This window comes from Pedobacter gandavensis, assembly GCF_014172405.1.
In the GTDB taxonomy this organism is placed as follows: domain Bacteria; phylum Bacteroidota; class Bacteroidia; order Sphingobacteriales; family Sphingobacteriaceae; genus Pedobacter; species Pedobacter gandavensis.
In genome coordinates, this window is record NZ_WNXC01000011.1 from 57,672 (window position 1) to 173,014 (window position 115,343).

The window sequence follows — 115,343 nt, forward strand, 5'->3', positions numbered from 1 at the left end:
AGTACTTTACTTGATCCAACCGTAGTGGAAGAGATCATTGAAAAGTCTAAGAAATAGAAAGGTTTTACAACCATAAATTATGCAAAAAGGCAGCTTTAGTAATTTACTAAAGCTGCCTTTTTTTATGGTATCTGCGCGCTCAAGAGCGCGCGATGCTTATTGGGTAGAGGAAATGCCAAAAGACAAATCCTTGATCTCATTCACCTTGAAATGTTTCTTATACCAATCATTCAATTCTTCCGTCTTGAATTTTCTCTTACTATTCACCCCTTTGATCAGTTTCTTTCCAGAGGTAGTACCATCCACACCATTTCTGGCCTGAAAGAGAATATAATCTACCAGGATCTTATCCTGTGGTTTAGGTCCTTTGAAAGAAAGCATCGCACCGTCTTTACCAACAATACAAGGCACAACCGTAGAACCTTCCAATGCGGTCAGGAATCCGCTAGAAGCCGCATCCTTAACCAAAAACAGGGAATTGCTAACTGGATGTTTTTTAACGAATTCAAGCCATCCTTTTTCATCCGTTCCGATATATAGATCCGCGAAAACGACGTCCGGATATGGAGCAAAACGAGCTTTCAGGTCATCGTAATTTTTATCATGAGGAGGACCAGCATTCAGGTTTGCCCAGGTATATAAGTAAACCGTTTTTCCGGCATATAAATCCGAATAGGGATGCAGTTTTCCTTTGTTATCCATCACCTGAAAAGACGATACATTCATATCGGTATGGTCATCGTATTTTTTGACGATACTTTTGCTCAGGCCTTTGATGACCATCGTACAGGAAGACTGGGAAATGCAAGTGGTAAATAATAATAAGTAGAGCAGTTTTTTCATTTGATTTAGGTTAGGTTCAGGTCTTGATTGTGGTTCCTTTTTGGTGAGCCCTTTTCAGGGAAGCTTCCTTAATAAAGATGATTAAAAGGGGTAAAAGGTTACAGAAGATCAAACAAATAATTTTATTGGCTGTTCTTTAAGTATCTATTTATTGTTAATCATAAAAAAAAGGAGCACATGGATAAGTTAGAATTAAAGGGAAAATGGAATGAGATTAAGGGAAAAGTAAAACAAGCTTATGCCGATTTAACCGACGACGATTTGAAATATGAAGAGGGTAAAGAAGATGAAATGTATGGTAAATTACAACAGAAGACAGGAAAGACCCGTGATGAACTGGTAACCTGGATCAAGTCATTGTAGCGTTTAATTCATTTGTTTATTGCTAAGTATAAAAATGCAATAGGTATAAATTAAAAAAGGCGGATCAAAATTTTGATCCGCCTTTTTTAAGTCAAATAAAGTGATTTAATAACCGAAAATCTGCTCTAGCGTCAATTTGTTGAACGTTCCAAATTTCTCCATATCTTCCAATTTTACTTTTTTATCAGAAGCAACAATACAGTAGTTGTATGGCTTGTGAGCCACGCGTGTATCATGGAAATCTTTGATGTCGGTAAAAGTTAAAGGTTTCAGTTCATTGTATTCATCAATTCTACCATCATGGTCGATACCTAGTTTTTTATTCGCAAAATAGGCAGCAATGATACCATCTTTTGTGATTCTACTCGTTTCGATTGCATTCATGGCATTGTACTTTGAAGCTTCAAATGATTTCTCTGATTTAGGAAGATCATTCAGTAAGTCATTCATTCCTTTAACGGCATCATTCATTTTATCAGCCTGGCTACCTACATAAGCAACCATGGTATACTGTTTGTCAGCACGGTCTGGAGCAGCGAAAACAGCGAAAGTCGAATAAGCTAATGCTTTAGATTCTCTGATGGTCTGGAAAACAATGGAGCCCATGCCACCACCGAAATAGCTATTGAAAAGTGTTACTTTTCCCGCAAGATCAGCCTCGTATTTGCCTGCATTTCTTGCCCAACGAACCTCAGATTGCACCATATCATAGTCTGCGAAATAAACCTGACTTTTTTCATTATTCGTGTAAACGAATTTTTTCGCTCCCGGAATCGCAGTAAATTCAGCTGGCAACTTATGTAACTTATTGATGTTTGCACTGAAAGTATTCAGATTTTCAGGGCCAAAATAAGTGATTACATGTTTGTAATTCCTTAGGTTATGTATAATCGATAATAAATCAGCAGAGGTCATGTTATTTACCTCTTGATTTGTTAAAGTATAGTTGGTTGGGTTATTCGCTCCGAACTGTGCATAACTCATCAAACCACTCAAAATTGCTGCTTTATTTAACTTATTGTTCTCTCTTGATTTAAGAATTCTGCTTTTCAATTCTGTTAAAGCTTGCTCATTGGCTTTACAGTTGCTCAAGATGTGTTCCACTAAACTTACTGCTTTATCAAAATTCTCTTGCAAGCCACTGATGTTAATCGTAGCCACTTCATTGCTCACATTAAAAGTATAATTACAAGCGATGTTATAAAATTCCTTACTGATTTCTTCAGCGCTATATTTATCTGTAGCTAAGAAAGTAAGGTATTGAGCTGCGTAAGGCATCAATTGATTGTTATAAGCCCCCATATCAAAGCGATAAGACATGCGGAAAATACTGTTTTCCTTATTCTCTACAGTGATCACCTCAGCAATACCAGCTTTACCAAAATTAAGGTCTTTCTGGAAATCTAAAAACTTAGGTGCAATTGGCTTAGATGGTGTTGCCAATAAGTTTTTAGCGAATGGCGAAGTTTCTGTTGCATTGGTTTCTACTGGAGTAATGGTTGGTTTTTCCACTTTAGCAATGCTCTTGTCTTCCCCTTTATGTTTGTACGTTACCACGTAATTGTCTTTGAAAAACTGGTTGGCGAAGTCAATCACTTGTTTTTTAGTGATTTTTGCCATAGCATCCTGGCCATTTAACGACTTGTCCCATTTTGTAGCACGGTTCAAGATAAATTCATTGGTTACTGCTTCTACACGGAAACCATTGTCATCAAATGATTGTAATAAGCTCAGTTTCTGATTCGCAACTGTCGCTTTAATCAGGCTTTCATCAAAATCTCCTTTTTTAAGGATATTCAACTGATCCAATAACAATTGTTGCGCCTGCTCTAAAGTTTGTCCTTGTTTAGGCTGTGCCACAAGGAAGAAAATACCGTAATCTTTCATCTGCTGATAAGCGGCAGAAGCACGAAGTACTTTTTGTTGTTTATTGAGGTTGATGTCTAATAAACCAGCTTTACCATTTGAAAGGATGCTGGAAATTAAGTCTAGCAATAAACTTTGTTGCGTATTCTCTGCAAAGCCTCTATAAGATAACCTCACACTTTCCGCACTAGGACCATAAATGTCTAATTTCTGGATTTTTGTCAATGGTTTTTCTGGTGCTGGCTGATACAATGCTACCGGCTTCGCTTGCATAAAAGAGAAAGACTGATCTACTTTTTTGATCATTTCATCCGGATTGAAATCTCCGGCCATGGCGATAGCCATATTGTTTGGTACATAGTATTTGTTGTAATACTTTCTGATTTCCACCAAAGAAGGATTCTTTAAGTGTTCTACGGTACCAATGGTGGTCTGCTGACCATAATTATGTGTTGGGAACAATAACGCTGCAGTTTTCTCATTTATCTTCCAGGAATCGTCATCTAATCCTCTGTTTTTCTCCTCATAAACTGCTTCCAGTTCTGTATGAAAAATACGGAAGATTGGATTACGGAAACGTTCTGCCTGCAAAGCCAGAAATTTATCTGTTGCATTTGAAGGGAAATCCTCATTGTAAACCGTTTCCTCATACCAGGTATGTGCATTGGTAGATTGCCCACCAATAGATTTCATCATCTTATCATACTCATTGGCGATAGAATAATGAGAAGCCTCACCTGAAGTTTTGTCAATCTGTGCATAGATTTCTTTACGTTTTACCGGATCAGTAGTCTTATTATATTGCTCATAAAGGGCATCAATTTTATCCAATAATGGTTTCTCTCTAGCGAAGTCCAGGGTTCCGAATTTATCAGTTCCTTTAAATAGTAAATGCTCCAGGTAATGGGCCAATCCGGTTGCAGTACGCGGATCAGTATTACTTCCAGCTCTTACGCTCATGCGGAACTCAATAGTTGGTTCTTTTGTGTTTGGCGATAAAATTACAGTTAAACCATTTTTTAAGGTGTAAAAACGTGATTTTGTTGGATCGTTGGTCACATACTTATAAGTATATCCACCCGAGCTTGCCGTTTTCCATTGAAAACCGGACTGAGCCATTAGACTCGTCCCTGCAATTAAAAAACAGGCGAGTAGCATTAGTTTGTTCTTCATGTTTAGTAAGTTATATTCAAATATAGTCGGAAAGTCGATTATTTCTTAACATTCTATCTAAATCTCGTATTTTTGTAGTATGAAGAAGCAAAATTCAAAACCCAATATATTAGTAGTCAATGATGATGGAATCACTGCGCCAGGTATTAAAAACCTGATTGAAGTGATGAGAGAACTGGGTAATGTGGTGGTAGTTGCACCAGATGGTCCACAATCGGGTATGGGACACGCCATTACCATCGGAAAACCATTGCGTTTTGATCGTGTAGATCTTTATGAAGGCGTAGAAATGTACAAATGTTCAGGAACTCCTGTGGATTGCGTAAAACTGGCGGTAAATAAGATCTTTAAAGGTCAGAAACCTGATTTATGTGTGTCAGGAATTAACCATGGTTTGAACAATTCTATCAATGTGATCTATTCAGGAACCATGTCTGCTGCGGTAGAAGGGGCGATTGAAGGAATTCCTTCAATTGGATTTTCACTGGACGACTTCTCAGAAGCTGCTGATTTCAGCCATTGTAAGAAATTTATCAAGGTGATCTCTGAAGAAGTATTGAAAAACGGACTGCCACAGGCAACTTTACTCAATGTCAACTTTCCTAAAGGAGCAGACCTAAAAGGTATAAAGATCTGTCGCCAGGCAAATGCCAAATGGGCGGAAGATTTCGATGAGCGTAAAGATCCTTACCAACGTCCTTATTACTGGTTAACTGGTGTTTTCCAAAATAACGATAAAGGAGAAGATACAGATGTATGGGCATTAGCACACGGTTTCGTATCTGTTGTTCCCGTGCAATTCGATTTAACGGCGCACCATGCGATCCCGGTATTGAACAGCTGGACATTTGATGTTTAGACGAGTTAAAGATTCGGTATTTATAGGACTGGGGGTCGGTATACTGGCTCCTGGTATCCTTGGAAGTATTTCCTGGTACCTGATGCATCGTTTTGCCTTTTTGGCCAAGGCAGATTTATTACTCATCGCCTCCATTGCCGTAAACGCTTTATTACTCCAATACTTCTTTAAAATAAACAAGGAAAATACCGGTAGAGGGATTATTAGTGCTACATTTCTATGGGCTTTTCTCTTCTTTTTCTATAAAATCAACCAATAATGAGATACTATTTAGTAGCTGGAGAAGCCTCCGGAGATTTACACGGCGCTAACTTAATGAAGGCGTTAAAGGAGGAAGATGCAGCTGCAGAATTTCGCTATTATGGGGGTGATAAAATGAAAGCAGAAGGAGGGGAGTTGAAAAAACACTACTCGGAAATGGCTTTTATGGGTTTTACCGAGGTTTTGATGAACTTAAGAACGATTTTCAGGAACATGAAAGCTTGTAAAGCAGATGTGCTGGCTTATCAACCTGATGTATTGATCCTGATTGATTTTCCAGGTTTTAACCTGAAGATCGCAGAATTTGCCAAAGCAAATGGGATTAAAGTCGCTTATTACATCTCACCTAAGGTTTGGGCCTGGAACCAGAAGCGGGTATTAAAGATTAAAAAGATAGTAGATAAGCTATTTTGTATCTTGCCTTTTGAGGTCGATTTCTACAAAGGCTGGGGTATGGAGGTTGATTATGTAGGAAATCCTTTATTGGATGAAATCGCACAATTTAAACCAGACCCGGAGTTTAAAACTAAATACAATCTTCATAAAGACATCATTGCCCTATTGCCGGGGAGCAGGAAACAGGAAATCGAACGATTACTTCCAGATATGTTAAGTGTCACCTCCGCTTTTCCTGATCAACAGTTTGTAGTAGCTGCTGCGCCTAGCTTTGAGGCTGCTTACTACCAACAATTTATAAATACTGCAAATGTAACCTTGGTTTTCGGACAGACCTACCAGTTGCTTCATGTGGCCAAAGCGGCAATTGTAGCTTCGGGAACGGCAACCCTGGAAACGGCCTTGTTTCATGTGCCACAGGTTGTGGTATACCGGGGAGGAAAAATCTCTGTTGCCATTGCCCGTATGCTGGTAAAAATCCGCTTTATCTCTCTGGTAAACTTGATTATGGACCGAAAAGTTGTGACTGAACTCATTCAGGAAGACTGTAACACTTCACAAATCACTGCCGTTGTAAAAGAGCTGCTTCATGGGGAAGTTCGAGCCGCCATGTTAGCCGATTATGCAGAATTATCTGGAAAAATGGGAACCGCAGGTGCTTCAGAACGAACCGCAAAGTTGATTGTTTCGTACCTAAAAGGCCGTTAAAAGCCATCAAAAGACTGATTTTCATTTAGTTTCACATATTATTTGATATATAGTAAATATTCTTTATCATTGATTTAGTAAAACGTATTAGTACAATACTGTTGCTTTTAGATAAAACGATCATTAACCAAAATATAACCAAATATGAATGATTCTACTTTTATTACATACACCGCTGACTATATTTTAAAACGTATTAGCTCAACTTTTTAGCGGGTACCTTATCATTATTTTGATTTAAGCTGTCCTTTTTTGAAAGGAAACCTGATTTGGCATCGGGCAGGGATTGCTATGCTATTTTTTTTAGAAAATAATAAAACGAATTACTAAACCCAAAATAAACCATTTACCTCACCTTAATTGATCTGTATGAATAAATAAACTAACTAAACCAAAAAGCTAAATCGTTAAAACGACATGTGTCCCTTTTAAAAACACTCCTTTACCGGAGTTTGCATACAGGGAATGCAAAACAACCAATAAACCAACCTAAATATAAATTGTAATGAACATTAAAAACTTAGTTTTTGCAGGGCTTCCTTTGCTCTGTTTAACGGGGATGCAAGCGCATGCTACACCAGCAGAGCTGATGATAAAAGCAGCGAAATCCCATTCTACTTTTTTGTTTCCTAATAACTTAAGTCAAAAAATACTAATCACTGGAACAGTATTAGATGAAAACTCTAAACCTGTACCTGGCGTAGGTGTTAAGTCTCTGAAAACTAATAAAGGTACAGTCACCGATGCTGCCGGTAAATTCAGTATTGAAGTAGAAAATGCGACAGAGCAGTTGTCGTTCAGCTATATCGGATATGAAACGCAAACACGTGAAGCTGGATCAGGTAATAGCCCACTGACGATCAAATTGAAGCCATCATCAGCCACGGATTTGGATGATGTTGTCGTTATCGGTTATGGTACCAGGAAAAAATCCGACTTAACAGGTGCGGTAGGTTCTGTAAAAGAAGCGCAATTGAAAGAACGCCCGGCAGCATCGCTTAATCAAGCGCTTGCAGGTCGTATTCCTGGAGTACAAGTGAACTCTAACTCTGGACGTCCCGGCGGACAAACGAATATTCGTATCCGTGGTTTTAGTTCCATCAAAACCACCAATAACCCATTGTATGTAGTAGATGGTGTGATGCTTCCAGTAAGTTCACAAACGCAAAATAGTAATGCAATTGATTATTTGAATCCTGGTGATATTGCTTCCGTAGAGGTATTGAAAGATGCATCTTCTGTCGCGATTTATGGTGCCAGAGGTGCCAATGGGGTAGTTTTAATCACCACTAAAAAAGGTTCTAATACAGGTAATAGAATTACTTACGATGTAGATTTTAGTGTGCCTACTATTGGCCCAAAACGCGTAAAAATGCTAAATGCTCAGGAGTTTATTGATGTAGAAAATTTAGCCTACGAAAATGCTAAAATTTATGATCCTGTAGGATGGGCAGCGAATAACTATGTAGATCCAAGGATAAAAAGGAAAAGCCTGCCGTTGCTTTTTGATGGTAACGGAAATCCTTTATATGATACAGACTGGTTTAAAGAAGCCACACAAAATAAGCTTTCACAAAATCATCAGCTTGGATTTACCGGTGGTAATGCGGAGAACAGCTACGGCTTATTCCTGAACTATAGAGATGACAATGGATTGTTGAAAAACTCTTACCTCAAACGTTATTCCGGAAGGTTTGTAATGGATAGTCAAATGAAAAAATGGCTGAAGATAGGAGGTAGTCTAAACTATACCAATCAAACAGAAAATCTGGTGGACATTGGTACTGGTGGACTGAATTCTGTAAGGATGATTACAGAAAGTTTCCCTTTCCTGCCTGTTAAATATCCAAATGGTAGTTGGGCAGACAATGCAAACTACCCTGGTGCAGAAGGAGGCTCGAATCCGGTGCACATCATGACAGATCGTAAATACCTATTGCAGACACAGAATGTGCTTGGTAACGCTTATGCAAACGTAAATCTTGCTGAAGGACTGGAGTTCCGTTCTGTATTAGGAGCAAATGTGGTAACCCGCGGCCGTTCTGAATTTAACGGACGTAGCCTTTATGGTATTTCTTACGATCAGAAAGGTACTGTTGCCTTAGATAATAACAGAGAAACCTATTGGTCATTTGAGAATTATCTGACTTATAACAAACGATTCTCTAAAGATCATGCGATCAATGCAATGGCAGGTTTGTCTTGGCAGGAAACAAATATCTTCGGTTTTGGTGCCAGTGGTGAAAACTTCTCTACCGATTACTTAGAATACAATAACTTAGGTGCGGCAAGTAAGCCAATTCCAGGAACATCAAGAGCAGAGCGTTTTGCATTTAACTCTTATTTCGGACGTTTAAATTATAGCTACAAAGATAAATACTTGTTTACGGCTACTGGTCGTGCAGATGCCTCGTCTAAATTTGGTGAAAACAATAAGTTCTCCTTCTTCCCATCTGCTGCTGTAGCATGGAAAGTGTCTGAAGAAGATTTTATCAAAGACAGTAAAGTAATCTCTAATTTGAAATTTCGTGCCAGTTATGGGGTAACCGGTAACTCTGAAATCCCTAGTTATTTATCATTAGGAGTCTTGGGAACAGGTTATGCTGCCATCATTAACGATACCAGAGTAGGTGGTGTAGGTACAAATCGCCTTGCCAATCCAGACTTGAAATGGGAAAAGACAGGTCAGTCTGACGTTGGTGTAGAATTAGGCTTATTCGATAACAGAATTAACCTGGAAGCGGATCTTTACTACCGTAAAACTACAGACATGTTACTAGATGCTCCGGTACCATTAAGTAGTGGCTATAGCTCAATTACAAAAAATGTGGGTAGTATGGAAAACAAGGGACTGGAATTTGCCATCAATACGGTAAACATCAGCACTCAGGATTTCAGCTGGAATACCAGTTTTAATATTTCTATGAATAGAAATAAAGTCCTTTCATTGGCGACTCCAGCAGATATTTTTGGTGTTGGAAATCCTGGATTTACCAATGAAACCGGAATCATTCGTGTGGGTCAACCAGTAGGTTCTTTCTGGGGATTAACCAGATTGGGTACCTGGAGTGAAAGCGAACGTACGGAAGCTGCAAAATATAATTATAGAGCTGGTAAACCAATACTTCCTGGTGATATTAAATACCTGGATGTGAATGGTGATTACCAAATTAATGACTTAGATCGTGGTATCATCGGTAATGGTAGCCCAAAAGCATGGGGTGCTTTCTCCAATACTTTTAAGTATAAAAACTTTGATTTAACGGTAGAACTTCAATATTCTGCAGGTAATGATGTATTGAATATGACTAAACACTCTGCTGAAGACCGTGTAGGAATTGCGAATAGTTATGCCAGCGTATTAAATGCATGGACTCCTCAAAATCAAAATACGCCTATCGCAGCCATTCGTGATACCAGAGCAGGTTATGTAACCAATGTGGATAGCCACTGGGTAGAAGATGGTTCATTTATCCGCGGTAGAAATCTATTATTGGGCTATACTTTCGCAGAAAGTGTGACCAAGAAACTGAAAATAAACAAAATGAGAGTTTATGGTAGTGTGCAAAACTTCTTCCTGGCTACTAAATTCTCCGGAAATGATCCTGAAGTAACGACTTACTCCAATGCTTTTGCACAGGGACAAACGTTCTTCGATTATCCTAAGCCAACTACTTTTATGATTGGCTTAAATGTGAGTTTATAGTTCTAACAATTGTCAATACTAATTAAAATAACATGAAATTAAATATAAAATCCTCAAGCAAAATACTCCTGATCGCAATGGTGGTGCTTGGAACGGGATGTAAGAAATTCCTGGAAGAAAAAGACCCTTCAAACTTACAACCGGATACCTATTATACCATTCCAGAGCATGCCGAAGCCTCTATTGCTGCGGGATATGCACAAACTCGTTTCATCGGAAATGGCGCAGGTATCTTTGCGGCAAACTTCTCTATGTTGGAATTGGTTACGGGTACTGCAAAAACAGAAACCGGACAAAATTCTGACTTGAATAACCTTGCCGGCTTATCTTTCACTGGAGAGAATCTATTGGTGAGAAACTGGTGGGCAGGTTTATACAATGTGATTGCACAGACAAATTTAACCATACAAAAGGTCCCTGGAATCAATCCAATGGATGAAACCAGAAAAGCACAAGTGCTTGGTGAAGCCAGATTTTTACGTGCCTGGGCTTACTTTTATCTGGTGAGATTGTATGGTGATGTACCTTTGATTTTAGTGCCTCAAACGACTGGTTCTCCTGATTTCTATCCTACAAGAACAGGAACAGAAGCGGTTTATAAGCAAATTGTGGAGGACTTAACCGTTGCCGAAACAGCAGGATTACCTTGGCAACAAGCAAGTGGTACCGCAAGTAAAGGTGCCGCGAAGGCGCTATTGGCCAAAGTTTATTTAACGATGGCAGGATTTCCTTTAAATAAAGGTGTTCCTTACTATAAACTGGCTGCAGATAAATCATTAGAAGTGATCAAAGACGGTGGTTTCGGCTTGTTCGATACTTATGCAGAGCTTCATAGCCTGACTACAGAAAATAGAAAAGAACACATGTTTGAAATTCAATACCTGGCTTCTGTAGCAACTAACCCAATGCAACAATTGTTATTGCCTAATTTCAAGGATGTTTCTGCTTATAGCGATGAGGTGGGAAGTACTGTGCCAACAGCTAATTTTTACAACTCTTATGAAGCTGGTGATTTGAGAGCAAAAGATAGAGTAGGATTCTTCTATACTTCTTACTATACTGGTGGTGATGGTGCATTGAAGCAACTAAATGCTCCATATATATTTAAACACTTTGACGTAGTCGCAAATGGAACCTTAGGGGTGAAAGGGACTGCTCAAAGTAGCTTAAACTGGCCACAAATTCGATATGCAGAAGTTCTATTGACTTATGCGGAAGCACAAAACCGTGCCGATGGAGCGCCAAATCAAGCGGCTTATGATGCGATCAATGCCATCAGAGGACGTGCCCTGTTAACGCCTGCTTCTGGTTTAGGTCAGACGCAATTTGAAGAAGCGGTGTGGCGCGAGCGCTGGCATGAGCTATGCTACGAAGGAATTACCTGGTTTGACATGGTGCGCTTAAGAAAAGTGTACAATGAAACGACCAATGGTTTTGACAATTTCGTAGGACACGCTTTCGCAGCAACACCTAATGTGGTCTTGGCTGAAAAACATTTGTTGTTCCCATTGCCAACAGTGGACTTCAAAAACAATCCTAACCTGAGACCTCAGAATCCAGGTTATTAATTAAATAATCTCCTAACAAAAACAGGGTGCCCTTTATTCAAGGGCACCCTGTTTTATGATATACTAAAAGTGTTTTAGTTCTCGGTCCTGTTTTTCTTTTCAACAGACTGCAGCATATGGTCCAGTGTACTACGGTCTAACACGGTTCCTTTTGCCACCACAGCGTAGATTTTTTGTGTAGCAGTAATGTCGTTTAAAGGGTTTTCATTCAATAAAAGAATATCTGCTTTTTTACCTTTATTAAGACTTCCGTAAGCTGTTTTATGGAAGAATGCAGGTGAATTGATTATAGAAGCTTGTAGTGCCTGTAATGGCGTTAATCCATATTTTACCATCAGTTCCAGTTCTTTGTGGAGGCCGATGCCTGGATAGGTATAAGAATTTAAGTACCCCGCATCTGTTCCAGCCATTATTTTTACCCCGGCTTTTTGTAAAAGAGGTAGGGTTTTTACTGTTTTTTCAAACAATTGATGTCTGAATTCAATCGCTTCAGCATTGTCTTGTTCTACTCTTTTTACCCGACCAACATAGGTTTGTTGTAAGCCTTTACCAATGTATTTTAGGTAATCATCATTTTTATGGTTGTCTTGTTCAAAATAGGCAAGGATATAACTCAAGGATAGGGTAGGCGTCAAATACATTCCATGTTTTGCCATATTCTTATAAGTGGCTAAAGCTGCGGTTTCATCAAAAGTATCCATCACTTTTTGGTTGAAAGCTTTTCCTTTCAATTTTCCTTCGGCTACTTCTTGTGAAATCTCTTTTTCCTGACTAGAACCGGCTTTTAAAGCATAACCAAGATGTTCAACTGAGCTTAAGCCAGCTGCAGCAATCTGTTCCATCGTAATGGAACTAGGTATGTGTGCGGATACCTGATACCCTGCTTTACGTGCCAGAACAATACTTTCTAAAAATAGCGCCGGACTCAAGGTATTGTCTGTGATCTTCACGAAATCTACTTTTATCTTTTTCAAAGAATCTAGCGCCGCCAGAATTTCTTTAGTGTTTCCAACTTCTATATCGCCAATCCAGCTAGAATTATAACCTTCTAATTTCGGGCCTGAGGTCAGGATGGTTGGTCCTTGAAGTTTTCCTTTGGCAATCTCTTCTCTCCATTCCAATACACTCGGACTAATGTCTGCGGCCGCATCGCGAATGGTCGTGATGCCATGAGCAAGGTATAAAGCCAGTAGGTTCTTATTTTCTTCAATCAATTCTTTGCCACCACCAAAGTGCATGTGGTTATCCCAAAGGCCAGGCATTACAAATTTACCTGTGGCATCCAAAGTTTGTTTAGCGGCATATTTCGAAAGTTGGCTTTCCGGGAATACCGCGGTAATCATTCCATCTTTTATGGCGATTCCCTGGTTAGGGATAAGTTTTCCTGTTTTGATATCGATGATCGTTGCGGATTTAATTAGTAAATCTGCGGTTATTTTTTGTGCAAAGGTGACCTGGGCTAAAAGTAAACCCATTAAGATCAGTTGTAGTTTTTTCATAAAGCTTATTTTTTAGCAGTTGCTGTTTCCAGAATACTCACGATTTCTTTGAAATTCTTCTTTTTGGCATGTTCTAGCGAATTGACACCATCTTTGTCCTTAATGGAGATGTCACATCCGGCATCTACCAGTAATTGTACTATTTTCACTTGTTTTGGACCTCCATCGCCTAAAATAACAGCTTCCAATAAAGCAGTTCAGCCCAATCTGTTGATGTGGTTAATGGGATAAGTTTTATCTTTCAGCAACTCTTCCACTACGGCTACATGTCCTTTTTCGCAAGCTGGAATTAAAGCTGTTCCATTGTATCTATTGAAAACCTGGTAATCTGCACCTGCTTTTAGGCATAGCTTTACAATCTCTAAATATCCTGAAGCCCCTGCATATAAAAACGGACTGTTCAACATGCCGTCTTGCGTATTTACGTTGGCACCGGCGGCAATCAATAGTTTGGCCATTGGTACTTGATTAAGGTAGGTTGCAGCCATTAATGGTGTTTCTCCTTTTTGGTTTTTTAGTTCCAGATTGGGACTTTTAGCAAGCCAGTGCTCCAATTCTGAAAGGTTCTGTTTGGCAATGATCTGAAAGATCTCATTTGTAGTATCGGTCATAGTTTTTTCCTGGGAACAGGCAGTTAAGGTGTTTAAGCTGAAAAACAGCAAACACAGCAATAAAATCATGCGGTATTTCATACGCAAATTTATCTATCCAAAAAGAAATGGAATAGGACAGGTTAGCACATCATGGGTACTAATTATTCATTTTTCGGAATTCCTGCGGAGAAGTATCTGTATATTTCTTAAAAAAACGGGAAAAGTAGGAAGAATCATTAAAGCCTAGCGTATAGGCAATCTCCTTAATGTCTAACTGTGTTAAAGTAAGCAGTCTTTTTGCTTCCAATAAAATCCGGTCTCTGATCAAATCACCGGCTGTAATTCCGGCTTTCTTCCGACAAACCTGGTTCAGATAATTTGCGGTTACACTCATTTGGGTGGCATAAAATCCAACTTCACTATGTTCCGTATAATGCTTTTCTAGTAAAGCGAGGAAATTGTTAATGATGCGGTGATCCGGGGCATATTCATGTACATCAAAGTTGTCAGAATACCATCTTTTCAGCAGTAATAATATGACTTGTAAGCGGGTTTGAATCAGGTCGATGTAAAGGTCGTCGGCTAAGGCTTCCTCTTTTTCTATTTGTTTCAATTCTTGTAGTAAAGCTTGATATTGTTCCGTTTTTAAGGGCAGAAAGGGCGTCGCAGATAAATTGAAATATGGAAACCTCAGATTGCCAGACAACAGGAATTTCATAGAAAACATCAGCTGATATCCTGAGGTGTTTTCCGCAAGATCCCATTGATGCGCTTGTCCAGGGGCAAGAAAAAATACCATCTGATCTTTTACCTCATGTTCTTTAAAATCGATGGTATGCGTACCACCTCCATTTTCAATCAATAGGATCATATAAAAATCATGCTTATGGGCATGAGGAATAACGGTCATATTGATGGGCTGGTGATGAACGAGCTTAAAATCCTCCTTCGTATAAGGAAGGTTGAAAATTTGTTCAATGCCTACAGTTGGTAATAGCATTATATGGGCCGATGAATGGGATCAGGGAATTTAAAGATATAAATAAATGTAATATGCTTTATTATTTTGTAAAACAATCTTGTGGAGTATCTTGGTTTTGGTGTAACTGGCAATTTTTGCCATTTATAAATTGGAAACAATTATTGGCGCATAGGCAGCAGTGTTGTAGGTCATCTTGTGGATATGATAAGCAAGCTCTTTATGAACCATTGTCATGCTGCGTTCCGGAGACATTATAAATCCAACTGATTCGTAACATCTTATTGCCGGTATATTCTTTTCCCAAACGTATAAGTCAACCAGAGTACCAGGGTAATGTTGTTTGATTTCTTCCAGTAGCTCATTTATAAAAAGCTTCCCCAATCCGACACCTCTTTTTGAGGGATTCCCTACAAGTATTCTTCCTAATCTGTGGCTACCATTTTCTTGAGGGATAATCTCTCCAAAGGCGTATGGCGTACCATCTTCCATACAACCTATATAAAATTGGCGATCTTGATGTATAGTCTGATAAGCTATAATTTGTTGCGCTGTAAGCGGGTAGGAGAAATCGGTTCCAGCAAACTGTAGCAGGAGTGCTTCATCAGTTACCCAGGATTCAAGAATAGGAAAGTCGGTATGGCTATAGGCTTTTAACATAATATGGGCTGGGATATCGATAAAGGAGCATTTATAATAAATAAGAGCTATTTACAAGTGTAGTTAAATTCATGATTATCTTTAATATCTCAATGCGTTCCAAATAAATAATCATTGGAAAATGAACGAAATCTGGATCCTAAATTAATATTGTAATCAAGAAGGAGGGGAGGAAATACAGTAATTATAAGTTGTTGATGAGGTATTATACTGACTGGAGATCCATTGAACAGATTTGTTGTGTAGTATGGGCTTGTGCTGAGCTGTGATTTGGGTTGGTTTCGGTTTTTGATGAACAACTGAAGTTTTTTGTTTTTGAGGCTCAGGGGCTTGCTGGATTTTTGGTTCCGGAAGATTTAATGAACCAGCATGAACACTATCTGATATCTCTGTTCCATCTTCATTAATAAAGGAAATATAGGCCTCCATTCGGCTTTCAGCAAGGTTTGGGTCGATTGCTACCAGCTCTGTACCTAGATGTCTTCTTGATCCGCTCATCACAGCAGTAGAAACATTTGTATCAGGAAAATGTATCAACAGCATGGCGCGATCGTTTCTGTGTGCCCAAAGTAGGTCTGCAGGAACTTCCCATTTGAATTCTATACCCTCTGGATGTTGAGAAATCTGTGTTTTACCTGCTTTTAAGAGACTTCCCATGCTAATCAGGGCTTTAGTGTAGTCCATGCTTATATTCGGGTATTCTCCCTGAACAGCGTGTTTTTTATTATAGGAAACAGCTGCATTGTAGAAATTTTGATCCGTTCCCGCAGTAATTAACCTAAACCCTGTACGGATAAAGTTTAAATTTGACTTCAGAAAGGAGTTTACGACAGTCATCGTTTCACAATTGGCTTTTCTTCCGATGGTTAGCGGTTTGGTACTGTGACCAATTGTTCTGATAATCGACTTTCCGTTTAACGTATAACCCACTAAGTTGCCAAGACGGCCACTAAAGCCCCCAAATAGTCCATTTTTTAATTTTCCCATGTTGTGCTTTTGGTTGATTTACAGTAGTTTATACTGGTAAGTTACGGAATCAATTCGAGATAAGTTTATAGTGTTGATTAATATAATTAAAGGTTAATATGACTTCATTAAAGTCTTGATTGGTCTTTATGACCATAGAAGGACCTATCAACCATCTATTAAAGACGGAAGAATGATGTAGAGATTTTATCCTCAGCTGAGGATCATGTGAGGAGGAGATTACTTACAACCTTCGTTTATGGTTAGATAGCGATTGAGTGCAGATAAGTACCATCTCTTTTTTTTCTTCTTTTATCTAAGACAACTGCTATAGTTACCATAACTTTTGTTGATTATGGCTAGATATGGTGCTCGATTTGTGCACATATTGTGCACAGAAAACCTGTGCTAAATCAAAAAACCTTCCAGTTTTCACTGAAAGGTTTTTTGATTGGAGTGGGGGGAGAAGGATTCGAACCTTCGAAGTCTTGCGACAATAGAGTTACAGTCTGTCCCATTTGGCCACTCTGGTATCTCCTATTTTGTCTTTCTATCAGACTCATTTTACCCGTAAAAACTTTCAAATGAAAGTAGATAAGTTTCCTCCTCATATTTTATCATGTAATCTGAGTATGAATGTCCAGTATCAATAAGCTCGTAAACTTCAAAGTCTTTTGTTCCAAATAGAGACCAGATGGAATACAATACCCTATTTTTTATCATATCAAGCCAGTGAACATTGATATTAATTTTTGCATTCTTAAAAGATTCTCCTAATCTCTCCAATATTCCCTTTAATGTATCAAAGCCAGAGGTCTTTATAGACATTAACTTCTTTGTGAAGTATTCTGGAGTGTTATTTGACCATCTAAAGCAGGTAAGCTCATCATTGAACTTCCTGAATGTATATTTGTTTTCTATGTATTCATTAACAAGGTTATCGTAACATTCTGCCATTTCGAGATAATTTTCGATCAACTGGATTTTATAATCTTTATCAAATGCCTTTCTAAAATGTAAGGGAACACTGGGTAAATTGAATTTCGAAAGACCTTTAGCAAATTGGGTAATAAACCAAATTTCATCCCATTCATCAGAGAGATCGGTATCATGTAGATTAAAGAAGTTCTCCCAAAACCATTCCTCCGGCAGTAACCGACCGTCTTTCTCAATCCAGAACGCTGGTTTACTTTCATCCGTTATTTCAATCTGGTTCTTTCCAAGTATGTCAACGTAATTTGATTCATCTAAAACATAATAAATATAGGTGTCGATACCTAGTATTAAATATTCAGTTGGATTAGACACTGCAGTACCATTCATTAATTGCGCTTGCTTTCCTTTCATAATTTATAAAAACGTGTATTAACTGTAATTCAACATTGAATCTACTTTATAATCAGATAACTTTTATAAATGAGTTTATATTATTTCGGATTGAATAATGGTATTTTGAGAAGACATCGTGTCTCAATGTGCGCAGAAAATCTGCTTTTAAAGCAAAAAAACCTTCCAGTTTTCACTGAAAGGTTTTTTGCTATTGGAGTGGGGGGAGAAGGATTCGAACCTTCGAAGTCTTGCGACAACAGAGTTACAGTCTGTCCCATTTGGCCACTCTGGTATCCCCCCATTTTGTCTTTCTATCAAATAAACGAGAACGTTTATCTTCAGGAACCGACTCAGTATTACTAAAACTTTCAGATCCCTGAACGTTTTTAAGAGTGGAGAATAGCGGAGTCGAACCGCTGACCTCTTGCCTGCCAGAAACGAGTCTTTCGTCCCTGATGGCATGTTAACCCCTTGTTTTACCTATCTCCATGTTATGTGCACAAATCTCGCACAGTATCTAACCTTGTTTATAATATTTGTTAATTAATGCAAGTTAGTAATTCCATTTGGTCTATATGATCCCTTCATCAGCAAAGCTATAGAAACTGTTTTTACTTATAATCAAGTGATCCATTATTTTTAAGTCAAGTAGGTTTGCTCCTGAATACAACTTCTTTGTTAGGTTTATGTCCTCACTACTCGGATCAACTTCAGAACTTGGATGGTTATGCGCCAAGATAATCCCTGAACTTCCAGTTTTTAATGCTGTAGCAAAGATTACCTTCGGATCTGCAATTGTCCCACTGACACCACCACTTGAAATATTTACCACCCCTAACACTCGATTCCTCCTGTTCAATAAGATGATTTTAAACTCTTCTAAGAACTCTATTCTACCCAAGTCCCAATGTTGTGTCAGTACTTCATAAGCTTGCTCAGAACTACTAATTTGAGGTATTTCGGAAGGCTTGTACTTTGGCTTATATGAGATTTCAATCTCCGCCACGTTGAATAATGTGTTTTTATATACCATGATTTTTTAATTATGGTATTTAAACCAAGCTTTCCAAGAGACTAAGTAAAGAGGCACACGGAATAAATAGGTGATGCGCAAAGGCCACCTGAGCGTTTATGCCGGAACTTCTTTAAACGTGTCTATTGGACAAGCTTAACTTTGTGTAAATAATTAATAAATCTATTGGTATTTAAAGCCCCCACGTATTAATTAATTCCTTGACCGACTCTTCTTTTATTTTACCATTTAACATTTGTCCATTCGCTGATATGTATATGACATGATTGTCATTATCATCTTTTGTAATATAAAGTCCGAAGTCAAGGCTAATTCGCTTTGATATTATTGGGAATAGCATAGCAGGTGTTTCACTCTTTTGCTTTTCCTTGTAATGGATATTAAAATATTGTATCCATGATAATATCCCTATAAATTCATCTTCGGTAAATTCATATGAAGTTCCATCTTCAACTACTAAATCGTCGGGGAGTCTGTCTTGAATTTCTTTTAAATATTTAGTTTTATTCATTTAATTTGATCAATTTTTTGATAGCTTCTTTAATCCTGTTGAGTTGATAAGCTTGCCTTCGTAAAGTCTAAAATGGCAATTCATCTTCTTCCCCAGGGGCCTGAATGTTTACTGCATCAGCACTATCTCCATCATAACACTTATTCAATTCTTGGCAAACAGTCGAAACAAAACTAGCTTTATCCTCTTCTTCCCTTAAAGAGCCATAAATGGAGTATAATTCCAAAATAAGCTTGTAGTTGATGTCGGAATTATATTTATCGTAATGCTTTAAAGGCAATCCTTCAAACAAATTTTCAGCATTAATTGAGTTAGACCATTTATAGCTTTGCATTATACTCTTAAGACCATCAAGCCATGTCCTAACTTCAATATTATCTAATTTTCTGCTGAAGGCTATTCTTTTGTCATAATGAGAATTGCCCCAATTATCATCAGATTCAAAATTACAAATATTCCATAATGAACCGTGAACTTGATCTTTTAATTCATCTAATTCTTGGATATCATTACTTCGTTTCAGATTAGAGATATCAAATGTCAGACTAGCACCATTTTCAGAAGTCTTAGATTGAAGCAGCTTATGTAAATTCTTATCAATGTTTATTATTTTTTCCTCTAATGAATTAATGATACTTTCTTTATTGCCTTTTCGGGTTAATGCTTCATATATTAACCCTGCCCACTGTTTTTTAAGGTTTTCTTTGATGTCGTTGAATGATTCAAACGAACTTACAGCAGTACCTTCAGCCAAATTATATATTACATCTAGAAAATAGAAGACAAATTTATAAGATTCCCTAGGAAAATGATATTTGGTGTCAAACTGCTCCTTTTGAGCCAACCTAACATCTCTAACCTCGTCATCGGCAACGTCATGTTCTTTAAAATATTTAATAATCTCCTTCTCAAGGGCCCGCTTGTAATTCTTATAATCATAGTCTACAAACTTATTGACAAATATATGCTTACAGACATCTTGTTCTAGCGCTCTTCTAAATTCAGCCAATGTGACGCTATCAGGAGTCTTATTATTCTGAGTGTCTCTGTGATATAAACTTCCATAATTATCTCCAATAACTAATATAAATAGCTGACATTTAGGTATTTCTTCCAAGCAGGAGTCTTGAACGTGCTTGTCATAATTATAAAAAATATCATCAAATTCGCTTAAGGCAGGTTCATAACCAAATTCTCTAATAAAATTTCTTAATTGAGATCTAATTTCCTGTAAATCATAACAGGTAGAGCTTACAAATATTCGTGGTGTTGCCATAGGTTTTTTGTTAAAATTCTAGAATTTGGGACAATTATTTTACTGCTTATATATACCGTTAATATTCTGTCTCAATTATAGTGTTAGTTTTGCTAAAGTCCTCTGATAATGAGTTTACCAAATGTAATCTCATAAAATTAGGAACAACAACCTTTTAAATGACTATAGAAGCAATTTCTTCTTTTATTAACTCTAACTGTTCATTACTCATTCTGTTTAAATGTCGTGAGAAATAGACTTTGGTACCTTTTAAACTTGTTTGTTCTATTTCAGGTGCAACCCTATCATTATTCAATCTCAATCCTGTAATTTGACACAATTGTCCAAATTTGAATGATTCATTCAACATTTCCATTTCATATCCCATCCAGGTACAATTGCTTTCTTTCCCCCAGAATCCCCAAGAACCTTTGTTCATTACCAGAATAACTTTAGGGGCAATCCATTCAATTATATGTTGTGTTAAATTAAGCTGTTCAGCCAAAAAGCCAAGCCCCAGATCCTTCTCTAAATAGAACTTGGAAAGAATCGACTGCTCAGTATTCTTGAAATGGAACAAATCTAGATAAGATGTATGACCATTATGAATTGGGGCGATCTTCCTTAAAGTCGTAAAGTATGAATGTTTAGCATCACTCAATTTATAACTTATTGGAGCTTCCACACTTCCCTCCCTAAAAGAAGGGTTAATCCCAGTAATTAATATATCTGATTTTTCTGGTAGGGTATAAACAAACTTCCTATCTAAGACTTTGTTTAGATCCCCACTTTCAAATTTATTGCTGAACTTATCCCAGATGGTCGTTAGCTTACTTTCTATATGTTCCTTTGTCATGATTATATGATTACGTTAATAAAACAATATTAAGGTAATTAAACCCCTTGCCGAAACGTTTTGTACCATATGGGCAAATTAAGTTCACCTTCTGTTTCTAACGGTCACATAATCTTGATAATTTAGAGAAAGTTGAAAAGAGAGTTCCCAAAGGAAGTTGCATAAAAAAAGGTATGCCTTTCGACACACCCTAATTAACGCTCTCCCCTAAATGTAGTTAAATTAAACCAATGTCATTTGTAAATGTGCCGCTTTCAACTTCTATGCAAATGAAGCCAGGCTGATTAAGCCTAGCTGAATATTGTTCGGATCGAATCTATTGAAACCTGTTGAGGGACAAGCTTAAATTTATGGAGTGATTAATCAAAATTAGTTTTTTAGATGTTTTTCCTCTTTCTCACTCCCATCTGTCTATGAACTTGTTTTTCTCGGAGCTGTAATCGCCAGAAGAGTATCCCCTACATAGTACCAACATAAAAATGATCGTTATGATAATAGTTGAAGTTGCCATCAAATCAATCTTTTTATTTATTGCAAAACAATAATTCGCTCGTATAAACTGTCCGTATAAACCTCCCCAAACTAGTATGACAGCTATAGCCATAACCTCATTTAATTTTGACACCGAATAAAATCTGTCTCCCGAATAAAAGATAGTTTTATAAATGGGCCCTGAAATGAAGTCTTCTAAAAAATCAATATGTGCCTCCCAGTTCCTTTGCCAACTTTTACTGCCGAGAATTACTAAATACCAAGCAACAGAAAATAACATTCCTAATGAAATGAGGTAAAGATCAAGATGAATGTCTAAAGCTCTATTAGAATGTTCATTTGTCAATAAAGTAATATACCCACCGAATATTAAAACAATAAATCCCCAAAAATATGCAGCTCGTGTCCAAAATTTATCTATCTCAAAATTTCGATTCTCCCAAGCCTTAGTGTAAGCTTTTTCAAGTATTTTCTTGTTTTTAATTTTGTATTCATTAGTAATGGGATTCTTTTCAATCCCAAATTTTTGATAATATTCATGAGTTTTTAAAGGTGTATATTTAGTCTTTTTGAGAATGAGCCAGTTCAAATATTTTCGCATAGGATTTATTCTATTTGTGTTGTTTTCATATTTTGCTAATGACGCAGACTAGATGACACGACTGATCATTAAGGATTAATTATGAATTTAAAAAATTGATTTAGGATACTTTCTGCGACAATATTTCTATGTATATAACTGATATCCAATTAACTATATGCTCATTTACACATTCGTAAAACATGTCAATTTCTGCTAGGTCGACTGAACTAAAATTGTCGTTATAGTCTCCAGAAAGTAAGTGGAAATATCTATTTCTTAGATCAAAGATTAGACTTGTCAGACCTCTTCTTGATATTACGATTTCAGAGCTAGGAGTAGCACTTTTTAGATCTATATTTTTGCTTTTATCGCACAACTTTTTTATTGCTTGAAAATATTGAGAATCTAGCTGTGGGACTCCGCTGTTTATTCTAATTGATAGGTGGATATCTAAAAGCGCTATGTTATGTTTAAATAAATGCTCATTAACAAAATTCTTAAAGAAACTTAATTCTCCTTCTACTTTTGTGAAAAAATCCTTAAGGCTATTGTAGGTTTTCTCATAACTAGTAGCTCTTGAGGTATAATATAATGGAAAACAATATGAAATAAGTTCAACAGATCTATATAAGTGTAAAAATGCGGTAGCATGAGCACCCTTCTTTTTTTGATAAAAGTAATTTGTTAATTCTAACAGTAAATTCTTAAAATAAACTTTGTTACCGTATTTTATTGCAGAAGAATAGTAATCTTCTAGATCCTTTAGTGAAATCGAAGAATTCTTTAAAGTTTCATTTATTAGTTTGGCAGATGTTTTAGTGTTATGACTATAATCAAAATTTAAATAATTAACTCGTTGTTCAAATGTAACTTTTGTTACCAAATTTTGGACTTTTACGGTACCAGAGAGTAATCTTAATAATAAAACTTCTTCAGATGATTTTGCATTAATTCTTAGAAAAGTTGAAAGTGCATCGATAGATCTTTTAGAGAGACCTTCGGAATATTTGAATTGTTCAAATTTTGCCACTACTTAATCTACTTGAGATAAAACATCTACTAATTCTAATCTCTGATAGTTTCTTAAAGTACCCCAATTTTTAACATAATAATTTATCAAGGTTCTTCTCATTCTTCCGACTTTGATCTTTGAATAATTGAAAGACTTAAAAGCTTCTTCAAATAATTCTATTGCGGCTTTAAAGGATTCAGAGTCCTCGTTGTTTAACAGCGGATAATTTATTTTTATTCCGACACAAAATCCAATCAAATTATTAACATTCTTAAACCATTTAAAATTAGATGGATCTTCCGAAAACCGATTGATTAGGTTAATTATATCAACAAATTCAATTTCGTCATCAGTGACGTTCGAATCTAAAATTTTATCGGCAATTAGTTCGTCCAGCTTTTCTTCAATAATTTTTTGGTTTTCAATGTTTGTTGAATTAGCCAAAAATGCTAGGTAGCCTTTAACAAAGTCAGCCTTATTAAAGGCTATTTTAACTCTTTTTTGTTTGTATTTTTTTTCATTAAGTACTGGTATATCCGAACTTTCTATCTCGAATTCAAACATATTGGTTGTTAGAATTTCAATCTGGTGTCTCGCAGACATGGGTTTTTGGCCATTGTTTAATGTTATCATTCTATATAATAAGTTGTCCATAGATGAACAGATTACTATATTTAAGAATAAAATTGCATCGATATTGAGTTCTGGAGAATTGTTAAAAGTTCTACTTAAAGTATTTAACCTTTGAATCCCATCCAGTATAAAACCTTCATCTATATTCTTTAGAAGAAAAACTCTCATTTCCTCTAAATCTTGAATTTCAATTCCCTTAGGATCGATGAAAGCAAGGGTTAGAGCGGGCATGATGCAACCTTTAACGAGGTCTTTTTCGAGTCTGTTGTAGAATTTACTATCCTGTATATTTCTTTGGATTTCTAGCCTGGAAATTAGGGGAACCAATTGTTCAATAGCAAATTTGTAATTTGTAGATGCTGTTATGTATCTACTTTTTATCACATTGTCAAAATCGATTGAATATATGTTTAAACTCATAATATATTGTATAGGTAATAAATATAGACCTTTCTTTTGTTTCAAGACTTAAACTTCCATATTTTGTACTTAAAATATGTTTATTTGTCAAGTTTTTTAGCCTAGATTGTAAGATTTCTCTAAATCAGGCTATTTAAAAGTGAAATCTATCTGTCTTTTTCACGGGGACATCACAGAGGTAATCCGAAGGGTAGTTGGTTTTCTAGATTAGAATTAATTTATGATACTAATATATCTTTTAATTTATCTAGATTCTCAATATTAATTTCCAAATCTTGGATTTTAATATCACCATTAATGTAAAGCCCTAATGACAGAAATAAGTGACCTAAGTAGTAAATGTAATTTGAAGCCTTTAACGAATCCAAGTTTTTATATTCACTATTTAGTCTTTGAACAACATTTCCATGTATACTACTATTTCTAATGGAATAAAGTACAGTCCTAAATGCGAAATTAATTAATTCTTCGTCATTAATATTCAATGTAAATGACTGATTATTCGCTGAATTTGAAACAATTACAGTCTTATTGATAAGTAGTTCCTGGAGTTTTTCAGACAAGCTATGCGGAATACTTTTAGACTTAGCAGAGTCGGAAATTCCCAGGTCTACTCTTCCATTAATAATAGTAGGATTACATACTGCTACATAAGCATTACCATAGGTATCAATTATAGATTGATGAATCTGCGGATATTGCCTTTGAAATCCCTTATAGCTGTTACTGATAAGGAAGGCTGGAATTCCACTTTTTTGACTAGCATAACCTTTCAGAATATGATTAGTGATGAATTTAAGTGTTTTGTTAGGGATTAATTTTATATACTCATGAACAAGAGTTATTATCGTGAAATTTGACCCAATTAATTCATCTTTCATGCTAAAAATGTTATCAACTAGGTTTAAAATTGCAAGATTCTCTTCTAAACGTTTATGGTTATTAGTCGCTATTTTTTTTCTTATAAAAGCAGAATTGTAAGTATTATTTATTGCTGACCACAGATGAGTAAATGCCATATCTGGTCTTTCAGGGAGACAATAATATGAGTCGATTAAACTTGATAAAACAATAGTTGGAATAGAATTATGGGAAATCCATAAACTGTCCTCCCAGTTACTACTATAAATTGGCTTGATAGAGTGGTCGATTCTTCTTATGTCGGAATAAAGCGATTTTATGTGTTCTTCTCTTGTATAATTCTTTAATAGGTCAATTGATGCTTGCATGTACGATTGTTAATTTCCACGAATATAACTTTTTTGTGTAAAAGCCCATTCCTTAATGCTCACCTGCTGCGCGAACTGAGAAATTGTGTCAAAGGAGAAGTACGCAGTACGTCTTTGACTATGTCTTGACACGAGCAACTGATGGGATATTTGTATCAAATATCGTGACAGTTGTAAAGCAAATTTCGATTGCGTAAGGTGAGCTGCACTAGGAATGCGATTAGCTTTATCTAGGATGCAGCGAAGCAAATCCTAGATAAAGATAGAGAGAGTATTCACGGAGAAACCGATGCTCAATATAAAAACCATGACAAAGCGAAGCTATGGCGTGTGTTTTTTGAGAGCAGAGCTTTTCGGAGTACCTTATTTCCTAGCACTAGCTTTGATAACACCACAGGCTTTCTGATAGAACGAATTGTCTGCAAGGTCTTTTGTAGATGCGCGCTGAACCTATAATCCCCCCAGAAACAAAGACCAATCCTTACCTTACCCTCTTGTAAGCCGCTAAGAGAGTGAGGTAAGGAATTGGGATGAATGAATAATTCTTAAACAAATAAGACCTTCTTTTTAATCTTCAAAAGGGTCTACATCAATATGCAACAAAACCAGAATTACCCGAATCACCCAAAAGGCTACGAATGCGGCAAGTAGGAAATAGAACAGATGCAGGAAAGTTTCATTTGGCATCAATTGCCAAGCAATAATCAATGAGACTACAGCAATAATAATGTTAGCTACCCATTTCATATTAGAATCGTTTAGCGGTGAAGGTATTCTTTAAAGATTCACCACCACTAATTGTTGAATATGAGAATTTGAGTGAACTAATAACTCCGAAGGTCTTATAAAACACTACAGAATAAGTTTCTGGACGAGAGCCAGTAAATGAATACGAGTAATTGTTATCTGAAACCTTCTTTAAGGCTATAGGATTATTCTTTTCTTTGGGAGTGATGGTTACTGTATTATCGTTGAATACCACTTTAAGATCCTTATTAAGCGCGCTTTTGTTTAGATCTTGGTAGCGGCGTTCTTGATTGGTCTCTATCTTGGTAATTTTAAAAGTCTGTGAAAATCCTTGAATACTAGCAAAGACGAACAGTGTTAGGAGGAAGCTCTTCATGTTTTATAATTTAATGTGCATTAATATCTCATAGTGTTCTACTGGTAATCCATCTTCATAAAACTTCTTAAGATTAGCTGGATAAGTTGTGATAATGGTAGTCAATGACTCAGATTCATATACCACTGAATTTGCACCACCTTCTGTAAGACGGTTGACCACCTTAGCTGTTTTATTTAACCAAGTTTTATATTCATTGAATTGGCTACTGTAAGGAAATGCGAACTTTAGCCTTATAGGGTACTTTGGGTCTGTATCCTTATAGATTCTTAGATATCCCACGGTACTAGATTCGTATTGATATTTCCATGTCAAAGCTAATTTGGATCCATTCTTGGCTGCTTTCAGATCAGACCAATTACTAGATAACTTTTTAAGCTTACTGTCCATTTCTTCAATTCGATCGTAGGAAGCATCGGCATATAGCCCGATTAAGTCAGTGTAAGGTATTCTTTGAGCAAAGGAAACCTTACAGATAAGCAATAGAACTACTAGAGCGGTAATTTTAGATTTCATCTTTGATATTTATTAGCTTATAAAATTAAGTAAATTCTTAGTATTACTAAGTAGAGACTGCGATTTAAATCTATTGTTTTGGCTGTGGTCAAAACTGTCGCTAAATCGGAGATCGAAATGTTTGTAATCAATAAGGCGAGAGCCTTACGGGAGGCTGCAAATATGACCCAATCTGAATTAGCTTTCAGGTTAGGTGTATCGAATGGTTTTATTGGTCAGGTAGAAAGTAATAGATCTCCAACTAAGTATAGTATGAACCATATAGACTTGATGGCGAAGCTGTTTAACTGTTCTCCTAAGGATTTCTTCCCTGAGAATCCTGTAAATAAAGGCTCTAGTGAGCCCTTATTCTAAGATGGCACTTTCTCTTCTGCCGTTACTATAATGTAATCCTTCGGATCTGATAGCAGTCTATTGAGGAAGAAGATCTGTATATCAGTGGCAGAATGATCTATCCTGACTGAGTTTTCAATGTTTATATCAGTTGCGGTGATATTGGTGTTATTAAATACGATGCGAAGCATTCTGTTGAAGATCTTATGACCAAACCTTGTTAAGGCTTCCTCGTCATAAGAAACGTAAATCATGTAGTAATTAAAACGATTACGAGTTAGGGTAATGTCCCAGAAATAGCTGATAAACTCGTTAATGAGGTTGGTTTCCTTACCGGAATTTGTGTGGTCAATTGTTACGTGCATTCTATATCGTAAAGTATCAAATGCGGTTAGAAGCTCTTTACAGCCTTTAATAATGTTCTTGTAAGCCTGTTCTACGGCTTCATTTCTTAGTTCGAGGTTCTGTGCTAACAGAATTTCCTCAGTTGGTGCGATTACTGTCATTTCTTTGGTGGTTTTAAGTGGTTTAACTGCGTTTTTCTTGGTCATAGTGATTCGTAGCCTCTTATTTAGAGGGTGCTTTTAATGTTGGTTAACGGATTATTTATAGTGGTTTACTTGTGAGCTATTTAAAATTCAAGGCTGTTACAGTTGAATTAATCGTAAAATGATATTCCTAAATGAAATCTTGGTCTCTTGGCCTAAAGGATGAATGGTAGGGAAAGCGACTTTTATCGGGACAACGTACGGGGATGTTGTGTTTAGACGATCAGAGGAGAGCGCACATATATAATATATAAAAATAAAATTTTGATCTGTCGTTAAACAAATAATGCCAAGCTAATAAGCCTGGCATTATGATTATAACTCCATTTTAAAATGAAGCAGTTTTTCCTGTGGTACACACTAACAATAAAGTATATAATCATTCCTGTTTCATCTGTTAAAAAAGGACGGAAACTTGGGTTATTGTTAGGCTGCACGGTAGGAAAAAAGGGTCAAATTTCGTATCTTTGTATAACATAAAAAGAGAAGTTCTCTCTACTAAGATCATTCAATAATCCTTCCTGGATTCACTCAGATACGCCATGTTATAATGATTATGAAATAAAAATAATGTCCAATAAACCAAGAGCGTTCATTGTAAAACCGCTATTCACCAATTTCCACAACACCAAATTAAAATATCTAGATGTCCTAACCTTTGTAGCAATAAGGTCATTCAATAATAAAAGTAACAATGATTGTTACCCATCTCAACAAACTATTGCTTCTTTATCCGGTCTAAGCGAACGTTTCGTCACAAAGTCCATTGCAAGACTTGAGGAAGAAAAGCATTTGTATGTTTATAGATCTGGGCGATATACCGCACCTAATAAATCGGAATCAAATAGGTACACATTTCCACATTGTGATCAATTTGACCAAGTACCCTATGAATTATTTAAAACAAAAGATCTAACCGTATATGAAAGAGCTATGTTGCTTTTAATTAAGCAATTCAATGTTTCACCTGTTGATGTTTATGGTACCATCAATGATTTCTCAGATATTTTAGGGCTTACATATAGTACGATTTCAACCCAGTACAAATCGTTATGCTTAAAAGGTTACCTTGATGGCTCTAGACTTAAAAAGAAGCGAACCCAGTTGTTAAAGATCGATTGGGCATTTCCCGAGTATTTAAAAATCAATAAGATTCAGAAGCCTATCATCCATCTAACCATCACCTAAATATGGGGGGGGATTTATGTAAATCCCTTATTATTATTAAATAATAAAGGAAAATCTCCCCCTGCTATCTACACTTTCTCAAGGATTCTAAGGTCATTTGACAGCCTATGTTTAGGTTCATATAATATGTAGTAAGTTTGATATTTCCTCTTGGGATCGGGCTTCTTTGGCTCTATAAACGTACCTTTAAAGTATCTTAATATATCCACTGCTTTGGCTTTATGATTCGTTTCATAATCCCTTTCGTAAGCATATTTATCGTAGATTTCTTGTAAGGAACGTTTAAGATCATCAGAATAGATTCTGGTATTTAAAACGAACTTTATTAAAATTTCATCCACCATATTGGCGTAAGCCACTGTTCTTTTACCAATGGTTAACTCAAAGTATAGTTTCCTCATTTTAGATAAGTTAAACCTGATGTCTGTTAAATGGTCAAATCCACATAAATAGTACAGTTCAACTGTTAAGGCATCCATTTCCTTTAAATCTTCAATGGTCTTATGATAATCGGCATCTAAGGGTTTATTGTTTTTAATATAATCAGTCTCCAGATTGTGTAAAGCCATTCCAACAGACATTCTTCTCTCTTTACCGCTGCTCCGTTTTATTTTTATATGATCTTCATCGCTAATTGGATGTTTAACATCTCTGTGAATTACTTTGAAAAAGTTAGATTGCCTGTATGATTCTTTAAGTGCTTCAATTGATGTGTATTTGTTTTCAACTAGCTTTTTATGTCGGTAAGCATCCTGAATATAACTGTTTAATGTATAGTTCTCAAAAACGATATTTAATAAGTTCTTATCTGTTATGGCTCCGATAACATCTTGAACAACATTGTTCTTAAAATCAAGATCTACCTCCTTTAAGCGATCAATAATCGTTATATCTAATTCCATATCGGCAATAATTTGGATTGGACTGCGCGGTTCACGATTAATGAATAACTTAGTTATATGCGTAATAGATGAAATCCCTGCCCTTAATCGGCCCCAAATCTGAATAGCTTCTGTCTCAGGATCGATAATAGAATGCTTAACCCACGGAATATTAGTTAGCATAATTACGTGTGGTTTTGTGCCATCGGTGTACAACATATCAACGGCTGAAAAAAAGCGACTGGTAAAGAAGTTGTATTTAGCATATTGCTGATCTTCAACAGAGTACTGGATATTGCTGATCTTTTGATGTTTAAAGAACTTATCGTCTAAGTCTTTTGCACAAAACACCTTGTAGTCTGTTTGAACTTCCTTGATTTGCGTTGCATATAAAATGGATTCTTTGCAGTTGGAGTATATAAAGACGGGCTTACCATCATCATAAAGCCTTAATTGGTTTCTTAATGAGGTCTTCAGGTTGTTCGTCGTTATTAGTTTTAGATCTTCTTGATAATCAAAATCTGGTTTGAATATGAGAAGTTTAAATCCATGTTCCTCGAAACGTGTATCACTAGGTATTAATGGTGTTGCCGAAATCAAAGCCTTCTCATCAAATAGAAAGAACTCATCCAGTGGAACCAACAGCTTAGGTCTGAATATTGCTTGTTGAACAATCTTCTCGCATTCATCATAAAGTAAGAAGTAATTTTTACGATAATTCCTGTCAACGATCCTTAAGACACTAATCATTCGCTCGAAGGCTTCTGGGGTTGTCATTAGCTTTTTGTCACTTACACAATCATGTATTAAATAATCATGTATATCCTTGTTGCTCGTCGCTTCATTTATGATGCAAAGCTTGCTTTTAAACTCCTCCTTCTTCACCTCCATAACCGAAATAAAAGGTTCAATAATTATAGAATTTCTTGTGGTTTTTATCTCTAAGGTTGTTGCACCTAAATTTGGTCTAACTTTATCAATAATATAGCCTGAGGGTATTCGTCCATTGAATCCTTCATTAATTAGGATCTTATCAAACTTCAGTTTCTTGTCTACTTCTTTTATATATATGGTTTCTGTTTTCATGATGTTATTTTAGTGCCCGATTCCGGGCATTATGTTATTATTAAAAAGTAGGTTTACTATTTAGTATGGCATTTATTTTATCGTTGTCCGTTACCTTAACATAGGAATCACCTTCTTCCATATCGCAGACGGTTAAATCTCGTTGCGATGATTTAGGTCTAGGAAGTGACCAACAAACCTTTATATAAGTGAATAGTCTATTGTTCCATTCCTCCTCATAAACTTCTACCTTTTGCACTTTAATAATTCTACCAAGAAGAAGTTGTGGAGATTCTTCCTTTGGGCCTCGAGAATGGTAATAGAATAAAGGATTAAGTTTAACGCTCACAGTACAATGAGTAGTTTCCTGCGTAGCCCCTAAAGGTTTCCAATCAGCCCTCACAAGCATTACAACGCTTTCAGCATAGATCGTTAGGTTATGTATTTCTGTTATTTTATAATAACCATCACAAAAGGGATGTTTAACGCCTCGTTCTTTTAATTCATTTAGTTTTGTTAGGTAATTTGATAGCTGTTCTTCAGTTGTTAAGTTCATAACTCAATTCGTATTATATAATAAATCAAGTTTGGCCAAACTTATCAAGGGTACTTCCCTTTGACATTTCAAAAGTGCGAACAAAAGAAAGCCCCATCGGATGACCGATGAGGCTATAAAAATGAAAGTTGGTAACCCTATAATTACGGGTTACTCTTAATGTGCTTCTTGTATCGGTGAATCACCTTCTTTAAGTATGCTGTCTTTTCCGTGGTTGGGTAGGTTGGAACTTTGAACTCAGTAGTGACCCCGTAATCTTGGCTGTCTTCCTCTTCCACCAAAAGGAATACTCCCCATAGGTAAATGAAGTCAAATATAAAGAGGTATTGCTTGCGTGACAATTGACCTTCCATGTGTAAATTCATGTAATCAACAATATCGATCACTATTTCCGGTATAAAATAATGGGTGGCGTACTTGATGATGTAATCGTTTTCCTTTACAAGATCATTTACAACTGCTAGGGGCGGTATATCATCGTATGGGGTTAACAGTTCTTTTAAAGAATGAGGGTATTTCTGCTTAAATAGCTGATAAACACCTTTAACAACAAAATCTGTGTTATGCAGTCTTACTGGTGGTTTACTTTTAAATTCTGGGGATATTACTTCAATGTACCGGTTATTTAGTTGTTTATTTACAGCTTCATCAGTTTTACACATCTTTTTAATCTCCTCTGTTTGCTGAAGATAGCCTTGCAGGAAGTGTAATGGTTCATCGCATTCTAATGCATCAGTTTTCTGTTCAGTTATAATTTCAAGCAACTGGTAATGCTGACCTATTATATAAAGGAAGTAATCAAGGTGTTCATGATCTACATTATAAGAAGTCAGCAGGTTTTTAAGTGATGTAAGCAGTGCTTCTTGATGCTCCTCTGGTATGATTACAGTGGCATATTTATCAAGGAAGGTAGGTGCTACACTTTTCAGCTTCTTGTACTTCTCTACTTTGGTGAGATCGATGTTAATTGGTAGTAATTCGGACATTTAAGATTAAACCGGAATGATTGGCACTCCGGTTTAAAGATATCTAACAGTTTACTGATTTTGCAACTTTTTCATTAGTATCATCGATTACTTCCTGATCGAATGTATCTAAATATACTGCCGTCGTCTTGTTACCATATTCATGACCCAAGCATTCAGCGATGATTTCAATACTAAAGCCTAATTTCTTGCAAATGGTAGCCCATGAGTGCCTTGAAGTGTAGGTGGTGATGGTTTCATTGGTTTCTATCAATTCAGCCATCCGCTTTAAGTATTTATTAGCTAATCGTGTTCTGTCTTTTATAAGCCTCAATCTTATTTCCTCTGAATCAACCTTACGGTTAATAATAGGGAGCAGATAGTTCTGAGAACGTTTAGAGCTGTACAAGTCAATTATCTTCTGAGCTTGTGGAAGGACTCTAATATCATAAACCTTCCCAGTCTTTTGTCGTTTATAGTGTATCCTGCCATTCTTAATGTTATTAGTCTGTAGTAAGGCTAGATCAACAAATGATATTCCCATTAGGTAGAATGACATCATAAACCAGTTACGAGCATGCCATATTGTTGAACCTTCAGGAAGATCCAATTCGATTATAGCCGTTATTAATGTCTTATCAATTGCTCGCTTCTTCGTTCGTTCAGCTTTCAGTTTAATATCATGGAAAGGATAGAGATTTCTATCAACAACTTTGAGTTTGATGGCCTTATTATAGAAGGCTCGTAACGTTCTAATATAAAAGAATGCTGTGTTGTGTTTTACATCTCTTCTCAGCAGGAACTTGTTGTAATTATCAAGGAATTCGAAGTCAATCTGTTCAAAGGTCAATGATTCATCTGGATGAAATCTCTTTAAAGCGTTGATCGCTGATTCATATACCCATGCGTTCCCGATTTTATTATCCGTTCTTAATTCACTGATTAGGTCACTTACAAATGAGAATACGGTTGGAATGGGCTTCTTCTCTATTAATTGGATGGGTTTAGGACTTAAGTATTCAACGATCTTTGCATTATCGGCTAGTAGTAATTCTGATTGTAAGTCAGCAAAGCTCTTTAGAAGTAGCCTATTCAGTGTATTGGCATTTGGATGGTTGCTTTTTATTGCTTTCTTCTGGATATCCCATTGGTTCTCTTTTAAATAGATCTTTGATGATCTGGTGAAAGATTTGTTCAAGTGATAGATTCTAAAGTTAAGAGGGTAGGTTTCTTCCTTTGTGATTCTTCTTTTATCTAAGAAGACTTTAATAGTTACCATAACGTGTTTGGTTATGGTTAGATACCAATCATGTGCACGATTATGTGCACGGTAATGTGCACGATTTGATCTGCTCAAAACCAAAAAAACCTTCCAGTTTTCACTGAAAGGTTTTAATCTTATTGGAGTGGGGGGAGAAGGATTCGAACCTTCGAAGTCTTGCGACAACAGAGTTACAGTCTGTCCCATTTGGCCACTCTGGTATCCCCCCATTTTGTCTTTCTATCAAATAAACGAAATCGCTTATCAAAAGAACCGACTAAGTATTACTAAAACTTCAAATCCTTGAAGTCTTTTTAGAGTGGAGAATAGCGGAGTCGAACCGCTGACCTCTTGCCTGCCAGGCAAGCGCTCTAGCCAGCTGAGCTAATCCCCCTCGTGGCTTGTGGGTGGCAAAAATAGCAATTAGTTCGTGTAAAGCAAATAAAAACATACAATGGGCTAAAAAACAGTGGATTATTTTTTTATGCTACGGTAAAGCTTAAGGAATGTGTGTTAAAACCATTTATTAAACTTCAAGTTATTAACGTGGATTCCATGGTTAACCTGTGAAATTCCTGTGAAAAACCTGTGAAAACACATGGAATCTAACCATAACAATCACGTTGTGGTAACAATTAAACTGAACCTATACAAAAAAAAGGTCAAAAAAGATGGCGGTATAACAATGATGATCAATATTATATAAATCAAACCGCCGATTATGGCTTCCCGTAACGAAAGAAATTGAGATATAGATATGTTTGGAAGTCCCCTTATTGTTTTAAATAATCGTGCGATTAGTGGGCACTCGATACAAGAACCAAAACACGTAAACAGATGAAAAAAGCTTTATTAATACTCTCAGCGGTAAGTCTATTGACAATCGCATCATGTTCTAAAAGTAATAATGAACCAGAACAGTTCAAAAATGAAATCACTATTAATGGTGCGGTCTACCCAACAGTTGCCATTGGAACTAGAACATGGACAACCGTAAATTACAATGGTAATGGTGGTGTGAATTATAATGACGGTGCTAATGACCCTACCTTCGGTAAACTTTATTCTTTCCAAGAGGTCAAAGCAATCACAGGTTTGCCTATTGGATGGAGAGTTCCAACGGAAGCAGATGTAAAAGTACTAATGGCTACAGTTGGAACTAAACTTGATGGTGCTGATCTTTATACAGATGCTACTGCATCTCAGAAATTTATGTCAAAGGCTGGATGGTCTAATGCTTTACTGACTGGTAATAACTCAACCGGATTAAATCTTGTATCAACAGGAGATTGCTTTGTAAGCAGTGCAACCATTAAGAATTATAGTGGTAAGGGAATTATGGCTTCCTTCTGGACTTCAACTACTATTAAATCTCCAGTTGGTATCAATAATGGCGTAATCACTTATTCTTATGACCCATTGTTATTTGAAGTTTCAACTAATAGTTATGATGACCATGATGAACCAGCTGGGTTACGTGGAGCTATTTACGATACTACAGCCTCTTTTGACGGTATCACAGCTTTCCCTGCGGAGAAACGTTCGATTAGGTTTGTTCGAGACAACTAATACCGCAGTCATCCTGCAGATTGCCTCAGTTTATATGTTACCTTCAATTGGCGTGCAGGGAGCATGTACCATGGATTTATAACCTTATATGATGTTCTTTTTAATTTCACCCTGATGATTAGCAAGTCCTGTTTCGATGGAACATATAAGTTGTTTTTGTACAAACTTCTATCATTAGTGAATTAATATATTTAATAAATAAATTATTAATCTATACTGTAATATTGATGGTAATTCATGGCTGCAATAGCCAGCCTAAAGAAACACCTCAAGATCGTCTACAAAAACAGCTTTGGGAGCAAGAACAAGCTAGGAAAACAGAGCAACGAAATGAAGAAGCGCAGCTAAGGGCTCAATCCCAGAAAATTCTAAGTGAATTACCTGCTTATCAAGAGATGAAGAAAAGGGAAGAGGAGGAAAAGGCTAGAGTTGAAGCTGAGAGGATGCAAAGTTCGTCTTCAAGCTATAGTGAACTGGAGGATAGAGTGGCAGAACTGGAAGAAGAAAACGAGAAACTAAAGTCAAAAGAATAGTAATTAAATTAAAACCTCCCCCCTTTACATGTTGTCTATTAACAACGCTCTAATCAATCTAATGTCGAAAAAACCTGCAAACCCAAATACCGCATACGGCCGTAAAAGACTTCGTGAAGAACATCAGCAGTGGCGTAACAATACAACTCCAGAAGAGAGAGCAAATTACGATGCAACTAGCACAATAATTTGGATTGTTGTCGTATCGCTATGTTTATTAATAGCATTCTTGGTTGGAGGAACTGATGGCGTATTAAAATGGTTAACACACTAAAGTTTTGCTCTAATGAGGCAGCTGTAGAGGATTCCTGGCAGGAAGTACTCGAACCATCTTATTATCGGTGGAGTGGTTCTTTTAATAGTCGGATTCGAGTCTTCTAGGGCTTAAGACCTTTCTTTTTAATTATTAGCTCAGACCGCAGAAGTTCCGTTAGGAAATATGAGTTTAGAATAAAGATTGTTGAAGGAAGCTATCATGCTGTAGACTCATGTGAGCAGAGTTATGAAATTGCAACTTATAGGGCTATGGCAGATTTAATTGATTTTCAATTGTAGATTTTCTTGTGTTGCATCAGCTGATAATTTTTCTGTTGCATCATGTTTCGCAATCAACATGGTTTACATTATAAATGAATACTCCTGTCACCAGCGGTAAGCAGTAAGAACCTATCAGGAAGATATTGCCTTTGCTCCAGAAATTTGTGAGGTCAGGTAGGGATATTAGAATAAAAATAGTGATGCAACATAGTAGGCATACTAATAAAAACGTCACTTTCAACAACCAAATTGGTGTTTCTTTCTTTACTAAGCGCCTATAACATAACCAAAGAAATAGGAAGCAAGGAATAGAAAAACAACCTCCAATGATTACAGACACGAAATAGAATTGAAGAAAGTCTGTGGAGAAGATGAAATCAATAATACTAGAAAGTGTATGCTTAAATCTAAAGACCAGGAGTATCGGGCCAAGGAGTACACTGGTTAACCATATCTTAAAAGGATATTTCATTCTGTGGAGCGCATGTTAGGTAGGTAATTTACAAATAATATTTTTTGCAGACAGGTTGTTTTGTCTTTAATGAGGAAGTGAATCCATCTCCATTTTACGGTTTCCAGTAAGAAAAGGATTTGAGGTATGGATATTTTTGAGCATGAAATTTAAAACACTTCTACTGATGATGCCGATGTTCATCACGACGCTCTTCATGAGCGCTTGTAAAAAAAATGACGCTGATGCCAGTCCTGATAAAGGCCCGATCAAGGTCAGGTATGAAATCACCTCTACACTTCCATTTAGCATTGATCCGGATGATATCCTCTTAAGCTCAATTGCCTACACCAATCCTACGTATAATGTGGAAGTAGTTTCTGACTTATCGGGTAAGCATTGGAGTAAAGAGTTTCTCATTCAGGATGTCAAAAAAGATTATCCGATTGCTGTTTACGGAACAGTTGTGTTAAAAGGAACATCAGGGTACGTGAATACTAAGATTTACATAAATGGGGTTTTAAAGTCTGAAACCAACCAAGGCGTACAAAAAATAACAGAAGAAATATCGACTGCATTGGTAAATGCGACACATACTTTTTAAATGATCATCGCGATTTTATTATTCTTGTGCATCTCCACTAAGGCCCATCGGATTTTAAGTCTCGATGTTAAACATGGGTTTAATAAGTTTGACCTTGGATCAAGGATAAGCAGCATCAAAAACAGAACCTCCATAAATAGGATCCATAATGAGCATCCAAAATTGGAAAGTTATGTAGTAAATTACCCCGCCAACTATAAACTATTTGGATATACTCCCCGCAAAATTGTATTAGATTTCTACAATGGATTATTGACTCAGATATCGGTCAGCATGCCGAGAAATGAATCTTTAAAAGAAAGCCAATTGATCAATGCCAGAATTCTCAACGGATTAGGAAAGCTTTATGGAGATTGGGAAGAGCTCATGCCTTCAGAGGATAAGATGATTACAAAAAGTATCATTAGAAAGAGAACGGCATTGTTTTTTAAAAGCTATCCGGAATCTGCAACAAAAGGAGATACGTTTACTTATGTCAGTATTCCGCTTTCTAAACTCCTTGAAATCAAATCCTGATATGCCTACTCCAATTTATCCAATCGTCATTATTGTTGCGGTTATCATCTATTATATCTTCAACAAAAAAGAACCAATGCCCTTGCAGGAAGAAAAACTTGAGCCAAGAAGAATTTTATGCCCCTATATGGAGGAAACAAAAGAGCAGTTTATATTAAGGTGTTACAATTTTGCAAGGGATTTCTTTGCAGAAAAAGAGATTTGCTACCATCATTCCAGTGATTTAAGTTCTTTTGTGTCTTCCTTCGAGGATAAGGATAACGCGATGTATAATGTTTCCGTTGAAATTTTCTTCTCTAATGGTGATAAAGTAATCATGTTTCATACTAAAATCATTGATGTTGCAATTCCTGATGATAAATTATGGGAAGTTGGAGAGTTGATCAACAGGTTAAATGAGAAGCTGTTAGTGAATACTTTAAACCTGAGTTATGAACACAGATCGATTGACAGTACCGTATTCTATATGGTAGGTGACCATCCATTGATTGAAGATTACTTTGAGTTTTATTATAAAACTATTGTTCGATCCAGAAATATGAAGACCGCATTTATCCGGATCATACAAGACCATGAAAATCCAGCACTCGTTGCCTTAGAATGGTGATTTTTTCTCCTAAAATACCTGCTTTTTATAAGATTGACTATGATAATGCCCGAAAATAATTAGCTTAGAATCAGCTAACCAAATAGAGCATAAAAGAATGATGATATCAGATATATACAGGGAAAAATCTCCGCTGTCGGAGAAAGACTGTTTTGTAGTTTTCGATCGCACCAAATCATCATTTACTTTCCCGGTACACGTACACCCGGAGTATGAATTGAATTTTGTAGAAGGTGCAGCTGGTGCCCAGCGTATTGTTGGTGACTCGATTGAAACCATAGGGGATAAAGACCTCGTATTTATCGCCAATCCGGAATTAAAACACGCCTGGAAAGACGGAGATTGTTCAGCCACAGATATTCATGAAATCACCCTTCAGTTTCACCCTTCTTTAATCGAACAATGTTTAGATAAAAAACAGTTTCAAAGTATTCAGGAATTATTTTCCCGCGCGGCCAAAGGGGTCATTTTTGGTGCAAATACAATTGAACGAATTCTCCCTCTTTTGAGAATCATTACCATGGAAAAAGATGGTTTCTATTCGGTGATGAAGTTATTTATCCTATTGTATGAATTATCAAAAGGAGAGGATGTGCGAGAGCTTTCCAGTGCTTCATCACCAGAGATGACCACGAATGAAATTATGCTCAATAAATTACATCGGTATATTTCAGGTAACATCTCCAAGATGATTTGCGTATCTGATGCCGCTGCGGCGCTCAATATGAGCAGATCCACCTTTGCACGTTTCATAAAAAGTAATACAGAAAAGAATTTTACCGATTACTTGTTCGACTTTAGAATAAATATGGCCATGCAAAAGTTAAAGAAATCTATGCCAATCGCAGAAGTCGTTGCCCATTGTGGATTTAATAGTATCTCCTATTTCTATCGGGTATTTAAAAAGGCGAAAGGTATCACTCCTGCGGAGTTCCGCGATAGCCACAAACAACAACAGCAACTGATCATTTAAGCCGGGCACATTTTTATTCTTCCTGTTTTGTAACTGCCATAGCCTTTGGTATTTAAAACGCCTTGATTTGCAAGATTCAAGGCGTTTTTTGTGCAATAGTCTGGAGTAAGCGCAGAAAAAAGAGCCCATTGTTCAAGTCTATTGAGCGTATTGTACAATTGCGAGTCGGGTGTTTCTGTTGTAATTGGCTTATATATAGATGTTTGTGTGTTTTTTGTGTGCTGAAGGAAATTATGCTAAAGCCAGTCTATTATCGAAAGGACAAGAACGATTTGGCTTTAATTCACTCTTTTTAGCCCTATTTTCTCTAATTCCCGCCTAAATAAAGAACGAAAAGTCCAATTCAAATGAGCAGATTATGCAATTTCTCAATTTCGTTTTCGGCTAACTTTATCCTATAAACCAAATCAATATAAACTGTATGAGATAGCGAAGCTTATCACACGCTTGCCGAAAGGTAATGGAGTGATGTCCCGGCTTTGTTCCTTAATAAACCAAATAAAAACCAAATATGAAAAGAATTGTACTAATGCTATTCCTTGCAACCTTAAGCCTGTGTTCATGGGCCCAGCAAGTGATGACTGTGAAAGGCACAGTCAAAGACAAGGGCAATAACCCCTTGTCTGGTGTTTCCGTTGTGATCAAGGGCTCGCCCGGTGGCACAATGACCAATACCGATGGGAATTTCAGCATCGAGGTCGCCAAAGGTAAGGTGCTTCAGTTTTCTTATGTAGGGATGCAGAAATCCGAAGTTACTGTTGGAAATTCAACAACGATTCAAGTGGTCTTGGCTGATGATGACCAATTAAATGAGGTTGTGGTCATCGGTTATGGTACCGCCAAAAGAAAAGACCTGACCAGTGCCATCGCTTCAATCACCGGAAAAGAAATGCAGGTTGATGTGGCAAAAAGTACCAGTGGTGCTTTGCAAGGCCGTGTTGCCGGTGTCACTGTTAGCACTACAAGTGGTCAACCAGGTACTGGTCTGAGTATTAATATTCGTGGTTTGAGCTCATTGGGCTCTAACACTCCTTTATATGTAATTGATGGGGTTTATGGGGATATCAATATGGTAGATCCTTCGGATGTGGCTTCTCTGGAAATCCTAAAGGATGCTGCTGCGGCTGCCATTTACGGTTCTCGTGCCGCTAATGGAGTAGTTTTAATCACCACAAAAGGGGGTAAGAAAAATACAGCAGCTACAATCAGTGTTAGTGCCTATACTGGTGTTCAAAAGATTGCCAAAACACTAGGTGTATTGGATGCGCAACAATGGAAAGGTATCATGAAACAGAGTGGTTATTTACCAGCTGATGCGATAGATTTTGAAGGTCCAGGTACCAATTGGCAGGAAGAAGCTTACCGTACTGCACCAATTACCAAGACAAATGTAGGCGTTGTTGGCGGTTCAGAAACAAGTACATATAATGTGTCTGCCGGTTACATCAATCAGAAAGGTATTTTAATCCGTTCAGGATATGAAGCCTATAACGTGCGTACAAAGAACACTTTCTCTTTCTTTAAAAATCATCTCCGCATGGGTAATACTTTCTTATTAACCACATCCGAGAAACAAGAGAATCATTTAACCATCACTGACCTACTACGTCAAAACCCGATGGTTTCTGTTTATGATGCGAATCAATTGGGTGGTTACGGAGCTATCCGCCCATGGATGAAAAATATGGACAACCCAGTTGGATACTCCAATCTATACGATAAAAGGCACTATAGAACGGACATCTTGCTGAATGCTTATGCGGAATTAGACTTGGGTATTGAAGGTCTGAAATACAAACTTAACTACGGTTTCAACAGAAATAATGGACGTAATTATGATTTCAATGCACCTTTTAATTTCGGTTCTGGTGCCAATCAATCCAGATTGGATGAATCAGCTGCTTTTAACAACCAATGGTTAATTGAACATACCTTAAATTTTGACCGTGCCTTTGGGAAACATACCATATCGGCATTGGCAGGTTATTCTTCTCAGGAAAATACAAGCCGCGGTTTCGGTGCTGGTCGTATGGACATTCCTTTCGGAACAACTACTGTCGGCGCAGGTTCTACTACGCAACAGTCTACTTCAGGATCAGTAGGAGAAAATGCGTTGGTTTCTCTTTTCTCCCGGGTGATGTATAACTATGATTCAAGATACCTGTTCATGGCTTCAGTTCGTAGAGACGGTTCTTCACGCTTTAAATCCGGATATCGTTATGGGGTGTTTCCTTCCGTTTCCCTGGGATGGAATATCATGAATGAGAACTTTTTCGGTGATTTAAAGAACACCATTAATGAATTAAAAGTCCGTTGGAGTTATGGAAAACTGGGTAACCAGGAGATTGGCAACTATAGTACTCAGAATATTGTGAGTAGCGGTATCAATTATGTTCAAGGCGGACAATGGTGGATGGGTAGCATTACCGGAAACAGCTGGGTTTCGCCAAGAGATTTAACTTGGGAAGAGTCCAAAACGAGCAACTTCGGTTTAGATGGTAGCTTCTTCAATGGAAAATTATCATTTACCGCAGAATACTATGTTCGCGAAACAGACAATATATTGTTAAACATTGCGATGCCAGGTTCTACTGGGGTCGATGGCTCAAGAACGATGAATGCTGGGGTCATTTCCAATAAAGGTTTTGAGTTTTTGCTAAACCATAGAAATAAGGTTGGGGAGGTTACTTACAATGTGGGCCTAAATCTATCAAGTGTAAAGAATAAGGTTAAAAAGATTACTGTAGGTAATACACAAGAGTTTGGAGGTTACAACCCACAAGGAGAAGGTACGGTTACCTGGGCAAAAGTAGGAGATCCAATTGGTGCATTCTATGTGATCAAAACTAATGGATTATTCCAGTCTGATGCAGAAGCTCAAGCTTATAAAACTCCAGGCGGACAAGTGATTCAGCCAAAGGCGAAAGCGGGTGATGTTCGTTTTATTGACTTTAATGGTGACGGAAAAATTTCAGATGATGACCGCCAGTATTCAGGTAGTCCATTCCCTGATTTGAGCTACGGAATCCGTGGTAATGTGGCCTATAAAGGTTTTGACTTAGGTATTTTCTTTGATGGCTTACACGGAAATAAAATCTATAATTATACCCGTGCCCGTATGGAATCTATGAATGAGTTTACCAATTTCGGTTCGACTGTATTGAATGCCTGGACTCCAGAAAACACCAATACAAATATGCCTCGCTTTACCCAACAAGATGAGAACGAGAATAGACGTCGTGTGAGTGACCGTTGGTTAGAAAATGGTTCATTCTTCCGCCTAAAAACAGTAGAACTCGGTTATACTTTCAATAATAAATTAGTCAACAAAATCAATGTTAGAGATTTAAGAGTGTTTACCTCGGTAGACAATGTATTCGTTGCCACGAAATACAAAGGTTATTCGCCAGATCTTGGTCAGAATGATGATCAGAATGGTGGTGGCGGTGGCGTCATGTCGAGAGGAACTGACCACGGTCGTTTCCCTTCTTCAAGAACCTTCATCTTAGGCCTTCAATTAAGTTTCTAACCATTAAAAAAAAACGAAGTATGAAAACGAATATATGGAAGCAACTGTCTCTGGTTGCAATAATGACGATAACTTTAGGAGGATGTAAAAAGTCCTTTCTGGACCGGGTGAATCCAAATCAGGCTGTAGAAGAAACTTTCTGGGTTTCGGAAGCGAGTGCGCAATCTGCAATGGCCACTGTTTATTCTCCTATCCGCGGACAAATGTATGGCTACTACGGTGGGTACACAGGCTGGCATACGATGAATCGTGCCGATGATGTTTGGTTTATTTTAGGGGAAGAGATTTTAAACTGGGAGCCTGCTACTTATGCGAATACACCCAATACTGCAGAAAGTGATTTTGGCAGGTTGTATAAGACAATTAATCGTGCCAATGTGTTCTTGAGTAATGTGAAAAAGGTACCGATGAGCCAGGCGAAAAAGGATGAACTTTCTGCTGAAGCCAGTTTCTTAAGGGGATTCTCTTATTTTCTTTTGGCAACTAATTTCGGTGATGTTCCATTGCGTTTGATTTCTCCTACTGAAGATCCAAATGAAACGATGAAAGCCTCTGCTCCAGAGGATTTGATTTGGAAACAAATAGAAGCAGATTTCAAAGTGGCCAAAGAATTTTTGCCAATTACTCGCCCTGCATCTGAATCTGGAAGGGTAACTAAAGGTGCCGCAATTGCTTATTTAGGTAAATCATACAATTATAGAAAGATGTATACAGAGGCAGAAGCAGAACTGAGCATCATTATGAAAGCGCCTTATAGCTATGATCTGACCACTAAATTTGAAGATAATTTTACCGAAAACACAGAGTTAAACAAAGAGTCTGTTTTTGAGCTCGTTTATGATGGGAGTTTTGGAAGTGGCTCATGGGGTTCGGAAAGTGCAACAAGTACTCAGGGATTTGTAATTCCCAATTTTGCAGGCGCACAAGGTACTGGAGGTTGGTTCAAATGGATGCCAACGGCATCTATTGTAGCGGATTTCATCCAAGAGCAAAGACCAGCAGGTTCTGATACCAAATTTGATAAAAGAATGTACACCAGTTTCTTCTGGAAACACTCGGATTTTGAAACTACTATACCAGATGGCGCTTGGTTTGGCAACATGACTTTTGATCAGATTTGGGAGGCTTCGGCTACTAAACGATTAAGAGGTGAACCGGATTACCCAATCATTAACGGGAAAAAAGGTCGCTTCCTAATCAAGAAGTTTACCAATTTTTATAAGAATGAGGCCGATGCAAATAGTATGTACAATCAGAAAAATCAAAATAATAACCTGCGTGTGATGCGCTTTTCAGAAGTACTCTTATTGCATGCAGAAGCCGCAATCAAGACAGGTAAAACTGGGGACGCCGCCAATGATTTAAAGCGTATCCGTGACCGTGCCGGTTTGGCGAATAAAACCTGGACTGGACCGGATGATTTATGGAAAGAAGTCATTCATCAGAATGAATTGGAATTCTTCTTTGAAGGTCACCGTTTCTTCGACCTGAAACGTTTCTACAGTTTTTCGGAAATGAAACAAATATTGGTAGATAATAAAAAGCAAGGTGCAGTGAACTTCCAGGCGAAACATTTCTACTTGCCAATTCCACAGAATGAATTGAATACCAATACCGCTATTCAGCAACATCCACTATGGAGGTAATGATTTCGAAATGCCGGGATTAGCAATTTTGAATAAAATGTAATTCACCATAAGAGGTGGGGAGATTTAGATTTTCCCACCTTCTTAATTTAAAAATTATGATTGGGAAAAGAGTTTTTTTTGGTTTGAAAACAGGCTTGCTAGGTTTCGCATTTCTGTTTTTTATAGCTTGTAAGAAAGATAAGCTGGAACTACCTGCTGCAGGTATTGAGTTCCAAAATTCACTGGAAAACATGGTGAATCACGGTGTTTTACTACAGAGCTACGTCAAAGAGAATGAAAACTATGTTTTTCATTTTGAGACAGGTGATATCTCCGTTCCACAGGCCTTACTCTTAAATATTCAAGAGCAACCTGATCTCTGGAAAACAGTGGTCAATTTTAAAGATAAAACCAGTTTTTCCTTGCTTTCAAAAGGGAATTCGCTGGATTTTATCGTTAAAGACAAGGAATTAAATCCATCCGGGTACAACCCTTTATCTGCCACAGTAGAAGTGTTATTGCCAGGTAGAGGAAGGGTGGAGGTGATTGTGGAAGGTAAACCTGGTACAACAGGTACAATTAAACATTTATTAACGGCCTCAAATCCCAGACAAGTCATTCCCGTACTGGGACTGTATGCCGATTACAATAATCAGGTAGATCTTGTTTTTACAGATATGGAGGGTAAGGAGCGTGGACGTACCCATATTCAAATAAAAACAGCCGCCCTTGACGTTAAAGCTTTTCCAACTTTCCAAACTATTGTAGCGCAAAAAGATAAAATGGAGCCTGGATTTAACCTGGTCAGCTACCCCGGAGAAAGTGAACTAGATGTTTCTTGCCCTTATATGCTCGATGCTGAAGGGGAAGTGCGTTGGATATTGTTGTTAAAAGCTTCGCCAAAGTTGCAAAGATTTGCGGCTTCAATTGGGTTAAAACGGATGAAAAATGGAAATTTCCTTAGCGGAGATGGACAGGGAAGCCGTATTGTAGAAATAGATATGTTTGGTAATCTGGTTAAGGAATGGGATTTGTTGAAATTGGGCTATACCTTTCATCATGAGGTAACTGAAGCGGCTAATGGCAATTACCTGATTACAGTTTCTAAATCTGCAGCACGTTTGCGGAATGGAAAACCACGAATTAACGACCATATTATAGAATTAAATCCATTATCTGGTGTAGTTGAGAAAGAATGGGATTTAGCCAATATGTTAGATAGCTCCCGTTACGATCATGGAGCTGATCAGGCAGGGATAAATTATTCGCAAACCGCAGGGAATTGGGCTCATAATAATTCCATCGCAGCAATGGGAAATGATTTTCTCGCTACAGTTCGTTTTCAAGGAATCATGTCTTTTACAAGGGGCGGAGCCGTGAAATGGGTCATCTCTCCGCATAAAGGCTGGAGCAGCGGCTATCAGCAATTATTATTGTCACCTGTAGATGGGCAAGGCAAATTAATTACAGACGAAAAGGTGATTTCCGGGGAGACTGCTCATCCTGATTTTGACTGGTCATGGGGCATGCATACTCCTGTGTTGATGCCCAACGGTAATATCCTTGTTTTTGATAATGGATATAACCGTCATTTTAAGGATCAAACGCTGGGTAGTTCCGGTGGTTATAGTAGGATTGTAGAGTACAAGGTGGATGAAGCAAAGAAAACAGTTCAGCAGGTTTGGGCTTACGGAGAAAGCAGGGGCGCGAATGGTTTTTCTGCAGCGCTTTCTGGTGTGCAGTATTTATCGCAAACAGGTCATGTGATGTTCTGCCCTGGTATGGGAGTTAAAACCAACAAAGGTTTAGGAGGGCGGATTGTAGAGCTCGATCCTAAAACAAAGGAGGTGATTTATGACCTGGAAATTACCGCGCCAAGTGTTTCCGCTTTTCACCGCGTGACAAGGATGTCCATTTATCCAGATAATATGTAATTGTTTTATGGTATAAAAAAACGGTCTTTAAATAAGTTGTTATTCGTAACAGACATGGTCTCATTTATAATTGAGACCATGTCTTTCTATTTTTGGAAAAGATAGACATCCTGTTAAGGAAGCCAGTGGTATTTAAATCCCGGTACCTTACCCATATGGTAGTCGAAATTGATGGTACGACCTGCAAAATCCATCGCATTGCCTATAACTAGCGGGATATTTAAGCTACAGTCATAAATTTTAAGACGTTCATCAGCAAAAGTGGTGATTTCAGTAAGGAGTTGGAGCGAATGTTCTTTAAGAATGTTCTTTGGGATCTGTATAGATACTTGTTCATGAACTTTACAATCTGCTCTGCCAATGGAGTAAACATCTCCCAGATGGATTCTTTCTGGTATCAGATCCCATTGTGTTAATCGCGCGCTTTCCTGTTGTTTATTTAACAACTGAGCGGAAACGGTAATGTTCTCCGGAATGAAAAGGGCCTTCTCTTGCATTTGAGGAATCAGGTTCAACATGATTGCTACCTGAGGTTCTTTTTTTAATGCATTTAACATGGTTTCAGATATGACCAGATGTATGGCTTGGTCTGTTGGGAATTTATATTGTGTCGCATCAGCACAAATCCATTCTGCTACATACATTTCAATATCCAACGCTTTATATAATTTCTTTGATGCAGCTAATGAGCGTTCGTTAATGTCCAATAGATGAAACTGGACTTCTTCAGGGCTAAATAGTGTGGTAAATGGGGTCACTAAAGTAGCATAAGGTCCACAACCGGCATAAAGGATATGTAATTGCTGATTGGGGAAAGACTGCTGAAGTTTTAAAATGGCCTTATAAATACCACGAATAAAGACCGCAGTTCTTTGAATTTCTAACAGACAATGTGCCGCTCCCGTAGGTGAAATGGCTTTTCCGGAAGGTAAAAGTATGTCCGTGTCGTTCATGTCTCCCGCTGAAATTGAGGTATGAGAAGCATATAATCGATGTAATTCATGAAGATTATCGTAGATATCTTTAAAGTTTTTGGGTTTGAATAATAAGGTTTGAGTGGACTTTTTTAAGATCATGTGGCGCTATATTTGATTTGAAATTACACAAAAAGAGCTTACGTTATTAATTATCTATATCTTTCCTATTATGAGACGAACATTCAGCTGTTGCTTATTTATCGTGGTGATCCTCGGTTGCCGGAATAATCAGCAAAGGGAGGCTAGCCAAAATGAAGGAGTGCCTTTCATCAACCATTATGTGACCAATAATTTTCCACATGATACGACCTTATTTACGGAGGGTTTTTTATTTCATGCCGGACGGTTAACGGAGAGCACGGGTGCTCCGCTTGAACTTCAAAATACACGTTCTTTAATTGGGGTCCAAAATTTGGAAACAGGGAAGTTGGAAATCAAAATAGAGCTGGATAAGGCAAAATATTTCGGAGAAGGAATTGCCATTTTGAATGGGAAATTATACCAGCTGACCTATAAGAACCAGTTGGGATTTATTTATGACGCCACAACATTTAAAAAGATCTCGGAGTTTAAATATGCAAATTTGGAAGGTTGGGGTATGACTACCGATGACAAAAGCTTGATCATGAGTGATGGGACTGATAATTTAACTTACATCAGTCCAAATACGATGTCGCCATTAAAGACCATTTCTGTAACAGAGGATGGGCAGCCAGTTATGCATCTTAATGAGCTGGAATTTATTAAAGGCTATATCTATGCAAATGTTTATGGTACCAATTTTATCCTAAAAATTGATCCTACCAATGGTGATGTGGTTGGTAAATTAGACTTGAGAAAGGTTTTTACCTCCGAGAAAAACATGAATCCTGGTGCTTTGGAAATGAATGGGATCGCTTATGACCCAATTGCCGATAAGGTGTACATCACCGGTAAATTATGGGCACATATCTATGAAATTGATTTCAATAAATAACTCAGCCCATATGAAAATTTATACGCTGTTCTTCTTTATGGTCTTGACAAGGGTGTCTAATCTGTATGCTCAGGAGGAAAGAAAAGACTTTAAACCATTCTATGACCAATATCAGGTAAAAGGGACTTTCGTTTTATACGACCAGAAAAATGACCGATACCTTTATTATAATAAGGAAGCGTCAAATAAAAGCTATTTGCCAGCCTCCACATTTAAAATCTGTAACTCTTTAATTGCCCTGGAGACTGCCGTCTTGAAGGATGAATATGAGATTTTGAAATGGGACAAAGAACAGCGTAGGGTTCCGGAATGGAATGCAGATACGGATATGAAGCAGGCATTTAAAAATTCTACGGTTTGGTTTTATCAGGATGTAGCGAAAAAGATTGGGGAAGAAAGAATGAAATACTGGCTCCATAAATTAAAGTATGGCAATGAGGATGCTTCTGGTGGGATCAATGGTTTTTGGCTTTGGGGAGGATTGAGGATAACACCGATGCAGCAGATTGATTTTTTAAGAAGGTTAGCGGGGAATGCACTACCACTTTCCCAACGTACCATGGATATCGTGAAGGGAATTATGATATCGAAAGATAGAGATGGTTTTGTAACTCGAGGAAAGACGGGTGCTGGGAAGCAAGATGGTGCTTACCTGGGCTGGTATGTGGGCTATGTAACCACGAAGGATAATGTTTTTTATTTTGCGAATTTTATTCAAACAGAAAGTAGAACCGATGATTTCGAATCTTCGAGAATCGAGATTACCAATCGGATTTTGGAAAAACTAGGTGTTTTCAATAAATAATAAACAAGGATCTTTTGTGTAAGAAAATGATTTTGATTTAAAACGAGAATTTGGATTAAAATTAAACCCTAATAGCGTATTTATCGTGATGCCCTTCCTTTGGAAGGGCATTTTCATTTAAAAGTAAAAATTTTGTAAAATAAATATCAGTAAGTCCTTGTGTATTAATTACACTATGATTATATTGGATTAATGGTATTTTTATAAACGTGCCAAAATACCGGAAGAGAATGCCAAAATCACATATTATAACCCTAAAATTTAAACCCTAAAGCCTATGTAATGTAACCCTAACTAACCACACTTATTAACTATCCTAACCAAATATTTTATGCTTAAAAACACACCAAATCTCAAAAAGAGGTCTCTCTTTTTGCTGGCTTGCTTGTTCCTAACTTTTGGAGCTGCCGCGCAAGTCAAAGTCACCGGTAAGGTTACCAGCAGTGACGACAAATTACCAATTATCGGTGCTACAGTAAAAGTCAAGAACACCAACCAAGGGACACTGACAGATCCCAATGGTGCATTTGCCATCAATGTCAAACCCACAGATATCCTGACCGTCTCTTTCTTAGGATATATTACCAAACAAATTACTGTAGGTAATCAAACGAACATCAATATTGTATTAAGTCCTGATGCCAGCGATCTGAACGAGGTCGTAGTAACAGGTTATACCAGTCAGCGTAAAAAAGACCTGACCGGTGCAGTTTCCGTAGTAAACATTGCACAATTAAAAGAACAACCTGCAGCAAGTGCAGTGGAAGCTTTACAAGGTAAAGCCCCAGGTGTTCAGATTGTAAATGACGGTGCACCAGGGTCAACCCCTCAAATCCGTATCCGTGGTATAACTACGATCGGTAATAATGACCCTTTGTATGTGATTGACGGAGTGCCTTATGAAGGAAAACTCAGTTGGTTAAATCAGAATGACATAGAATCGATGCAGGTATTAAAGGATGCATCTTCTGCTTCAATTTATGGTTCAAGAGCAAATAATGGGGTAGTGATCATTACCACTAAAAAAGGAGTAATGGGTCCGCCACGTATCACATTTGATACTTATTATGGTTCTCAAGTGCCTAGAAAGGGAACGTTCCCAAAAATGTTGACTCCGATTCAGTATGCTAATTATATGTTTGACGCCTACAGAAATGCTGGGTTACCACCAGCAGCTGGTGCAAACTATGGCACTGGTGCAACGCCAACACTGCCGGAATATTTGGTAGCGGGAGGTGTTTATGGACAGCTGATTACTGCTGCAGATGCTGATCCTTCTAAATATAATTATAGCAGAGATCCGGCAACCTTCTATCAAATCACGAAAGCCAATCAGGAAGGTACCAATTGGTTTGATGAGATCACTAAAACTGCACCCATACAAAACTATCAGTTAAGTGCAGCAGGTGGTGGTGAAAATGCCATTTATAGTTTCGCCGCAGGATACCTTAACCAACAGGGAACCATCAAATACACAGGCTTTAAACGTTATAATGTTCGTGCAAATACCAGCTTTACTGCACTGGATAAAAAACTCCGCTTTGGAGAGAACTTGCAGTATTCCTATTCTGAAGGTTTTGGTGTTGGTGTAAACCCGAATGTTTCAGGCGAGTATCAGGATGAAGGAAGTCCGATTGGCTGGGCTTACCGGATGAATAACATTGTTCCTGTTTACGACATCAAGGGGAATTTCGCAGGAACCAAAGGTAGTCAGCTGGGCAACTCAGAAAACCCATTAGCTACCTTATTCCGTGGCAAGGATAACGTGAATAAAAGCAATTTCTTCTTCGGGAATCTTTTCGCTGAATTGGACCTGGCTCCAGGCCTGACCGCTAAAACAAGTTTTGGCGTTCGCTATGAGAATTATAACGGCTTAACCATGAGGTATCCCAATTTGGAATTCTCAGAAGGTAATAATTCAAATAATCTGGGCGAGTATCAAGGCTATACCAGTGAATGGACCTGGACAAATACCTTGGTTTATAACAAGATATTTGCTGAAAAACATCGTTTAAACCTCTTATTGGGTACAGAAGCCATCAACAATAGAAACCGACAGTTAAATGCCGGACGTAATGATTTCTTCCTTCTAGGGGATATGGATTATTATTACCTGAATGTGGGTACTTCTAACATTAGCAACGCGAGTGTAGGAACTGTAGGTAGTTTGTTCTCCCTTTTTGGACGTGCAGATTACGCTTATAACGACCGTTACCTGGCCAGTGTTACCTTACGTAGAGATGGTTCTTCTAACTTCGGGCCTCAACATAAATACGGTTATTTCCCAGCAGGAAGTGTTGCCTGGAGACTTTCTGAAGAAGGATTTATGAAAGGTAAAGTGAAATGGATTGAGGATTTAAAATTAAGAGTGGGTTACGGAGAAACCGGAAATCAACGAATTACAAATAATCAATACCTGAATAGATTCCAGTCTTCATTAATTAGTTCTGCTTATGGTCTGGATGGCGGTAATAAAGTGATCACAGGAGTATGGCAAAATGCTTATGCAAATCCAGCTATTAAATGGGAGTCTTTAAGCTCTTTAAACGTTGGTTTAGACTTCAGTTTGTTTAAATCTGTAATTGATGGATCTGTGGATTGGTACAACAAGAAAACCAGCGATATGCTTTTTCCAGTACCATTGCCTGCCACCGCTGTAGGTATGGGGGCTTCTCCATTTGTAAATGCAGGAGATATGAGCAACAAAGGTGTCGAGTTTAACTTGGCGTATCATTACGGAAAAATCGACAACAAGCCTTTTAAATTTGATGTAGGTGTGAATTTCTCGAAAAACACCAATAAAATTGTGAAACTGGCTCCTGGTATTAACGAGCAATTATATGGTAATTTCAGAAGTATAACCACCAGTATCCTTAAAGCAGGTCAACCATTTGGTTCTTTTTATGGCTATGACATGGTTGGTATTTACCAAAGTACTGCAGATGTTACCGGAAGTCCTTCTTACACAGGTGCCAGAGTTGGTGGTTTAAAATACAGAGATGTGAATGGAGACGGAAAGATTACTCCTGATGACCGAACCATTATTGGAAATCCAAACCCGGATTTTCTTTATTCTTTGAGCTTCAATGCCTCGTATAAAAATTTCGACATCTCTATGTTCTTTAATGGAGTGCAAGGAATTGACCTATATGAAGCTACCAGGTATTTTACGGACTTCTCTACCTTTACCGGTGCCAAAAGCGTTAGAATGTTAGACGCCTGGAGTCCTACCAATACCGGAAGCAAAATTCCATCACCAAATATCAATGCCAGTGATTTTGAATATGCTTCCTCGAGCTATTACGTGCAGAATGGTAGTTATTTACGTATGAAAAATCTTCAAATTGGCTACTCGCTACCTGTTGAAAAAGTATTCGGACCAAAATGGGGCGTAAGCAAATTTAGAATTTATGCAAGTGCAACGAATCTGTTTACCATTACCAAGTACAAAGGACTTGACCCGGAAGTAAGTCAGGAAACAGAAACTTATTCTGCACTAGGTGTGGATAGGGGGATTTATCCAAGTCCACGTCAGTTCCTGTTGGGTTTAAGTGTAGGCTTTTAATGATTAAATGAGAAACGTATGAAAAAGATTAATTACATCATATTCGCAATATGTATGATTACTGCAGCAAGTTGTAGTAAGTCATTTTTAGATAAGAATCCCCAGGGGGAGTTGATTGTCCCTCAATTGACGACACAAGATGGCGTGGAAGCAACATTGACTGGCGCATATGGGCTTTTAAATGGAAATACGAACGGTACCTGGGGTAATTATGGCGCCGCACCGAGTCAGTGGTTATTGGGGGAAGTTACCTCCGATAATGCACACAAAGGAAGTGAAAACGGAGATCAACCCAATATGAATTTATTGGAAAGACATGCACCAACCAGTACCAATGATAACTTGGAAAACCTTTGGAACCGTTGTTTTGAAGGGATTCTTCGTTGTAACAATACCTTAAAGATACTGGCATTGGTACAGGGAACAGACAAAAAATTCCCTGATGCCAGAGCTAAGGAAATTACTGCTGAGGCCAGGTTGTTACGCGCACATTATAACTTTTTCTTAGTGAGGGCTTTTAAGAATGTCCCATTGATTACTGAGGCAACCACAGAGCCAGCAGTAGACAATATGAAGGATATTTATCCGGCTATTGTTGAGGACTTGAAGTTTGCAGTAGCCAATCTTACTCCCGCCTTCCCTAAAGGACAAATAGGTCGTGTCAATCAAATCGCTGCAAAGGCTTATTTAGGAAAGGTATATTTGTATCAAAAGAAATATCTTGATGCCTTGCCTTTGTTTAATGACGTAATGGCTTCCAGACCGGGTATTGAAACGATTCCTTACACGGATAATTTTGACGTGACCAAGGAAAATGGTCCTGAAGCTGTATTTGCGGTGCAAAATTCTGTAGGTACCGATGGATCTGGTGGAGATAATGGTAATGTGGGCGATATGCTTAACTTCCCTTACAATAGTAGTCTACCCATCACTTGCTGCGGTTTCTTCCAGCCTTCTATAGATTTGGCGAATTCCTTTAAAGTGACTGCAGCTGGTCTACCATATCTGGATGGCTCTTATACAACTAATCCGTATGTATCTGATCGTGGAGTTGCCGATAAGGCTGGCTATAAGTTGGATGTTACTATTCCTTTAGACCCACGTATAGACTATACCATGGGTAGAAGAGGAGTACCATTTTCGGACTGGGGTACGATGGCAGGTGATGCCTGGATCAGGGATGCCTCTAATGGTGGACCTTTCCTGGCTTTAAAAAATGTGGTTAAAGCTTCAGAAATATCTGGTTTTACTGCTCCAGGGAACACAAATATTACGGCCTTAAATATTAATATTATTCGTCTTGCAGATGTCTATCTGATGGCTGCAGAATGTGAAGTGGAAGCCGGAAGTCTGCCAAATGCACTTGCTTTAGTCAATAGGATTAGAGATAGGGCTTCTAAATTGCCTAAAAAACAAGTAGGTGGTGTAGATGTTGCAGCATATCGTGTAAGTCCTTATCTTACTTTTCCAGACCAGGCATATGGACGTAACGCAGTGCGTTTCGAACGTCGTATGGAGCTTTCTCTGGAAGGTCATCGTTTTTATGATCTGGTACGATGGGGAATCTTGAAACAAAGAATGAGTGATTATTTCACCTTCGAAGGAGGGTATTTCAATTATCTAAAAGGTATTGTGCTGGCAGATAAAGATGAATACTTCCCAATTCCTCAGACTCAAATTGACCGTAGTAAAGGAATATTGAAACAAAATCTAGGGTATTAACCAATTGATTTTTTGCTGAAATCGGGTGTCCATGAAGAATGGATACCCGATTTTTTTTTGAATTAGAAATCCAGAAAAGGGAATCAAATAATGCTAACTTTGGTTTAGGACCACATTAAACAAAACACAATCCTTAAAATTAGATGAAGAAAGTTATTTTATTATTTTTTGCCCTGTTGATCTCGGTTGCCGGGTTTTCACAAGGCATATTGACACTGTTTGCCCGCTCAGATGAATTTATGAAGGCGATGGAACAGGAAAAGTTTACTGAAGCACACGGCTTTTTCGATGTGAGTGTGCAGACGAAGATCTCTCCGGAAAACTTGCAAACAATATGGGGGACATTGACCACAAATTATGGGAAATATATCGGAATGGACGTCGTGCAAAGTAAATCCGAAGGGGAGTATTTCACCGTTTCAGTAAATGCAGAATTTGAAAAAGATACACAGGGATTTTTACTGGTTTTCAATAAAAGTGATAAGTTAGTCGGTCTGTTCCCAAGACAATTGAATAAAGTTGCTGCCTATGTAAGGCCAGCTTATGTGGATACCGCCGCTTATAAAGAAAAGGAAATCTATGTGAAAACGCCCGGACATAGTTTGGTGGGTTTATTAACCACACCTGCTAAAGGCAGTAATTTCCCAATCGTAGTGTTGTTACACGGCTCTGGTCCAAGCGATATGGATGAAACTGTTGGCCCTAATAAGCCACTTAAAGACCTGGCAGGAGGTTTAGCGAGTAAAGGAATTGCCAGCATCCGTTATGTGAAAAGAACATTGGCCTATGCAGGCGACTTTAATAAAGTGTTTACCGTTAAAGAAGAGGTTATGGACGATGCATTGGCTGCAATTGCATTAGCGAAAACCATTCCCGGTGTGGACAAGAGTAAGATCTTTGTATTCGGACATAGCATGGGTGGTATGTTGGCGCCAAAATTGGCTTTGCAGGCTCCAGAAATAAAAGGTATTGTGCTTGCCGCTGCACCAGCGAGGAAGTTAACAGACATCATCGAAGAACAGAATAGATATTCCGTTGAACAGGCTAAGGATACTACTGGTAACTTGCAGAAGCAATTGGAAGAAGTATTGAAACAAACCGCAAAAACCAGGATTACTACATTTGGAAATGTGAAACCTGATTCCTCATTATTGGGTTTGCCTGCCGCTTACTGGGTGGATTTAAATCAGTATGATCAAGTAGCAACGGCGAAAAAATTGAGCAAGCAAAAGATTTTTGTAGTTCAAGGCGCTTTTGATTTCCAGGTCTCTACACAAGATTTCGACCTATGGAAAGCTGCATTGGGCAAGAAAAGTAATGTTACCTTGAAATTGTACCCGGATTTAAACCATCTGTTTATTCCCCAAAAAGAAAAAGGAAATATGAGCCAGTATGGGATACCAGGCAGTGTTTCAGAATTGTTAGTGAATGATCTAGTAAATTGGATAAAAGCAAAATAAAGAAGGAGCGGAAGTAATTCTGATGAGTTTGAGGATGTAAAATAAGCGGTGTTTCTATACCTCCAATTTACATCCTCAAATCTTCTAACCCTGCCAAACTATGGGGTGGTTTTAGGACTCATTTTTTTTCCTCCTTTTTTCATGTGTTCCTTTTTTTCCATTTTCCAAGCTTCATACTTTTGCTTTTGAGGCTCAGTTAATTCGGCACTAATCTTAGCATCAGCTTCACTATGAATTTTCATCATTTCAGCTTTTTTCGCTTCTTTATCGCCCATTCCTTCTTTGTGTTCCTGAGCCATTGCCATCGACTCCTCTAAATAAATATCCTCTATCCTTTTTGCCTGATCTTTGTTCAGACTTAGTTTTTTGGATAACCGCTCCGCACTCATTTTTGCCCTTGCTTCAGGACTTTCCATTTTCTTATGTCCAGCATTCTGTGCCTGTGCAAACGTTATTATACTAAATAACAATCCGCAAACAATTAATAACTTTTTCATGTGATTTTAATTAGTTTTTGAAATCCATAGCATGTTATTTAACTACTTGCCAACCATAACATTCCGGCGGATGTTTTGTTTACTCCGCTCTTTTTTCCATAATATGCTGATGCCAGGCCTTCATGACTTCACGGCCAGCTATTTCTGCCTTTGCAGCATATTGGTGGCCAGCTTCCAGGTGGTTGAAGACCACTTCTGCCATTTGATTCATAAAGGGCTCGTGTTGCGGCATCTCTATTTCGATTTCCTTCCCTTGCAGGCCAATGTAATAGAGAAAGAATAACGTGGCCCAGCGTTCATCGCCGTCTGGCTGACTGTAATAAAAAGGGAAAGAAACCTGGTCAACGAATTTTTGAATCAGGGCTTGTGGCTCTACTTTAAAGAGGTCGCACAGTACAATAAAGTCTTCCGTAGCGTTAATGGTTACATTCATTTTCATAAAGCTTTAGTGGTTATTTGATTTTCTTGGGCACTGAGCAGCAACTGATAGTAATTGAAATAGAGCTCCTGATATTTTTGTACTCGTTTTTCATAACCTCTGATGATAAACACCCAGAGGTGCAACTCCTGGATCTGATCTATAAATTGCACCTGTAAATTTCTATGCGCATGAATAGCAGGTATTCCTTTACCTATATTTAAGGACTTGTAAAAAAAGCCCATCGCCTGGTTTTCGACGACCCTATTAAGTCCCAGATTAGCATGTGTGCTGGGTAATGATACTTGTGACATAAAGTGCTCCAGGTATTCTTCCGGACTACAGTGGTGGATTTCACAAAGTAGACAAAAGTCCATGCTGAGCTGTAATGTGATCTCCTCTTCCAGAAGTAAGCTGGTGTTTTGTGTTTTCGACCGCTCCATACTCCTGTAGATTTTTCTCACAATAGGCACACACATTTTTCTTTTCTTAGCTTGAGATTCTGGCGATTTAGAGGCAATCTTAATCACCTCCTGGATGTACTTTAAAATCGGTTCCCGATGTTTTAAAAGCGCAGGACTGTGCGCTCTGCGTATAGAAATGGAATAATTTAAGAGGGTATTTGTTGCAGATCGGTAGAGGTCATCAGATTTCTGGCTCATCGAATCATAAAATGAAACATGGTCTATGAAAAGCTGTAAGACTTCTCGAATAGACAAATTATAAGTTGCACAGGCAATTTTAAACTCCAATGGAATAGGAAGTAAGGAGGGGAGATTCGTCTTCATGGCTTGAGTTGTTTTAGGTCATCTTTATTTTAATCCCGTATTTCAGTCAAATACTTTTTCATACATGGAACCATGATCTTTAGACTTGATCCTTTTTAGCTTTGGAAAATCTTTCTTCTTTGTTAAGGTTAGTAAGGCTGCTTGAAGGTGCCTTGGTGCCAGGGTTTCTGATAAGGTATTGCGACATTCCTGATAGATTTGAAGGGGAGATTGGGGCTTGTAAAACATTTGACCCTCAAAAAGTACATTGAGTTTGGCAGTAACTTCTGCCGCGATTTGCTGCTCTGAAATTTTTGAATGGTTCTCCATCTTATTGTTTTCTACCAGGTGGAAAATGGGTATCTCCCTGCCATCTTTTTCAAACCGAATCATTTTAATTTCTGTTTTTATGGGATCGCTGGTTTTTAAAAGCTGATAGCTGCCCATGGTTTTTAGGTCCTCGAAATTTGAAATTAAACCAGTCAAGGATTTTTCCTCTACTGCCTGGCGAAAACAATGCATGTCTTCAAACGTAAAACCAATGCTGATTAATTCTTCCTTTTGTTTGATGTAATCAGTATGGTGTCCCATCAGAAAGGATACTTCTGAAGTACTATAGCCCTTAGCAATCCTTTTGATCATAAAGCTGTATAATAAGCCCACATTTACGGAGGAAAGTGTGGCTTTTGCGCTGATTACTGCCTGGTAGTTGTGCTTATTTTTCATACATAAGATTTATAAATCATACTTTATGTATTGATTATCTATACAAACTTATATATAATATGACTAATTAACTAATTCGTGTATGGATTATCTTTCTCATTTATATATTTATCTATACTTATTTTAAGAAAAACCATATTTATCATGACGAAATTGGGATATTATTTAGCAAAAAGATCCGTGAATAAATCGCAGATAGCTAAAAGAACAGGTTTAACAAGAGCAAGGATGAACGAGCTTACTTTAACGGAGACATCAAAACTAAGGGCAGAGGAACTTTACCTGATTGCATTGGCGATTAATGTTAATCCTTGTGATATGCTGGGTGATATTTGTGAAGGTTTAATGTTGGTCTCGGAAGGTTAATGGAATCTTTAATCAGTTTTTTGGATTTATGCTATGAATATAGCGTGTTTATAATATGTGGCAAAATTGTTGCTAGTAATTAGTCGAAGTTCAATTTAAAAATAATTTAATATGATCAAAAGAATACATGTGCTTGAAGATGATGAAGATATCAGGTATATCATTGGCGTTTTACTTAAAGATGAAGGATATGAATTGCAATTATCGTCTACTTTTTCAGAGCTAAAGGGAAAACTGAAAGATTCAGTACCTGATTTATTCATTTTGGATGTCATGTTGCCTGATGGAGATGGAGCAGAAATTTGTAAAGATTTGAAAACGGATATGTTTACCAAGCATATTCCGATTATTGTCATGTCAGCAAATGATAAAAATAAAGATTTAAGTATCGCTGCGGGAGCTGATGATTATGTGAGCAAACCTTTTGATATTGACTATATCGTGAAAAGAATTAAAAAGCTTTTGGTAAATTAAACTGCCTTAAGCATAAAAAAAAACGGCCTTCAATAGTTTAACTATTGGAGGCCGTTTTTTTATATAGCCAAGCTATAAAATAGAAACAGGGATAAACCTTGGAGAGGTATCCCTGTTAATTGATGGTTGGCCCACCACAGACCAACCTAAACCAAACAAACTACGACTATAACGGATTTAATTCTGTGAAAGTTTCAGCTATTTGAAATTAAACATTTCTATGACAAACTCTTTTCGTTATCCTATTAAGCGCGGTCATGTAACACCCTGAAGCTTTGTGAAAAATAAGCGGCCGATATTCTTTTTTTTTATTCGACTTTAATTCCTTGTCTATTGAAATACAGTAGGTTGTGTTAATCCTATGCGCTGGCACTTATTTTACCTTGATATATATTATATTTGGCGTAAATACGAGAATAAAATGTCAGATCAGAAAAAAGAAATATTTGATGGCGTAGCGCAACGCTTAAAAATTGAAGGATTTAATGTGGTTAATCGTGATGAAAGCCGTCCTTGGGGAGGTTTTTTCGTAATTGATGAAGACCAGGCACAACAATTTGCCAATGTTTATTTCGATGGATTAAATGTTGATGAACTGAAGATCTCAGGTAAACTGAGCCCTAAAATATTAATCGTTGCTCCTAACACACGTTTGTCGTGGCAGTATCACCACCGTCGTGCAGAAATCTGGAGAGTAGTGAATGGAACTGTTGGTGTGTGTACCAGCGATACCGATGAACAAGGTCCGGTGCAACAATTGACACCTGGTCAAACGATCAAGTTAAAACAAGGTGAAAGACACCGTTTAATTGGCTTGGACGATTGGGGTATTGTTTCTGAAATCTGGCAACATACGGATCCAACAAACCCATCTGACGAAAGCGATATTGTAAGAGTACAAGACGATTTTGGTAGATAAAACCGAATAGACACGATTTAATCCCGTATTGGTAAAACTTATACGGGATTTTTTTTGCTATTTTGCAGCCCAAACATCCGGACCTACCATAGGCCCGTAAGTACGTACACATACAAATATGATTATTTTAGTTTTTTTTCTTTTACATTGGTTCCTCTCCCTATTTTCGCAAACTTTCTTTTTACATCGTTATGCCTCGCATAAAATGTTTAAAATGAATGCCTTTTGGGAGAAGTTTTTTTATGCCATTACTTTCCTGTCGCAAGGCTCATCTTTCTTAAATCCCAGAGCATATGCAATCCTACATAGGATGCACCACGCTTTTAGTGATACAGAGAAGGATCCGCACTCTCCACATTTTGTTAAAGATGTATGGGGAATGATGATCAAAACCAAAAACATCTACCTGAATTACTCGAAGTATAATATTGAACCCGAAGAACAGTTTAGAGATAAGTATCCTTCCTGGCCTGTTATTGATAAAATTGGGGATTCCTGGATCACCAGGCTCGTGTTTATCAGTTTCTATATTTGGTTCTATGTTACATTTGCAACCGCTTGGTGGATGTTCCTGTTATTGCCAATCCATTTCTTAATGGGGCCAATTCATGGGGCTATTGTGAACTGGTGTGGACATAAGTATGGTTATTCCAACCATGATAATGACGATCACAGCAAGAACTCTTTGCCTTTAGATTTTCTAATGTTGGGAGAGTTGTTTCAAAATAATCACCACAAAAAACCGAATAACCCAAACTTCGCTTCGCGCTGGTTTGAATTTGATCCCACTTATCCACTCATGAAGGTGATGCACTGGCTGCACATCATTCGAATTAGAAAGGTCTAAAACACCATATTATGGCAACACCCTATCTCATCTTAATTTGTTTAGTAGCGTGTTGCCTGGTCATGGCACTGGTTTGGTACTGGGCCATTAAAATTAACAATGCCGGGGTAGTTGATGTCTTCTGGGCACTCAACTTTCCCCTAATTGCCATCCTCTTGTTTTTTCTCGCCGATGGATTTGAAGGTAGAAAACAGCTGATCTGCAGCATGGTTTTGATTGCCGGACTTCGCCTGGGGGCTCACCTATGGCAAAGGGTGATCGGCCACCTGGATGTAGAAGAAGGCCGTTATCAACAGCTTCGTAAAGAATGGGCGCCCCATGAAAATAGAAAGTTCTTCTGGTTTTTCCAGTTTCAAGCTTTCTCCAATGTCCTCCTTGCCATTCCTTTTTTTCTGATTGCCAGTAATCAGGATCCCAAAATACATGCTTTTGAATATCTCGGTATTGTCCTTTGGGGAATTGCCGTACTCGGTGAAGCCGCTGCTGACTGGCAACTGAGTCAGTTTAAAAATGAGCTATGTAATAAAGGAAAGGTTTGTCAGGTCGGACTGTGGAACTATTCCCGTCATCCCAATTACTTTTTCCAATTGCTCCTTTGGATAGCCTATTTTCTTTTTGCCATATCGGCCCCATGGGGATGGATCGCGATCAGTAGTCCGCTCATCATCGCTTACCTGCTCTTTAAGGTGACTGGCATTCCTGCTACAGAAGAACAGGCACTCCGCTCTAAAGGAGCCTTGTATCGCGAGTATCAGCAAAGTACGAGTGCATTCATTCCATGGTTTAAAAAGCAGGTTTCTGCTGAAAAATAAAAACCAATATCTCTTAAATAACGTATAGTAAAACTAGTAAGCGATGGGAATTGTTATTCAATTGTCGCGCGGTTTTTCCAATATTTATAATTAGAAGATACATGTGGTACGATAGCTTAATTGCGCAAAATAGATTACCAGATTTTATATTACGCATAGGAATTCGCAAACTGATCAAACAACGGCTGGAGGACGAAACGGTAGTAGATGTAGAGGCCCGTCAACATCGGCTAAACAAGCTGATTGCAAAACTGAAAACTGAGCCTATTGCCATCCATACCGAGGATGCAAACCACCAACATTATGAAGTGCCCACGGCTTTCTATCAATACTGTTTAGGTAAACATTTAAAATATTCCAGTGGATATTGGAGCCCAGGTGTAAGCTCAATTGATACTGCGGAACAGGATATGTTGGAACTAACCTGTAAGCGTGCAGAATTGAAAGATCGGCAGTATATTTTAGAGTTGGGCTGTGGATGGGGTTCTCTGACCTTGTTTATGGCAAAAAAATATCCGGAAAGTCACATTACGGCGCTCTCCAATTCTGCAACTCAAAAGGCTTTCATCGACCAGGCTGCAAAAGAAAGAAACCTAAATAACATCACGGTCATTACAGAAGACATCAATGTTTTTAATACGGAAACCCAGTTTGATCGGGTAGTGTCTGTAGAGATGTTTGAACACATGCGCAACTATCAACTGCTCATGAGCAAAATTTCCTCCTTTCTGAAAGCTGATGGCCGCCTGTTTGTCCACATCTTTAGCCATGAAAGGCTGGCCTATAAATTTGAGGTGAAAGATGAGACAGACTGGATGAGTAAGTACTTTTTTACCGGTGGAATTATGCCTTCCAATCATTTACTGCTTTACTTTAATGAACTGTTGGTGGTGGAAAAACAGTGGTTGGTTAACGGTACAAACTATGCTAAAACTGCGGAAGCATGGCTTAAAAATATGGACGCGCACAAAAGGGAAATTATGCCCATTTTCGAAGAAACCTACGGGGTTGATCAGGCACTGAAGTGGTGGGTATATTGGCGTTTATTTTACCTGTCATGCGCGGAGTTATTCGGTTATAAAGCCGGCAATGAATGGATGGTCAGTCATTACTTGTTTAAGAAAAAAAGCTGATGGAGAAAGTGGCTATTGTAGGAACCGGGATTGCTGGAATGGGCTGCGGTCATCTTCTTCAAGGTAAATACGACCTCAGTTTTTATGAAGAACAGGATTATATCGGTGGACATACCAATACTGTTACACTGGAAGAACCGGAGGGCCCAATATATATAGATACAGGGTTTATGGTGTTCAACCGGCAGACTTATCCCCAGCTTTGTAAATTATTTGATGAGATTAAAGCTCCGGTAAAAAAGACTGATATGTCTTTTAGCGTGCAATATCTGCCCGATAATTTAGAGTATAGTGGTTCCAGTATGAACCATATTTTTGCACAACGGAGGAATTTATTTAATCCTGCTTTTCTAAAAATGCTGATGCAAATCAACCGATTTAATAAAGAAAGTGTCAAGATTCTGGATCAACCGAAATATGAAAATTATTCCATTGGCAGGTATGTCAAAGATTTCGGTTATGGTCAGGATATGCTCTGGAAATACCTGATTCCCATGAGCTCCGCCGTCTGGTCTACACCCATGACACAAATTCTGGATTTTCCAGCAGTATCCTTGATCAGGTTTTTTAAAAACCATGGTTTTCTGGGACTGGATACGCAACATCAGTGGTATACGCTTCACAATGGAAGTCAGTCTTACCGGGAATTGTTGATCAAGCCGTTTAAAGATAAGATCCAGCTGCGTAAAAAAGTATTGGAAGTGTCTAGAATGGCGGATGGTAAAGTTAGTGTGTCAACTGCTGATGGGGGCCTGGAGATATTTGATCGGGTCATTCTGGCTTGCCATGCCGATCAGGCCTATCGTATGGTCAAGGATAAGTTTCCGGATGAAGTGCGTTTGCTTTCAAAGTTTAAATATCAACCTAATAAAGCAGTACTGCATACCGATTGTAATTTAATGCCTAAAAAGAAGCTGGCATGGAGCAGTTGGAATTATCGGGTGGAAAAGCAAGGAGAAATTTTGATGCCCAGCACAATCTATTGGATGAACCGCTTGCAAGACGTATCTAAGCGGCAGGATTATTTTGTTTCTATCAATCCTTCGGATTCGATTGATGAAAAGAAGATCATCAGGGAGATTGATTATGAACACCCCTTATTTGATGTTGCTGCGATGCAAGCGCAAGCTGAATTACCGCTACTGAATCGGAACGGTCCTATTTATTATTGTGGTAGCTATTTTAAATATGGGTTTCACGAAGATGCTTATGCAAGTGCAGTTGCACTTTGTGAAGGCTGGTGAAACACTTTACCCAAAATTGAGGTAATACTGTCTAAGAACTGATGAAAAATTGCTGAGCATGAATTCTTCTTTATATATCTGTAAGGTGATGCACTACCGTTTGGCTCCGAAAAAGCACAGCTTTGGGTATCGTGTGTATTTATTTTACCTGGATATTGAAGAGCTGCCACAATTGGTTCGTAAACTGAGTTGGTTGAGTGTCAATCGTTTCAATCTGTTTAATTTTAGGGATAAAGACCATTTACAGCTCCCCAAGGAGCAACCAGATACCAGTAAAAACCTGCAGGAGCAGCTCCGGGAATACCTCCATCAAAATGGGTTGGAACTGGGAAAGGGACGTGTCATGCTACTCAGCAATCTTGCAGTTCTTGGTTATAACTTTAACCCGGTTTCCTTCTATTTCTGCTTTGATGCGCAAGGATCTCCGCTTTGTGCCGTTGCAGAAATCAGCAACACCTTCCGGGAAATGAAACTCTTTCTGATTAAAAAAGAAGAAATGGAATCGGGCAGATTTCGGCAACGCATAGAAAAGTACTTCTATGTATCGCCTTTCATCGACTTGGATACCCTGTTTGACTTCAACCTGGGGATCCCAAATGAAAAGCTAGACATTCGTATTGATGATTATGACCAGCAGGGAAATCGATTCTTTTTAAGCACACTAATCGGGGAGCGGAAGCCCCTGACCAATGGTAACCTGTTGCGTTATTTCTTCTCTATTCCGTTGATTCCAATCCAGGTAATGGGCTTGATTCATTGGCAAGCTTTCTTATTGTGGAGGAAGAAGTTTTCATTCCATAGAAAATCCGCAAACCAGAACCTTCAAAAAGACGTATATAAACCTTTGAAAAACAGTTGAAATTATGATGTCCTCGCTTGCTATCACTACAAAAAATAAAACCGGATTTTACGAGAAGATGGTCTTAAATGCCTTGTCGAAAATGACTAAAGGGAGTCTGAGTATTGGTCTGCCAAATGGAGAAATGATACAGATTGGAGACGGAAAAAGTGGGATAAAAGCCAGTATTCAAATTAAAGCACCCGAATTTTTTAAGTGTCTGGTATGGTATGGCGACATCGGTTTTGGAGAGGCTTATGTCAATGGTTTGTGGGAAACAGACAACATTACGAACGTCATCAAATGGGTATTGCTCAATGTTGAAAATGCGCCTGTCGTTTCTGGAAGCCAACATAAAAGCTGGGCCTTAAATGTTTTTAAATGGTTAAACAGGGTTTACCATAACAGCAGATCAAACAGTATTTCCGGTTCTCAACAGAATATTTCCGAGCATTATGACCTCAATAACGATTTCTTCTCCTTGTTTTTAGATCCATCTATGACCTATTCCAGTGGCTATTTTTATAAGGAAGTCTTATCATTGGCCGAAGCTCAGGAAGCGAAGTATGACAGACTTTGTCGTCAATTGTGCTTAAGACCCACAGATCATGTATTGGAAATTGGAAGTGGTTGGGGCGGCAATGCGATCTATATGGCGAAAAATTACGGTTGTAAAGTAACTTCGATTACCATTTCCACTGCACAACAACAATGGGCAATGGAGCAGGTCAAGGCAGCGGGGTTATCAGCGCTCGTTAGTGTGGAAATCATGGATTACAGAGACCTGAAAGGGAGTTATGATAAAATTGTTTCCATTGAAATGTTGGAAGCCGTAGGACATAATTATTACCAGGAATATTTTAGTAAATGTAATGCGCTGCTGAAACCTGATGGAATTCTTGCTTTTCAGGTCATTACCAGTCCGGATTCCAGGTATGACAGCTTGCGTAAAGGTGTAGATTGGATTCAGAAGCACATCTTCCCGGGCTCATTATTACCTTCCGTAGCAAAAATAAATGAGGCAATCCACAAGACGAGTGACCTGACTATGGTAGATCTAAAGGACATGGGATTAGATTATGCGCGGACGCTGCATTTGTGGATGGAGCAGTTTAATCGACACCTTCATGAAGTAAAAATGTTGGGCTTTGATGATCGGTTTATCCGGAAGTGGCAATATTACTTTAATTACTGCGAGGCTGCTTTTGCGATGAGAAATATCAATGTGATGCAGATGGTATATACGAGACCGAATAATACAACCCGATAAGTTGTTTTATTTAAGCGGTTAAATTCAAAATCTACATCATGATTTTAAGAAGAAATCTTTCGCCTTGAAGCGGATAGAATTCCAGGTCTAAAAATCATGATATAGATTCCTCAGGATAATTATCCTACTGGGGTAAGGTATTGTGTAAAAGAATAACCTTGCTCCCCTGCATCGGTTTTGATCATCCACCATTGGTCATTTTCTTTTCCAACAAGTGTGACAATTTCATGTCTGGCAGCTTTTCCAACGATATCATCATTGGTACTTGGTCCTTTACGGATATTTAGGTTAGAGCTATTGGTGGTTACCTTAAGTTTAGCACCTTCGGGAACACCTGCTACACTACTAATGTTCATTACGAGATCTCCTGAAGCATAATTTGGATCAAGACGTTCGTAAGTATCCCAAAGTTGTTGTTTTACGGTGCCATTTGTAGCGCCATCAATATACAATACACCATCTTGTTCACGAACATTTAAATCGCTTACACTTGCGGCAGTGGCAGCATCAATTAGTTCTTTATATTTTTCTTGTAAAGCCATTTTATGTCCTCCTGAATTATTTAATCACCAATTGATTGTCTACTTTTTTAGGTTTCAAGGCATTCACTGCCATCATTAACTTTTGTAGATCGGCTTTGTTAAGTTCTCCTTTTAAGGTAACTACACCATCATTTACTGTTGCTGCAACCGTAGGGAAATCTTTTGTTGCATCTTTTACAGCAAGCGCCAATGGGGTATCTGCACTGACTTCAACTTTAGCGACTTCTACAGTTAGGTTATTCACTACAGATTTCACTCCTGGTACAGCAGCGGCAGCTTTTCCTAAGGCATCTTTGCTGGCTTCATCTGTTACCTGGCCGGTAATCGTAACGACTCCTTTATCAACAGTTACGCCGGAAGCAGATAAATTAGGACTGGATTTTATTGCAGTTTCTACTGCAGTTTGTAGGTCAGCATCTTTCGGCGTGCTTTTACATCCGGCAAGTGTTGCCACCATAAAGGCGGTAACCATAACCAGAGCCATCATTTTGCTCATTAGTTTTTTCATTTTCAGATTGGTTTTGTTTAAACTATTGTTGCTCACCCAATTCCATTGATCAGGCATATACAATATAGCTAAATTACTTAACGTCTAATGTTAAAAAATGTTTAGCAAAATTGTTTTTTTTAAGCAGAATTAATCCAACTGCTTGTTAGGAAATTCAAGAAAAATAAACCTTAGGAAGGAAGGACTACTCGGTAAGAAGGAACGTCCGCTTGGTAGGATGGAACGTCCGCTTGGTAGGAAGTAACGTCTGCTTGGTAAGAATAATCTCCCTGCTGTTCAGCTCCCCTCAGTTATTTTGTAGTATGCACAAAAAAAGCAAGCATACTAAGAGAAGACCTAGAAAATTTTACCCTTTTTCAGGGTAAAAGATTTCAGTATTCGAATAGTTGTGCTTGCTTTTTATGAGGAACCAAAGTAACCCTCTTAATTTTTTACTTTGAGCTCCATCTGCGGCTACCGCTACTTGGTGTTCTTTTCGCTCCGCTCAAGTTAGGTTCGCGTTGTCCGCCACCTTGACCTTTACCAGAAGCCGATGATGATCTACCACCACCACCTCTGCTATTGCCACCGCGAGAACCGCCACCACCACGTGAACCACCGCCACCTTTAGGTTTTTCAGCAGCTGCGCTCATCAGGCTTTGCCAGCTCATCGCATACGGATGATCTTCCGTTACCGGAATACTCAATGCGATTAGTTTTTCAATATCTTTCAAGAACTCTCTTTCTTCTGCATCGCAGAAAGAAAGCGCTGTTCCACTTAATCCAGCACGACCAGTACGGCCAATTCTGTGAACATAAGTTTCTGGAATGTTTGGCAATTCATAATTGATCACGTGTGCCAATTCATCCACATCAATACCACGAGCTGCGATATCAGTAGCGACAAGGATCCTTGTTGCTTTTGCTTTGAAGTTAGTCAATGCCCTTTGTCTGGCATTTTGTGATTTATTACCGTGAATGGCTTCCGCTTTAATTCCTACTTTGATCAGGTCTTTAACGATACGGTCTGCACCATGTTTAGTTCTGGTGAAAACCAAAGCCGTTTCAATAGATTTATCTTGTAAGATGTGGATTAATAAGTTTTTCTTATCATTCTTGCTTACAAAAAACATTTCTTGTTTAATCTTTTCAGCGGTAGAAGATACCGGAGTTACTTCTACTTTTAAAGGATTTGTCAGGATGGTATCGGCAAGTTTTTGGATTTCCTTAGGCATGGTAGCTGAGAAAAACAAAGTCTGTCTTTTTACAGGCAGCTTGGCGATTACTTTTTTAACATCATGAATGAAACCCATGTCCAACATTCTGTCGGCCTCATCAAGTACAAAGATTTCAATTTCCTTCAGGTTGATAAAACCTTGGTTCATTAAATCTAATAGTCTACCTGGAGTGGCGATAAGAATATCTACACCACGGTGTAGCGCATCAGTTTGTGCTTTTTGGCCAACACCACCGAAGATTACCAAATGACGAAGCGGAAGATTTTTACCATACGCTTTAAAGCTCTCCTCAATTTGGATGGCTAATTCGCGTGTTGGTGTTAAAACCAATGCTTTAATGTTCTTATGAACTTTAGTGTTTTCGTGAGGCTTGCTTAGCAATTGAAGCATAGGAATTGCGAAAGCGGCAGTTTTACCTGTACCTGTTTGCGCGCAGCCTAATAAATCTCTGCCTTGAAGTATAGTTGGGATGGATTGTTCTTGTATAGGGGTAGGTTGTGTATAACCTTCTGTTTGGAGCGCTTTTAAAATTGGCTCAATCAGGTTTAATTCTTCGAATAACAATGTGTTTGTCTTTTAATGTGTAATAATGAAACGAAAGAATATCGTTCCATGCAAAGATACGTATAACTTTTGGCTTTTAAGTAATTCACTTATTTATAGCTAAGTATCTGTTAGTTAATGGGTTTGTTTTCCTTGAAACGGCTAAAAAATAACAGGGCCATGACGCACAACACAAAGCCTACCACTCCATTTAAACGCAAGCCATAATCATGTCCGGGATCTTTTCCATAGACGGTAAGCATGGCAAAAATGGCAATTCCTAAAGTCTGTCCGAGTTTCACAAACAGGTATTTTACGGCGAAAAACATCCCTTCATGGTTCTCTCCGGTTTCTTCGGTATCTTTTTGGGCAATATCGGCCAGGATGGCATTGGGAAGAATACCTAAGGCGGCCAGGGGAAAGGAGGCACAGCAAACCAGGATAGACATCTGCATGGTTGGAGAAAAAGGAAGTTGTCCCAGAAAAAAAATGGTGACAAATATGAGGCTGAGCACCCCAAAGGCGACCAGTACCAAGGGTTTTTTTCCAAATCTTTTAGCCCCATAATTGATAAAGGGATAAAACGCCAAGGAGAGCACAACCATGACACCCATAAATTTTCCACCATCAGAATCGGGTAAGCCCAATAAAACCGTCACAAAGAATAGTAATCCGCTGGAAATGATACTTAAGGCAATGTAATAGCTAAAATCTGAGATGAGGTAATACTTGAAATTGGCATTTCTAAATGTGTTTTTTATCGCCGGAAGCAGTGCAATGTGTGTCGGTTTGCCAGTGGTAAACTCCTTCTCGTTGATGAAAATGATAGGTAAGGTCATCACGAGTCCAGAGAAAATACTGAGTCCCCAGATGGTATACTGTAAGGCTTCTGCACGTCCTGTTGCGGGGAAAATCTCTTGAATCAGATCTGCATAATTATTGCATAAAGCAGCAAGAATCATCCCCAATACAAAGCCTACCTGCTGATAGGTCGAAAGTCTGACTTTTTGATCGGCACTATGCGTCAGCTCTGCGAGTAAAGCATTGTAAGGAATGATATAAGTGGTGACGGAGATGAAAAAACCAGCCAGCACTATCGTTAACCACCAGGCATTGCTAATACTTTCCCCTTTCACCAATGGGTAGAAAACCAGGGAACAAAAAAATACTGCAGGGACGATTGCATATCTCATGATCGGAATTCGCCTGCCTTTGGGATTGCTACTGGCATCACTTAAAGAAGCAATAAAAGGATCGTATATGGCGTCAAACAGTCTGCCGGAGGCAGCGATGAGAGATAAAATATTGAAAGCACCGAACACCAACAGTTGTGGTACCAGCGGATATAAGCCAGAATTGTTTGGTGGCAGATAAAAATAGGGCAGCATCACAATGATCAGATTGGTCATGATGCTCCAGCCCATCATTCCGGCAGCATAAGCGATTTCTTTTTTTAAGGGCAGCTTTTTTATCGGCATGGTCTATAATTCGGGTTCTCGGTTTGAATAGGTTTCTTCGCTTTCTGTAATTTTGAGCGCTGCTTCGGTACAGATCTCTATGGGAATGTATTAAGTTTTGTTGTTCAGCTTCCGGAAGAAAACATTAAGAAAATAAAGGAGAATAAATCCGCCAAAGATTAGCAAGCCATTTCTTCCCGCTTCAGGGTCCTTAAAATAGATACTGACACCCACAAAAGTATAGGCCGCAATGAAAATTATGGGAAGAAAAGGGTAGAGCTTCATGCTGTAAATGGTATTCTTATCCAGGTCTGCTGTTTTTTTCCTCAGGAAAAATATCGTGGCTGCAGAAGTTGCCATCCCGATACAATCTAAAAATATAGTGTAGTTTAAAATCTTGTCAAAGGTTTGGGCGTAGAATAAGGTGAAAATTGAGATCACAGAAAATACGGTAAGGCTGACAAACATCACGTCATTCTTTGCCGTCTTTTTACTGAATATCGCAGGCAGTGCTTTTTCCTCCCCCATGGCGTACATCACCCTTGGATTGCTCAGTAAATTTACATTTACATAGCCCAATACGGAAAAATAAACCAGGCAGGAGAGGATGGTGAAGCCCATTGGACCGAATAATTTTCCGGCAAGGATGGCCGCGATGCTCTCCGCAGTTTTCAGCTGCTCAAAGCCAATTACCTTTACATAGGCATAATTGATGGCCATATATAACACAATAATGATGGCCAACCCGGTCATAATTGCCCTTGGTATTACTTTGTTGGGTTGCTTGGTTTCACCGCCGAAATTTATGGTCTGCTGGTAGCCACCAAAGGTAAAAGATATGGCAATCAGGCAAATGCCCAGGGCTTTTCCATAGTCTATCCAGTCCGGGGCAACACCTGTAGTCGTTTTAAATTCTGGTAAACTGTGGCTGATACTTTCTGCTCCCGGGCCGGCAAAAATTGCGCAAATCAAAATCAATACCATGGCTATCTTTACGATCGACAGGACATTCTGCGTTTTTGCACTTACTTTTAGCCCGAATAAATTGAGGAGGTAAAACAGAAAAATAGTGATGGCCGCAATGACAATTCTATAAAATTCAGTCTGTAGTTCTACAGGTAAAATGATTTTACTTAAGTATTCCGCACCAATCAAAGATACCCCTGCAACGGAAGCGGCATTGGAAACCACAATGATACAATTGATGGCAAAGGCAATAGAAGGATGGTAAAAAGCAGAGAAAATCTTATAATAAGCACCGGTAACCGGAAATCTGGAGCCGATCTCGGCATAAGTTAAAGCACCACAAAGGGCAACGAGTCCGCCGATAATCCATGCCGAGAAAAATAACTCCGGAACCTGTGCACCTGCAGCTACGTTGACCGGTGTTCTAAAGATGCCCATTCCGATCACCAGGCTAACCACAATCATAGATAAGTCGAAGAGGGAGAGCTGTTTCTTATCCGCCATAGGGTCTCTGTTTTATTTCCTGAATATACACGAAAATGTGTATTTGTTGAAACTTTGATGTTGATTCCCCGGCATATTACCTTAAATTTGTAATTCTACTCAAATTACATCATGGCTGAACCGAATTATAACGAAGATAGTATACGCTCCCTCGATTGGAAGGAACACATCAGACTGCGTCCCGGTATGTATATCGGTAAACTTGGAGATGGTTCTGCTCAGGATGACGGGATTTATGTATTGCTGAAGGAGATTGTCGACAACTCAATAGATGAGTTTGTGATGGGTGCCGGACGTACCATAGAAATTACCGTTTCTGATCAGAAAGTAAACGTCCGCGATTATGGCAGGGGAATTCCATTAGGTAAGGTGATCGACTGTGTCTCGAAAATTAATACTGGTGGTAAATACGATAGCAATGCCTTTCAGAAATCTGTTGGATTAAATGGGGTTGGTACCAAGGCTGTAAACGCTTTGTCTAACTCCTTTGTGGTGCAATCGTACCGTGATAATAAAACCAAAAAGGTAGAGTTTTCAAAGGGAGAAGTGGTGATTGATAATCCGATTATTGATACCACACAACGTAATGGTACTGCGATTACCTTCTATCCGGATGAAACGATTTTCAGAAACTATCATTATATCTCTGACTTTGTGGAAAGCATGATCTGGAACTATGTGTTCCTGAATGCGGGATTAACCATCAACTTCAATGGACAGAAATATTTATCTGAGCGTGGACTTTATGACCTGTTGCATAAACATGCAGGAGCAGAAACCATCCGCTATCCGATTATTCACCTGAAAGGGAATGACATTGAGATCGCGATGACCCACGGACAGCAGTATGGGGAAGATTACCACTCTTTTGTGAACGGTCAGCATACCACACAAGGTGGTACCCATCAAGCGGCATTCCGTGAAGCGGTGGTGAAAACGGTAAGAGAGTTTTATAAAAAAGAATACGACGCTGCAGATATCAGGGCTTCCATTATTGCCGCCATTTCGATCAGGGTACAAGAACCTGTATTTGAATCGCAGACAAAAACAAAACTAGGCTCCCAGAATATGGGACCTGATGGACCTTCGGTAAGAACGTTTATCAATGATTTCGTAAAGAAAGAATTGGACGATTACCTGCACAAACATACCGATGTGGCAGATGCTTTGTTGAAAAGAATCTTACAGTCGGAAAGAGAGCGTAAAGACATTGCCGGAATTAAAAAATTAGCCAACGACAGGGCTAAAAAAGCATCCCTGCACAATAAAAAACTAAGAGATTGTAAGGTGCATTTTAACAGCACCCACGAGAAAAGATACGAAACCACATTGTTTATTACGGAGGGAGATTCGGCTTCCGGATCAATCACGAAATCAAGAGATGTGGATTGTCAGGCGGTATTCAGTTTGAAAGGGAAACCTTTAAACTGTTATGAGCTGACTAAAAAAGTAGTGTATGAGAACGAAGAGTTCAACTTGCTGCAACATGCGCTGAACATTGAGGATGGTCTGGATGGTTTACATTACAACAATATTGTAATTGCCACTGATGCTGACGTCGATGGAATGCACATCAGGTTACTGATGATGACTTTCTTCCTGCAGTTTTTCCCGGATTTGGTGCGCTCAGGACACGTTTACATCTTGCAAACGCCTTTGTTCCGCGTCCGTAATAAAAAAGAAACCATTTATTGCTATAGCGATGACGAGCGTAAAGCGGCCATCACTAAATTAGGTAATAAGCCAGAAATTACCAGGTTTAAAGGATTGGGAGAGATCTCACCAGATGAGTTTGGCTTGTTTATCGGAAAAGACATCAGATTAGACCCGGTGATCTTGAAAGATCAAACGATTAAAAGTCTGCTGGAATACTATATGGGTAAAAATACACCGGATAGACAACGTCACATCATCAAGAACCTAAGAATCGAAAAAGATACCTTAGAAGATATCGTCGCTCCATTGGATCGTTCCAAAGCAGCAGCTATAGCTGAAGATTCAGCTGATGAAATGACCGATGAAGAAATGATCGCAGCATCAGCTTAATTAAAACCGCTGCTAAAAATAACATGGCCCGTAGATCAATTGATTTACGGGCCATGTTATTTAGGGGTTCTTTAAGCGTACCGTATCTTCTGGGTGCTGTGGAGGTAAGGCGGTTACTTCTTTCTCTACCACCACAACCTTAGTATGTACGGCGTATTTACTAGGTCTGATGCCCATTCCATATTTTTCAGCATAAGCTTGCGTAAATTCTGCACCAAAGTAAAGGATAATTGCGGTGTAATAAATCCATAACAAGATCACAATGATTGATCCTGCGGCACCAAATGCGGAAGCCGGATTACCTACTTCTATATAAATGCCAATTACGTATTTACCTATGCCAAACAGCACGGCCGTAAATAAAGCACCAATAATGGCAGGTTTCCATTTCAGTTCCACATCTGGTAATACCTTGAAAATAATGGTGAAAATACTGGTGACTACGGTCAGTGTAATTGCATTGGTGATGATCAGGATCATGAGTTCCGAGATCTCTGCGATACTGATGTAAGCCGCAATTTTATGACCAAGGCCTACCACAATACTATTGACCACTAAAGATACCAGTAACAAGAAGCCTAGAGAGGCAATTAGTGAGAATGAAAGCAGCCTGTTGATGATGAGTTTTTTCCAACCTTTTTTAGGCACGGCTTTCACCTTCCAGATCAGGTTAATGCTGTCTTGTATCTCAATAAAGACGGCAGTGGCACCAATAATTAAGGTGCTGATCCCTACAATTAAGCCTAAAGTGCTTTTGCCACTGTAATTGGCATTATTCACAAAGCTTCTCAATTGATTTGCCGCATCTTTACCCACCATATCTCCGATTTCTGCAAAGAATTTTTGCCTCGGGTTTATGTTGGTTAAGTCGGTCGCATCCCCTAAAAATAAAGTGGCTGCGGAGAGGACGATAATGATCAATGGTGTTAAGGAAAATATAGTGTAATAGGCCAGAGCAGCACTTAATTTCATGACACGATCTTCCATGAAACCTTTTCCTGCGGCAATAAATAAATGGCCAGTTGCTTTTAAAAAGCTGAGGATCTTCTTAATAAAATTCATATATCGTTTAAAAAGGGTAACCAATACCCAGGTTGTAGGTCAAGTTCTGTTTTCTCCAGGTACTGCTGCCAAAGGCGATGTCTTTCATGACCCATGCTGGTCCATTCGGTAAATCAGGCCTTCTGATTGGGAAGGCAACATCCAGACGGATCACAAAGAATGAGGCATCAACGCGGAGTCCCGCACCGGTACCAATGGCCATTTGTTCAATGAATTTGTTGGCTTTAAATTTACCTCCGGGTCTTAGCGGATCTTCTTTCCTCAACCAGATGTTTCCGGCATCGATAAATGCAGCACCATAAAGCATGCTCACCAGCTTGAAGCGCAGCTCCGTATTCAGCATGATCTTGATGTCGCCACCCTGATCTCTAAAAGTTAATGAATCAGGAATAATATAAGTACCTGGTCCTACTAGTCTGGAACCAAAAGCACGAATGTCACTGCTTCCTCCTGCAAAAAACTGACGTACAAATGGAAGCGCTTTATTATTGCCATAGGCATAACCAAAACCAACATTCAATCTATTCGCCCAGATTACGGTCTTGTTGACTTTATAATAATTTCTCAAATCACCTTCCAATCTTAAGAACTGAGATAATGCCGTGCCAAACAGAGATTTCTGCCCTTTGTCGTTTTTGGGTGCAAATAAACCGACCAAACTACCTGATGTTTCCAGGTCTCCAGAGAAGTAAATGTTGTTTCTTTTGTTTTGATTTACCTGGTCATTATAAGTGAAATTATAGTTTAAGCCAACAATAAACTGGTTCTCTAAACTTGTCCTTAAGGACGGGTTTTTTGCAAATAAAGTAGCTGAATCGACAACTTTGGATCGGACATAGTTGATGGAGATCGGGTTGAAAACATGCTCTTTGTAAATGCTTTCTTTCCAATCATAACCAAACTCTGCTTTGATCGCATTTAAGGTGTAATCAACGCGGTCTAAGATTTGGTAAGAGGCTAAGATGTTGGTTTTTGGGATAAAAGCATTTGTACTGTTGAACTTAAAGAAAGGAAGTAGGAAACGTGGGAAGATTAGTTTTGCCTGACCGGTTATGGAATAGGAATTCCCTTGCGTTTGATCAGATCCCCTGATTTGCTTCTCAAATCCACCACTGGCACTGATTTCCAGTTTTTCAGCACCACGGAATACGTTTCTGGTGGTCTGTGTTAACTTGACTTCCGAACCGACAAAGTTGTTCGATTTACTCGTTCCAATCACCTGGAATGACAATGAGTTTTTCTTTAGTGGAGTCAAATAGAAGTTTACATCCAGTTGATTGCTCTTAGCGCTATCTGTCAGGAAATCTGCTTTTACCACTTTAAATGTTCCGATGTTAACCATTCTATTTAAAGATTGGTTATGGTCTCGGCGGTTGTATAGCTCTCCTTTCTGAAAAAACACAAGGCGGTCAAATACGCCCAGTTTAAACGTGTTTCTTGGGTCTTTGATGATGAAATCTTTATAAAGCACCGGCTTACTAGCCCGTATAGAAGAATCGCCTCTTAAGCTGTAATTTGGGTAAATGGTGATGTCTTTGATGGTATAAGGCTTCAAGGCTGCATTCGGGGTAATCTCCTTAACTTTTACATAGATGTTTACCCGGTGTTTTCCAATGGCACTGTCTACCTGAAGCAGCAGGTAATCTGGATTAAAGTAAAAATAACCATTTTGTTTCAGGTCATTGTCTATCCGTTCCCGCTCCGCTTTAAACACATCGAAATCGTAAAAGTTCCCCACTTTAAGCAGCGATTGACCCGAGGTGCTATTAATAATAGAAGCGATTCCTACACTGTCTTTTGGGAAAGTGATTTTATTAATGGTATATCTGTCACCAGTTTCGGCGGTATAAATAGCTTTAGCAGTTCTGTTTTTCACTACGGTATCTCCGGTTACTTTGGCCTGTAGATACCCCTGACTGATCAGGTAACTCGCCAAAACGGCATTATTGTATGGGATTTTAACCTGGCTCTGTAGTACTGGTGGTTCTCCAACCTTATTGCGTAACCAATGACGGATGCCCTTTGATTTCTTTGGTTGTCCGGCAAGGTTATAAATGTATAGTTTTATCCTTAATCCCAAAAAGGAGGTATTGGGGCGAGGTCTTGTCTTACTTTCCAAAACGCCCTTTACATTTTTTTCATCCGTAATTTTCCCCGTAGAATCCGGGTTGATCCTTACCGTCGCACCAGTGTATAAGTTCTGTCCTGCGGGCAAGTATTTAATGTTGCTGCAGGCAGAAAATACCAGGCAAAGACTTATAAAAAATAAAGGTCTAATTCGTTTTCTCATTTTTGGGCTTCTGTTCTTTTTTAAAAGTTCTTCTGTCTTTGAATTGTTTAAAGATCTCACGGAATCTATTGTAATCGACCACCAAGGCAAAACCAATACCGGTCTCTACAATCTGACCTTCAATAATTCCATCCGTCTGATTTCTTCTATAGGCACGCAGTCGATAGCGTCCGTCTTTGGATAACAGGTACTCTATATTCACGTTTCCTGCAATATTACTGGAATTGTTATTGTTCTGATTTGAATTTCCTTCCAGTCCGAAAGAACTACCCACCGTTACCGTAAGCCTATCATCTAATAGTTTCTTGGACAGGCCGATCTCCAGTTCTGTGCGATTCTCTAACTTTCCAGTAGAATAATCTTCAGAAGTATTTAGTCCGAAGTTAATATCAACACCTTTAATCAGGTCGGAAGCCAGGTTATTCAACTGGTCTGTCAGTAATTTACTTACACTCTGACGGGCATAATTGGCTACCAATCCATTGCCACTTCCGGCCAGACTCTGGAATGGGTTATCAGCAATAAACCGTTCTAATGCCAACAGGGCAAATACCTGTTTGTTGAGTTCACTCTCATTTGTGTTGACGTTTTGTATTTTAGTATAAACTTGTCCACCAAGAATTCCACGCTCATTCTCTGGTAAATCCAGTCGGAAGTTAATGATTGGCTTCATGATTTCACCAGTGATCATCAGATATACCTGGAATGGGAATTTTTGCTTGGCTTGGGCCCTCAGGTAAGCATCATCACCCAGTTCATTGGCAACCAGGTCAATTGCAGGAGCGTTGACTTCATAAATGGCTGTAATGTCTACGTTTGCAGAAGTTGGCTCACCTGTCCACACAATACTACTTCCCTGTTGGATTTTAAATTCTCTGGTTGCAATACCGCCAACAGATAGCTTATAAGAACCATCGCTGAGCTCATACCTACCGGTAAGGCTCATCTTGCCACTCGGATCCATGGTCGCATTCAGTGTGCCTTCTCCTTTTACTTTGAGCTGATCACCATTGGAAGGGTCTACCACTACCGTAAACTCGGCATCTTTATCCATGTTGAGGTCTGCACTTAGGTTAATACCCATAATTGGGGCCTTGTTTAAACTATCCGATGCAGCTATTAAGACCTTCTGACCATTAAATGGTGGCGCATTCATATCTATAAATTGTACCACACCTTCCTGATCTATGATCGTTGGGTCAGCGCTTGGCATAGCAAAGAAAAACTTAGTGCCTTTATTCACCGTAAGATTCATGTTAATCTGTGGCTGGTACATATCTCCACGGATTTTGAAGAAATTAGTACTGACAAATACTTTACCGTAAATCATATCATTATCAGCGGAGGTAGAGTTCATCAATCTGAAATTTTTAGCTGAAATGTCTAAGCCAAAACGGAAGTCTCTGTAATTGCTGGTTAAAATCTTTCCATTGACTTTTAAAGCCTGATTTAAAGAATCCAACACCGTAAAATTGTCAAACCTGATCCCTTCCTCATTGAAAGTGATGGTTTCATTTGGCATCCTGAAATAAGAATTTACATAGGTCGCAGTAAATGCAGCCTGGTTAAATTTCAGTTCCCCATTTATTTTAGGTGCAGTTAAAGCTCCTTTTACTTTCATCTCTCCGCTGATGGTTCCGGAACCTCTTTTAATTTGCCCCATTGATACACTCTCCAGTGATTTCAGGTCTATTTTATCCACATTCAAGGTTAAGTCAAGCGCGCTTTCCGGTGCAGTATAATAGAAACCATTGACACGAAGTTCATGAACACCAGATAAGGAGATATTGGTTTCAAAGGCATTTTCCGTATTGTTATTTACAGCCACACGTAAAGTGCCCAGCTGGTCTTTTTGGTAGCGGAGCTGATCAATCGTCAGGTTGGCTTCAAATTTTGGTGTGCCCATCAGGTCTTTAGCATCCACCGTTCCATTGATAGAACCCCCAATAAGTGAGCTATCCTGCTCGGCAAACTTGGTTAAGGTCTCAATTTTAAAGTCTTTAAAGAGGACTTTTAATGGTGCATTTGCTTCATTACCGACACTATTGACACTCAACAATTGATTGTCCCTGCTGATGTCAAAGTTTTTTGCCATAATTCCGGATTGTCCAAACTGGATGTAATTTTCCGGAGCCACTACCCATTTCTGGTAGTTTAGCAAAAGCTTCTGAGGATCCAGACTAAAGCGATAATCTTTATTGATCGATTGGAAGGTACCACCTAGCAGGTATTTGTCTTTCAGCTTGCGGTCTCTCAAATAAATGTTGACGCCTAAGTGATTGTCCACAGCATCCCCGCTGATTTCTGTATTGTAAAGGTTGATGGAAGAGCTTTGCAGGCTTTTTACCATCAGCTTGTAATTGATTTTCTGATCGGTATTGTCGATGCTCAATCTGGTACTGTCTACCTTATAATCGCCGTAAACGACATGAGGAACCCAGGCTTTCATCGCTAAGCTGTCTTTCTTCGTATCCAGTAATCCGTAGATGTAGGAAGGGGAGAAGGTGGTTAAGGAAGGCACAAAATCCTGGATGAATTTAGGGTTGTAAACTTTCGCAAAGAAACGAATCCGCTGATCAGGAATTTGTTTGACCTCGCCAAATTGGTAGTACTTGTTGATTTGATTGGTGACTGCAGTTGCCAGATTTGACAATTGATACTTTCCATCAATACGGGCAGTCATCAGTTCCGATTTTAAGGTCAGTAAACTTTTTTCAGCATTGGTTTCTGCATGAATCTGAATCGTGTCTACGTTAATTTTTTTGCCTTCTTTGACCACTTGTAGCCCTTTGATAAAGATATCGCCGTTCAGGTAATCGACATCTGCAGTGCTTAAGTCTGCATCTACAATACCGGCAACTTTAAATTCCGTCGGACTAAAGTTGAGGGCTTTCAGGTCTACCTGAGTCAGGTCCATTTTTGCTTTTACAGCGGGATATTTACCCGCAATATTTACTGCTGCGCTCAGCTTGAAATTCAGATTGCTATCCGCCATATTGCTTTTCAGGTTCAGCTTTTGCTGCGCATAAGTACCGTTAATATCCAGGTTTTTATAAGTGTATTTATTGTACGTGGCATTTATAATTTGCCCGTTGATTTTTAGGGAGGCCGTCTTCGGATCTAGGCCTGTTCCATTAATGGTGGCTTTGGCTGTGATTTTGCCGAGCTGCGCCTGTTGTTTCAATAGTTTTCCAACATTGAAATTATTCAGGTTAACGTTGGCAGTATATTGCTCTTTTCCTTTAGGGCCCTTCATATTTGCCAATAATTTGGCAGATCCCATATCTGTATTGATGTTGAAGCCGGTATTGAAATTGGTTAATGAGCCGGTAAACTTACCAAAGGCCTGAATTTTATTTGGCAACTCTATATTGGTGGGTAAGGTGTTTTTAGGAATCACCACCAACAGGTCTTGCTTGGTTAAAGAGAACTGCTTGATGTTCAAATCCAGGTAGAGTTTATTCAGGTCTGGTAATCCTTTGATTTTACCATTCAGGTTGATGTTGGTGCTTTTTAAACCACTAGCCTGAAAACCTGGGATATTCAAGTCGTTTAGGTAACCGTTGGCACTACCATTGATCTTTAGTTTTTCATTTCTATAGGCGGCAGGAACAGCATCAGAAAAATATCCGGCATCCTTTAAGCCGATCGTAGAATTCTTAACCACCATATTGATTTTTACCCTTTCCGGATGTTTCGTCAGGTCATCCATGGAGGTGTAAGTCAGGGAAGTTGCGTTTTCAATCGAGGTGTTTGGTGTTTTTAAAATGAAGTTTTTAACGTAAACCGCCTGGTCTGTATAAGCAACATCTCCCTGGAGCCTGGACAACTGGAAGCCGCTTTTCTCTTTCATAAATCCTTTTTTTACTTTCACTTTGATGCCATCAGGGCCATAAGCGACACCTTCTGCAATCACATCCAGATCTTTGATTTTTAGGTGATTGAAGTCCATCCCTTTAGTCGGCTTAGCGCTGAGATTGTCGTATTGGATGTTGTTCTTTGAAAGGTTTAACTTGCTCAGAAGTAAAGAAATAGGGGCTGAAGCGCTAGGGTCAGTAGCTGCTGTTCCTTTTGCAGGTGTTCCAGATTTTGTTGCTGATGATGATTTTGAGGAAGCAGAAGCCTTTGTAGCTGCTGCGGGTTTAAAGGCGAAAAGCACCTCAGAATTGTTTAAGGTAGCTTGCTCCAGCTGGTAATTGCTTTTTGTTAAATCAGCCATCAATTTGCTGAGGGAGAATTCTTTGAGGTTTACTTTCGCCTTCATCTGTGTGGCAGCGGCTTGGTAATCTACCGTAGAATTATTGATCTTCCCTTCGGCAACATTGTACTTGTTGTTCGTCAGATCGGCAACCAGTTGCGTCAAAGCCAGTTCGTTTAAGTTGACGTCTGCACTCATCTGAGACAATTGGTCGTCAAAGTTGATCTTGACCTGGTTAAAAGCAAAGTCTTTGATTTCTACATAAGGTAGCTTTCCGGATGCCGTTTTTGCGGTGTCAATACTTTGCTCCAGATGTGCTTTTAATTGAGTCAGCGGTTTTCGTTGCGCATATTTTAAGTCGGTGTTTTTCAAAGAAAGTGATTGAATCACATAACGCTGATGGTCCATGTCAAAGTCCTTAATATTGGTTTTAAATTCACCAAGATTAAGTTTTACCTCATTTCCGGCCACATCATCACGATAGTTGATACCAATATCCTCCAAACTGATTTTATTGATGGAAAATTTAAGCGTGGAGGTGGTGTCTTTTTTCACCTGATCTTCCGGTTTCGTTTGATCAGACATAAATGCGTCTACTAAAAACGAAAAATTAAAAGTAGTATCCGGATCAATCCGCGTCACATTGGCTCGAATCTTTTCTAAGGAAATATTATTGACCTCTATTTTATTGCTGAAAATTTTGAATAGATCCACATCAACTGCCAGTTTCTGCGCATATAAAAGTGTGTCTCCTTTTCTATCTTCCATATAGAATTTGTTCATCACAATATCTTTAGGGAAGGCAATATGGATACTTTCCAGGCTTACTTCCGTTTTAGTCTTGTTTTTCAAATAGCTGATCGCCTGATCTTTTACGAAATTCTGAACAGCAGGGATATTTAGAGAAATCACAAGAAGAACCACGAGCAAGATGATGCTGGCGATAATCCATAGTATGACTTTAAGACTTTTGCGTATATATTTATTCAATTGGCCGAAATTGAGTGTTTGTCGTATTATTGGTTAACTAAAACCATGCCACCGGGTAGATTATGGCAGGTTATCCTTATAAGTACAATCAATATAATAAAATTGTTTATGACCACCGTCATAATTTGATTTTTAGGAGAAGCCCGAAATTTGTATGTTTAGCGGATGGAAGAAAGAAATTTCACAATCAGTTACCAGTCATTTAAGGGACTGGAAGAGTTAAACGAGAAGGATAGCGCCTTGTGCTTAAAGGCAGTGGAAGCGTTGAAAACCTCTTATTCTCCATATTCCGGATTCAAAGTAGGGGCGGCATTACAGTTAAAAGGTGGAAGAGTAGTCCTGGGAAGCAATCAGGAAAATGTAGCCTATCCATCCGGATTATGTGCAGAAAGGGTGGCTTTATTTTCGATCGGTTCAGAAGATCCGAATGCCGTGATTGAAAGTATGGCAATTACCGCAAAAACTGATAACTTTGTCATCGAAAAACCGGTGACTTGCTGTGGCGGTTGTTTACAGGTCATGGCGGAGTTTGAACAAAGACAAAAACAAGAAATTGTAGTCCTGTTCTATTGCATCAACGGGGAAGTTTTAAAAGTTAAAGGGATAAAAAATCTGATACCTTTTCTATTTGAGGAATCAAGACTGGTTGTATAAGTCTTTTTGCGCTCTTTAAAAGCAGGTGGTTCTTAACGGGGTACTGTTGGGAATTCCTTGCTTAAAATTTCCTTTTCAACCCTTATATTTACAGAATCCAATCCATTTTTGATGAGCGACGAAATAGAAAAAAACGTAAACGAAGAAAGCAAACATACCGTAATTCCTATCAATGGACTTTATGAAAACTGGTTCCTCGATTATGCTTCCTATGTTATCCTGGATCGAGCCGTACCACACATTAACGACGGCTTGAAACCTGTTCAGCGACGTATTTTACACTCGCTGAAAGAGATGGACGACGGGCGTTTCAATAAAGCAGCAAACGTGATTGGAAACACCATGAAGTATCACCCACATGGGGATGCCTCAATTGGTGATGCCATGGTACAAATCGGACAAAAAGATCTGCTGATCGATTGTCAGGGTAACTGGGGAGACCCAATTACCGGGGATAGTGCCGCCGCGCCACGTTATATTGAAGCGCGTTTATCTAAATTTGCCAATGAGGTGGTTTTCAATGGCGATACTACGGTATGGCAGTTGAGTTATGATGGACGTAACAATGAACCCGTTACTTTACCTGTAAAGTTCCCTTTATTGCTGGCACAAGGTGCAGAAGGTATCGCTGTTGGTTTGGCTACGAAAGTTATGCCCCACAACTTTATCGAATTGCTGGAGGCCTCTATTGAAGTACTTAAAGGAGAACGCCCAAATATATTACCAGATTTCTTTACCGGTGGTATGGCAGATTTTTCTGCTTATAACGAGGGTATGCGTGGTGGTAAAATCAGGGTAAGGGCTAAAATCACAGAAAAGGATAAGAAAACTTTAGTCATCACCGAGATTCCTTTCAGTACCACTACTGGTTCTGTCATTGATAGTATCCTTTCTGCAAATGATAAAGGAAAGATCAAAATCAAGAAGATTGAAGACAATACTGCCGCTCATGTGGAGATTGTGGTTCAACTGGCACCTGGAATATCTCCGGATGTGACCATTGATGCATTATATGCTTTCACTTCCTGCGAAGTTTCCATCTCTCCAAATACCTGTATCATTAAAGGAGATAAGCCTCACTTTTTAAGTGTGAACGATATTCTAATTGAGAATACCAACAACACCAAGGCTTTACTGAAACTGGAATTAGAAATTAAATTGAACGAACTTCAGGAGAAGATTTTCTTTAGCTCATTGCTAAAAATCTTCATTCAGGAGGGAATGTATAAAAATGCCGAATACGAGAATTCAGGCAACTTTGACGCTGTAGTAGAGGTATTGAATAGATTATTCGAACCTTTCATGCCACAGCTGTACAGAGAAATCTTACCGGAAGATTTCAAAAAGCTGATCGATAAACCGATGAGTAGCATTACGCGCTTCGATGTGAAGAAAGCGGATGATCAAATGAAAACGCTTGCGGATGAGATTAAGGTGGTGAAAAATCATTTACGTCACCTGACAGACTTTGCCATTGCCTGGTTCCAGAGATTATTGGATAAGTATGGTAAAGGAAGAGAAAGAAAAACAGAAATCCGTCTTTTTGATAGGGTAGAAGCTTCTAAAGTGGCTTTGGCCAACGTGAAGTTGTACCTGAACAGGGAAGAAGGTTTCATTGGTACCGGTTTACGTAAGGATGAGTTTATAGCCGATTGTTCGGATATAGATGAAGTGATCGTATTTAGGGAAGATGGAAAATGTATCATCACTAAGGTGGCTGATAAAACATTTGTGGGTAAGGGAATCTTACATGCACAGGTCTTTAAAAAAGGCGATGAACGGACGATCTACAACCTGATCTATAAAGATGGGGCGAGTGGAATCTCTTACGTGAAACGTTTCGCGGTAGTCGGCATTACCCGTGATAAAGAATACGACCTGACTAAAGGAAGTAAAGGCTCTAAAGTCCTTTATTTTACCGCCAACCCGAATGGGGAAGCGGAAATCGTAACGGTGATGTTGAAACCACATACGAAATTAAAGAAACTTCAATTTGATCTTGATTTCGCAGAAATCGCGATCAAAGGCCGTGGTTCACAAGGAAATATTGTTTCTAAATATCCAATCAAGAAGATCTTACTGAAAAGTAAAGGTGTTTCTACCTTAGCCGGTTTGAAAATCTGGTATGATGAACTGTTGAGAAGATTAAACGTGGATGGCAGAGGTAAATATCTTGGTGAATTTGATGGAGATGATAAGATCCTACAAGTACATAAAGATGGCTGGTATGAGCTGAGTACTTTTGACCTGACCAACCACTTTGATGCGGATCTGATCTTGATCCAGAAGTATGATCCAGAAAAGCCTTTTGCCGTAGTTCAATATGAAGGTAAAGCGAAAAATCACTTTGTGAAGCGTTTTGTCTTTGAACCAATTGGGGTAGGAAAGAAACTAAGTCTGATTTCTGAAGAAAGTGGGTCTAAGTTCCTTTACTTAACCAGTCACCCTGAAGCGATGTTAAAGGTAGATGTGTTGAAAGGTAAAACACAGACACCGGAGACACTGGAAATCTTGCTTGCTGAATTTATTGATGTGAAAGGAATCCGTGCAAACGGTAACCGTTTAACACAGCATGATGTTCAGCATATCGAAATCTTCAACCATGAGGAGGACGAGTTAGAAGAGGTAGGTAAAATGGAGCTGAGCTCAGAAGAAGACGACGTGTCTGGAGATGATGAAAGTAACGACGATGATTCGACAGCTGGAAACGACGATGATGATCCAACACCACCTGGTCCGGAAGCTCCCGTACAAACTCCTGTACAAGCTCAGGAAGTAGCAGAAGTACCTGAAGAGGTAACTGAAGCAGCTGAAATTACGCCAGATGTTCCAGTAAAAGAAGCAAAAGCGAAAGTTAAGCCGGCAATATTGGAAGAACCAGCTTCAGAAGAGCCAGTTGTGGAAAAGCTGTTGGTAAAAGAGGATATTAAGGCTGATGATGTGGATAACTCTGTGGATAATCCTGTGGAGAAGGAAGAAAAGCCTAAAGTTAAAAAACCTTTTAATACCACTAAGAAAGAGCCGGTTAAGCCTGTTTCTTCGGGTGTGGAGAAACCAAAGCCAGCAGCGGTATCCTCAACAACGGATGGAACAGCAGCTACTGAGGAAAACACCACAGGAACTCCAGTAGAAAAAGATAAGCCTAAAAAGGCCTGGAATACTAAGATTCCCCTGGAGATTACCAATCCAGATCAACTGGATTTATTCTAAATCCTGCCGATATAAAAAGAGGTATATCAATACCTATAAAATATAATGGCCCTATAAAGAAATACTTTATAGGGCCATTTTTTATGTTTAAGAAGCGCTTTATTTTTGACGGGCTTGCTGCATTGGATTACTCCCAGTAGAGCTCCCTCTTGGCACTTGCTGCTGCTTGAACAGCTCAAACCTTGAAGCTTGCGCTTTCCTTGGCCAGGAGTTGTTACTTTCGTCTATATCTGCCGTTTCACGGTAAGGATCTAATTGAACTGCGATCACTTCCTTATCTTTTGCAAATACCTTAGTCACCTGGTTTTCATTCTTTCTCCATACATAGGCAGGAATGCGGTCGATTTCTTTAGTGCCATCTTTAAAAGTCCATTCAATAATGATTGGCATCACTAGTCCACCTTCATTAGAGAACTCCAATTCATAAAAGTTCTTTTTGCTTTCATAAAGTTTTTTCTCCTCGTCAGATAATGAGCCGTAGTATTTTTGGAATTGCTCATCAGCGGTTTTAGACACCTCAAAACGGTCAAATTTATTGTAGAAATCCAAAAGGCTCGTATCCTGCTCCACCGCAAATTTTACCCCTTCTTTTCTGTTACGGGCTCTGCTGATGTTGTCATTGCTTTTATCAAAGGACTTTTGATTCTCCTTATTTTCTACCTGCTGTTTTTTACTGTCCATGCGGTAATAACGAACGTCATTTAGCGCAATATCTACAGGATCTGTTCCAAAAAACCAACCTCTCCAGAACCAATCCAGATCTACCGCTGAAGCATCTTCCATGGTACGGAACAAATCAGCTGGTGTAGGGTGTTTAAAGGCCCATCTTTTCGCATATTCTTTAAAGGCATAGTCGAACAGCTCTCTGCCCATGACGGTTTCTCTCAGGATATTTAAAGCGGTTGCTGGTTTCGCATAAGCATTCGGGCCAAAGTTGATGATGTTTTCAGAGTTGGTCATGATGGGCTCCAATTGATCTTTAGGCATCTTCATATAGTCGACAATCTTATGTGCCGGGCCACGTTGAGAAGGGTAGTTGATATCCCACTCTTGTTCAGCCATATATTGACAGAAGGTATTTAAACCTTCGTCCATCCAAGACCATTGGCGCTCGTCAGAATTGACAATCATCGGGAAAAAGTTATGCCCAACTTCGTGGATAATTACACCGATCATCCCATATTTTGTAGATTCCGTGTAAGTACCATCTTTTTCCGCTCTTCCGTGGTTAAAACAGATCATTGGGTATTCCATTCCGTTCGCTGCTTCTACAGAAATGGCTACCGGATAAGGGTAAGGAATGGTGTGTTTAGAATATACTTTTAAGGTATGGTCAATAACTTTAGTTGAATATTTGCTGTAAAGCGGATAAGCTTCTGGTCCATAGTACGACATAGACATGATTTTTTTACCGTTGATATGGGTAGCCATCGCATCCCAAACCAATCTGCGGGAAGATACCCAGGCAAAATCTCTTACATTTTCTGCTACATAGGTCCAGGTTTTTGTACCCGTCGCTTTTTTAGCTAATGCAGACTTCGCTTCCTTCAGGTCTACAATTTCTACCGGTGATTTTGCCGTTTGAGCTGCATTCCATCTTTTCAGGCTATTGCCGCTAAGTACTTGTGCATAATTCTGACATTCACCAGTTGCACCAACTACGTGATCCGCAGGTACAGTCATGTTGACTTTATAGTTTCCAAACACCAGCGCGAACTCACCTCTGCCTTCAAATTGTTTGTTTTGCCAGCCTTGATAATCGGAGTATACCGCCATTCTTGGGAACCATTGGGTAATGGTAAACAAGTAGTTGTCATCTTCCGGGAAATATTCATAACCGCCTCTGCCATTTACAGTCATCCTGTTGGAAATGTTGTAAGTCCAGGAAATGCGAAGTTTGTACTTGCCTTTAGGTTGAAGTACTGTAGGTAAATCAATCCTCATCATCGTATTGTTGATGGTGTATGGAAGTGCTGTTCCTTTCTCGTCCGTTACCTTAATGATTTTTACACCCAGGTCATTTGGGCTGTTGATGATTCCAGCCAATTTCTGGTAATCCATTTGATCGGACATCTTACTCGTCTCTGTCAGCTTGTTGTCGCTGGTAGATTTATGTTCGTTTTCATCCAACTGTACCCATAGATAGCTCAATGGATCCGGGGAATTGTTAAAATAAGTAATGTTTTCTGATCCCTTCAGGCGAAGGTTTTTTTCATCCAGTTCTGCATTGATTTCATAATCTGCACGTTGTTGCCAGTATGCAGGTCCTGGGGCACCAGAAGCGGAACGGTAAGAATTTGGATCAGAGATGATGGTTCCCAGTTGTTCAAATTTATTACCGTGATTAGAGCCAGGATTGTTCAGGTATTGGGCAGAACCATGAAGGCCGATAAAGAGTAAAGCAAATAGCAGTAGATTTCTTTTCATTGTTAAGGTATTGGTGGTTGGTTTTTTATTTAAAAGGCAGCAGCATATCTTTCTGCAGCCATGATAAAGGAGATGCCAAATATAGCGGATGAAACAAAGAAATTCCAGTCCCAGCGTTTAATTTTTAATACGCCAATCAAGATGGCGGAAAGTAATAGAATGCCAATCACAATAATGATCTGGCCGAATTCCAATCCGAGATTGAATGCCAAAAGCTCAGGCACGATATTGCTGCTTTTTCCGAGTAAACTTCTCAGGTAATTGGAAAATCCCAATCCATGAATCAAGCCGAAGAATAAAGCAAGGATGTATTTTAAATTTGTTCCAGCGTTTTTCGGTCTTTTATTCAGAATATTGCCAGCTGCAGTGATCAGAATGGTAACGGGAATCAGGAATTCGATCAGGGGAGTGTGAATGTTGATCAGTTTAAAAACGCTTAAAGCGAGGGTAATGCTGTGACCTACAGTGAAAGCGGTGACTAAAATCAGCACCTTCTTCCAGTCGCTGAGGGCGTAAGTTACGCAGAGTACGATTACAAAAAGGATATGATCATATCCTTTCCAGTCTAAAATGTGTTGCCAGCCTAACTGGAAATAGAGCCAAAAATCTTGCATTGTTAATTGAATTCGTAATTTTGAATTAATTATACTAACATTTTTTTAATTTCGGGTCATTCCAGGCATCTATGTTACATTTTCTACTGATTTACCTACTTCCTATCTTTCATCCGTTTTATGTGAGTGTAACCGAGATTACACAAAATCCGAAGACGAAAACAGTACAAATTAGTGTACGTGTTTTCTTTGATGATTTTGAAAAATCACTGGATCATCAGTATAAAGAGAAGGTGAATATTCTGAAGCCTGTAGACCGTAAAAAGGTGGACTTGCTCATTGCAGATTATGTGAAAAAACATTTGCAGCTTAAAGTGAATCAAGCGCCCATCGTTTTCAAATATCTGGGCTACGAAATCGAAGAAGATGCCGCCTGGTGTTACTTTGAAACCGGCGTCTTACCGGTGATTAAAAATATAGAGATCAAAAATGATGTGCTATTTTCTGAGCACGATTCTCAATCCAATATGATTCATGTTACCGTAGATGGTAAGCGGAAAAGCACCAAACTCGACAACCCTAAAAGTTCCGTTAGCCTGACGTTTTAGTTTTCTGGAATCTATTTTCTAATCAAATCCTGGTGATAAGCTTCGCGTTGATATTTGAATTTTTTATTCAAACATGCGCTGGTTAACTAATGGTTAACCCGGGAATGGGCTGTTTATTGCGCAGTTTTTCTCCATTTATTCTTTTGGTATGGTTTTGCTTTTGTTTTGCTCAAACAAAGGCAAAGCAAAAGAAGAGCAAAACAAAAGCAAAACAATAGCAAAACAGATAACGTACAATTCTAGGATTTAGCACGGACTAATCTTCGTGTAATTATTGAATTTTGGCGTTAGACCAGAAGAATTTTTGAATGTTTTTTCTAAGTTTTTAGAAATTTATCAGAAAATGAACTAGAAATAAACATTTCTAATAATCAATGTTTTATTTCCTGTAGAGATATGGCTGTCCGTAGAATTGTGAGTATAAAAAAAGGAGGTCTGTAAAAGACCTCCTTTCGAAATATGAATTTAGCGATGCTATTATTGATATTGAATATACATCGGTACTGGTTTCAGTTTTAACAAATCTTCAGGAGTCATCAATCTGTTTGGTGCTTTCTTCAAATCATTTTTATAGAACAATTTGAATCCTGTAAATTGAACCGGCTCAGGGAAAATAAAGTGACGGTAAGTTCCAATTTTAAGGTCTGGTTCACCCCATCCATCCATGTGCATCACCACCTGAACTTCCGGACGAAGTTTAATGTTTTTATAGTTCGTTACCATTTTACGAGTGAAACGGTGTACTACAAATACTTTTGGAGGAAGGTTGTTTGCTCTAACCAATTTAGCCAGGAAATCTGAACAGTAGTTGATATCAGCAGCATCGTAAGTACCAATTTTCTTGCCTGGTTTGCTGCCGTCTTTCATGGAGAATTCCGGATCAATACCTAAATGTACATGTGGCAGTTTTAAGTATTTTTCTAGTCTTGGTAATTCTTTTTGGATGGTGCTTAAGCCTACTTGTATGTCTAAAAATACGATTGCATTTTGCATTTTAGCAATCTTCAATACCGAGTCAATTTGTTTATCACCCATGCGGTTGATGTACATTCCATCTGTTCCAGGAGTACCGCTCGCTACGGAAGCAATATAGTGCACACCCGGTTGAACAGGCGTACTTGGATCAGCTTTTTCCCAATGTTTTACTTCCTGATTTAAACGGCTCCACATTTCTTTAGGGGCGTATTCTCCTAAAGCACCCATTTTTTTAGAGTGAAGGTTTCCGTAATAAACCACGATACGTTTAAATGGCAATATGGCACCAGCAAGTGGATAAGGACCTTTTCTTCCAGCCCAGTTGCCCGTAGTATCACCATTGGCCATCTTTTTTACTAAAGCATCATATTTTGCAGTATCAACTGGTTCACGTACTGTTCCTACTTCCGCTTCCGGAGTAGCTACGGTATCGCCGGCAGCAGTAACAGTCTTCGCCTTGTCATTCGTTTTCTTTGCGTCAGAAGTGCAGCTGATGAATACACCTAGCGATGCCATTCCTATCAAAACCGTTCCTGCTAATTGAGGTATTTTCATATAAGGGTAATTGTTTTTTAAAGATAAATATTGTTACAAGTATAACACTCTTTAAAGTAATAAAAAAGCAGTTTGATAAACCAAGGCGCTATTGTTTTGCACATAGTTAGAATTATTCTAAATAATATTTGGAATAATTCTAAATAAGTCCTTATACTTGCAGTATTATTTGAAATCATTCTAAATAATCAAACAATGAAACGATTGCTGCTGCTACCTATTTTACTTCTTATTTCCGGAATCACGGCTAATGCACAGGAAAAGGGTGGGTTTATCGTTGGCGCTGTCAATACAGCAGATGGCAAACCAGCAGCAAATGTGTTGATCTTTATAAAAGGAAAAAATAGCATTGGTTACAGTACAGCAAAAGGAAGATTTAAAATCTTTTCACCTGAAGGCAGACAAACGGTAGTTTTTCAAACGGCAACTAAAAAACAAATAGAAACTCCGGTAACCGTCACTGCAAATCAAAACCTGGAAATTCCGGCTACCCGATTGGCAGAAAATGCTTACGAATTAAATGAGGTGGTGATCACCGGACAATATGAACCGCAATCCTTACGGAATTCAGTATACAATGTAAGAACGATTAGCAGTGAAATGATTCGTCTTCGTGGCGCTACTGAGCTGAAAAATATATTAAACACAGAACTAGGGATCCGTTTTTCTACAGATCGACCTACCGGGATTACGAATCCTGAATTGATGGGGGTATCCGGTGCAGGAATTAAAATTTTGCTGGATGGTGTCCCTATGATGGACCGTGGGGTAGAAAGAGAAAGCCTCGGACAAATTGATGTAAATACGATAGAACGTATAGAAATTGTGGAAGGGCCAATGTCTGTAATTTATGGAACAGATGCCATGGCCGGGGTAATCAATATCATTACAAAAAGAGGCGGACAAGATCAGTTTTCTGTAACCGCAAGGGTTCAGGAAGAAACTGCAGGGAAAGAATACGATGCTTTTAGTGGCAAGGGAACGCATAATGAATTTCTAGGATTCAACTGGCAGAAAGACGGATGGCATGTTGCAGCTTCCGGCAGCCGTAATAATTTCGGCGGATGGCAAGGGAATAAAACCGGTCGGGAGCAAGAATGGTTGCCTAAAGATCAATTGCTGACTTCCGCTGCTGCGGGCTATAAAAACGGAAAGTTGGACCTATGGTATCGTTTCAATGGGGCTGATGAAAGTTTAAGACTTTTGGGTCCGATCAGTAATTCACCTAAAGTATCAGATAAAGAATACATTTCTAAGCGCTGGTTTCATCAATTGCAAGGCTCATTATTCGTAAATAATAATCTGAGCATTGATGCCGCTGCTGCTTACACGGATTATAGTCGGCGGACATTGTCTACAGATTTAGAGCTGGCTACCGGCAAAGAAACCTTATCCACAGAACTTGGCGCACAAGACCTGGATGAATTGAACACCTTATTCTTTAGAAGTACCGTTCAATATAAAGTATCACCAGAATTCACCTTACAACCCGGGATTGAATTTAACAGGAATGCAGGAAAAGGTGGCCGGATTTCTGGATCACCAGTGATCAATGATTATTCCTTTTTCCTATCCTCACAATGGCAAATAAATGAAGCGATCCAATTGAAACCGGGTTTCAGGCTGACTAAAAACTCCGGATACTCCGCGCCGCCAATTATTCCTTCCTTACATACAAAGATCAAGTTGAACGAAGATTTTGACCTTCGATTGTCTTATGCCAGAGGTTTTAGAGCACCTACGCTGAGAGAACTTTATTTCTACATGAAAGATAGTAATCATGACCTGAGGGGAAATGTTGACTTGAAAGCAGAATATTCAAACAGTTACCATGGCTCAGTTTCCTGGGCGGTCAAATCGACACCGGATTTGCGCATCAGTAGTGTTGTAAGTGCTTTCTTCAACGATTATAAGAACAAAATCGATTTGGGATTGCTAGAAGGATCAACAAATGTAAATACCTACCTCAACATCGCTAAGAACAAAACCACAGGTGGAGAGTGGAACAACACCTTGTACTGGAAAGGTCTTCAAGCTAGTCTGGGATTCGCTTACATCGGACAATACAATAGGTATGCTGAAGATAAAGAGAATTTAGGTAACACACCGAAATTTGTATGGAGCCCGGAGTTGAATTCTAATATCTCTTATTTGGTGCCAAAAATCAATACCAATGTGAGCCTGTTCTATAAGTTCAGTGGGGAGCGATCTGCTTATGTATTGAGTAGCACCGCAGAAGGTACAGTAGCCAGATTGAGCAAAGTAGGCGCTTACCATATGGCAGACCTGACCTTAAATAAAACCATTAACAAATACCTGAGTGTCAACGGAGGTGTAAGAAACCTGCTGGATGTGACGAGAGTGCGCATCACTGGTGGCGAAACCGGAGCACATACCAACGATGGCAATAGCTCATTGGGCTATGGTCGTTCTTATTTCCTGGGTTTAACCATGAACTGGGCTAAAAAGTAATCCACTATAAAATCAAAATATTATGAAAAAAGTTCTCCATTTCCTTTTTGTGATCACCATGATAGCGACGGCAACGTCCTGTAAAAAGTCAGATCCGCCAATGCCAGACAATACCATCAATTTTGAAGCGGCCAAGCAGGGTCTTGAAGCAGTAGCATCAGAAGCGGTATTGAAAATAAACTTAGCAAGAGCCACAGATGTTGCGGTAGCGGTAACGGTTAACCTTCAGGGAACCGGATTAACTTACGGCACAGAATATACTACTGAACCTGCTGCAACCGCAAATGCCCTAACATTGAGTATCCCTGCTGGTGGAACAAGTGTTTCCTTTAAAGTGAAAAAAGTAGCCAATGCGGTGATCAATGGTACAGAAAGTATCGCTTTTAACATCAGCACTGCCGGAAGTCCAATTGTCATGGGAAGCACTGTAAAAGCAGAATTGAGCTTCTCTTCAATTACCTCTGAAGGCTCGCAATTGACGCTAAAAGGAATCTTTGGAACGGAAGCCGGAAGTAGTGCATTAAATACGGTTTACGTAGATTTAAGTAGTAACGCTTTGGTGAATGTAAAAAGAGATACCTGGGTACTTGGTTTTTCTTCCGGAGCTGATTTCAGAGTAAGGTTGAACAATACCAACGGTACTTCAGCGATCAAACTTGCGGGTAAAACTGATTTGAATAGCGTAACGGCATCGGATGTGGTATTGGATGATCTGGCTGTCGCTTTAGGTGTGTCAGAATCTCCAACAGTTCATCCTTTTGTGAATATTGATAACGTTTATGGTGATGTGACTAAAGATGTGATCGCCAGTGTTTCTGCTACAGATGCAGACAACAAAGTATTTATTGTGAATCCTTCAGGAGGTAGCCATACTTCAGAATTGTCCTTAGACAACCTATTGAAAATTCGTGTGCTGAGAAAAGGTTCAGGTTATACCTTACAGTATGCTAAATTAAAAGAAACAACTTTTAAAACGATCGACCTGGTTAAAGATGCCGCAAACAATTATGTGTTTGTCAGCTTTACCGATGGCGCGAAAGTAGTGAATGTAGAGCCAGCGAAAGCGAAATGGGATCTGGCCTGGACCTGGTCAATCTATTATGGTGCTGCAGGTGGAACCACTTATCCTTATGGATTCTCTGATATCGTTTTTGTGAATGATTTGGGTGGTGTTCAAGCAGCACAAGTGGCAACAACCACGGTTTCTTTTGCGAATTATAAAGAAAGTAATATCGCTGCAACAAGTTTCAAAACTGATCGCAATGTAATTGGTTCAGACTGGCGCTCTACCAGTCCGGCAACAGGTGTTAAATCGGATCGTTTCTATGTAATTAAAGACGGTTTAGGAAATGTATATAAACTGAGATTCATCTCAATGGGAGCTGGTGATGGCGGTAAACGCGGTGAGCCGGTGATTGAGTATGTACTCGTTAAGAAGGGCTAAAATTTGGTTAGTTTAGGTTGTAGGAAGCTTCCGGCGGATACCGGAAGCTCATCCTTTTTTTCCTTCTTCAAATTTTAAAAACAAAGACATGAAATATAAATTAATCATTTTGTTTTGCGGGGTGATGGCACTAGCGGCCTGTAATGCCGGTGCAGACAAAAATAAACAGGATCAACAGCTGGACAGCGTCAAAATTGTTTCCCTTAACGGAACGATTTCTGAGATTGTTGCCGGTCTTGGCCTGGAGAAAAACATTGTAGGGACAGATATTACCAGCAATTACCCGGAAAGCCTGAAAAGCAAGCCTAAAGTAGGACACAACCGGAGAATTAATGCAGAAGGAGTGTTATCCCTACAACCAAATATCGTAGTCGGCATGGCCAAAGAAATGAGTCCACAGCTTGCTACGCAGTTTAAAGCAGCAGGGATTCGCCTGATTCTTTTTGATCAGGAGTTTACTGCCGAAGGAACGAAAAAGCTGATTCATGCAGTGGCAGATAGCCTGCATCATACCGCTAAAGCAGATTCTTTAGCATCAGCTTTTGAAACGCAATTGGCGGAAGCACAAAAGCACATCAACAATCCAAAGAAACCCAAAGTGTTGTTTATTTATGCGCGTGGAACCGGAACGATGATGGTTGGTGGAACAGGTACACCGGTAGAAAAGGTGATTGAAATGGCAGGTGGTGTGAATGCCATCACTGAATTTGAAGAATACAAGCCCTTAACTTCTGAGGCATTGGTAAAAGCGAATCCCGATGTGTTGTTGCTATTTGACGACGGACTGGAAAGTTTAGGTGGTATCCCAGGATTATTGAAAGTGCAAGGTGTGGCGCAAACCAATGCTGGGAAAAATAAAAGCGTGGTGACTATGCCCGGAGAAATGCTGACCAGTTTTGGTCCGCGATTAGGTCAGGCCGTTACATTATTAGCAGAAAAGATAAAGTGATCAAAAAAACAGGATATATCCTTTTAAGTTTAGCCATCGTTTTGATTTTAACAATGGTTATTTCGTCTTGTGTAGGGGCAGTGCCCATCAGTTTTTCGGAATTGATGTCCATCATTGCCTATCATACTGGTTTATCCGGACAGCAGCATTTTGAGTCTCAGCAAGCAGCGGTATTTTTAAACCTGCGTTTGCCAAGAGTCGTATTGGGCGTATTGATTGGCGCAGCACTGGGGATTTCCGGCGCGGCCATTCAGGGACTTTTCAGAAACCCACTGGCAGAGCCGGGTTTGATCGGTATTTCTTCCGGAGCCACTTTATTTGCGGTGGTGATGATTGTATTGGAGACGAAGATTTTTAAGGAATTAACGGGTGTTCTGGGTTTTTATGCCCTCTCTATTGCTGCATTTATCGGTGCAGGATTAACCACTATGGTGGTCTATCGTATTGCAATGAGAAACGGAAAAACCATCATTACGACTTTGTTGTTAGGTGGAATAGCAATCAATGCAATGGCAGGAGCCTTTACCGGCTTATTAACTTATATGGCCACAGATGCCCAACTCCGCAACATTACTTTTTGGAGTCTGGGGAGTTTAGGTGGTGCCAGCTGGCCAACAGTAAGTGCTTTATTGCCTTTTGTACTGATCCCAGTGATTGGTTTACCTTTTTTAGCTAAATCTTTAAATGCATTGGCATTGGGTGAAGCCCAGGCGATGCACATGGGGGTGAATGTGAAGGTGGTAAAAATTTTAGTGATTGGTTTGGCTACTATGGCTGTTGGTGCTTCGGTAGCTGTAGCAGGAATGATCGCCTTTATTGGACTGATTATACCTCATATTTTAAGGATGATGTTTACTGCCGATCATCGTCTGGTTATTCCAGGCTCCGCATTGCTGGGGGCAGCGTTATTGACGCTGGCAGATTTAATTGCAAGAACAGTCGTGGCGCCGGCAGAATTGCCAATTGGCATATTAACAGCCATGATTGGTGCGCCGGTATTTATTTATATCATCATTTCGGAAAGAAATAAAAGCAACCCATAAAATGATCAAGGTAAGAGAATTGAGTTTTAAGGTAGGGGAGAAAAAGCTGTTGGATGGCCTGAGCTTTGACGCCCATCCTGGAGAGTTATTGGCCATTTTAGGAGCCAACGGGGCAGGGAAAAGCACATTGATGAAATTGCTTTGCAGGGAAATGCGCCCTTCTTCCGGAACAATTACGATCAATGATAAGGCCTTAATGGATTATCGCCTGGAGGATCTGGCAAAAACAAGAGCAGTATTGTCGCAACACAATACCCTATCGGTTTCTTTTCAGGTGAGCGAATTGGTGCTCATGGGTCGCTACCCACATTTTAAACAGAAACCTACCGAAGAAGATTTTAGGATTGTAAGGGAGGCGATGGAAGAAACAGGAATTACGCACCTGGCTTCCAGAGATTACAACACGCTTTCTGGTGGGGAACAACAAAGGGTACAGCTGGCCAGGGTGATTGCACAAATTTACGATAGTCCAAATGCCTGCCTGTTTTTAGATGAGCCCACCAATGGTTTGGATTTACTCTACCAGCAACAGATTATGGAGCTGGCCAGGAAACTGGCAGATCGCGGTTATTGCGTGGTTTGTATCCTGCACGATATTAATTTTGCCTCCCGTTTTGCAGACCGTATCATGATGCTAAAACAAGGGAAAAAGGTGGCCGAGGGGCTGCCAATAGAAGTGATCAATTGTGAAAATATACACGAAACCTTCAGTATAAAAGTAAAACTGATGGCATGTGAAGGTTATAACTGTCCGCTGGTCGTACCAGCAACGATATTAAAGTAAGAATTATGGAAAAGACATTAGATTTAAAACAGCAATGGGAAGCTTTCAAAGTAGAAAACCCTAAACTAAGAATCAGAGATGCAGCCAGCGCACTTGGTACTGCTGAAGCAGCACTGATTGCAACCACAGTAGGGGATACTGCCATCCGTTTAAAGGAGGAGTTTCCTGAAATCCTGCAAGGTGTTGAAGCATTAGGAAAAGTGATGGCTTTAACGCGCAATGACAATTGCGTTCATGAACGTAAAGGAGTTTATAAAAAAGTAACTTTCCGTGGCTCAATGGGACTTGCGGTGAACCCTGATATTGACCTGAGGTTATTCATGAGCCAATGGGCATCCGGCTTTGCTGTAAATGAAAATGATAGAAAAAGCTTGCAGTTCTTTGGTAAAGATGGAACGGCAGTTCATAAAATATACCTGACAGCAGATAGTTCTGAACCTGCATATGAGGAATTAGTTGCTAAATATACTGCTGAAGATCAGAAAGCACCTTTAGAATTTACTGCGGCAAAAGCTCCGGTAGCCGAAATTTCAGACGCAGAAGTGGAGGTTAAAAACTTCCAAAGCGCATGGTTGGCATTAGAAGATACCCATGATTTTCATGGTCTTTTGAGAACCTATTCCATAACCAGAACACAGGCACTTCGTTTGGCTCCTGAAGGGTATGCTTTCTCGATTACTTTAGATTCCTTGAAAGCCATATTACACAAGGCTTCAGAGACTGACTTGCAGGTTATGGTGTTCACCGGTAGTGCCGGATGTATTCAGATCCACACCGGACTTGTGAAAAAACTAGTAGAAACAGGACCATGGTTCAATGTACTTGATCCGGATTTCAATCTGCATTTAAGAATGGATGCTATTGCTTCAATCTGGTTGGTTAAAAAGCCAACAAAAGACGGTGTGGTAACCAGTATTGAGGTTTTCGATGATAAAGGAGAGATTATCGTTCAGTTTTTTGGAAAACGTAAACCAGGAATTCCAGAGGATGAAAACTGGAGATTTATTGCAAATGAATTGGCTGTAATCAGCTAAAAAATCTATTACCCTCCAAATTGGTTGCTTGGGTTTAGGTGTGTTTAAAGCGTCGGATTAGGCCCCGACGCTTTGTTTTTTTATAGCGGATATTTTACTTACCGAAATGATTAAACTTTCCGAAAACTCCCAATGGCAATTTAATACCAGAGGTTGCTTGTAAGAACAATTCTCCAGTCTCCAGGTTTTGAACCTGTGGGAAGGAAGTCTTGATCAGGTTTTCCACGATCACAGAAGAGAATCCTAAAGAGTAAGTGTTTAAGATTAAGAAGTGTTCTTCTTCATCTAACAATTGCACTACATCCTGCATCATCTCCTGAATATGGTCTTCCAGTTTCCATTTCTCCCCATTTGGTCCATGACCAAATGCTGGTGGATCTAAGATGATACCATTGTATTTTTTACCGCGTTTCAGTTCTCTTTTTACAAACTTCAAAGCATCTTCTACTACCCAACGTACATCTTTAAGGTTCGAAAGTTCCTGGTTTTCATTGGCCCAGTTTACCACCTGTTTGATGGAATCTACATGGGTGGTATCGGCACCTGCCGCTTTAGCGATCAGGGATGCTGCACCAGTATAAGCGAAAAGATTAAGGACTTTCGGTGTAGGTGTTTTAAACTTTTTAACGCAGGAAGAGATATAATCCCAGTTTACTGCTTGCTCAGGGAATACACCAACGTGTTTGAAGGAAGTTAAACCTAAACGTAGGTTGATACTCACTTCATCGTTTTTATAATTCACATTCCAGCGATCAGGCAGGTGTGCAGATGTTTTTGTCCATTCGCCGGTTGTTGCCGAGCGACCTTTGAACCTGATATGGGTTAATTTTTTCCATTCTTGCTCAGACATCATCTTTTTCCATACAGCCTGAGGTTCAGGTCTGCACAAAATCAGGTTTCCAAAGCGTTCTAGTTTTTCAAAATCACCACAATCAATCAACTCGTAATCTTTCCAGTGTGTGGGTGTTAACAGGCTTATCATAAAAATATGGGTATTAAAATTTGTCTTTTGCAGCTTTCATAAAGCGGCTTGCAAAAACAAAATCATTTAGTTCTTGAATGTCAGTATGGGCGATCTCTTTGTTGGATCCTTCCCAGAATTTTTTCCCTTCGTGTAAGAATAGGATATAATCTCCAATTCCCATTACGGAGTTCATATCGTGTGTCACTACAACAGTGGTGGTATTGTATTCCTCGGTAAGCTCTTTGATCAGCTCATCGATCACGATGGATGTTTTTGGATCCAGACCGGAATTGGGCTCATCCACAAACAAATATTTAGGGTTCATGGCGATTGCACGGGCAATACCCACGCGCTTTTTCATTCCTCCGGAAAGTTCCGCAGGGAATAAAGCGTTTTTACCTGTCAGGTTTACTCTTTCCAAACAGAAGTTCACACGGTCCAGCTTTTCAGAACGTTTTTGGTCGGTGAACATATTTAAAGGAAACATGATGTTCTCCTCTACCGTCATCGAGTCGAAAAGTGCAGATCCCTGAAAGAGCATCCCGATTTCTTTTCTGATCTCAATCTTTTCCTCAAAGTTCATGGTGGTGAACTCACGTCCATCATATTCTACACTTCCTTTTTCAGGATGGTGTAAACCAATCATACACTTTAACAGGGTGGTTTTTCCTGAACCGGACCCTCCAATGATCAGGTTGGTTACCCCAGGCTTAAATACCGCGGAAATCCCTTTTAAAACATCATTGCTGCCGAATGATTTGTAAATATCTTTGATCTCGATCATAGTAATAACTGGGTTACGATGTAATCACATGCCAGAATGGTAATACAGCTTACGACTACCGCTCTGGTACTTGCCTGAGCTACTTCCAAAGCACCGCCTTTAACGTAAAAACCTTCATAAGCAGGAACAGAGGTAATGATGAAACCGAATACAAAAGCCTTAACCAGGGCTACTACGATGGTGTAAGGGTTGAAGTCTGTTGTGATCCCTTGAATATATTCAGCTGCAGAAACTGCGCCCGATAAAGTACCACCAATAAATCCACCGCCAATACTCAATACCATAGAGATAATCACCAATAGTGGAACCATGGTAATTCCGGCAAGGATCTTTGGCAATATCAGGTATCCCGGAGAGTTGATTCCCATAATTTCTAAGGCATCAATCTGCTCACTTACCCGCATGGTACCAATCTCTGAAGAAATGGCAGAACCGATTTTTCCAGCCAATACAATTGCCGTAATCGTTGGACTTAATTCCAGAATACTAGAATCTCTGTTTACAGAACCGATAATGGTTTTAGGAATGAAATCGCTCACCAGCTGAAAGGCAATCTGTAAGGTCATTACCGCACCAATGAAGGTAGAAATAATAGAAATCAGACCCAGAGAACCTACACCGATAAAATCCATTTGTTTGAAAATGGCCTTCATATATATGCTTAACTTCTCAGGTTTCCTGAATACGGCCTTTAATAAGAGTATGTATCTGCCAAAATTGGTGAAATTCATTTAATGAAAAATTAGCTATGGTAATAATGCAATATTACTACAAAGAAACAACAAAAATTGTTGGGTCATTGCTTATTTTATTAAATAATTATTTGGTTTACTGCTCGTTTTTGCCCGTTTAAGTGTCAAAATGGCCCTAAATTATAGGGCATTTTATGTAATATTGCTGACAAATTTAGAGGAGATGAATGCTGTAATTACCGGAGCCACCAAAGGAATTGGAAAGGCTATTGCCATTAAACTGGCCGAAAATGGATATAATCTTGCCATCTGTGCAAGGAATGCCGTTGAATTGGAGGCTGTTAAAGCGGAATTGAAGCCTACCGGAGTTTCTGTTTTTACTTATGTTGCCGATCTGGGAAAAAAAGAGGAAGTTTCCACCTTCTGTAAAGCCGTATCTGAAACTTACTCCAGTATCGACGTCTTAGTGAACAACGCAGGGGTGTTTTTACCGGGTTTGATGTTGGATGAAGCAGAGGAAACTTTTGAGAATCAGTTGAATTTGAATCTGTTGGCTCCTTATTATCTCTCTAAATATTTTGGTAAAATCATGCGTAATCAGCAATCAGGGCATGTTTTTAACATCTGCTCCATAGCCAGTAAAGAAATCATACCAAATGCCGGTGGATACTGTGTAACTAAATCAGCCTTGCTCAGTCTTAATGATGTATGCCGGGAGGAGTTATCGAAATACAATGTTAAAGTGACGGCAATTTTGCCAGGTTCTACTTTAACGTCTTCATGGGAAGGGACAAATATTCCCGCGGAGCGTTTTGTACAACCAGAAGATATTGCCAATACCATTCACACCATTTTAAATTTAAGTCATGGTGTAAACGTTGATGAAGTAACCCTAAAACCGTTGCAGTTTTAAAGAAAAAAAATAAGAAAAGGAGGATATAATTATGGACAAGCGATTATTTAGAAACGAACACGACAAAGTTGTAGCAGGTGTTTCCTCAGGAATTGCGGAGTATATGGAAGTAGATGTAACCATTATCAGATTATTGTTTGTGCTTTCGACCATATTTTTGGTAGGTACAGGCGTACTGGTTTACATTGTGATGTGGATAGTTGTTCCGGTAAATAATGACCCGACATTGAGGTTCTCCAAATTTAATGACTATTTCAAAGGCCAATCGAATAATCCGTTTAGTACGCCAGGCAGCTTTTCACAGCCTCAGCCAAAAACAGAAAATCCGACACCTGCGAGCAATTGGACTTCATCAACGATCAATGAAGGTCCTTTCCAGGCGAGTCCTAAAATGGAGGAGTTTAATAAGCCCTTCCCTAAAACAAATAATGAAACCGGAAGGACGGTGGGTGGATTATTCCTGCTCGTTATCGGGATTTACTTCCTGATGAATGAATTTAATATCATTCCGTTCTGGTTCAGCCTGGGTAAATTATGGCCATTGGTATTTGTGGCCATTGGTGCAAGTTTCATTATGAAAGGTAAAAATAAAAATGCCTGGGAAAACTGGAAAGAACAGCAGGAACGGAATTTTGCCGGAAATCCGGTAAACCCGACGGGAGCTGCTGAAACCCCGGTGGAGCCAGTAAGCCCATTGTCTACCGATGTAGAAAATAACACCAATCCTTCTACACCTGATACTGGAGAGGGAACTGTGCCACCTGCAGACGACAGGTTTACTAAACATGATTAATTAAAGGTATAGCTATTCATTATAAATATATATATAGATGAAAACAGATAGAATAATGTGGGGTATCGTACTGTTGTTTATCGGCGGTGTACTACTTCTGGAGAACTTTCATATTATTGATTTTTACTGGCGAAATGTTATCCGTTTCTGGCCAATCTTCCTGATCATTGCGGGTGTAAATATCTTGTTTAGCAAGAATAAATCACAAGTAGGTGGTTTGGTTTCCATAGGCGTGCTGGTGATTACCTTATCTATGTTGTTTGTTAAAGGACAGCAAAGACCAGATGATCGCAGGGATTGGTTCGGAGATTCGGTTAACATAGATATGGATAACGACAATGACAACGATAATGATGGCGCGGATTCTAGTCGCAGTGGTTATGATGAATTGAATTTCTCTGAGCCATTCAACGCAGCATTGAACAAAAGAGTGGTGTTTAACATCTCTGGTGGAGGAACTTCTTTCCAGATTAAAGGAGAAACAGATAGTCTGTTGCAGGCTCATGTAGAGAAAAAAGCCGGGGAATTCTCCCTGACTAAAAGCACTACAGACAGCAGCACTGCAGTGACTTTCAAAATGAAAGGTAAATCTAATTGGTCCATGAATGATGGTGGCAATGATGTTGATTTTCATTTGAATAAAAATCCGGAATGGGAATTGCACATGAACATGGGAGCAGGAGAAGTAGATTTCGACCTTTCAGACTATAAAGTGCGTACTTTCAATTTTGATGGTGGTGCTGCGGCATTAGATATTAAACTTGGTGATCGTTTACCAATCACAGATGTGAATGTGAAAACAGGAATCGCAGATGTTAAAATCAAGATCCCTACCGCATCTGGTTGTAGGATAAAAACTAAAACCGGACTTTCTGCAAAAGACTTCACCGGATTTACAAAAATGAATGACGGGACTTATGAAACGCCAAATTACAGTACTTCAACCAACAAGATCTTTATTAATTTTGATGGTGGCCTGAGTAGTTTTGAAGTGACACGTTACTAATTAAAATTTACACCTTAATGGTAGGAACCGGGCGTTGGTTTGCCATCCGGTTCCTACCTTATAAATATCATGAAGCATGGAAAACGGGGTTAACCCAGAATATACCGTTGTGATCAATGGAAAGCCAACGGGACCTTATCCTTTAGACCTGCTGAAAACATTATCCATCCTTCCGGGAACCTTTGTTCGAAAGCCTGGAATGGATGATTATAAAGAAGCTCACGAGTTCCCGGAACTGCGTGAGCTTCTTGGTTTTACTTACCGTAAGACCGCTCCGCAGTATTTTGCCTCTTTTGACCAAAGGTTGCTGGCCAGTGTGATTGATTATTTCCTGATCACGATAGGTTATGCAGTTTTAGTGTTGCTAAGTTTCATTTTCGTTTCAGAAAAGACAGAAAGAATTGCAGCGATCGTGATCGGTTTACCCTTGATTCCATTGGCTAAGTTTTTCTATGGCAGTATTGCTGAGGCAGGAGTTAAACAGGCTACCTTGGGTAAAGCTTTGCTGAATATCCGGGTAACGGATCTGGAAGGTAATCGGATTAGCCTCGGGAATTCTTATGGTCGAAATGCTGCTAAAGCTTTATCCGTGCTTCCGGTTTTCTTTGGTTACCTGTATAGTTTCCTCAATAGGAAACAGCAATGTTTTCATGACCTGATTGCGGAGACGCTTGTGATCAAGGATAGACTGATTTAACCAACATAATCTTTATCTTTGCTTCATATTTACATCGTAAGTTGATGTTGATATCTTAAATTGATGGAAGAAGTTACTGTTCAAAAAGAGTTAATTGGTGGGTATTGCAATAGTTTAACCCAATATTCTAGGTTTCTAACCCGTGAGGTGAACATCGGTGATGTGCCTATGGGGGGATTAAATCCAATTCGGATTCAGTCGATGACGACTACCGATACCATGGACACGATTGGTACTGTTGAACAGACCATTCGCATGGTAAATTCTGGTTGTGAATATGTGCGCATTACGGCACCCAGTATCAAAGAGGCAGAAAATCTGGCCAACATCAAGAAAGAATTGCGTTACCGTGGTTATCACGTGCCTTTAGTGGCCGATATCCATTTTACCCCTAATGCTGCAGAATCTGCCGCCAGGATCGTAGAAAAGGTTCGGGTAAACCCAGGTAATTACGCAGATAAGAAAAAATTCGAAAATTTAGAATATACGCAGCAAGCCTATCAGGCAGAGCTGGACAGGATTTATAAGAAGTTCATCCCATTGGTGAAAATCTGTAAAGAGTACGGTACTGCGATGAGAATTGGTACCAATCATGGCTCTTTATCAGACCGTATCATGAGTCATTATGGCGATACCCCAAGGGGAATGGTGGAGTCTGCTATGGAGTTTATCCGCATGTGCGAAGCTCAGAATTATTATAACCTGGTGATCTCGATGAAAGCGAGTAATACACAGGTGATGGTGCAGGCTTATCGCCTACTGGTGGAAACCATGGTGAAAGAGGGGATGAATTATCCGCTACACCTTGGTGTAACCGAAGCCGGTGATGGAGAAGATGGCAGGATTAAATCGGCTGTTGGAATTGGTACCCTATTGGAAGACGGCTTGGGAGATACCATCCGTGTTTCCCTGACGGAAGATCCTGAGTTTGAAGCACCGGTAGCAAAAGCAATGGCTATGCGCTATGAAAAAAGAGCTTTAGCAGCTCCGCAAACCCCGGATCGCGAACAAATCACGATCAAAAACCTTCCATATAACCCTTATGAGTACAACCGTAGAGTGACTACTCCGGTACAGCATATTGGTGGACATCACCATCCAATCGTGATGTTGGATGTGTCTAAAGAAAACTTAAAAGATCCTTATTTCTTAACTGCGGTAGGGTATAAATATAGCGCCGGACTGGATAAATACAATATGGCCGATCAGGCTTGTGACTTGGTTTATCTGGGTGATGCATTGCCTTCGTTTTCATTTCCAGGAAATTTAAAGCAAATCTATAATTACCAGACCTGGTTAAATTTAAAAGATAAAAACAACTGTCATCCTTTGATGAGCTATACGGCCTACGAATCTGCGGTAGTAAAAGATGCACAGTTGAACTTAGTACATATTGATGCCAGTAAAGCGGTAGACTTATCCTTGTTCAAAGACAAAGATAATGTGGTGCTGGTATTGGAAACTTCTGCGGAACATGGGATGGCCGAACAACGTGCCTTCTTTATCCAGTTACTAAATGATAAAATCCAACTTCCGGTGATTATCAAAAGAAACTACCCTGACTTGAATGCCGATGATTTAATGCTGTATGCAGCAACGGATCTAGGTGCACTATTTACCGATGGCCTGGGTGATGGAACATGGATTAGCGCGGCTGAAACGGTGGATTTATCGTTAGTAAATTCTACCAGCTTTGGTATTCTGCAAGCTACCCGTACCCGAATCTCTAAAACGGAATATATTTCTTGCCCGAGCTGTGGACGTACTTTATTCGATCTGCAGGAAACGACTCAATTGATCAGGTCACGTACCGATCATTTGAAAGGTATTAAAATTGGCATTATGGGCTGTATCGTAAATGGTCCCGGTGAGATGGCGGATGCTGATTACGGTTACGTAGGTACCGGTCCAGGGAAGATTACCTTGTATCGCGGCAAAGAAGTGGTTAAGAAAAACGTAAATGCAGACCGTGCGCTTGATGATTTAATCGACTTGATTAAAGAAGATGGTAACTGGGTTTATGTCAGTTAATTCCTAAATTTTCATCATCTTAGGAGTACCAAAAAACTAAAAAATGATGAAAAGAAACACATTACTCGCATTAACCCTGTTTATGGGATTTTTTGCCCTGAATTCAACAGCCCAGGAAAAAAAACAGAAAGCCAGTCCGCCGGCAAGTGTTAAAGAAACCACCAGTTCTGGTGTAACGATTAGTATTGACTATAGTCAGCCTTCGGTGAAAGGGCGTGAAATCGGTAAAGAAATCGCTCCCTATGGCAAAGTATGGCGCACCGGTGCCAATGAAGCTACTACTTTTGAAGTGAGCAAAGACGTTAAAATTGAAGGGAAAAGCCTTCCTGCAGGTAAATATGGTTTGTACACCATTCCTGGAGAGAAAGAATGGACGATTATTTTCAATAAAACCTGGAAACAGTGGGGAACAGACTACGCTGAAAAAGATGATGCTTTACGCGTGACTGTGAAACCTGAAAAATCTTCGGTAGCAACAGAGCAAATGACTTTTAAAATCGACAAATCTGGTAAAGTAACCTTACTTTGGGGAGATAAATCTGTTTCTTTTCGTGTAAAATAAGACAAAGCTATTCTTAATACAATAGGAGTTCGGTAGCTATGTGCTCCTTGCTAAAAAAAAGAGACAGATGAAGGATAAGGCCTAGGAATTTTGCCCGCTTCAGGGCAAAGGTTCCAGACTTAGCGTCATCTATCTCTTTTTTTAATTTAAGGTACTCTCAAAAACGCCAAACTCTTCTCACAGACTTCTTGTAAATGCTTCGGCAACTGAGTTTCCGTATAGGGGTGACTGGCGCCAAATACATGATTCGCCCCTTCAATCTTATGAATCTCTGCTTTTAGCTGTTTCTGCGCCAACTCTTGTGCTACGCTAAACTTCACATTGACATCTTCATCGCCATGTAAGATCAGCCAGGGAACAGTAATCCGCGCTGCTGCTTTAATGATATCAAAGGCCTCTTTGTTGGCCTTAAAATCCGTCAATAAGGTGTTATTCAATGGCATTTTTTCCTTTGTCCGGGCATTCTCCACATAAATTTTCCCTGTTTTCATCCACTCTTCTTCCTGTTCTGCTTTCCATAAACTAGAGAAATCGGCTATGGAAGCCCAGGTGATGAGCTTGGTAATCCGGCTGTCTTTTGCCGCTTGAATGATCGTTAATCCGCCACCTCTGCTGTGGCCAATCAGGTAAATATTTTCCGGATGATAAGTCTGTTCCGTAAAGTTAACCACGGTGTTCAAATCTGCCAGCTCCATACTGATGGTATTGGTTGCAAAAGCTTCCATATCTGTTACATCGTTTGGCTTTTCGGGACTAACTCCGCTGTGCGACAGGTTAAATTTGAGGTAAGGATAGCCTTTTTCGGCAAAAAAACGGGCAACTAACTGATGTGCACCCCAATCTTTGAAGCCTTTAAAGCCATGAACGAAAATTATAATCGCCGAATTTGCGTGCTTATCATCAGCAGTATAGTCTCCAATTATAGGCTTTCCTGATGAACCTGTGATGGTAAATTGCTCGTTTTTAATCATGTAGGTGTGTTTTATCTGTGTTCATCTTCTATAACAAATTTAAAGAAAAGATGTTTCTTTGGTTCTGGTTTATTTGGAATCGTTTTAAATAGCTCTTAATTACTCCATAATGACAGTGAAATAAGCTTCGGTTGTTACTTTTGTTTCACTAAAAAAAAACAGAATACGACATTTTGGAATATTTAAAAATCATTGCTTTTACGCATAAACATATTGACCTAAAAGCATTGGGTAAATTGGTGATATGTGAGCAGACATTAGACGACAGATTGAGGAACATTCAATCGGAGTTAGGTGTTAAAGAAATATTCTACATCGGAACCTGCAACAGGGTGGAATTTGTGTTTACTTCTGCCCATCATCTGGACAAAGCCTTTATTACACGTTTCCTTACGGTATTGAATATGGGATTGCCTGAAGAATACATGGACAAGTTTGTAGAAAACGTTGTGGTATTTGAACAATTGGCAGCTTTTAATCATTTATTGCGTACTTCCTGCTCTTTAGAGAGTTTGGTAGTTGGGGAAAAAGAAATCCTTGCTCAGGTACGAAAAGCCTATGAAGCTTGTCGTATTGGAGGCTTTACTGCGGATTACATGCGCATGATCATGAATAGGGTAGTGAAAACGGCGAAAGAAGTTTATACACATACCAATATTTCAAAAAATCCGGTTTCTGTTGTATCTCTGGCTTACCGCAAACTGCGCGATTTAAAGATCGTTGCAAATTCAAGATTGCTAATTATCGGTGCGGGTGAGACCAATAAAAATATTGCTCAGTACCTTAAAAAACATAAGTACTCCAATTTCTCAGTTTTCAACAGAACGATTGAAAACGCAGAGGTATTGGCTAAAGAATTGAATGGCACAGCTTATCCGCTGAGCGAACTGGAAAACTTCAACCAGGGATTTGATGTGATCATCACCTGTACAGGTGCTACTGAGCCCATCATCACAAAAGAAATCTACACAAAACTTCTAAATGGGGAAACTGGCAAAAAAATCATTGTTGATTTAGCTATTCCTAATGATACCGCTCCTGAAGTGGTGGCAGAATTCCCAATTCATTTTATAGAAGTTGAATCTCTTAAGGAGATTGCACGTAAAAATATTCAGGAACGTTATGATGAGCTGGTGAATGCCGAGCACATTATAGAAGAAAATATCAAGGAATTTGAATTGGTATTACGTCAGCGCAAGATAGAGATTGCAATGAGTAGTGTTCCTCAGAAAATCAAGGAAATCAAGCATACTGCCATCAATGGAGTCTTTGCCGAGGAGATCAATGGTCTTGATGAAAACTCAAGATTAGTATTGGAAAAAGTGATGAATTACATGGAAAAAAAATGTATCAGCATTCCAATGGTCATGGCAAAGGAGATATTGGTAAAGAATAGCTAGATTTGCCCAAAAATTATCATTAACGTGAAAAGACTTATTATTGGTACGCGAGGTAGCGACCTGGCTTTATGGCAAGCCAATTTTATTAAAGATAGACTTGCAGAAATTGGTGCCGAGGCCGAACTAAAGATCATCAAAACTCAAGGAGACAAAATTCTAAACCTTAGGCTGGATAAGCTGGAGGGTAAAGGTTTTTTCACCAAAGAGCTGGAAGAAGAACTTTTAGGTGGTACCATTGATATAGCCGTACACTCCCATAAAGATTTACCAACTACACACCCTGCAGGATTAACCATTGCGGCGGTAACAGAGCGTGAGGATCCCTCAGAGCTGTTATTGATCCTGAAAGACTGTGTAGACATCAAACAAAAGCTTTCTTTGAAAACAGGAGCGATGGTGGGTACTTCTTCTAACCGACGTAAAGCACAAATGCTTTCTCTACGTTCTGACCTGAACATTGAAGATTTAAGAGGTAATGTGCCTACGAGGATTCAAAAGTTAAGGGATGAGGATTATGATGCAATTTTACTGGCTAAAGCTGGTGTGAATCGTTTAAACATCGACCTTTCAGAATTTCATGTGGAAGTGGTAGATACGACGGAATTAGTTCCGGCACCTGCACAAGGCGCTTTGGCCATTCAGATCAGAGAAAATGATTTGGAGCTGGCGGAGTTATTGAAACAACTAAACCATCAGGAAACGATTGATGCCATTGGTGTGGAGCGTAAAGTACTGAACCTTTTTGAAGGTGGTTGCCACATGCCTTTAGGTTGTTACTGCAAAAAAGAAGATGGAATGTATGAAATCTGGACTTCGAAAGCGGAGACGGATGAACATTTCCCTGACCGTTTCTTTTGTCGCGAGGAAAGCCTGGATGGCGTTGCTGAAAAGATTGTCGCTAAATTTAGTCCGGATAGAAAACTACCTTCAAAGGTGTTTATTTCCAGAGAAATTGGTGAACATAGTTATTTTAGAAAAGCATTAGAAAAGCATAAAATAGATATTGAAGGCAGATCATTGATCCGTACTTTCCCGATTGTAACGGTATTGGATCCTTTCTACCTGAAACACGTCAACTGGATTTTCTTTACCAGTCGCAATAGCGTGGAGTATTTCTTCGCATTGAAACCATTCTTATCTAAACATGCGAAGTTCGCAGTAGCAGGTAGGGGTTCTGAAGATTCATTGAGAAAAGCCGGTCATTTGGCAGACTTTGTTGGTGAAGGTGGTGATATTGAAGAAGTAGCTGAAGATTTTGCCAAATTGGTAGCAGGACAAACTGTATTGTTCCCAAGAGCGCAGGATTCATTACAGACCATACAAAAAGCGTTAACACCGGATACGAAAGTGGTGGATCTGCCAATTTATGAGACTGTAATCGAAGAAGATGTAGACCAGACTTATGCGGAAGTTCTGATCTTTACCAGCCCTTCTAATGTAGATGCTTATTTTGTAGAAAACTTATTAGAACCGGGACAGCGTGTGATTGCGATCGGAAATTCTACAGGAAAGAAATTTGATGAGATGGGTGTTACCTATACTCAGCCTTATTCTCCTGATGAAATCGGATTGGCAGAAGCTGTATTCGGAATAGATATCAAATCATAAATTAAATTTAATATGGTGCACCGTCCGCGTAGATTGAGAAAGAATCCTTTAGTGAGGGAAATGGTAGCTGAAACGAGGTTATCTAAAGACATGTTCATTTATCCGTACTTTGTGGTACCTGGAAAAAATGTAGTACATCCTTTAGGAGCAATGCCAGGCATCAGCCATTTTTCTGAAGATACTTTATTGAAGGATGTGGAGAAAGGACTGAAGTTGGGTGTAAACAAAATCATGCTTTTTGGTGTTGGTGATGAGAAATCTGAAGATGCAGCATCAGCTTATCATGATCATTCGCTTGTGCCTTCAGCAGTACGCCTGTTAAAGAAAAATTTTGGAGAAGATTTGTACGTAGTTACCGATGTTTGCGTTTGTTCCTATACAACTCATGGACATTGTGGGATCATGGAGGACGATTATGTTCAGAATGACCCTACAGTGAAGGTAATTGCAAAAATGGGATTGGCACATGCGGAAGCAGGTGCAGATATGTTGGCGCCATCGGATATGATGGACGGCAGGATTTCCGCAATGAGACATTTATTGGATGGACAAGGTTTTGTAAACACGGCGATCATGTCGCACGCTACAAAATTTGCTTCTGCTTATTACGGTCCTTTCCGTGAAGCGGCAGACTGTACGCCTAGCAAGGGCGACAGAAAAGCTTATCAGATGGACTTTAGAAACGGTAACGAAGCATTAAGAGAGGCTTTACTGGATGAAAGTGAAGGGGCAGATGTATTGATGGTGAAGCCAGCTTTGGCTTACCTGGATGTGATGCATAACCTGAAACAACATACAGATTTACCGATCGCTTGTTATAACGTGTCGGGAGAATACTCGATGGTGAAGGCTGCTGCGGAAAAAGGATGGATTGATGAGCAGAAAGTAGTGATGGAAACCATGCATGCCTTTGCGCGTGCTGGTGCAAGTATCATTACGACGTATCACATCAGAGATATGGTTGAAAAGAATTGGTTGTAAGTAAAAAAAATATGTTAGAATCTTTAAAAAAAATGTTTTCAGGAAATGAAGGCGAAGTGCCAGTGAATACTGGTAGTAAACCTGATATTTCGAGAGAAAAGTCGGCAGAACTGTATGAAAAAGCAAAGAACTATTTCCCAGGGGGGGTAAACTCTCCGGTTAGAGCTTTTAAATCAGTATATGGCACTCCTTTGTTTATTCAAAAAGGAGATGGCTGTTTCGTATGGGATGCCGATGGTAATCAATTTATAGATTTTTGCGGAAGCTGGGGTCCATTAATTTTGGGTCATAACAACGCTAAGGTTAGGGAAAAAGTTACGGAAGTCATGCAGAGTGGAATGAGCTTCGGCGCACCAACAGCATTAGAAAACGAGCTTGCTGAACTGATCATTAAAAACAACAAATTCGTAGAGAAAATCCGTTTCACGAGCTCTGGTACTGAAGCAGTAATGTCTGCGATCAGATTGGCTCGCGGTTATACCGGAAAAGATAAAATCATCAAATTTGAAGGCTGCTACCATGGTCATACCGATTCACTATTGGTAAAAGCAGGTTCAGGCCTGGTTACTTTCGGTGAAACTTCTTCTGCAGGTGTACCTAAATCATTCGCTCAGGAAACGATTGTGATTCCTTTGAATGATACAGAAGCGATTAAAGCAGCTTTCGAGCAGTTTAAAGGGGAAGTAGCTGCGGTAATTATTGAGGGTATTCCAGCAAATAACGGTTTGTTAATGCAGGATCCTGAATACATCAAATCTTTAGAGCAAATCTGTAAAGAAAACAATGCCTTGTTAATTTTTGATGAGGTGATCACTGGATTCAGAATCGGATTTGAAGGTGCTGCTGCTTATTATGGTGTGAAGCCTGATATTGTTACTTATGGTAAAATTATCGGTGGTGGATTGCCAGTAGGTATGTATGGTGCTTCAGCGGAGATCATGGGACATATTTCTCCAGACGGTGGCGTTTATCAGGCAGGTACTTTATCGGGAAATCCGGTAGCCATGGCCGCTGGTATTGCACAGTTAACTGAATTATTGCGCTCAGGTTTCTATAAAGAATTAAACAATAAGGCGACAGAATTTGCAGAGAGCATCCAACGTTTTGCAACAGCCAGAAACTACAAACTGAAAGTATTCCACGTAGGTTCTATCTTCTGGATGGCCTTTACGGATAAAGATAAAATCCAGTCGGCCGAGGATATTGATCCGGCAAGCATGGAGAAATTTAAACTGATGCACAGGGAATTGCTGAACAGAGGAATTTACTTAGGTCCATCTGGATATGAAGTAGGTTTCGTTTCTGCAGCACATACTAAAATCGAGCTGGAGAAAGCGAAAAGAGCAATCTTCGACAGTCTTGATGTGGTTTTCAGAAATAAATAAATTAAGATTATATTTAGATAGTATAAAACTGCTGCTTTGAAGAAATCAATCGTCATCTTTTATTTCATGTTACTGTACTCTTTAGTGCAGTTGATCTCCTGGGGAGCATTGGTGGTGAGATTGGAGCCTGCCAGAATGGCCATGGTAATGGGAGAGGGATCTGTATTCCTTTTTCTACTGTGTGTAGGTGCCTATTTTTTACACCAATCGATTAAAAAAGAAGACCGTTTGAGAGAACAGCAGCAGAATTTCTTACTTTCTGTAACGCATGAACTAAAATCGCCTTTGGCAGCCATCAAATTGTCTGTTCAAACGATCATTAAACGCGACCTTGATAAAGCCAGACAAACTTCTTTACTGAACAATTCCCTAAAGGACATTGAGCGTTTGGACGACCTGGTAGAAAATATGTTGTTGGCTACGAAAATTGAAAATGGCTCTTTATCTTTCCCGAAAGAAGAGTTTGATTTTTCAGAGCTAGTGAGTAAGGTAACAGATCGTCTGCAAATCCACTCTTGTGGTTGCGAACAGGTCATTACGGTAGCGATAACTCCTGGTATAAAGGTAGTTGGAGATCAGTTTTCTTTATCCTCTGTGG

Annotated in this window: 99 protein-coding genes and 4 tRNA genes (2 of these 103 cut by a window edge); 54 read left to right on the plus strand and 49 right to left on the minus strand. The window is 39.1% G+C overall.

What is annotated here, in order from left to right; all coding sequences use genetic code 11:
- A protein-coding gene (gene acs, locus GM920_RS22495; RefSeq protein WP_182961653.1) for an acetate--CoA ligase crosses the window boundary here: on the plus strand, positions 1-57 show its final stretch. Its footprint begins 1,836 nt before the window's first position; 57 of the gene's 1,893 nt are visible here — the last part of the coding sequence; its start codon lies off the left edge, out of view; the stop codon is at positions 55-57.
- A gap of 99 nt (positions 58-156) precedes the next feature.
- Here acs and GM920_RS22500 read toward each other — a convergent pair whose 3' ends face one another.
- Positions 157-843: a hypothetical protein gene (locus GM920_RS22500; protein ID WP_182961654.1), complete on the minus strand. Its 687-nt coding sequence runs from the start codon at positions 841-843 to the stop codon at positions 157-159.
- 177 nt (positions 844-1,020) lie between these two features.
- Between GM920_RS22500 and GM920_RS22505 the strand changes: the two genes are divergently transcribed.
- A complete protein-coding gene (locus tag GM920_RS22505; RefSeq protein ID WP_182961655.1) occupies positions 1,021-1,206 on the plus strand; it encodes a CsbD family protein in 186 nt (61 codons plus the stop codon).
- A gap of 105 nt (positions 1,207-1,311) precedes the next feature.
- Here the strand turns inward: GM920_RS22505 and GM920_RS22510 are convergent, their stop codons facing one another.
- The gene (locus GM920_RS22510) at positions 1,312-4,245 is read right to left on the minus strand and encodes a M16 family metallopeptidase (RefSeq protein ID WP_182961656.1); all 2,934 of its coding nucleotides are present in this window, start codon (positions 4,243-4,245) and stop codon (positions 1,312-1,314) included.
- 79 nt (positions 4,246-4,324) lie between these two features.
- On the opposite strand from GM920_RS22510, the gene surE reads away from it, so the two are divergent.
- From surE to GM920_RS22535, 5 genes are all read left to right on the plus strand, one after another.
- Positions 4,325-5,104 carry a 5'/3'-nucleotidase SurE gene (surE, locus tag GM920_RS22515; RefSeq protein ID WP_182961657.1) on the plus strand — a complete coding sequence of 260 codons (780 nt, stop codon included), beginning with the start codon at positions 4,325-4,327 and terminating at the stop codon, positions 5,102-5,104.
- Entirely contained in the window at positions 5,097-5,363 is a 267-nt protein-coding gene (locus GM920_RS22520) for a stationary phase survival protein SurE (RefSeq protein WP_182961658.1), read from the plus strand. Before surE ends, GM920_RS22520 begins: the two co-directional genes overlap by 8 nt.
- Entirely contained in the window at positions 5,363-6,469 is a 1,107-nt protein-coding gene (gene lpxB, locus GM920_RS22525; RefSeq protein WP_182961659.1) for a lipid-A-disaccharide synthase, read from the plus strand. The genes GM920_RS22520 and lpxB overlap by 1 nt, the downstream gene beginning before the upstream one ends.
- 505 nt (positions 6,470-6,974) lie before the next feature.
- A complete protein-coding gene (locus GM920_RS22530; protein ID WP_202986167.1) occupies positions 6,975-10,175 on the plus strand; it encodes a SusC/RagA family TonB-linked outer membrane protein in 3,201 nt (1,066 codons plus the stop codon).
- A gap of 32 nt (positions 10,176-10,207) precedes the next feature.
- Complete coding sequence (locus tag GM920_RS22535) at positions 10,208-11,743, plus strand: RagB/SusD family nutrient uptake outer membrane protein (RefSeq protein ID WP_182961660.1); 1,536 nt, start codon at positions 10,208-10,210, stop codon at positions 11,741-11,743.
- A gap of 74 nt (positions 11,744-11,817) precedes the next feature.
- Here GM920_RS22535 and GM920_RS22540 read toward each other — a convergent pair whose 3' ends face one another.
- From GM920_RS22540 to GM920_RS22630, 20 genes are all read right to left on the minus strand, one after another.
- Positions 11,818-13,242, minus strand: a complete 1,425-nt coding sequence (locus GM920_RS22540) for an amidohydrolase family protein (protein WP_182961661.1) — start codon at positions 13,240-13,242, stop codon at positions 11,818-11,820.
- Positions 13,243-13,247: 5 nt separating this feature from the next.
- The gene (locus GM920_RS23630; protein WP_202986168.1) at positions 13,248-13,391 is read right to left on the minus strand and encodes a hypothetical protein; all 144 of its coding nucleotides are present in this window, start codon (positions 13,389-13,391) and stop codon (positions 13,248-13,250) included.
- 48 nt (positions 13,392-13,439) lie between these two features.
- Complete coding sequence (locus GM920_RS22545; protein WP_202986169.1) at positions 13,440-13,934, minus strand: ankyrin repeat domain-containing protein; 495 nt, start codon at positions 13,932-13,934, stop codon at positions 13,440-13,442.
- Positions 13,935-13,992: 58 nt separating this feature from the next.
- Positions 13,993-14,835 (minus strand): helix-turn-helix domain-containing protein, encoded by an 843-nt coding sequence (locus GM920_RS22550; RefSeq protein ID WP_182961662.1) that lies wholly within the window; start codon positions 14,833-14,835, stop codon positions 13,993-13,995.
- A 123-nt stretch (positions 14,836-14,958) separates the two neighbouring features.
- Positions 14,959-15,474, minus strand: coding sequence for a GNAT family N-acetyltransferase (locus GM920_RS22555; RefSeq protein WP_182961663.1), 516 nt, complete (start codon positions 15,472-15,474; stop codon positions 14,959-14,961).
- A gap of 156 nt (positions 15,475-15,630) precedes the next feature.
- Entirely contained in the window at positions 15,631-16,461 is an 831-nt protein-coding gene (locus GM920_RS22560) for a DUF6266 family protein (RefSeq protein WP_182961664.1), read from the minus strand.
- Positions 16,462-16,897: 436 nt separating this feature from the next.
- Positions 16,898-16,978: transfer RNA gene (locus GM920_RS22565), tRNA-Tyr, on the minus strand.
- Between the two features lie 26 nt (positions 16,979-17,004).
- Positions 17,005-17,787, minus strand: coding sequence for a hypothetical protein (locus tag GM920_RS22570; RefSeq protein ID WP_182961665.1), 783 nt, complete (start codon positions 17,785-17,787; stop codon positions 17,005-17,007).
- Positions 17,788-17,986: 199 nt separating this feature from the next.
- Positions 17,987-18,069 (minus strand) — tRNA-Tyr (locus GM920_RS22575).
- Positions 18,070-18,340: 271 nt separating this feature from the next.
- On the minus strand, positions 18,341-18,802 hold the full coding sequence (locus GM920_RS22580; RefSeq protein WP_182961666.1) for a JAB domain-containing protein: 462 nt from the start codon (positions 18,800-18,802) through the stop codon (positions 18,341-18,343).
- A 172-nt stretch (positions 18,803-18,974) separates the two neighbouring features.
- A complete protein-coding gene (locus tag GM920_RS22585) occupies positions 18,975-19,313 on the minus strand; it encodes a hypothetical protein (RefSeq protein ID WP_182961667.1) in 339 nt (112 codons plus the stop codon).
- Positions 19,314-19,380: 67 nt separating this feature from the next.
- Entirely contained in the window at positions 19,381-20,589 is a 1,209-nt protein-coding gene (locus GM920_RS22590; protein WP_182961668.1) for a DUF4062 domain-containing protein, read from the minus strand.
- A gap of 154 nt (positions 20,590-20,743) precedes the next feature.
- On the minus strand, positions 20,744-21,424 hold the full coding sequence (locus GM920_RS22595) for a hypothetical protein (protein ID WP_182961669.1): 681 nt from the start codon (positions 21,422-21,424) through the stop codon (positions 20,744-20,746).
- 397 nt (positions 21,425-21,821) lie between these two features.
- Positions 21,822-22,517 carry a RipA family octameric membrane protein gene (locus GM920_RS22600; RefSeq protein WP_182961670.1) on the minus strand — a complete coding sequence of 232 codons (696 nt, stop codon included), beginning with the start codon at positions 22,515-22,517 and terminating at the stop codon, positions 21,822-21,824.
- A gap of 100 nt (positions 22,518-22,617) precedes the next feature.
- Complete coding sequence (locus GM920_RS22605) at positions 22,618-23,529, minus strand: cytochrome P450 family protein (protein ID WP_182961671.1); 912 nt, start codon at positions 23,527-23,529, stop codon at positions 22,618-22,620.
- A gap of 3 nt (positions 23,530-23,532) precedes the next feature.
- Positions 23,533-24,564, minus strand: coding sequence for a hypothetical protein (locus GM920_RS22610; protein ID WP_182961672.1), 1,032 nt, complete (start codon positions 24,562-24,564; stop codon positions 23,533-23,535).
- A gap of 218 nt (positions 24,565-24,782) precedes the next feature.
- Entirely contained in the window at positions 24,783-25,793 is a 1,011-nt protein-coding gene (locus GM920_RS22615; RefSeq protein WP_182961673.1) for a hypothetical protein, read from the minus strand.
- Positions 25,794-26,360: 567 nt separating this feature from the next.
- Positions 26,361-26,540, minus strand: coding sequence for a hypothetical protein (locus GM920_RS22620; protein WP_182961674.1), 180 nt, complete (start codon positions 26,538-26,540; stop codon positions 26,361-26,363).
- 1 nt (position 26,541) lies between these two features.
- Positions 26,542-26,916, minus strand: a complete 375-nt coding sequence (locus GM920_RS22625) for a hypothetical protein (protein WP_182961675.1) — start codon at positions 26,914-26,916, stop codon at positions 26,542-26,544.
- Positions 26,917-26,919: 3 nt separating this feature from the next.
- On the minus strand, positions 26,920-27,432 hold the full coding sequence (locus tag GM920_RS22630; RefSeq protein WP_182961676.1) for a hypothetical protein: 513 nt from the start codon (positions 27,430-27,432) through the stop codon (positions 26,920-26,922).
- Positions 27,433-27,516: 84 nt separating this feature from the next.
- On the opposite strand from GM920_RS22630, the gene GM920_RS22635 reads away from it, so the two are divergent.
- Positions 27,517-27,786, plus strand: coding sequence for a helix-turn-helix domain-containing protein (locus GM920_RS22635; RefSeq protein ID WP_317171594.1), 270 nt, complete (start codon positions 27,517-27,519; stop codon positions 27,784-27,786).
- Here GM920_RS22635 and GM920_RS22640 read toward each other — a convergent pair.
- Positions 27,783-28,316, minus strand: a complete 534-nt coding sequence (locus tag GM920_RS22640) for a hypothetical protein (RefSeq protein WP_182961677.1) — start codon at positions 28,314-28,316, stop codon at positions 27,783-27,785. The two genes, GM920_RS22635 and GM920_RS22640, sit on opposite strands and share 4 nt — an antisense overlap.
- Positions 28,317-28,883: 567 nt before the next feature.
- Between GM920_RS22640 and GM920_RS22645 the strand changes: the two genes are divergently transcribed.
- Positions 28,884-29,501, plus strand: a complete 618-nt coding sequence (locus GM920_RS22645; RefSeq protein WP_182961678.1) for a helix-turn-helix domain-containing protein — start codon at positions 28,884-28,886, stop codon at positions 29,499-29,501.
- A gap of 68 nt (positions 29,502-29,569) precedes the next feature.
- On the opposite strand, the gene GM920_RS22650 is transcribed toward GM920_RS22645, so the two are convergent.
- The 6 genes from GM920_RS22650 to GM920_RS22675 all read right to left on the minus strand — a co-directional run bounded on the left by GM920_RS22650 (position 29,570) and on the right by GM920_RS22675 (position 34,623).
- Entirely contained in the window at positions 29,570-31,468 is a 1,899-nt protein-coding gene (locus tag GM920_RS22650; protein WP_182961679.1) for a hypothetical protein, read from the minus strand.
- 40 nt (positions 31,469-31,508) lie between these two features.
- A complete protein-coding gene (locus GM920_RS22655; protein WP_182961680.1) occupies positions 31,509-32,003 on the minus strand; it encodes a hypothetical protein in 495 nt (164 codons plus the stop codon).
- Between the two features lie 143 nt (positions 32,004-32,146).
- Positions 32,147-32,989 (minus strand): hypothetical protein, encoded by an 843-nt coding sequence (locus GM920_RS22660; RefSeq protein ID WP_182961681.1) that lies wholly within the window; start codon positions 32,987-32,989, stop codon positions 32,147-32,149.
- Between the two features lie 43 nt (positions 32,990-33,032).
- Positions 33,033-34,247 (minus strand): site-specific integrase, encoded by a 1,215-nt coding sequence (locus GM920_RS22665; RefSeq protein ID WP_182961682.1) that lies wholly within the window; start codon positions 34,245-34,247, stop codon positions 33,033-33,035.
- A 128-nt stretch (positions 34,248-34,375) separates the two neighbouring features.
- Positions 34,376-34,458, minus strand: a tRNA-Tyr gene (locus tag GM920_RS22670).
- A gap of 91 nt (positions 34,459-34,549) precedes the next feature.
- A tRNA-Ala gene (locus GM920_RS22675) sits at positions 34,550-34,623 on the minus strand.
- 482 nt (positions 34,624-35,105) lie between these two features.
- On the opposite strand from GM920_RS22675, the gene GM920_RS22680 reads away from it, so the two are divergent.
- The 10 genes from GM920_RS22680 to GM920_RS22725 all read left to right on the plus strand — a co-directional run bounded on the left by GM920_RS22680 (position 35,106) and on the right by GM920_RS22725 (position 47,110).
- A complete protein-coding gene (locus GM920_RS22680; protein ID WP_182961683.1) occupies positions 35,106-35,798 on the plus strand; it encodes an FISUMP domain-containing protein in 693 nt (230 codons plus the stop codon).
- A 227-nt stretch (positions 35,799-36,025) separates the two neighbouring features.
- Positions 36,026-36,331 carry a hypothetical protein gene (locus GM920_RS22685; protein ID WP_182961684.1) on the plus strand — a complete coding sequence of 102 codons (306 nt, stop codon included), beginning with the start codon at positions 36,026-36,028 and terminating at the stop codon, positions 36,329-36,331.
- Between the two features lie 61 nt (positions 36,332-36,392).
- Positions 36,393-36,605: a hypothetical protein gene (locus tag GM920_RS22690; RefSeq protein WP_182961685.1), complete on the plus strand. Its 213-nt coding sequence runs from the start codon at positions 36,393-36,395 to the stop codon at positions 36,603-36,605.
- Positions 36,606-37,482: 877 nt separating this feature from the next.
- Positions 37,483-37,923 (plus strand): hypothetical protein, encoded by a 441-nt coding sequence (locus GM920_RS22695; RefSeq protein ID WP_182961686.1) that lies wholly within the window; start codon positions 37,483-37,485, stop codon positions 37,921-37,923.
- A complete protein-coding gene (locus GM920_RS22700; protein ID WP_182961687.1) occupies positions 37,924-38,439 on the plus strand; it encodes a hypothetical protein in 516 nt (171 codons plus the stop codon). It begins immediately after the preceding gene.
- On the plus strand, positions 38,423-39,046 hold the full coding sequence (locus GM920_RS22705) for a hypothetical protein (protein ID WP_182961688.1): 624 nt from the start codon (positions 38,423-38,425) through the stop codon (positions 39,044-39,046). Before GM920_RS22700 ends, GM920_RS22705 begins: the two co-directional genes overlap by 17 nt.
- Before the next feature lie 97 nt (positions 39,047-39,143).
- Positions 39,144-40,019: an AraC family transcriptional regulator gene (locus tag GM920_RS22710; protein ID WP_235964617.1), complete on the plus strand. Its 876-nt coding sequence runs from the start codon at positions 39,144-39,146 to the stop codon at positions 40,017-40,019.
- A 511-nt stretch (positions 40,020-40,530) separates the two neighbouring features.
- Entirely contained in the window at positions 40,531-43,548 is a 3,018-nt protein-coding gene (locus GM920_RS22715; RefSeq protein WP_182961689.1) for a SusC/RagA family TonB-linked outer membrane protein, read from the plus strand.
- Positions 43,549-43,568: 20 nt separating this feature from the next.
- Positions 43,569-45,194 carry a RagB/SusD family nutrient uptake outer membrane protein gene (locus tag GM920_RS22720; protein WP_182961690.1) on the plus strand — a complete coding sequence of 542 codons (1,626 nt, stop codon included), beginning with the start codon at positions 43,569-43,571 and terminating at the stop codon, positions 45,192-45,194.
- 98 nt (positions 45,195-45,292) lie between these two features.
- On the plus strand, positions 45,293-47,110 hold the full coding sequence (locus GM920_RS22725; RefSeq protein ID WP_182961691.1) for an aryl-sulfate sulfotransferase: 1,818 nt from the start codon (positions 45,293-45,295) through the stop codon (positions 47,108-47,110).
- A 113-nt stretch (positions 47,111-47,223) separates the two neighbouring features.
- On the opposite strand, the gene GM920_RS22730 is transcribed toward GM920_RS22725, so the two are convergent.
- Positions 47,224-48,186: an SAM-dependent methyltransferase gene (locus GM920_RS22730; protein WP_182961692.1), complete on the minus strand. Its 963-nt coding sequence runs from the start codon at positions 48,184-48,186 to the stop codon at positions 47,224-47,226.
- Positions 48,187-48,256: 70 nt separating this feature from the next.
- On the opposite strand from GM920_RS22730, the gene GM920_RS22735 reads away from it, so the two are divergent.
- The 5 genes from GM920_RS22735 to GM920_RS22755 all read left to right on the plus strand — a co-directional run bounded on the left by GM920_RS22735 (position 48,257) and on the right by GM920_RS22755 (position 56,615).
- Entirely contained in the window at positions 48,257-49,063 is an 807-nt protein-coding gene (locus tag GM920_RS22735) for a glutaminyl-peptide cyclotransferase (RefSeq protein ID WP_182961693.1), read from the plus strand.
- 10 nt (positions 49,064-49,073) lie between these two features.
- A complete protein-coding gene (blaOXA, locus tag GM920_RS22740) occupies positions 49,074-49,868 on the plus strand; it encodes a class D beta-lactamase (protein ID WP_182961694.1) in 795 nt (264 codons plus the stop codon).
- 331 nt (positions 49,869-50,199) lie between these two features.
- Positions 50,200-53,433: a SusC/RagA family TonB-linked outer membrane protein gene (locus GM920_RS22745; protein WP_182961695.1), complete on the plus strand. Its 3,234-nt coding sequence runs from the start codon at positions 50,200-50,202 to the stop codon at positions 53,431-53,433.
- Between the two features lie 18 nt (positions 53,434-53,451).
- A complete protein-coding gene (locus GM920_RS22750; RefSeq protein WP_182961696.1) occupies positions 53,452-55,155 on the plus strand; it encodes a RagB/SusD family nutrient uptake outer membrane protein in 1,704 nt (567 codons plus the stop codon).
- 143 nt (positions 55,156-55,298) lie between these two features.
- Complete coding sequence (locus tag GM920_RS22755) at positions 55,299-56,615, plus strand: alpha/beta fold hydrolase (protein WP_182961697.1); 1,317 nt, start codon at positions 55,299-55,301, stop codon at positions 56,613-56,615.
- 98 nt (positions 56,616-56,713) lie between these two features.
- Here GM920_RS22755 and GM920_RS22760 read toward each other — a convergent pair whose 3' ends face one another.
- The 4 genes from GM920_RS22760 to GM920_RS22775 all read right to left on the minus strand — a co-directional run bounded on the left by GM920_RS22760 (position 56,714) and on the right by GM920_RS22775 (position 59,023).
- Positions 56,714-57,112: a hypothetical protein gene (locus tag GM920_RS22760; protein WP_182961698.1), complete on the minus strand. Its 399-nt coding sequence runs from the start codon at positions 57,110-57,112 to the stop codon at positions 56,714-56,716.
- A gap of 79 nt (positions 57,113-57,191) precedes the next feature.
- On the minus strand, positions 57,192-57,551 hold the full coding sequence (locus GM920_RS22765; protein WP_182961699.1) for a hypothetical protein: 360 nt from the start codon (positions 57,549-57,551) through the stop codon (positions 57,192-57,194).
- A complete protein-coding gene (locus tag GM920_RS22770; RefSeq protein WP_182961700.1) occupies positions 57,548-58,318 on the minus strand; it encodes a hypothetical protein in 771 nt (256 codons plus the stop codon). The genes GM920_RS22765 and GM920_RS22770 overlap by 4 nt, the downstream gene beginning before the upstream one ends.
- Before the next feature lie 42 nt (positions 58,319-58,360).
- Entirely contained in the window at positions 58,361-59,023 is a 663-nt protein-coding gene (locus GM920_RS22775; protein WP_182961701.1) for a hypothetical protein, read from the minus strand.
- A 144-nt stretch (positions 59,024-59,167) separates the two neighbouring features.
- Here GM920_RS22775 and GM920_RS22780 point away from each other — a divergent pair, with 144 nt between their 5' ends.
- The 9 genes from GM920_RS22780 (at position 59,168) to GM920_RS22820 (ending at position 66,926) form a co-directional block, all read left to right on the plus strand.
- Positions 59,168-59,389, plus strand: coding sequence for a helix-turn-helix domain-containing protein (locus GM920_RS22780; protein ID WP_182961702.1), 222 nt, complete (start codon positions 59,168-59,170; stop codon positions 59,387-59,389).
- 111 nt (positions 59,390-59,500) lie between these two features.
- Positions 59,501-59,863 carry a response regulator transcription factor gene (locus GM920_RS22785; protein WP_182961703.1) on the plus strand — a complete coding sequence of 121 codons (363 nt, stop codon included), beginning with the start codon at positions 59,501-59,503 and terminating at the stop codon, positions 59,861-59,863.
- Between the two features lie 421 nt (positions 59,864-60,284).
- Positions 60,285-60,782, plus strand: a complete 498-nt coding sequence (locus GM920_RS22790; protein WP_182961704.1) for a cupin domain-containing protein — start codon at positions 60,285-60,287, stop codon at positions 60,780-60,782.
- Between the two features lie 118 nt (positions 60,783-60,900).
- Positions 60,901-61,629 (plus strand): acyl-CoA desaturase, encoded by a 729-nt coding sequence (locus tag GM920_RS22795; protein WP_182961705.1) that lies wholly within the window; start codon positions 60,901-60,903, stop codon positions 61,627-61,629.
- A gap of 11 nt (positions 61,630-61,640) precedes the next feature.
- On the plus strand, positions 61,641-62,441 hold the full coding sequence (locus GM920_RS22800; RefSeq protein WP_182961706.1) for a DUF1295 domain-containing protein: 801 nt from the start codon (positions 61,641-61,643) through the stop codon (positions 62,439-62,441).
- A 101-nt stretch (positions 62,442-62,542) separates the two neighbouring features.
- Positions 62,543-63,574 carry an SAM-dependent methyltransferase gene (locus GM920_RS22805; RefSeq protein ID WP_182961707.1) on the plus strand — a complete coding sequence of 344 codons (1,032 nt, stop codon included), beginning with the start codon at positions 62,543-62,545 and terminating at the stop codon, positions 63,572-63,574.
- Complete coding sequence (locus GM920_RS22810) at positions 63,574-64,818, plus strand: NAD(P)/FAD-dependent oxidoreductase (RefSeq protein ID WP_182961708.1); 1,245 nt, start codon at positions 63,574-63,576, stop codon at positions 64,816-64,818. The genes GM920_RS22805 and GM920_RS22810 overlap by 1 nt, the downstream gene beginning before the upstream one ends.
- A gap of 58 nt (positions 64,819-64,876) precedes the next feature.
- Positions 64,877-65,677 carry a DUF1365 domain-containing protein gene (locus GM920_RS22815; protein ID WP_182961709.1) on the plus strand — a complete coding sequence of 267 codons (801 nt, stop codon included), beginning with the start codon at positions 64,877-64,879 and terminating at the stop codon, positions 65,675-65,677.
- A 4-nt stretch (positions 65,678-65,681) separates the two neighbouring features.
- Positions 65,682-66,926 (plus strand): SAM-dependent methyltransferase, encoded by a 1,245-nt coding sequence (locus tag GM920_RS22820; protein ID WP_235964618.1) that lies wholly within the window; start codon positions 65,682-65,684, stop codon positions 66,924-66,926.
- Between the two features lie 119 nt (positions 66,927-67,045).
- Here the strand turns inward: GM920_RS22820 and GM920_RS22825 are convergent, their stop codons facing one another.
- The 5 genes from GM920_RS22825 to GM920_RS22845 all read right to left on the minus strand — a co-directional run bounded on the left by GM920_RS22825 (position 67,046) and on the right by GM920_RS22845 (position 72,663).
- Positions 67,046-67,468 (minus strand): SH3 domain-containing protein, encoded by a 423-nt coding sequence (locus tag GM920_RS22825; RefSeq protein ID WP_182961710.1) that lies wholly within the window; start codon positions 67,466-67,468, stop codon positions 67,046-67,048.
- A gap of 16 nt (positions 67,469-67,484) precedes the next feature.
- Complete coding sequence (locus GM920_RS22830) at positions 67,485-67,976, minus strand: BON domain-containing protein (protein WP_182961711.1); 492 nt, start codon at positions 67,974-67,976, stop codon at positions 67,485-67,487.
- Positions 67,977-68,407: 431 nt separating this feature from the next.
- A complete protein-coding gene (locus GM920_RS22835) occupies positions 68,408-69,757 on the minus strand; it encodes a DEAD/DEAH box helicase (protein ID WP_182961712.1) in 1,350 nt (449 codons plus the stop codon).
- A 110-nt stretch (positions 69,758-69,867) separates the two neighbouring features.
- Positions 69,868-71,214, minus strand: coding sequence for an MFS transporter (locus tag GM920_RS22840; RefSeq protein ID WP_182961713.1), 1,347 nt, complete (start codon positions 71,212-71,214; stop codon positions 69,868-69,870).
- 90 nt (positions 71,215-71,304) lie between these two features.
- Positions 71,305-72,663 (minus strand): APC family permease, encoded by a 1,359-nt coding sequence (locus tag GM920_RS22845; RefSeq protein WP_182961714.1) that lies wholly within the window; start codon positions 72,661-72,663, stop codon positions 71,305-71,307.
- A 111-nt stretch (positions 72,664-72,774) separates the two neighbouring features.
- On the opposite strand from GM920_RS22845, the gene GM920_RS22850 reads away from it, so the two are divergent.
- On the plus strand, positions 72,775-74,709 hold the full coding sequence (locus tag GM920_RS22850; protein WP_182961715.1) for a DNA topoisomerase IV subunit B: 1,935 nt from the start codon (positions 72,775-72,777) through the stop codon (positions 74,707-74,709).
- Positions 74,710-74,769: 60 nt separating this feature from the next.
- Here the strand turns inward: GM920_RS22850 and GM920_RS22855 are convergent, their stop codons facing one another.
- Genes GM920_RS22855 through GM920_RS22865 form a run of 3 tightly spaced genes read right to left on the minus strand, consistent with a single transcriptional unit; the run spans position 74,770 to position 83,249 of the window.
- Complete coding sequence (locus GM920_RS22855; RefSeq protein WP_182961716.1) at positions 74,770-75,771, minus strand: YihY/virulence factor BrkB family protein; 1,002 nt, start codon at positions 75,769-75,771, stop codon at positions 74,770-74,772.
- Positions 75,772-75,778: 7 nt separating this feature from the next.
- Positions 75,779-78,061, minus strand: coding sequence for a translocation and assembly module lipoprotein TamL (tamL, locus tag GM920_RS22860; protein ID WP_182961717.1), 2,283 nt, complete (start codon positions 78,059-78,061; stop codon positions 75,779-75,781).
- Positions 78,045-83,249: a translocation/assembly module TamB domain-containing protein gene (locus tag GM920_RS22865; protein ID WP_182961718.1), complete on the minus strand. Its 5,205-nt coding sequence runs from the start codon at positions 83,247-83,249 to the stop codon at positions 78,045-78,047. The genes tamL and GM920_RS22865 overlap by 17 nt, the downstream gene beginning before the upstream one ends.
- A 165-nt stretch (positions 83,250-83,414) precedes the next feature.
- Here GM920_RS22865 and GM920_RS22870 point away from each other — a divergent pair, with 165 nt between their 5' ends.
- Together GM920_RS22870 and GM920_RS22875 are read left to right on the plus strand one after the other, a co-directional pair.
- Complete coding sequence (locus GM920_RS22870; protein ID WP_182961719.1) at positions 83,415-83,903, plus strand: cytidine deaminase; 489 nt, start codon at positions 83,415-83,417, stop codon at positions 83,901-83,903.
- 111 nt (positions 83,904-84,014) lie between these two features.
- The gene (locus tag GM920_RS22875; RefSeq protein WP_235964619.1) at positions 84,015-87,113 is read left to right on the plus strand and encodes a DNA gyrase/topoisomerase IV subunit A; all 3,099 of its coding nucleotides are present in this window, start codon (positions 84,015-84,017) and stop codon (positions 87,111-87,113) included.
- 99 nt (positions 87,114-87,212) lie between these two features.
- Here GM920_RS22875 and GM920_RS22880 read toward each other — a convergent pair whose 3' ends face one another.
- Both GM920_RS22880 and GM920_RS22885 read right to left on the minus strand, forming a co-directional pair.
- Positions 87,213-89,540: a M1 family metallopeptidase gene (locus GM920_RS22880; RefSeq protein WP_182961720.1), complete on the minus strand. Its 2,328-nt coding sequence runs from the start codon at positions 89,538-89,540 to the stop codon at positions 87,213-87,215.
- Between the two features lie 29 nt (positions 89,541-89,569).
- Positions 89,570-90,154 carry a HupE/UreJ family protein gene (locus GM920_RS22885; RefSeq protein ID WP_182961721.1) on the minus strand — a complete coding sequence of 195 codons (585 nt, stop codon included), beginning with the start codon at positions 90,152-90,154 and terminating at the stop codon, positions 89,570-89,572.
- A gap of 71 nt (positions 90,155-90,225) precedes the next feature.
- Here GM920_RS22885 and GM920_RS22890 point away from each other — a divergent pair, with 71 nt between their 5' ends.
- Positions 90,226-90,702, plus strand: a complete 477-nt coding sequence (locus tag GM920_RS22890; protein ID WP_182961722.1) for a DUF6702 family protein — start codon at positions 90,226-90,228, stop codon at positions 90,700-90,702.
- Between the two features lie 477 nt (positions 90,703-91,179).
- On the opposite strand, the gene GM920_RS22895 is transcribed toward GM920_RS22890, so the two are convergent.
- On the minus strand, positions 91,180-92,232 hold the full coding sequence (locus GM920_RS22895) for a hypothetical protein (protein WP_202986170.1): 1,053 nt from the start codon (positions 92,230-92,232) through the stop codon (positions 91,180-91,182).
- Positions 92,233-92,427: 195 nt separating this feature from the next.
- Between GM920_RS22895 and GM920_RS22900 the strand changes: the two genes are divergently transcribed.
- The 6 genes from GM920_RS22900 to GM920_RS22925 all read left to right on the plus strand — a co-directional run bounded on the left by GM920_RS22900 (position 92,428) and on the right by GM920_RS22925 (position 99,958).
- On the plus strand, positions 92,428-94,704 hold the full coding sequence (locus tag GM920_RS22900) for a TonB-dependent receptor (RefSeq protein ID WP_182961723.1): 2,277 nt from the start codon (positions 92,428-92,430) through the stop codon (positions 94,702-94,704).
- Positions 94,705-94,726: 22 nt separating this feature from the next.
- Positions 94,727-96,148, plus strand: a complete 1,422-nt coding sequence (locus tag GM920_RS22905) for an HmuY family protein (protein ID WP_182961724.1) — start codon at positions 94,727-94,729, stop codon at positions 96,146-96,148.
- 88 nt (positions 96,149-96,236) lie between these two features.
- Positions 96,237-97,097: a heme/hemin ABC transporter substrate-binding protein gene (locus GM920_RS22910; RefSeq protein WP_235964620.1), complete on the plus strand. Its 861-nt coding sequence runs from the start codon at positions 96,237-96,239 to the stop codon at positions 97,095-97,097.
- 53 nt (positions 97,098-97,150) lie between these two features.
- A complete protein-coding gene (locus GM920_RS22915) occupies positions 97,151-98,140 on the plus strand; it encodes a FecCD family ABC transporter permease (RefSeq protein WP_182961725.1) in 990 nt (329 codons plus the stop codon).
- A 1-nt stretch (position 98,141) separates the two neighbouring features.
- A complete protein-coding gene (locus GM920_RS22920) occupies positions 98,142-98,924 on the plus strand; it encodes a heme ABC transporter ATP-binding protein (RefSeq protein ID WP_182961726.1) in 783 nt (260 codons plus the stop codon).
- Between the two features lie 5 nt (positions 98,925-98,929).
- Complete coding sequence (locus GM920_RS22925) at positions 98,930-99,958, plus strand: hemin-degrading factor (protein ID WP_182961727.1); 1,029 nt, start codon at positions 98,930-98,932, stop codon at positions 99,956-99,958.
- Between the two features lie 94 nt (positions 99,959-100,052).
- Here the strand turns inward: GM920_RS22925 and GM920_RS22930 are convergent, their stop codons facing one another.
- From GM920_RS22930 to GM920_RS22940, 3 genes are read right to left on the minus strand one after another with little or no spacing between them, the layout of a single operon-like run.
- The gene (locus GM920_RS22930) at positions 100,053-100,940 is read right to left on the minus strand and encodes a class I SAM-dependent methyltransferase (protein ID WP_182961728.1); all 888 of its coding nucleotides are present in this window, start codon (positions 100,938-100,940) and stop codon (positions 100,053-100,055) included.
- A 13-nt stretch (positions 100,941-100,953) separates the two neighbouring features.
- Positions 100,954-101,706 carry an ABC transporter ATP-binding protein gene (locus GM920_RS22935; RefSeq protein WP_182961729.1) on the minus strand — a complete coding sequence of 251 codons (753 nt, stop codon included), beginning with the start codon at positions 101,704-101,706 and terminating at the stop codon, positions 100,954-100,956.
- A complete protein-coding gene (locus GM920_RS22940; RefSeq protein ID WP_062547023.1) occupies positions 101,703-102,437 on the minus strand; it encodes an MlaE family ABC transporter permease in 735 nt (244 codons plus the stop codon). Before GM920_RS22940 ends, GM920_RS22935 begins: the two co-directional genes overlap by 4 nt.
- A gap of 184 nt (positions 102,438-102,621) precedes the next feature.
- Between GM920_RS22940 and GM920_RS22945 the strand changes: the two genes are divergently transcribed.
- The 6 genes from GM920_RS22945 to GM920_RS22970 all read left to right on the plus strand — a co-directional run bounded on the left by GM920_RS22945 (position 102,622) and on the right by GM920_RS22970 (position 108,400).
- The gene (locus GM920_RS22945) at positions 102,622-103,311 is read left to right on the plus strand and encodes an SDR family oxidoreductase (protein ID WP_182961730.1); all 690 of its coding nucleotides are present in this window, start codon (positions 102,622-102,624) and stop codon (positions 103,309-103,311) included.
- A 31-nt stretch (positions 103,312-103,342) separates the two neighbouring features.
- Positions 103,343-104,104 (plus strand): PspC domain-containing protein, encoded by a 762-nt coding sequence (locus tag GM920_RS22950; RefSeq protein ID WP_182961731.1) that lies wholly within the window; start codon positions 103,343-103,345, stop codon positions 104,102-104,104.
- 37 nt (positions 104,105-104,141) lie between these two features.
- The gene (locus tag GM920_RS22955; RefSeq protein ID WP_182961732.1) at positions 104,142-105,110 is read left to right on the plus strand and encodes a LiaF transmembrane domain-containing protein; all 969 of its coding nucleotides are present in this window, start codon (positions 104,142-104,144) and stop codon (positions 105,108-105,110) included.
- 76 nt (positions 105,111-105,186) lie between these two features.
- Positions 105,187-105,807 carry an RDD family protein gene (locus tag GM920_RS22960; RefSeq protein WP_182961733.1) on the plus strand — a complete coding sequence of 207 codons (621 nt, stop codon included), beginning with the start codon at positions 105,187-105,189 and terminating at the stop codon, positions 105,805-105,807.
- A 63-nt stretch (positions 105,808-105,870) separates the two neighbouring features.
- Positions 105,871-107,838: a (E)-4-hydroxy-3-methylbut-2-enyl-diphosphate synthase gene (ispG, locus tag GM920_RS22965; RefSeq protein ID WP_182961734.1), complete on the plus strand. Its 1,968-nt coding sequence runs from the start codon at positions 105,871-105,873 to the stop codon at positions 107,836-107,838.
- Between the two features lie 43 nt (positions 107,839-107,881).
- On the plus strand, positions 107,882-108,400 hold the full coding sequence (locus GM920_RS22970) for a DUF2911 domain-containing protein (protein WP_317171593.1): 519 nt from the start codon (positions 107,882-107,884) through the stop codon (positions 108,398-108,400).
- A 146-nt stretch (positions 108,401-108,546) separates the two neighbouring features.
- On the opposite strand, the gene GM920_RS22975 is transcribed toward GM920_RS22970, so the two are convergent.
- Positions 108,547-109,371 carry an alpha/beta hydrolase family protein gene (locus tag GM920_RS22975; RefSeq protein ID WP_182961735.1) on the minus strand — a complete coding sequence of 275 codons (825 nt, stop codon included), beginning with the start codon at positions 109,369-109,371 and terminating at the stop codon, positions 108,547-108,549.
- 173 nt (positions 109,372-109,544) lie between these two features.
- On the opposite strand from GM920_RS22975, the gene hemA reads away from it, so the two are divergent.
- The 5 genes in view from hemA to GM920_RS23000 are tightly spaced (at most 36 nt apart) and all read left to right on the plus strand, a layout consistent with a single transcriptional unit that may run on beyond the window.
- Positions 109,545-110,771, plus strand: coding sequence for a glutamyl-tRNA reductase (gene hemA / locus GM920_RS22980; protein ID WP_182961736.1), 1,227 nt, complete (start codon positions 109,545-109,547; stop codon positions 110,769-110,771).
- Positions 110,772-110,795: 24 nt separating this feature from the next.
- Positions 110,796-112,379, plus strand: a complete 1,584-nt coding sequence (hemC, locus tag GM920_RS22985; RefSeq protein WP_182961737.1) for a hydroxymethylbilane synthase — start codon at positions 110,796-110,798, stop codon at positions 112,377-112,379.
- A 12-nt stretch (positions 112,380-112,391) separates the two neighbouring features.
- Positions 112,392-113,360, plus strand: coding sequence for a porphobilinogen synthase (gene hemB / locus GM920_RS22990; RefSeq protein WP_182961738.1), 969 nt, complete (start codon positions 112,392-112,394; stop codon positions 113,358-113,360).
- A gap of 11 nt (positions 113,361-113,371) precedes the next feature.
- Positions 113,372-114,745 carry a glutamate-1-semialdehyde 2,1-aminomutase gene (hemL, locus tag GM920_RS22995; RefSeq protein ID WP_182961739.1) on the plus strand — a complete coding sequence of 458 codons (1,374 nt, stop codon included), beginning with the start codon at positions 113,372-113,374 and terminating at the stop codon, positions 114,743-114,745.
- A gap of 36 nt (positions 114,746-114,781) precedes the next feature.
- Positions 114,782-115,343, plus strand: the 5' portion of a protein-coding gene (locus tag GM920_RS23000; RefSeq protein WP_182961740.1) for a sensor histidine kinase. The gene runs 305 nt beyond the window's last position; only the first 562 of its 867 coding nucleotides appear in the window; its start codon is at positions 114,782-114,784; its stop codon lies beyond the right edge, outside the window.

Bases quoted from the DNA above. Each gene is read 5' to 3' on its own strand.
- GM920_RS22500 (WP_182961654.1), bottom strand. From the start codon at position 843: ATGAAAAAACTGCTCTACTTATTATTATTTACCACTTGCATTTCCCAG.
- GM920_RS22505 (WP_182961655.1), top strand. From the start codon at position 1,021: ATGGATAAGTTAGAATTAAAGGGAAAATGGAATGAGATTAAGGGAAAA.
- GM920_RS22510 (WP_182961656.1), bottom strand. From the start codon at position 4,245: ATGAAGAACAAACTAATGCTACTCGCCTGTTTTTTAATTGCAGGGACG.
- surE (WP_182961657.1), top strand. From the start codon at position 4,325: ATGAAGAAGCAAAATTCAAAACCCAATATATTAGTAGTCAATGATGAT.
- GM920_RS22520 (WP_182961658.1), top strand. From the start codon at position 5,097: ATGTTTAGACGAGTTAAAGATTCGGTATTTATAGGACTGGGGGTCGGT.
- lpxB (WP_182961659.1), top strand. From the start codon at position 5,363: ATGAGATACTATTTAGTAGCTGGAGAAGCCTCCGGAGATTTACACGGC.
- GM920_RS22530 (WP_202986167.1), top strand. From the start codon at position 6,975: ATGAACATTAAAAACTTAGTTTTTGCAGGGCTTCCTTTGCTCTGTTTA.
- GM920_RS22535 (WP_182961660.1), top strand. From the start codon at position 10,208: ATGAAATTAAATATAAAATCCTCAAGCAAAATACTCCTGATCGCAATG.
- GM920_RS22540 (WP_182961661.1), bottom strand. From the start codon at position 13,242: ATGAAAAAACTACAACTGATCTTAATGGGTTTACTTTTAGCCCAGGTC.
- GM920_RS22545 (WP_202986169.1), bottom strand. From the start codon at position 13,934: ATGAAATACCGCATGATTTTATTGCTGTGTTTGCTGTTTTTCAGCTTA.
- GM920_RS22550 (WP_182961662.1), bottom strand. From the start codon at position 14,835: ATGCTATTACCAACTGTAGGCATTGAACAAATTTTCAACCTTCCTTAT.
- GM920_RS22555 (WP_182961663.1), bottom strand. From the start codon at position 15,474: ATGTTAAAAGCCTATAGCCATACCGACTTTCCTATTCTTGAATCCTGG.
- GM920_RS22560 (WP_182961664.1), bottom strand. From the start codon at position 16,461: ATGGGAAAATTAAAAAATGGACTATTTGGGGGCTTTAGTGGCCGTCTT.
- GM920_RS22570 (WP_182961665.1), bottom strand. From the start codon at position 17,787: ATGAAAGGAAAGCAAGCGCAATTAATGAATGGTACTGCAGTGTCTAAT.
- GM920_RS22580 (WP_182961666.1), bottom strand. From the start codon at position 18,802: ATGGTATATAAAAACACATTATTCAACGTGGCGGAGATTGAAATCTCA.
- GM920_RS22585 (WP_182961667.1), bottom strand. From the start codon at position 19,313: ATGAATAAAACTAAATATTTAAAAGAAATTCAAGACAGACTCCCCGAC.
- GM920_RS22590 (WP_182961668.1), bottom strand. From the start codon at position 20,589: ATGGCAACACCACGAATATTTGTAAGCTCTACCTGTTATGATTTACAG.
- GM920_RS22595 (WP_182961669.1), bottom strand. From the start codon at position 21,424: ATGACAAAGGAACATATAGAAAGTAAGCTAACGACCATCTGGGATAAG.
- GM920_RS22600 (WP_182961670.1), bottom strand. From the start codon at position 22,517: ATGCGAAAATATTTGAACTGGCTCATTCTCAAAAAGACTAAATATACA.
- GM920_RS22610 (WP_182961672.1), bottom strand. From the start codon at position 24,564: ATGAGTTTAAACATATATTCAATCGATTTTGACAATGTGATAAAAAGT.
- GM920_RS22615 (WP_182961673.1), bottom strand. From the start codon at position 25,793: ATGCAAGCATCAATTGACCTATTAAAGAATTATACAAGAGAAGAACAC.
- GM920_RS22620 (WP_182961674.1), bottom strand. From the start codon at position 26,540: ATGAAATGGGTAGCTAACATTATTATTGCTGTAGTCTCATTGATTATT.
- GM920_RS22625 (WP_182961675.1), bottom strand. From the start codon at position 26,916: ATGAAGAGCTTCCTCCTAACACTGTTCGTCTTTGCTAGTATTCAAGGA.
- GM920_RS22630 (WP_182961676.1), bottom strand. From the start codon at position 27,432: ATGAAATCTAAAATTACCGCTCTAGTAGTTCTATTGCTTATCTGTAAG.
- GM920_RS22640 (WP_182961677.1), bottom strand. From the start codon at position 28,316: ATGACCAAGAAAAACGCAGTTAAACCACTTAAAACCACCAAAGAAATG.
- GM920_RS22645 (WP_182961678.1), top strand. From the start codon at position 28,884: ATGTCCAATAAACCAAGAGCGTTCATTGTAAAACCGCTATTCACCAAT.
- GM920_RS22650 (WP_182961679.1), bottom strand. From the start codon at position 31,468: ATGAAAACAGAAACCATATATATAAAAGAAGTAGACAAGAAACTGAAG.
- GM920_RS22655 (WP_182961680.1), bottom strand. From the start codon at position 32,003: ATGAACTTAACAACTGAAGAACAGCTATCAAATTACCTAACAAAACTA.
- GM920_RS22660 (WP_182961681.1), bottom strand. From the start codon at position 32,989: ATGTCCGAATTACTACCAATTAACATCGATCTCACCAAAGTAGAGAAG.
- GM920_RS22665 (WP_182961682.1), bottom strand. From the start codon at position 34,247: ATGGTAACTATTAAAGTCTTCTTAGATAAAAGAAGAATCACAAAGGAA.
- GM920_RS22685 (WP_182961684.1), top strand. From the start codon at position 36,026: ATGGTAATTCATGGCTGCAATAGCCAGCCTAAAGAAACACCTCAAGAT.
- GM920_RS22690 (WP_182961685.1), top strand. From the start codon at position 36,393: ATGTCGAAAAAACCTGCAAACCCAAATACCGCATACGGCCGTAAAAGA.
- GM920_RS22695 (WP_182961686.1), top strand. From the start codon at position 37,483: ATGAAATTTAAAACACTTCTACTGATGATGCCGATGTTCATCACGACG.
- GM920_RS22700 (WP_182961687.1), top strand. From the start codon at position 37,924: ATGATCATCGCGATTTTATTATTCTTGTGCATCTCCACTAAGGCCCAT.
- GM920_RS22710 (WP_235964617.1), top strand. From the start codon at position 39,144: ATGATGATATCAGATATATACAGGGAAAAATCTCCGCTGTCGGAGAAA.
- GM920_RS22715 (WP_182961689.1), top strand. From the start codon at position 40,531: ATGAAAAGAATTGTACTAATGCTATTCCTTGCAACCTTAAGCCTGTGT.
- GM920_RS22720 (WP_182961690.1), top strand. From the start codon at position 43,569: ATGAAAACGAATATATGGAAGCAACTGTCTCTGGTTGCAATAATGACG.
- GM920_RS22725 (WP_182961691.1), top strand. From the start codon at position 45,293: ATGATTGGGAAAAGAGTTTTTTTTGGTTTGAAAACAGGCTTGCTAGGT.
- GM920_RS22730 (WP_182961692.1), bottom strand. From the start codon at position 48,186: ATGATCTTAAAAAAGTCCACTCAAACCTTATTATTCAAACCCAAAAAC.
- GM920_RS22735 (WP_182961693.1), top strand. From the start codon at position 48,257: ATGAGACGAACATTCAGCTGTTGCTTATTTATCGTGGTGATCCTCGGT.
- blaOXA (WP_182961694.1), top strand. From the start codon at position 49,074: ATGAAAATTTATACGCTGTTCTTCTTTATGGTCTTGACAAGGGTGTCT.
- GM920_RS22745 (WP_182961695.1), top strand. From the start codon at position 50,200: ATGCTTAAAAACACACCAAATCTCAAAAAGAGGTCTCTCTTTTTGCTG.
- GM920_RS22750 (WP_182961696.1), top strand. From the start codon at position 53,452: ATGAAAAAGATTAATTACATCATATTCGCAATATGTATGATTACTGCA.
- GM920_RS22755 (WP_182961697.1), top strand. From the start codon at position 55,299: ATGAAGAAAGTTATTTTATTATTTTTTGCCCTGTTGATCTCGGTTGCC.
- GM920_RS22760 (WP_182961698.1), bottom strand. From the start codon at position 57,112: ATGAAAAAGTTATTAATTGTTTGCGGATTGTTATTTAGTATAATAACG.
- GM920_RS22765 (WP_182961699.1), bottom strand. From the start codon at position 57,551: ATGAAAATGAATGTAACCATTAACGCTACGGAAGACTTTATTGTACTG.
- GM920_RS22770 (WP_182961700.1), bottom strand. From the start codon at position 58,318: ATGAAGACGAATCTCCCCTCCTTACTTCCTATTCCATTGGAGTTTAAA.
- GM920_RS22775 (WP_182961701.1), bottom strand. From the start codon at position 59,023: ATGAAAAATAAGCACAACTACCAGGCAGTAATCAGCGCAAAAGCCACA.
- GM920_RS22780 (WP_182961702.1), top strand. From the start codon at position 59,168: ATGACGAAATTGGGATATTATTTAGCAAAAAGATCCGTGAATAAATCG.
- GM920_RS22785 (WP_182961703.1), top strand. From the start codon at position 59,501: ATGATCAAAAGAATACATGTGCTTGAAGATGATGAAGATATCAGGTAT.
- GM920_RS22790 (WP_182961704.1), top strand. From the start codon at position 60,285: ATGTCAGATCAGAAAAAAGAAATATTTGATGGCGTAGCGCAACGCTTA.
- GM920_RS22795 (WP_182961705.1), top strand. From the start codon at position 60,901: ATGATTATTTTAGTTTTTTTTCTTTTACATTGGTTCCTCTCCCTATTT.
- GM920_RS22800 (WP_182961706.1), top strand. From the start codon at position 61,641: ATGGCAACACCCTATCTCATCTTAATTTGTTTAGTAGCGTGTTGCCTG.
- GM920_RS22805 (WP_182961707.1), top strand. From the start codon at position 62,543: ATGTGGTACGATAGCTTAATTGCGCAAAATAGATTACCAGATTTTATA.
- GM920_RS22810 (WP_182961708.1), top strand. From the start codon at position 63,574: ATGGAGAAAGTGGCTATTGTAGGAACCGGGATTGCTGGAATGGGCTGC.
- GM920_RS22815 (WP_182961709.1), top strand. From the start codon at position 64,877: ATGAATTCTTCTTTATATATCTGTAAGGTGATGCACTACCGTTTGGCT.
- GM920_RS22820 (WP_235964618.1), top strand. From the start codon at position 65,682: ATGATGTCCTCGCTTGCTATCACTACAAAAAATAAAACCGGATTTTAC.
- GM920_RS22825 (WP_182961710.1), bottom strand. From the start codon at position 67,468: ATGGCTTTACAAGAAAAATATAAAGAACTAATTGATGCTGCCACTGCC.
- GM920_RS22830 (WP_182961711.1), bottom strand. From the start codon at position 67,976: ATGAAAAAACTAATGAGCAAAATGATGGCTCTGGTTATGGTTACCGCC.
- GM920_RS22840 (WP_182961713.1), bottom strand. From the start codon at position 71,214: ATGCCGATAAAAAAGCTGCCCTTAAAAAAAGAAATCGCTTATGCTGCC.
- GM920_RS22845 (WP_182961714.1), bottom strand. From the start codon at position 72,663: ATGGCGGATAAGAAACAGCTCTCCCTCTTCGACTTATCTATGATTGTG.
- GM920_RS22850 (WP_182961715.1), top strand. From the start codon at position 72,775: ATGGCTGAACCGAATTATAACGAAGATAGTATACGCTCCCTCGATTGG.
- GM920_RS22855 (WP_182961716.1), bottom strand. From the start codon at position 75,771: ATGAATTTTATTAAGAAGATCCTCAGCTTTTTAAAAGCAACTGGCCAT.
- tamL (WP_182961717.1), bottom strand. From the start codon at position 78,061: ATGAGAAAACGAATTAGACCTTTATTTTTTATAAGTCTTTGCCTGGTA.
- GM920_RS22870 (WP_182961719.1), top strand. From the start codon at position 83,415: ATGGAAGAAAGAAATTTCACAATCAGTTACCAGTCATTTAAGGGACTG.
- GM920_RS22875 (WP_235964619.1), top strand. From the start codon at position 84,015: ATGAGCGACGAAATAGAAAAAAACGTAAACGAAGAAAGCAAACATACC.
- GM920_RS22880 (WP_182961720.1), bottom strand. From the start codon at position 89,540: ATGAAAAGAAATCTACTGCTATTTGCTTTACTCTTTATCGGCCTTCAT.
- GM920_RS22885 (WP_182961721.1), bottom strand. From the start codon at position 90,154: ATGCAAGATTTTTGGCTCTATTTCCAGTTAGGCTGGCAACACATTTTA.
- GM920_RS22890 (WP_182961722.1), top strand. From the start codon at position 90,226: ATGTTACATTTTCTACTGATTTACCTACTTCCTATCTTTCATCCGTTT.
- GM920_RS22895 (WP_202986170.1), bottom strand. From the start codon at position 92,232: ATGAAAATACCTCAATTAGCAGGAACGGTTTTGATAGGAATGGCATCG.
- GM920_RS22900 (WP_182961723.1), top strand. From the start codon at position 92,428: ATGAAACGATTGCTGCTGCTACCTATTTTACTTCTTATTTCCGGAATC.
- GM920_RS22905 (WP_182961724.1), top strand. From the start codon at position 94,727: ATGAAAAAAGTTCTCCATTTCCTTTTTGTGATCACCATGATAGCGACG.
- GM920_RS22910 (WP_235964620.1), top strand. From the start codon at position 96,237: ATGAAATATAAATTAATCATTTTGTTTTGCGGGGTGATGGCACTAGCG.
- GM920_RS22915 (WP_182961725.1), top strand. From the start codon at position 97,151: ATGGTTATTTCGTCTTGTGTAGGGGCAGTGCCCATCAGTTTTTCGGAA.
- GM920_RS22920 (WP_182961726.1), top strand. From the start codon at position 98,142: ATGATCAAGGTAAGAGAATTGAGTTTTAAGGTAGGGGAGAAAAAGCTG.
- GM920_RS22925 (WP_182961727.1), top strand. From the start codon at position 98,930: ATGGAAAAGACATTAGATTTAAAACAGCAATGGGAAGCTTTCAAAGTA.
- GM920_RS22930 (WP_182961728.1), bottom strand. From the start codon at position 100,940: ATGATAAGCCTGTTAACACCCACACACTGGAAAGATTACGAGTTGATT.
- GM920_RS22935 (WP_182961729.1), bottom strand. From the start codon at position 101,706: ATGATCGAGATCAAAGATATTTACAAATCATTCGGCAGCAATGATGTT.
- GM920_RS22940 (WP_062547023.1), bottom strand. From the start codon at position 102,437: ATGAATTTCACCAATTTTGGCAGATACATACTCTTATTAAAGGCCGTA.
- GM920_RS22945 (WP_182961730.1), top strand. From the start codon at position 102,622: ATGAATGCTGTAATTACCGGAGCCACCAAAGGAATTGGAAAGGCTATT.
- GM920_RS22950 (WP_182961731.1), top strand. From the start codon at position 103,343: ATGGACAAGCGATTATTTAGAAACGAACACGACAAAGTTGTAGCAGGT.
- GM920_RS22955 (WP_182961732.1), top strand. From the start codon at position 104,142: ATGAAAACAGATAGAATAATGTGGGGTATCGTACTGTTGTTTATCGGC.
- GM920_RS22960 (WP_182961733.1), top strand. From the start codon at position 105,187: ATGGAAAACGGGGTTAACCCAGAATATACCGTTGTGATCAATGGAAAG.
- ispG (WP_182961734.1), top strand. From the start codon at position 105,871: ATGGAAGAAGTTACTGTTCAAAAAGAGTTAATTGGTGGGTATTGCAAT.
- GM920_RS22970 (WP_317171593.1), top strand. From the start codon at position 107,882: ATGATGAAAAGAAACACATTACTCGCATTAACCCTGTTTATGGGATTT.
- GM920_RS22975 (WP_182961735.1), bottom strand. From the start codon at position 109,371: ATGATTAAAAACGAGCAATTTACCATCACAGGTTCATCAGGAAAGCCT.
- hemB (WP_182961738.1), top strand. From the start codon at position 112,392: ATGGTGCACCGTCCGCGTAGATTGAGAAAGAATCCTTTAGTGAGGGAA.
- hemL (WP_182961739.1), top strand. From the start codon at position 113,372: ATGTTAGAATCTTTAAAAAAAATGTTTTCAGGAAATGAAGGCGAAGTG.